Origin of the sequence: Dickeya dadantii NCPPB 898 (assembly GCF_000406145.1) — a bacterium.
GTDB classification, from domain to species: domain Bacteria; phylum Pseudomonadota; class Gammaproteobacteria; order Enterobacterales; family Enterobacteriaceae; genus Dickeya; species Dickeya dadantii.
This window is the reverse complement of the sequence record NZ_CM001976.1, coordinates 3,260,877-3,376,219: the sequence shown is the minus strand read 5'-3', so window position 1 is coordinate 3,376,219 and position 115,343 is coordinate 3,260,877. Positions and strand designations below refer to the sequence as shown.

At 58.1% G+C, this 115,343-nt stretch carries 99 protein-coding genes, 2 tRNA genes and 1 pseudogene (2 of these 102 cut by a window edge); 65 read left to right on the top strand and 37 right to left on the bottom strand.

The window, feature by feature from the left end:
- Window positions 1–894: the 5' portion of a D-mannonate dehydratase ManD gene (gene manD / locus DDA898_RS15160; protein ID WP_013318845.1), read on the bottom strand. Its footprint begins 321 nt before the window's first position; the window shows 894 of its 1,215 coding nt (coding positions 1–894); the start codon lies at window positions 892–894; its stop codon lies off the left edge, out of view.
- A gap of 268 nt (window positions 895–1,162) precedes the next feature.
- On the opposite strand from manD, the gene DDA898_RS15155 reads away from it, so the two are divergent.
- Window positions 1,163–2,251 carry an iron-containing alcohol dehydrogenase family protein gene (locus tag DDA898_RS15155; RefSeq protein WP_038911626.1) on the top strand — a complete coding sequence of 363 codons (1,089 nt, stop codon included), beginning with the start codon at window positions 1,163–1,165 and terminating at the stop codon, window positions 2,249–2,251.
- 102 nt (window positions 2,252–2,353) lie between these two features.
- Here the strand turns inward: DDA898_RS15155 and pelI are convergent, their stop codons facing one another.
- Entirely contained in the window at window positions 2,354–3,388 is a 1,035-nt protein-coding gene (gene pelI, locus DDA898_RS15150; protein ID WP_038911625.1) for a pectate lyase PelI, read from the bottom strand.
- A gap of 374 nt (window positions 3,389–3,762) precedes the next feature.
- Here pelI and DDA898_RS15145 point away from each other — a divergent pair, with 374 nt between their 5' ends.
- Both DDA898_RS15145 and DDA898_RS15140 read left to right on the top strand, forming a co-directional pair.
- Window positions 3,763–4,002, top strand: a complete 240-nt coding sequence (locus tag DDA898_RS15145; RefSeq protein WP_152490692.1) for a hypothetical protein — start codon at window positions 3,763–3,765, stop codon at window positions 4,000–4,002.
- A gap of 34 nt (window positions 4,003–4,036) precedes the next feature.
- Window positions 4,037–4,372, top strand: a complete 336-nt coding sequence (locus tag DDA898_RS15140) for a hypothetical protein (protein WP_236616675.1) — start codon at window positions 4,037–4,039, stop codon at window positions 4,370–4,372.
- A gap of 75 nt (window positions 4,373–4,447) precedes the next feature.
- Here DDA898_RS15140 and DDA898_RS15135 read toward each other — a convergent pair whose 3' ends face one another.
- The gene (locus DDA898_RS15135) at window positions 4,448–5,551 is read right to left on the bottom strand and encodes a M20 peptidase aminoacylase family protein (protein WP_038911623.1); all 1,104 of its coding nucleotides are present in this window, start codon (window positions 5,549–5,551) and stop codon (window positions 4,448–4,450) included.
- 500 nt (window positions 5,552–6,051) lie between these two features.
- A complete protein-coding gene (locus DDA898_RS15130) occupies window positions 6,052–7,161 on the bottom strand; it encodes an ABC transporter ATP-binding protein (protein ID WP_038911622.1) in 1,110 nt (369 codons plus the stop codon).
- Between the two features lie 357 nt (window positions 7,162–7,518).
- Between DDA898_RS15130 and DDA898_RS15125 the strand changes: the two genes are divergently transcribed.
- The 6 genes from DDA898_RS15125 to DDA898_RS15100 all read left to right on the top strand — a co-directional run bounded on the left by DDA898_RS15125 (window position 7,519) and on the right by DDA898_RS15100 (window position 14,880).
- Window positions 7,519–8,766 carry an extracellular solute-binding protein gene (locus DDA898_RS15125; RefSeq protein ID WP_038911621.1) on the top strand — a complete coding sequence of 416 codons (1,248 nt, stop codon included), beginning with the start codon at window positions 7,519–7,521 and terminating at the stop codon, window positions 8,764–8,766.
- 73 nt (window positions 8,767–8,839) lie between these two features.
- Window positions 8,840–10,147 carry a carbohydrate ABC transporter permease gene (locus tag DDA898_RS15120; RefSeq protein ID WP_013318834.1) on the top strand — a complete coding sequence of 436 codons (1,308 nt, stop codon included), beginning with the start codon at window positions 8,840–8,842 and terminating at the stop codon, window positions 10,145–10,147.
- Window positions 10,148–10,157: 10 nt separating this feature from the next.
- Window positions 10,158–11,054 carry a sugar ABC transporter permease gene (locus tag DDA898_RS15115; protein WP_050570274.1) on the top strand — a complete coding sequence of 299 codons (897 nt, stop codon included), beginning with the start codon at window positions 10,158–10,160 and terminating at the stop codon, window positions 11,052–11,054.
- A 5-nt stretch (window positions 11,055–11,059) separates the two neighbouring features.
- Window positions 11,060–12,259 carry a glycoside hydrolase family 53 protein gene (locus DDA898_RS15110; RefSeq protein ID WP_038912602.1) on the top strand — a complete coding sequence of 400 codons (1,200 nt, stop codon included), beginning with the start codon at window positions 11,060–11,062 and terminating at the stop codon, window positions 12,257–12,259.
- A 136-nt stretch (window positions 12,260–12,395) separates the two neighbouring features.
- Window positions 12,396–14,453, top strand: a complete 2,058-nt coding sequence (locus DDA898_RS15105; protein WP_038911620.1) for a beta-galactosidase — start codon at window positions 12,396–12,398, stop codon at window positions 14,451–14,453.
- A 112-nt stretch (window positions 14,454–14,565) separates the two neighbouring features.
- A complete protein-coding gene (locus tag DDA898_RS15100; protein WP_038911619.1) occupies window positions 14,566–14,880 on the top strand; it encodes a PTS sugar transporter subunit IIB in 315 nt (104 codons plus the stop codon).
- Between the two features lie 158 nt (window positions 14,881–15,038).
- On the opposite strand, the pseudogene DDA898_RS15095 reads toward DDA898_RS15100, so the two are convergent.
- A pseudogene (locus tag DDA898_RS15095) lies at window positions 15,039–16,309 on the bottom strand (maltoporin).
- Between DDA898_RS15095 and DDA898_RS23405 the strand changes: the two are divergent.
- Window positions 16,218–16,409 (top strand): hypothetical protein, encoded by a 192-nt coding sequence (locus DDA898_RS23405; RefSeq protein ID WP_162471548.1) that lies wholly within the window; start codon window positions 16,218–16,220, stop codon window positions 16,407–16,409. The pseudogene DDA898_RS15095 and the gene DDA898_RS23405 overlap by 92 nt on opposite strands.
- Before the next feature lie 167 nt (window positions 16,410–16,576).
- Window positions 16,577–17,650 carry a LacI family DNA-binding transcriptional regulator gene (locus tag DDA898_RS15090; RefSeq protein WP_038911618.1) on the top strand — a complete coding sequence of 358 codons (1,074 nt, stop codon included), beginning with the start codon at window positions 16,577–16,579 and terminating at the stop codon, window positions 17,648–17,650.
- A 94-nt stretch (window positions 17,651–17,744) separates the two neighbouring features.
- Here the strand turns inward: DDA898_RS15090 and DDA898_RS15085 are convergent, their stop codons facing one another.
- Window positions 17,745–18,653, bottom strand: coding sequence for a LysR family transcriptional regulator (locus DDA898_RS15085; RefSeq protein WP_038911617.1), 909 nt, complete (start codon window positions 18,651–18,653; stop codon window positions 17,745–17,747).
- A 135-nt stretch (window positions 18,654–18,788) separates the two neighbouring features.
- Between DDA898_RS15085 and DDA898_RS15080 the strand changes: the two genes are divergently transcribed.
- Both DDA898_RS15080 and DDA898_RS15075 read left to right on the top strand, forming a co-directional pair.
- Entirely contained in the window at window positions 18,789–19,400 is a 612-nt protein-coding gene (locus tag DDA898_RS15080; RefSeq protein WP_038911616.1) for an FMN-dependent NADH-azoreductase, read from the top strand.
- Window positions 19,401–19,538: 138 nt separating this feature from the next.
- Window positions 19,539–20,420 (top strand): pirin family protein, encoded by an 882-nt coding sequence (locus DDA898_RS15075; protein WP_038911614.1) that lies wholly within the window; start codon window positions 19,539–19,541, stop codon window positions 20,418–20,420.
- A gap of 57 nt (window positions 20,421–20,477) precedes the next feature.
- Here DDA898_RS15075 and DDA898_RS15070 read toward each other — a convergent pair whose 3' ends face one another.
- The 4 genes from DDA898_RS15070 to DDA898_RS15055 form a co-directional block, all read right to left on the bottom strand.
- On the bottom strand, window positions 20,478–20,666 hold the full coding sequence (locus tag DDA898_RS15070) for a YjfB family protein (RefSeq protein ID WP_033112380.1): 189 nt from the start codon (window positions 20,664–20,666) through the stop codon (window positions 20,478–20,480).
- A 235-nt stretch (window positions 20,667–20,901) separates the two neighbouring features.
- Entirely contained in the window at window positions 20,902–22,023 is a 1,122-nt protein-coding gene (locus DDA898_RS15065; protein ID WP_038911613.1) for a ribosomal protein uL16 3-hydroxylase, read from the bottom strand.
- Between the two features lie 117 nt (window positions 22,024–22,140).
- Entirely contained in the window at window positions 22,141–22,302 is a 162-nt protein-coding gene (locus DDA898_RS15060; RefSeq protein WP_236616674.1) for a PIN domain-containing protein, read from the bottom strand.
- Between the two features lie 223 nt (window positions 22,303–22,525).
- Window positions 22,526–22,840, bottom strand: a complete 315-nt coding sequence (locus tag DDA898_RS15055; RefSeq protein WP_038911612.1) for a PTS sugar transporter subunit IIB — start codon at window positions 22,838–22,840, stop codon at window positions 22,526–22,528.
- Window positions 22,841–23,240: 400 nt separating this feature from the next.
- On the opposite strand from DDA898_RS15055, the gene DDA898_RS22850 reads away from it, so the two are divergent.
- Both DDA898_RS22850 and DDA898_RS23855 read left to right on the top strand, forming a co-directional pair.
- The gene (locus tag DDA898_RS22850) at window positions 23,241–23,795 is read left to right on the top strand and encodes a DUF6622 family protein (protein ID WP_321163837.1); all 555 of its coding nucleotides are present in this window, start codon (window positions 23,241–23,243) and stop codon (window positions 23,793–23,795) included.
- 68 nt (window positions 23,796–23,863) lie between these two features.
- A complete protein-coding gene (locus DDA898_RS23855) occupies window positions 23,864–24,088 on the top strand; it encodes a tail fiber assembly protein (RefSeq protein WP_279629680.1) in 225 nt (74 codons plus the stop codon).
- A 116-nt stretch (window positions 24,089–24,204) separates the two neighbouring features.
- Here DDA898_RS23855 and DDA898_RS15045 read toward each other — a convergent pair.
- A tRNA-Arg gene (locus tag DDA898_RS15045) sits at window positions 24,205–24,281 on the bottom strand.
- A 335-nt stretch (window positions 24,282–24,616) separates the two neighbouring features.
- On the opposite strand from DDA898_RS15045, the gene DDA898_RS15040 reads away from it, so the two are divergent.
- The gene (locus DDA898_RS15040; protein WP_038911609.1) at window positions 24,617–27,061 is read left to right on the top strand and encodes a DUF3772 domain-containing protein; all 2,445 of its coding nucleotides are present in this window, start codon (window positions 24,617–24,619) and stop codon (window positions 27,059–27,061) included.
- 92 nt (window positions 27,062–27,153) lie between these two features.
- Here the strand turns inward: DDA898_RS15040 and DDA898_RS15035 are convergent, their stop codons facing one another.
- Complete coding sequence (locus tag DDA898_RS15035; protein ID WP_038911608.1) at window positions 27,154–28,014, bottom strand: D-amino-acid transaminase; 861 nt, start codon at window positions 28,012–28,014, stop codon at window positions 27,154–27,156.
- Window positions 28,015–28,429: 415 nt separating this feature from the next.
- Between DDA898_RS15035 and alaC the strand changes: the two genes are divergently transcribed.
- Window positions 28,430–29,653 carry an alanine transaminase gene (alaC, locus tag DDA898_RS15030; RefSeq protein ID WP_038911607.1) on the top strand — a complete coding sequence of 408 codons (1,224 nt, stop codon included), beginning with the start codon at window positions 28,430–28,432 and terminating at the stop codon, window positions 29,651–29,653.
- A gap of 158 nt (window positions 29,654–29,811) precedes the next feature.
- A complete protein-coding gene (gene outS / locus DDA898_RS15025) occupies window positions 29,812–30,213 on the top strand; it encodes a GspS family T2SS pilot lipoprotein variant OutS (RefSeq protein WP_013318814.1) in 402 nt (133 codons plus the stop codon).
- Between the two features lie 34 nt (window positions 30,214–30,247).
- On the opposite strand, the gene gspB is transcribed toward outS, so the two are convergent.
- The gene (gspB, locus tag DDA898_RS15020) at window positions 30,248–30,910 is read right to left on the bottom strand and encodes a type II secretion system assembly factor GspB (RefSeq protein WP_038911605.1); all 663 of its coding nucleotides are present in this window, start codon (window positions 30,908–30,910) and stop codon (window positions 30,248–30,250) included.
- Between the two features lie 1,484 nt (window positions 30,911–32,394).
- Between gspB and gspC the strand changes: the two genes are divergently transcribed.
- From gspC to DDA898_RS14955, 12 genes are all read left to right on the top strand, one after another.
- Window positions 32,395–33,213 (top strand): type II secretion system protein GspC, encoded by an 819-nt coding sequence (gene gspC, locus DDA898_RS15010; RefSeq protein ID WP_013318811.1) that lies wholly within the window; start codon window positions 32,395–32,397, stop codon window positions 33,211–33,213.
- Window positions 33,214–33,229: 16 nt separating this feature from the next.
- Window positions 33,230–35,347 carry a type II secretion system secretin GspD gene (gene gspD, locus DDA898_RS15005; RefSeq protein WP_236616740.1) on the top strand — a complete coding sequence of 706 codons (2,118 nt, stop codon included), beginning with the start codon at window positions 33,230–33,232 and terminating at the stop codon, window positions 35,345–35,347.
- Window positions 35,344–36,840, top strand: a complete 1,497-nt coding sequence (gene gspE / locus DDA898_RS15000; protein WP_038901676.1) for a type II secretion system ATPase GspE — start codon at window positions 35,344–35,346, stop codon at window positions 36,838–36,840. Before gspD ends, gspE begins: the two co-directional genes overlap by 4 nt.
- A gap of 1 nt (window position 36,841) precedes the next feature.
- Entirely contained in the window at window positions 36,842–38,068 is a 1,227-nt protein-coding gene (gspF, locus tag DDA898_RS14995) for a type II secretion system inner membrane protein GspF (protein ID WP_013318808.1), read from the top strand.
- A gap of 33 nt (window positions 38,069–38,101) precedes the next feature.
- Entirely contained in the window at window positions 38,102–38,563 is a 462-nt protein-coding gene (gene gspG / locus DDA898_RS14990) for a type II secretion system major pseudopilin GspG (RefSeq protein WP_038911602.1), read from the top strand.
- A 2-nt stretch (window positions 38,564–38,565) separates the two neighbouring features.
- A complete protein-coding gene (gspH, locus tag DDA898_RS14985) occupies window positions 38,566–39,105 on the top strand; it encodes a type II secretion system minor pseudopilin GspH (protein ID WP_038901675.1) in 540 nt (179 codons plus the stop codon).
- A 3-nt stretch (window positions 39,106–39,108) separates the two neighbouring features.
- Window positions 39,109–39,486, top strand: a complete 378-nt coding sequence (gene gspI, locus DDA898_RS14980) for a type II secretion system minor pseudopilin GspI (RefSeq protein WP_013318805.1) — start codon at window positions 39,109–39,111, stop codon at window positions 39,484–39,486.
- A complete protein-coding gene (gene gspJ, locus DDA898_RS14975) occupies window positions 39,483–40,223 on the top strand; it encodes a type II secretion system minor pseudopilin GspJ (protein ID WP_013318804.1) in 741 nt (246 codons plus the stop codon). The genes gspI and gspJ overlap by 4 nt, the downstream gene beginning before the upstream one ends.
- Window positions 40,220–41,269, top strand: coding sequence for a type II secretion system minor pseudopilin GspK (gene gspK / locus DDA898_RS14970; RefSeq protein WP_038911600.1), 1,050 nt, complete (start codon window positions 40,220–40,222; stop codon window positions 41,267–41,269). Before gspJ ends, gspK begins: the two co-directional genes overlap by 4 nt.
- Window positions 41,266–42,468, top strand: a complete 1,203-nt coding sequence (gene gspL / locus DDA898_RS14965) for a type II secretion system protein GspL (RefSeq protein WP_038911598.1) — start codon at window positions 41,266–41,268, stop codon at window positions 42,466–42,468. The genes gspK and gspL overlap by 4 nt, the downstream gene beginning before the upstream one ends.
- Entirely contained in the window at window positions 42,465–42,953 is a 489-nt protein-coding gene (locus DDA898_RS14960) for a type II secretion system protein M (protein WP_013318801.1), read from the top strand. The genes gspL and DDA898_RS14960 overlap by 4 nt, the downstream gene beginning before the upstream one ends.
- A 184-nt stretch (window positions 42,954–43,137) precedes the next feature.
- Window positions 43,138–43,989, top strand: coding sequence for a prepilin peptidase (locus tag DDA898_RS14955; RefSeq protein WP_038911596.1), 852 nt, complete (start codon window positions 43,138–43,140; stop codon window positions 43,987–43,989).
- A gap of 198 nt (window positions 43,990–44,187) precedes the next feature.
- On the opposite strand, the gene ypdK is transcribed toward DDA898_RS14955, so the two are convergent.
- Entirely contained in the window at window positions 44,188–44,262 is a 75-nt protein-coding gene (ypdK, locus tag DDA898_RS23915) for a membrane protein YpdK (RefSeq protein WP_099327210.1), read from the bottom strand.
- Between the two features lie 271 nt (window positions 44,263–44,533).
- On the opposite strand from ypdK, the gene DDA898_RS14950 reads away from it, so the two are divergent.
- From DDA898_RS14950 to DDA898_RS14940, 3 genes are all read left to right on the top strand, one after another.
- A complete protein-coding gene (locus tag DDA898_RS14950; protein ID WP_038911595.1) occupies window positions 44,534–45,028 on the top strand; it encodes a YbaK/prolyl-tRNA synthetase associated domain-containing protein in 495 nt (164 codons plus the stop codon).
- Between the two features lie 267 nt (window positions 45,029–45,295).
- Window positions 45,296–45,868 carry an RBBP9/YdeN family alpha/beta hydrolase gene (locus tag DDA898_RS14945; RefSeq protein WP_013318797.1) on the top strand — a complete coding sequence of 191 codons (573 nt, stop codon included), beginning with the start codon at window positions 45,296–45,298 and terminating at the stop codon, window positions 45,866–45,868.
- A gap of 248 nt (window positions 45,869–46,116) precedes the next feature.
- On the top strand, window positions 46,117–47,175 hold the full coding sequence (locus DDA898_RS14940; protein ID WP_038911594.1) for an alkene reductase: 1,059 nt from the start codon (window positions 46,117–46,119) through the stop codon (window positions 47,173–47,175).
- Between the two features lie 36 nt (window positions 47,176–47,211).
- On the opposite strand, the gene DDA898_RS14935 is transcribed toward DDA898_RS14940, so the two are convergent.
- The 6 genes from DDA898_RS14935 to DDA898_RS14910 all read right to left on the bottom strand — a co-directional run bounded on the left by DDA898_RS14935 (window position 47,212) and on the right by DDA898_RS14910 (window position 54,402).
- Window positions 47,212–47,628, bottom strand: a complete 417-nt coding sequence (locus DDA898_RS14935) for a hotdog fold thioesterase (RefSeq protein WP_038911593.1) — start codon at window positions 47,626–47,628, stop codon at window positions 47,212–47,214.
- 39 nt (window positions 47,629–47,667) lie between these two features.
- Window positions 47,668–48,426, bottom strand: a complete 759-nt coding sequence (gene dhbA / locus DDA898_RS14930; protein WP_038901667.1) for a 2,3-dihydro-2,3-dihydroxybenzoate dehydrogenase — start codon at window positions 48,424–48,426, stop codon at window positions 47,668–47,670.
- Window positions 48,423–49,298, bottom strand: a complete 876-nt coding sequence (locus DDA898_RS14925; RefSeq protein WP_038911592.1) for an isochorismatase — start codon at window positions 49,296–49,298, stop codon at window positions 48,423–48,425. Before DDA898_RS14925 ends, dhbA begins: the two co-directional genes overlap by 4 nt.
- Before the next feature lie 3 nt (window positions 49,299–49,301).
- Window positions 49,302–50,930, bottom strand: a complete 1,629-nt coding sequence (locus DDA898_RS14920) for a (2,3-dihydroxybenzoyl)adenylate synthase (RefSeq protein WP_038911591.1) — start codon at window positions 50,928–50,930, stop codon at window positions 49,302–49,304.
- On the bottom strand, window positions 50,927–52,114 hold the full coding sequence (locus tag DDA898_RS14915; RefSeq protein WP_038911590.1) for an isochorismate synthase: 1,188 nt from the start codon (window positions 52,112–52,114) through the stop codon (window positions 50,927–50,929). Before DDA898_RS14915 ends, DDA898_RS14920 begins: the two co-directional genes overlap by 4 nt.
- 83 nt (window positions 52,115–52,197) lie before the next feature.
- Window positions 52,198–54,402, bottom strand: coding sequence for a TonB-dependent siderophore receptor (locus DDA898_RS14910; RefSeq protein WP_038911589.1), 2,205 nt, complete (start codon window positions 54,400–54,402; stop codon window positions 52,198–52,200).
- A gap of 313 nt (window positions 54,403–54,715) precedes the next feature.
- Between DDA898_RS14910 and fes the strand changes: the two genes are divergently transcribed.
- The 3 genes from fes (at window position 54,716) to DDA898_RS14895 (ending at window position 65,025) form a co-directional block, all read left to right on the top strand.
- Window positions 54,716–56,023, top strand: a complete 1,308-nt coding sequence (gene fes, locus DDA898_RS14905; RefSeq protein ID WP_038911588.1) for an enterochelin esterase — start codon at window positions 54,716–54,718, stop codon at window positions 56,021–56,023.
- 110 nt (window positions 56,024–56,133) lie between these two features.
- A complete protein-coding gene (locus DDA898_RS14900; protein ID WP_013318786.1) occupies window positions 56,134–56,352 on the top strand; it encodes an MbtH family protein in 219 nt (72 codons plus the stop codon).
- Window positions 56,353–56,460: 108 nt separating this feature from the next.
- A complete protein-coding gene (locus DDA898_RS14895) occupies window positions 56,461–65,025 on the top strand; it encodes a non-ribosomal peptide synthetase (protein WP_038912600.1) in 8,565 nt (2,854 codons plus the stop codon).
- Between the two features lie 431 nt (window positions 65,026–65,456).
- On the opposite strand, the gene DDA898_RS14890 is transcribed toward DDA898_RS14895, so the two are convergent.
- The 3 genes from DDA898_RS14890 to fepD are packed head-to-tail and all read right to left on the bottom strand — an operon-like array spanning window position 65,457 to window position 68,444.
- Window positions 65,457–66,254, bottom strand: coding sequence for an ABC transporter ATP-binding protein (locus tag DDA898_RS14890; protein ID WP_038911587.1), 798 nt, complete (start codon window positions 66,252–66,254; stop codon window positions 65,457–65,459).
- 36 nt (window positions 66,255–66,290) lie between these two features.
- Window positions 66,291–67,325, bottom strand: coding sequence for an iron-enterobactin ABC transporter permease (fepG, locus tag DDA898_RS14885; RefSeq protein WP_038912599.1), 1,035 nt, complete (start codon window positions 67,323–67,325; stop codon window positions 66,291–66,293).
- 42 nt (window positions 67,326–67,367) lie between these two features.
- The gene (fepD, locus tag DDA898_RS14880) at window positions 67,368–68,444 is read right to left on the bottom strand and encodes a Fe(3+)-siderophore ABC transporter permease (protein WP_013318781.1); all 1,077 of its coding nucleotides are present in this window, start codon (window positions 68,442–68,444) and stop codon (window positions 67,368–67,370) included.
- Window positions 68,445–68,687: 243 nt separating this feature from the next.
- On the opposite strand from fepD, the gene entS reads away from it, so the two are divergent.
- Complete coding sequence (gene entS / locus DDA898_RS14875; RefSeq protein ID WP_038911586.1) at window positions 68,688–69,968, top strand: enterobactin transporter EntS; 1,281 nt, start codon at window positions 68,688–68,690, stop codon at window positions 69,966–69,968.
- 34 nt (window positions 69,969–70,002) lie between these two features.
- Here the strand turns inward: entS and fepB are convergent, their stop codons facing one another.
- A complete protein-coding gene (gene fepB / locus DDA898_RS14870; RefSeq protein WP_438830427.1) occupies window positions 70,003–70,977 on the bottom strand; it encodes a Fe2+-enterobactin ABC transporter substrate-binding protein in 975 nt (324 codons plus the stop codon).
- Between the two features lie 493 nt (window positions 70,978–71,470).
- On the opposite strand from fepB, the gene DDA898_RS14865 reads away from it, so the two are divergent.
- The 3 genes from DDA898_RS14865 (at window position 71,471) to DDA898_RS23820 (ending at window position 75,361) form a co-directional block, all read left to right on the top strand.
- On the top strand, window positions 71,471–73,327 hold the full coding sequence (locus tag DDA898_RS14865; RefSeq protein WP_038911584.1) for an Svx/AvrXca family virulence/avirulence protein: 1,857 nt from the start codon (window positions 71,471–71,473) through the stop codon (window positions 73,325–73,327).
- A gap of 140 nt (window positions 73,328–73,467) precedes the next feature.
- Complete coding sequence (locus DDA898_RS14860) at window positions 73,468–74,757, top strand: Svx/AvrXca family virulence/avirulence protein (protein ID WP_269077935.1); 1,290 nt, start codon at window positions 73,468–73,470, stop codon at window positions 74,755–74,757.
- Window positions 74,758–74,794: 37 nt separating this feature from the next.
- On the top strand, window positions 74,795–75,361 hold the full coding sequence (locus tag DDA898_RS23820; protein ID WP_038911582.1) for a hypothetical protein: 567 nt from the start codon (window positions 74,795–74,797) through the stop codon (window positions 75,359–75,361).
- A 141-nt stretch (window positions 75,362–75,502) separates the two neighbouring features.
- On the opposite strand, the gene DDA898_RS14850 is transcribed toward DDA898_RS23820, so the two are convergent.
- A complete protein-coding gene (locus DDA898_RS14850) occupies window positions 75,503–76,312 on the bottom strand; it encodes a 5'-nucleotidase, lipoprotein e(P4) family (RefSeq protein ID WP_013318775.1) in 810 nt (269 codons plus the stop codon).
- A 1,034-nt stretch (window positions 76,313–77,346) separates the two neighbouring features.
- Between DDA898_RS14850 and DDA898_RS14845 the strand changes: the two genes are divergently transcribed.
- On the top strand, window positions 77,347–78,138 hold the full coding sequence (locus DDA898_RS14845; RefSeq protein ID WP_038901655.1) for an NPP1 family protein: 792 nt from the start codon (window positions 77,347–77,349) through the stop codon (window positions 78,136–78,138).
- A gap of 292 nt (window positions 78,139–78,430) precedes the next feature.
- Here DDA898_RS14845 and DDA898_RS14840 read toward each other — a convergent pair.
- Window positions 78,431–78,505: transfer RNA gene (locus DDA898_RS14840), tRNA-Arg, on the bottom strand.
- A 499-nt stretch (window positions 78,506–79,004) separates the two neighbouring features.
- On the opposite strand from DDA898_RS14840, the gene mlaA reads away from it, so the two are divergent.
- Both mlaA and mqo read left to right on the top strand, forming a co-directional pair.
- Window positions 79,005–79,766 (top strand): phospholipid-binding lipoprotein MlaA, encoded by a 762-nt coding sequence (gene mlaA / locus DDA898_RS14835; RefSeq protein ID WP_013318771.1) that lies wholly within the window; start codon window positions 79,005–79,007, stop codon window positions 79,764–79,766.
- 418 nt (window positions 79,767–80,184) lie between these two features.
- The gene (mqo, locus tag DDA898_RS14830) at window positions 80,185–81,756 is read left to right on the top strand and encodes a malate dehydrogenase (quinone) (protein WP_038911581.1); all 1,572 of its coding nucleotides are present in this window, start codon (window positions 80,185–80,187) and stop codon (window positions 81,754–81,756) included.
- 85 nt (window positions 81,757–81,841) lie between these two features.
- On the opposite strand, the gene fadL is transcribed toward mqo, so the two are convergent.
- The gene (gene fadL, locus DDA898_RS14825) at window positions 81,842–83,107 is read right to left on the bottom strand and encodes a long-chain fatty acid transporter FadL (protein ID WP_038911580.1); all 1,266 of its coding nucleotides are present in this window, start codon (window positions 83,105–83,107) and stop codon (window positions 81,842–81,844) included.
- A gap of 381 nt (window positions 83,108–83,488) precedes the next feature.
- On the opposite strand from fadL, the gene DDA898_RS14820 reads away from it, so the two are divergent.
- The 4 genes from DDA898_RS14820 to sixA all read left to right on the top strand — a co-directional run bounded on the left by DDA898_RS14820 (window position 83,489) and on the right by sixA (window position 88,942).
- Window positions 83,489–83,785, top strand: coding sequence for a YfcZ/YiiS family protein (locus DDA898_RS14820; protein ID WP_013318768.1), 297 nt, complete (start codon window positions 83,489–83,491; stop codon window positions 83,783–83,785).
- 279 nt (window positions 83,786–84,064) lie between these two features.
- The gene (fadI, locus tag DDA898_RS14815) at window positions 84,065–85,384 is read left to right on the top strand and encodes an acetyl-CoA C-acyltransferase FadI (protein WP_438830407.1); all 1,320 of its coding nucleotides are present in this window, start codon (window positions 84,065–84,067) and stop codon (window positions 85,382–85,384) included.
- On the top strand, window positions 85,381–87,573 hold the full coding sequence (gene fadJ, locus DDA898_RS14810; protein WP_038911578.1) for a fatty acid oxidation complex subunit alpha FadJ: 2,193 nt from the start codon (window positions 85,381–85,383) through the stop codon (window positions 87,571–87,573). Before fadI ends, fadJ begins: the two co-directional genes overlap by 4 nt.
- 883 nt (window positions 87,574–88,456) lie before the next feature.
- On the top strand, window positions 88,457–88,942 hold the full coding sequence (gene sixA / locus DDA898_RS14805) for a phosphohistidine phosphatase SixA (RefSeq protein WP_038911577.1): 486 nt from the start codon (window positions 88,457–88,459) through the stop codon (window positions 88,940–88,942).
- A 101-nt stretch (window positions 88,943–89,043) separates the two neighbouring features.
- Here sixA and smrB read toward each other — a convergent pair whose 3' ends face one another.
- Window positions 89,044–89,586 carry an endonuclease SmrB gene (gene smrB, locus DDA898_RS14800; RefSeq protein ID WP_038911576.1) on the bottom strand — a complete coding sequence of 181 codons (543 nt, stop codon included), beginning with the start codon at window positions 89,584–89,586 and terminating at the stop codon, window positions 89,044–89,046.
- Between the two features lie 295 nt (window positions 89,587–89,881).
- Here smrB and prmB point away from each other — a divergent pair, with 295 nt between their 5' ends.
- From prmB to DDA898_RS14770, 6 genes are all read left to right on the top strand, one after another.
- Window positions 89,882–90,814 (top strand): 50S ribosomal protein L3 N(5)-glutamine methyltransferase, encoded by a 933-nt coding sequence (prmB, locus tag DDA898_RS14795; RefSeq protein ID WP_013318763.1) that lies wholly within the window; start codon window positions 89,882–89,884, stop codon window positions 90,812–90,814.
- 72 nt (window positions 90,815–90,886) lie between these two features.
- On the top strand, window positions 90,887–91,972 hold the full coding sequence (aroC, locus tag DDA898_RS14790) for a chorismate synthase (protein WP_038911575.1): 1,086 nt from the start codon (window positions 90,887–90,889) through the stop codon (window positions 91,970–91,972).
- A 47-nt stretch (window positions 91,973–92,019) separates the two neighbouring features.
- A complete protein-coding gene (gene mepA, locus DDA898_RS14785; RefSeq protein WP_038911573.1) occupies window positions 92,020–92,850 on the top strand; it encodes a penicillin-insensitive murein endopeptidase in 831 nt (276 codons plus the stop codon).
- Between the two features lie 3 nt (window positions 92,851–92,853).
- Complete coding sequence (locus DDA898_RS14780) at window positions 92,854–93,657, top strand: sulfite exporter TauE/SafE family protein (RefSeq protein WP_038911572.1); 804 nt, start codon at window positions 92,854–92,856, stop codon at window positions 93,655–93,657.
- The gene (locus DDA898_RS14775; RefSeq protein ID WP_013318759.1) at window positions 93,654–94,217 is read left to right on the top strand and encodes an elongation factor P hydroxylase; all 564 of its coding nucleotides are present in this window, start codon (window positions 93,654–93,656) and stop codon (window positions 94,215–94,217) included. The genes DDA898_RS14780 and DDA898_RS14775 overlap by 4 nt, the downstream gene beginning before the upstream one ends.
- A gap of 35 nt (window positions 94,218–94,252) precedes the next feature.
- Window positions 94,253–94,531, top strand: a complete 279-nt coding sequence (locus tag DDA898_RS14770) for a YfcL family protein (RefSeq protein ID WP_013318758.1) — start codon at window positions 94,253–94,255, stop codon at window positions 94,529–94,531.
- A 164-nt stretch (window positions 94,532–94,695) separates the two neighbouring features.
- On the opposite strand, the gene DDA898_RS14765 is transcribed toward DDA898_RS14770, so the two are convergent.
- Window positions 94,696–95,592 carry a LysR family transcriptional regulator gene (locus DDA898_RS14765; protein ID WP_038901645.1) on the bottom strand — a complete coding sequence of 299 codons (897 nt, stop codon included), beginning with the start codon at window positions 95,590–95,592 and terminating at the stop codon, window positions 94,696–94,698.
- A 193-nt stretch (window positions 95,593–95,785) separates the two neighbouring features.
- Here DDA898_RS14765 and DDA898_RS14760 point away from each other — a divergent pair, with 193 nt between their 5' ends.
- From DDA898_RS14760 to DDA898_RS14745, 4 genes are all read left to right on the top strand, one after another.
- Window positions 95,786–97,204 (top strand): coniferyl aldehyde dehydrogenase, encoded by a 1,419-nt coding sequence (locus DDA898_RS14760; protein WP_038901644.1) that lies wholly within the window; start codon window positions 95,786–95,788, stop codon window positions 97,202–97,204.
- Window positions 97,205–97,244: 40 nt separating this feature from the next.
- A complete protein-coding gene (locus DDA898_RS14755) occupies window positions 97,245–97,922 on the top strand; it encodes a type 1 glutamine amidotransferase domain-containing protein (protein ID WP_038911571.1) in 678 nt (225 codons plus the stop codon).
- Between the two features lie 25 nt (window positions 97,923–97,947).
- The gene (locus DDA898_RS14750) at window positions 97,948–98,577 is read left to right on the top strand and encodes a glutathione S-transferase family protein (protein WP_013318754.1); all 630 of its coding nucleotides are present in this window, start codon (window positions 97,948–97,950) and stop codon (window positions 98,575–98,577) included.
- Window positions 98,578–98,646: 69 nt separating this feature from the next.
- On the top strand, window positions 98,647–99,072 hold the full coding sequence (locus DDA898_RS14745) for an organic hydroperoxide resistance protein (RefSeq protein ID WP_038911570.1): 426 nt from the start codon (window positions 98,647–98,649) through the stop codon (window positions 99,070–99,072).
- Between the two features lie 144 nt (window positions 99,073–99,216).
- On the opposite strand, the gene DDA898_RS14740 is transcribed toward DDA898_RS14745, so the two are convergent.
- The 4 genes from DDA898_RS14740 to mnmC all read right to left on the bottom strand — a co-directional run bounded on the left by DDA898_RS14740 (window position 99,217) and on the right by mnmC (window position 103,280).
- The gene (locus DDA898_RS14740) at window positions 99,217–99,531 is read right to left on the bottom strand and encodes an AzlD domain-containing protein (RefSeq protein WP_038911569.1); all 315 of its coding nucleotides are present in this window, start codon (window positions 99,529–99,531) and stop codon (window positions 99,217–99,219) included.
- Window positions 99,528–100,274, bottom strand: a complete 747-nt coding sequence (locus tag DDA898_RS14735) for an AzlC family ABC transporter permease (RefSeq protein ID WP_081639254.1) — start codon at window positions 100,272–100,274, stop codon at window positions 99,528–99,530. Before DDA898_RS14735 ends, DDA898_RS14740 begins: the two co-directional genes overlap by 4 nt.
- Window positions 100,275–100,360: 86 nt before the next feature.
- Entirely contained in the window at window positions 100,361–101,194 is an 834-nt protein-coding gene (locus DDA898_RS14730) for an AraC family transcriptional regulator (protein ID WP_038911567.1), read from the bottom strand.
- Window positions 101,195–101,261: 67 nt separating this feature from the next.
- Window positions 101,262–103,280, bottom strand: a complete 2,019-nt coding sequence (gene mnmC, locus DDA898_RS14725; RefSeq protein WP_038911566.1) for a bifunctional tRNA (5-methylaminomethyl-2-thiouridine)(34)-methyltransferase MnmC2/FAD-dependent 5-carboxymethylaminomethyl-2-thiouridine(34) oxidoreductase MnmC1 — start codon at window positions 103,278–103,280, stop codon at window positions 101,262–101,264.
- Window positions 103,281–103,438: 158 nt separating this feature from the next.
- On the opposite strand from mnmC, the gene fabB reads away from it, so the two are divergent.
- Window positions 103,439–104,659, top strand: coding sequence for a beta-ketoacyl-ACP synthase I (gene fabB, locus DDA898_RS14720; protein ID WP_038911565.1), 1,221 nt, complete (start codon window positions 103,439–103,441; stop codon window positions 104,657–104,659).
- A gap of 109 nt (window positions 104,660–104,768) precedes the next feature.
- Here the strand turns inward: fabB and flk are convergent, their stop codons facing one another.
- From flk to DDA898_RS14700, 4 genes are all read right to left on the bottom strand, one after another.
- Window positions 104,769–105,986, bottom strand: coding sequence for a flagella biosynthesis regulator Flk (gene flk / locus DDA898_RS14715; RefSeq protein ID WP_038911564.1), 1,218 nt, complete (start codon window positions 105,984–105,986; stop codon window positions 104,769–104,771).
- A gap of 271 nt (window positions 105,987–106,257) precedes the next feature.
- Window positions 106,258–107,775 carry a tripartite tricarboxylate transporter permease gene (locus DDA898_RS14710; RefSeq protein ID WP_038911563.1) on the bottom strand — a complete coding sequence of 506 codons (1,518 nt, stop codon included), beginning with the start codon at window positions 107,773–107,775 and terminating at the stop codon, window positions 106,258–106,260.
- Between the two features lie 15 nt (window positions 107,776–107,790).
- The gene (locus DDA898_RS14705; RefSeq protein ID WP_038901634.1) at window positions 107,791–108,219 is read right to left on the bottom strand and encodes a tripartite tricarboxylate transporter TctB family protein; all 429 of its coding nucleotides are present in this window, start codon (window positions 108,217–108,219) and stop codon (window positions 107,791–107,793) included.
- A 15-nt stretch (window positions 108,220–108,234) separates the two neighbouring features.
- Window positions 108,235–109,212, bottom strand: a complete 978-nt coding sequence (locus DDA898_RS14700) for a Bug family tripartite tricarboxylate transporter substrate binding protein (RefSeq protein ID WP_038911562.1) — start codon at window positions 109,210–109,212, stop codon at window positions 108,235–108,237.
- A 202-nt stretch (window positions 109,213–109,414) separates the two neighbouring features.
- Between DDA898_RS14700 and tctD the strand changes: the two genes are divergently transcribed.
- From tctD to DDA898_RS14665, 7 genes are all read left to right on the top strand, one after another.
- Entirely contained in the window at window positions 109,415–110,089 is a 675-nt protein-coding gene (tctD, locus tag DDA898_RS14695) for a transcriptional regulator TctD (RefSeq protein ID WP_013318743.1), read from the top strand.
- The gene (locus DDA898_RS14690; protein WP_038911561.1) at window positions 110,076–111,467 is read left to right on the top strand and encodes a sensor histidine kinase; all 1,392 of its coding nucleotides are present in this window, start codon (window positions 110,076–110,078) and stop codon (window positions 111,465–111,467) included. Before tctD ends, DDA898_RS14690 begins: the two co-directional genes overlap by 14 nt.
- Window positions 111,468–111,496: 29 nt before the next feature.
- On the top strand, window positions 111,497–111,712 hold the full coding sequence (locus DDA898_RS14685) for a hypothetical protein (protein WP_038911560.1): 216 nt from the start codon (window positions 111,497–111,499) through the stop codon (window positions 111,710–111,712).
- Complete coding sequence (pdxB, locus tag DDA898_RS14680; RefSeq protein WP_038911559.1) at window positions 111,696–112,829, top strand: 4-phosphoerythronate dehydrogenase PdxB; 1,134 nt, start codon at window positions 111,696–111,698, stop codon at window positions 112,827–112,829. The genes DDA898_RS14685 and pdxB overlap by 17 nt, the downstream gene beginning before the upstream one ends.
- Window positions 112,830–112,914: 85 nt before the next feature.
- Window positions 112,915–113,925: an aspartate-semialdehyde dehydrogenase gene (locus DDA898_RS14675; RefSeq protein WP_038901629.1), complete on the top strand. Its 1,011-nt coding sequence runs from the start codon at window positions 112,915–112,917 to the stop codon at window positions 113,923–113,925.
- Window positions 113,925–114,755, top strand: coding sequence for a tRNA pseudouridine(38-40) synthase TruA (gene truA / locus DDA898_RS14670; RefSeq protein WP_038911558.1), 831 nt, complete (start codon window positions 113,925–113,927; stop codon window positions 114,753–114,755). Before DDA898_RS14675 ends, truA begins: the two co-directional genes overlap by 1 nt.
- Before the next feature lie 63 nt (window positions 114,756–114,818).
- A protein-coding gene (locus DDA898_RS14665) for a DedA family protein (protein WP_013318737.1) crosses the window boundary here: on the top strand, window positions 114,819–115,343 show its 5' portion. The gene runs 141 nt beyond the window's last position; the window shows 525 of its 666 coding nt (coding positions 1–525); it begins with the start codon at window positions 114,819–114,821; the stop codon falls past the right edge of the window.

Genomic DNA, 115,343 nt, shown 5'->3' with positions numbered 1-115,343 from the left:
GCGCATACCGGTGATGCCGCCGGCGTGAGTGATGGTCGTGCGGATGTAATCGATTAACTGCTCTTCGATCAGTTGCTTACAATCCCAGATACTGTTGAACACCTCACCAACCGCGATCGGCGTGACGGTGTGCTGGCGAATCAGGCGGAAGCACGCCTGATTTTCGGCAGGCGTCGGGTCTTCCATCCAGAACAACCGGTAGGGTTCCACGCTTTTGCCGAAACGCGCCGCTTCAATCGGCGTCAGGCGGTGGTGCATGTCGTGCAGCAGGTGTTCATTAAAACCAAACTTACTGCGTACGGCTTCAAACAGGTTGGGCATGAAGTCGAGGTACTTCTCCGTTGACCAGATCTGCTCTTCCGGCCAGTTGCCTTTGGTGGCGGGTTCGTACGCCAGCCCTTTGCCTTTCGCCATGCCGTAGGTGGTTTTCATCCCTGGGATGCCGCACTGTACCCGAATGGCTTTGAAACCCTGGTCGCGGTGTCGGGCATAGTCTTCCAGCACCTCGTCGATGGAATGGCCGGTAGTATGGCAATACACCATAACGCCGCTGCGGGAAGCGCCGCCCAGTAACTGGTAGAGCGGCATGTTCGCCGCTTTACCCTTGATGTCCCAGAGCGCCATATCGACGGCGGAAATGGCCGACATGGTGACCGGGCCGCGGCGCCAGTAGGCGCCTTTATAGAAGTATTGCCAGATGTCTTCGATCTGCCGGGCATCGCGGCCGATCAACTGCGGGCAAATGTGATCCTTAAGGTAAGACGCCACCGAGAGCTCGCGTCCGTTCAATGTGGCGTCGCCAATACCGGTGACGCCATCATCGGTGGTGATTTTCAAGGTAACGAAATTACGTCCCGGACAGGTGACAAACACCTCTGCGCTAATAATTTTCACGTTTCATGGGTCCTTTTTATGTCCTCTACTCTAACTACCATACAAGTATATTAGTGAGCGTGCTATGCGCTGCTTCACAGTTATTCGTCAGGCTGGGTAAAAAACATCCTCATTTTTATGGTGAAACTACCTGGACTGTAGCGAGGAACAGTCCATCAATGGCATGGTGTTTGCTTGATAAATGGCGTGTTTTTGTAAAACAAGGGGGCAATACTGCACCCCGGTAGACCATTAACCGCAATGACAGCGAACAGGAATAGCAATCGAGATGACACAACAGGTCTTTTTCCCCGCCACCGTGTTGCGTGGCGCAGGAGTCAGTCAACAGTTGGGCGAAGTGTGCGCCCGGCTCGGGAGTCGGGTATTGGTCGTGGGAGGGCATCAGGCCCTGACGGCAGCGCAGACGCTGATTATCGAGCAACTGCGGCAAGCCGGGGTAACGCTGACCGCGGTGGAGTGGTCCGGCGAGCAGTGCAGCGTCAGTCAGATTGAACGGCTGTGCGCGCGGGTGCGTGAAACCGGCAGCGATCTGCTGCTGGCGGTCGGCGGCGGCAAGGCGCTGGATACCGGTAAAGCGGTAGCGTTTCAGTGCGGCATTCCAGCAGTGACGCTACCGACGATTGCCGCCACGTGTGCCGCGGTGACGCCGCTGTCGGTTCGTTACCATGATGACGGGCATTTCCACGATTTGTATCACCTGCCGGTGGCGCCGGCGGCGGTGGTGATCGACAGCGCGCTACTGGTGCGTGCACCGCTGCGCTGGCTGGCGGCCGGGCTGGGAGATACGCTGGCAAAATGGTATGAGTTTCGCGTTATCGACACGGGCGACAACGGCAGCGGCTTTGCCGCATCGTCACGAGCTAACAGTGAGATCTGTTTTCGCTTAATCGAACAGCACGGCGAGGCCGCCTGCCGTGCCGTAATGGACGGACAACCCAGCGACGCACTTGATCAGGTGCTGGACGCCATCTTCCTGTTCGCCGGGCTGACGTCGCTGATGGCCAGCGGCGCACACGCGGCGGCGTCTCATGCGTTGTACGAAGGATTTACCGTTTGTGATAAGACCCGCGAATTCGGTCACGGCCTGCTGGTCGGCTTCGGCAATCTGTGTCTGCTGGCGCTGGAGCAGCGTAGTGATGAAGAGCTGCTGGCGGCGATTCGGCTGGCTCAGGCTTGTGCAGTGCCGCTGACGCTGGCGGCGATCTGCCCGGATCTGTCAGAGGCGGAGCTGGCGGCGATCGTTCGTGCATCGGTTGATGCGCCGGATATGGCGAATATGCCGTTTACCGTAACGGAGCAGCGGGTGCGTCAGGCGATACACCGGGTGGAGACGCTGGCGACCAGCGTGGCGGCGTAACCGGCGTTGCCGGGAAATAAAAAGACCGGGCGCGTAGCCCGGTCTTGTCTGGTTGATACGCCAGGAAGCCCGTGTTGTGTTTCAACCGGCCAGACGACCCTGTCAGAGTTTGCTGACGCCTGAACGGCTAACCTTACAGTTGGTGGTGTCCCATTTTTCGCCGTATTTTTCCGTTGAGCCCTGGCCTTTTACTACGCCTTTGAACTCTTCGCAAACCGGCGGTTTGCCTTCTTTGTAATTCTTGATTTTCAGACCACTGATGGTCGCCACGTCGCCGTAGTTGCGGTTGACGCCGGCAATGCTGTCAATGGTGCCGTTGACGGTGGCGCTGGTAATGGTCAGGAAGCGCGGGCCGCCGTTGTCGGAACAGTCACCGCAGGAACGCCACAGTTTCCCGTGTTCACCGGTCAGGGTGAAGTTGCCTTTCACCACGGTGGTGCTGTTTTTGGAATTGTGTTGCAGCACTTTGTCCGGTTTGCCGCCGTAACCGTCTTTGGCGTTGTGTGCGATCCCGCCGATGATGGTCATGGTTTTGCCTTTATTGGTTGCGGCATCTTCGCAGATGTCTTCCCAGATCACGTTTTCAATGGTGCAGTTACCGCTGTCGCAGTGGATGCCGTCCGCGCCGCCGGAGGCGGAAATACGCAGGTTTTTCACCGTAGCGTTTTTCAGAATGATCAGCGGTTTCTGTTTGTCGCTGTCATTCGGACAGGAGGTGCCGATGGTCACGCCGCCGCAATCCACCGTCCGGTTTTCGAACGTGGCGCCCGGCTTACACTCGGAACTGGCTTTCGCTGCGCGCAGCGGGCCGGCGTTCGGTGCGGTGGTGACGGCATTTGATACGACCTGAGCCTGATTTTCGCTGACGACGTCCACCCAGTACCAGTAATTGAGGCCGCTATTGGTGTCGGTATCTTTAAAGGTACGGGTTTCCGCGTCCAGCACGGCGATACGTTCACGCAGGTCAGGGTTGCTGGTAGTGCCGCGATAAACTTCCTGACGCGCCACTTTACTTTCGTCGGTAGACCAGCCCAGATAATTCACATCGCTTTTCTGAGAAAGCATCAGTGTGGTTTGGGCGGCGAATGAAGGTGCCGCCAGAGTGAGTGCACACAGAGGTATTACATACTTAAACATACAATCTCCTTGTAAATCCCACAGGTATTGACTCTCATTCAGTTGAGAGAAATAAATAAAAGCGGGTACTTCCTGAATGTATCGAGCTTACTATAGAACAAAAAATAAAAAGGGCGAGAAAAATAAACCGCTGTTTCGAAAATTAACCTGATGTGAATATCATTTATTTTATTTTCTAATTTTGAAAAGAGAGTTATGTCATTTTTATTTATGAAATATCCGTAATACTGTAAAAATGAATGTGACAAAGATCTGTTTTTTATCGTTATCTGATTGATTTTTGTTCCATTGCAAGAGCAGGGGAGAGAATAGCTATGTGTTTGAGCGGCTTTATGATAATACCGTCGTGCAGTTTATTCAGCGGTAATCGTAATGTGAATGATTTGTTTATTTTTGATGGTTTGACCGGCAGATATCGGTTATTGCATCGGCTGGCGAAGGCCAATCGCCGGATAAAAGAGAACCTGTCGAAATACCGCTTGAACGCGGTTCTTCGCATTTTGACGGTATACGGTGCGACCATACTGGCCGCAAAGGATGGCAACGTGTCCGCCGCGCGAAAAACGACAGGTATATTCAGATACGCCGCTTTGCTGCTGAATAAGCATTTATAGGGGTTTATGCACGTTTTTAATAGGGATGTCTGTGATGATGATAAATAAGGCTGCTTTTTGTGCGTTGGTTGCCGTGGTGTTATCGGGATGTGGCGGCCGCGAGCCGACCGAGCAGGATATCGGGCAAGCAGTTGACGAGATGGTGGCGCAAACCAATCGGGAAATGAAACAAAAAGTCGGTACGCTTTTTAATGACGCAATGGTGCTGAAAATCAATTCGTTAAAAAAGCTGAATTGCATCAGAAGTGAAAATAAAGGCTATCAATGCAATGTCGACCTGGATATGTCATTGCCACTGGTTGGAAACAAGAAAGAGACCGTCAATTTTACTTTTATTCAGGAAGACGGCGTGTGGAAGCTGGTTAAATAATTTGTGTCTTTCCTGATCGTCAGTGTTTTTCATGATAATAAATGTCCCCGGCGTATTGCCGGGGATGCCTCGATATTATCCCAGCATCTTTTCCACGCAGCGTTTGAATACCTGCACGCCGGTTTCCAGCGACGATAATTCAAAATGCATGTCCGGGTGGTGCAGCCCCGGCTTGAGATTGGTGCCGAGCCCCCAGAAGCCGGCCTTAATCTGCGGCTTGAGACGCGGATAGAAGAAAAAATCTTCTCCGCCGGCGGTGCTTTTGGGCGCGGTCAGACCGGCTTCGCCCAGCACATCCACGATGGCCGCGCTGATAAGGGCGGTGGCGTCGTGATGAATATCCGCCGCCGGGATCTCTTTCAGTAGTGTGATCTCGGTCGTCGCGCCGTAAGCCGCCGCGCTATATTCAATGGCGCGGATCACTTTGGCTTTCAGCTCGTCCATCGCATCATTCCGGGACGCACGCAGGTCCCAGCACACCGTGGCGCTATCAGGAATGGAGTTGGTCACGCCGGCGTCGCACAGAAACCGGGTGGCTTTGGCGCTCCAGGTCAGGTGCGGCGCCAGCGGAACCGCCTTCACCGCCATGACGGCGTTGGCGGCGGCTTCCAGCGCGTTCACGCCCAGATGCGGCCGCGCGCCGTGCGCCGGCTGGCCGTGAAAGGTGACTTCCAGCGTGCTGCTGGCGGAATAGTGCATCGCCGGTATCGCTTCGCCCAACTGGCACTCTTCCACCGGGCGCAGGTGAAAGCCGAGGATCATGTCCACGTCGTCGATGGCGCCGCCTTCCACCATGGCGATGGCGCCGGTACCCAGCTCTTCGGCGGGCTGAAACAGGATCTTCAGCCTTCCTTTCTTCACCACGCCGTCGCGCATCAGTTCCTGAGCGGCGGTCAGCACCACTGAGGCGTGGGCGTCGTGTCCGCAGGTGTGGCGGGCACAGAACTCGCCGTCAATAATATGGCCCAGCGCATCCATGTCGGCGCGCAACGCCAGCACCGGGCCGGGTGCGCCGCTGTTCAGCTCCGCCACCATGCCGGTGGTGCCGTTGACGCCGCGGGTCAGGCGGTAGCCCGCCGCTTCCAGCTGCGCGGCCAGGTAATCGGCGGTCTTGAATTCCTGGAACCCCAGTTCCGGAATGGTGTGCAGGTAACGGTAGTGATCGAATACGTTGGGCATAACGTCTCTCTTGGTGTTCATCAAAAAGCGTTCATCAAAAAGCGTTCGTCAAAAAGTGTTCGTCAAAAACGATGCTCAGAGCGCAGGGAACACAGCCTGAACGCCAATGCAGGCTGTGCACGCAGTCGACATCCAACAGCAAGAGTTATCAGCAAGAGTTATGCCAGATAAAAGCGATGGCCGAATTAACCGGGACAAGAGTAGCGACGGAGTACTGTCTGGCGGGCGATTCCACGCGTCGTGCGTGAGTAATTCACGGCGCGTTGCCGGCATGGTAAACCCCCTTTCGCCAGAACGTAACGCCATGACCCATCAAGGTGTCTATCCTCACCGAACGGGGGCATTGCCTGCACCTGACAGGTGCCGGTTCGGCGCGCGGTTATCTATCTCTAACGACCGGGTGAGAAGAGGGGGAAGAAGAGGAGCGGCAGGGGCGACTGCGCGGCGCAACAGACATCGGTCTGATACCGTCCCGCGCAGTGACGCGGCTGGCGATGCGGTCAATGCATACCGGGAACGGGCGCGTCGGCGTTGATGCGTAGACCTTCGGCGTTGAACACCAGACAGTGAGCGGCGTCGAAACCAACGGTAATCGCCTGCCAGGGGCGGAACTGCACGTCGCCGGGCAGCAGGATTTTGACGCCGTCGTAGCCGTAACACTGGCCGAACAGGTAGGTGTTGTTGCCCAGTCGTTCCACCACTTCACACTGAAAAGCCAGCGTTGCCTGATGCGACGGCTGAATGCCAAGGTGTTCGGGACGGATCCCCAGCGTGACGGCGTCGCCGGGCTGTAACGGTGTGGTGTCGATATCCAGCGTCAGCGCTTTTTCCGCCGTCAGCGTCACCGTCAACTGATGCGGCTGCCAGGCGACGACGGTCGCGGGCAGGAAATTCATTTTGGGCGAGCCGATAAAACCGGCGACGAAGCGGTTGACCGGGTTGTAGTACAGCATCATCGGCGAGCCGGTCTGCTCCACCTTGCCGTTGTTCATCACCACGATTTTGTCGGCCAGCGTCATCGCTTCCACCTGATCGTGGGTGACATACACCATGGTGGTTTTCAACTCCTGATGCAGCTTGGCGATGTGCAGGCGCATGTCGACCCGCAGTTCGGCGTCGAGGTTGGAGAGCGGTTCGTCGAACATGAACACTTTCGGGTTACGCACAATGGCTCGACCGATGGCGACGCGCTGGCGCTGGCCGCCGGACAGCTGTTTAGGCTTGCGGTCCAGCAGGTGAGACAACTGCAAGGTTTTGGCGACCATTTCGACCTGATGGCGAATCTCCGCCTTCGGCACCTTGTTGACCTTCAGTCCGTAGCCCATGTTTTCCGCCACCGTCATGTGTGGGTACAGCGCGTAGGACTGAAATACCATCGCCACGCCGCGGTGGGCCGGCGCGACGTCATTCATCACTTCGTCATCAATCAGAATCTTGCCATCGCTAATCTCCTCCAAACCGGCGATCATCCGTAGCAACGTGGATTTGCCGCAGCCGGAAGGCCCGACAAACACCGCAAATTCACCCGCCTGGATATCCAGATTGATATTGTGCAGCGTTTCAGTTTTGCCAAAGCGTTTGGTGACATTTTTTAAGCATATGCTGGACATCCGTTTTTCCTCAACGGGTTATCAATACGGCGACCACAGGGGCGGGTCGGGTCGCGCCGGCAAGGTTGTGTATTACGTATAACAAATATTGCGGGCCAACCTGACGGCGATTTCACGTTGAGATGACTATAACCACCTTGTTTTTAGCACCCTATCGGCACGTTTCATTTCTGCAATTGTGATCACACAATAGTCACTTTCCTGTCGTCATATCCTTATGGTTAGCGTAGCGTATAACATCATCAATGGTAAAAATCAGGGTCGTTAAGGCCAGATATAATCAGCCATGATGCGTTTATCAATGCGAAGTGCCAGGTTTTTTGCTTAAAAATGTTATACCTTCACATGAGGTCGATAATGAAAACCAAAACGCTTACCGCCCTGCTTCTCTCCGCCACCGCTGCCGGCCAGCTGGCGGCCTTTCCGGTACATGCCGCGCAGCAGCTGACCGTTTGGGAAGATATCCGGAAATCGGATGGCATCAAGGACGCCATCGGGGATTTCGAAAAACAGTTCAACGTCAAAGTGAACCTGCAGGAAATGCCGTATGCCCAGCAGCTGGAAAAACTGCGACTGGACGGCCCGGCGGGCATCGGCCCCGATGTGCTGGTGATCCCCAACGATCAACTGGGCGGCGCGGTGGTGCAGGGGCTGATTGCGCCGCTGAAGCTCGATAAGGCCGAGCAAGACAGCTTCACCGATGCGTCGATGGCGGCATTTCGCATGAACAACCAGGTCTATGGTCTGCCGAAAGCGGTGGAAACCCTGGTGCTGATTTACAACAAAGATCAGGTGAGCAAACCGCTGGCCAGCCTGCAGGAGTGGTATGACTTTTCCCGGCAGCAGCAGGCGCAGAACAAATTCGGGCTGCTGGCGAAGTTCGATCAGATCTACTACAGCTGGGGCGCGATCGGGCCGATGGGCGGCTATATCTTTGGTAAAAAAGACCCCGGCAAAAACGACAAAGGCGGCCTCAACCCGTTGGATATCGGCCTGAACACGCCGGGCGCGGTGGAAGCGGTGACGCTGCTGCGCAAATTCTACGCCGACAAGCTGTTCCCGGCGGGGATCATCGGCGATAACGGGCTAAATGCCATCGATTCGCTGTTCACCGAGAAAAAAGCGGCAGCGGTGATCAACGGCCCCTGGGCGTTCCAGCCTTACGAAGCCGCCGGCATTCATTACGGCGTGGCGCCGCTGCCGCTGCTGCCGGACGGCAAACCGATGAGCTCGTTCCTTGGCGTGAAAGGGTATGTGGTATCGACCTGGAGCAAGGACAACGCGCTGGCGCAACGGTTTATCGAGTTCATCAACCAGCCGCGCTACGTGAAGGTCCGCTATCAACGCACCGGCGAGATCCCGCCGCAAAAAAGCATGATTGACGATCCGCTGATTAAAAACGACGAGAAGGCCAGCGCGGTCGCCATCCAGGCCGCCAGAGCCGTGCCGATGCCGGGCATTCCGGAAATGGGCGAAGTCTGGGGGCCGGCCAACGCGGCGCTGGAGCTGAGTATGACCGGCAAACAGGAGCCGAAAGCGGCGCTCGATAACGCCGTGAAGCAAATCAAGATGCAGGTCGAGGCGATGCAGGCCAGCAATCAGTAATAACCGTCATCCGTTAACGCAGTAGGCCACACCGAGCGGGAGGGCGACCTCCCGCGACTAGAAGGAGCAGCGTGTGATTATCAGTTCCGGCGAACCCCTGTCCGGGGAAAAGCGCACCCGACGCCACGCCTGGGTCGCGGCGTTGTGCGCGGTGCTGCCCGGCGGCGGGCAGTTTTATCACCGCCAGTGGGCGAAAGGCATGATTTTTCTGGTGCTGCTCGGCAGCTATCTGGGGGTGTTTCATGATTTTCTGCGTACCGGCCTGTGGGGCGTGTACACCCTGGGGGAAGAGGTGCCGCGCGACAACTCCATCTTCCTGCTGGCGGAAGGGATCATCAGCCTGCTGATCATCGCCTTTGGCGTACTGATCTACGCCGTGTCGATAAACGATGCCTGGCGCAATGGCAAACGGCGGGATGACGGGCTGACGCTTAACAGCGTGCGGCAGCAGTACCGGTTGCTGCTGAGCGAGGGCTTTCCTTACCTGATGATTACCCCTGGGTTCATCCTGCTGGTGTTCGTGGTGATTTTCCCGATCCTGTTCGGTTTCGCCATCGCGTTTACCAACTACAACCTGTACCACACGCCGCCCGCCAAACTGGTGGAGTGGGTCGGGATGAAGAACTTCGTTAGCATTTTTACCCTCAGCATCTGGCGTTCGACCTTTTTTGATGTGTTGCAGTGGACGGTGGTCTGGACGCTGCTGGCGACCACGTTGCAGTGCACGGTAGGGGTGTTGCTGGCGATCCTGGTTAACCAGAAAGACCTGCGCTTTAAACCGCTGGTCCGTACGATTTTCATTCTGCCGTGGGCGGTGCCGGGGTTCGTCACCATTCTGGTGTTCGCCGGCATGTTCAACGATTCGTTCGGCGTCATCAACAATGCCATTCTGGCGTCTGTGGGCATCAGCCCGAAAGCCTGGCTGACCGATCCGTTCTGGACCAAAACGGCGTTGATCATGATGCAGACCTGGCTCGGCTTCCCGTTTGTGTTCGCCATGACCACCGGCGTGTTGCAGGCCATTCCGGACGATCTGTACGAGGCGGCCACCATGGACGGCGCCAGCCGCTGGACGCAACTGCGCACCATTACGCTGCCGCTGGTGCTGTACTCAATCGCGCCGATCATCATCACCCAGTACACCTTCAACTTTAATAATTTCAACATCATCTATCTGTTCAACAACGGCGGTCCCGCCGTCGCTGGCTCCAATGCCGGGGGCACCGACATTCTGGTGTCCTGGATTTACAAACTGACGATGTCGTCGTCCCAGTATGCGATTGCCGCCACCATCACCATCCTGCTGTCGATTTTTGTCGTCGGTCTGGCGCTGTGGCAATTCCGGGCGACCCGGTCGTTTAAGAACGATGAGATGGCGTAAGGGGAAAATGATGGCGACGACTCAGGGTATTAATCGTCAACGCGTTAATCGTCAGGGTGTTAATCGTCAAAGCATCAAGCGCGAGAAGGCGATTCGGCTTTCGCTGTCCTGGCTGGTGATTATCGCGGTGTCCGTGGTGATCATTTATCCGCTGGTGTGGACGGTCGGGGCGTCGCTCAATGCCGGCAACAGCCTGCTGAGCACCTCGATTATTCCGGATAATCCGTCCTTTCAGCATTACGCGGATCTGTTCAACGGTCAGGTCAATTACCTGACCTGGTACTGGAACTCGATGAAAATCAGCTTCCTGACCATGGTGTTGACGCTGTTAAGCGTCAGCTTTACCGCTTACGCTTTTTCCCGTTTCCGCTTCAAGGGACGGCAAAACGGCCTGATGCTGTTTTTGTTGTTGCAGATGATCCCACAGTTCTCGGCGCTGATCGCCATTTTTGTGCTGTCGCAACTGCTGGGGTTGATCAACAGCCATCTGGCGCTGGTGCTGATTTACGTCGCCGGCATGATCCCGATGAACACCTATTTGATGAAAGGCTATCTGGACGCTATTCCCCGCGAGCTTGATGAATCGGCGCGCATGGACGGGGCGGGCAATTTTCGTATTTTCATTGAAATCATTATTCCTTTGTCCAAGCCGATCATCGCCGTGGTGGCGCTGTTTTCCTTCACCGGCCCGCTGGGGGATTTCATTCTGTCCAGCACCATCCTGCGCACCCCGGATAAGTACACCCTGCCCATCGGCTTGTACAACCTGGTGGCGCAGAAAATGGGCGCCAGTTACACCACCTACGCCGCCGGCGCGGTGCTGATTGCCGTGCCGGTCGCGCTGCTTTACCTGATGCTGCAAAAATATTTTGTCTCCGGCCTGACCTCAGGCAGTACCAAAGGATGATCACCATGAAAAAGATGATACCCGCATTACTGGCTGTTTCCCTGGCGCTGGGCGCCGCGCCGCTGATGGCGGCGGAGTCTGTCGTGATAAAACCGCTACGCAATGCCCCGGCCGATTTTATCAAGGGCGCGGATATTTCCACCTTGCTGGAAGTGGAGCGTCAGGGCGGCGTGTTTTACGACGAAAACCGCGCTCGCGTCGACCCGATCGCGCTGCTGAAGAAGAACGGCGTCAACTACATCCGGCTGCGTTTGTGGGTTGATCCCCGCGATGCCGCCGGGCACCCTTACGGCGGCGGCGATAACGATTTGGCGACCACGCTGACACTGGCCAAACGCGCCAAAGATCAAGGCCTCAAACTGTTGCTGGACCTTCAGTTCAGTGACTTCTGGACTGACCCCGGCAAGCAGTTCAAGCCGAAAGCCTGGGCTCATCTATCGTATGATCAACTGAAAGTTGTCATTCATGACTATACCCGCGACACCATTGCCCGCTTCAAGCGGGAAGGGGTGCTGCCGGATATGGTGCAGATCGGCAATGAGATCAACGGCGGCATTCTGTGGCCCGAAGGCAAAAGCTGGGGGCAGGGCGGCGGCGAGTTTGACCGGCTGGCCGGCCTGCTGAATGCCTCCATTGCCGGTTTACGTGAAAATCTCAGTTCGCCGGGGCAGGTCAAGATCATGCTGCATCTGGCGGAAGGCACCAAGAACGACACTTTCCGCTGGTGGTTTGATGAAATCACCAAACGCGGCGTGCCGTTCGATGTGATTGGTCTGTCGATGTACACCTACTGGAACGGCCCGATCAGCGCGCTGAAGGCTAACATGGACGACATCAGCCAGCGCTACAACAAAGATGTGATCGTGGTTGAGGCCGCCTACGGCTACACCCTGGCTAATTGCGATAACGCGCCGAACAGCTTTGGCGCAAAGGAAGCCGCGGCAGGGAGATATCCGGCCACGGTACAAGGACAGGCTGATTTTATTCGTGACCTGATGCAAAGCGTGATCGATGTACCCAATAAGCGCGGCAAAGGCGTGTTCTATTGGGAACCGACCTGGATCATTGCGGCGGGAAATACCTGGGCCACCGAAGCCGGCATGGATTATATCAATGACCACGGTTTCATAGGTAATGCCCGTGAAAATCAGGCGTTATTTAATTGTCAGGGGGAAGCGTTGCCGTCGATAAAAGTCTTTAATTAATTATCTCTTTTGTTTTTCGATGACAGGCGTGTTGGCGGTACCCGATTTATCATTGGGGAATGATAGGATTGCCGCCCGCCTGCCTATCGAAATAGAGGAGATATGCTCTCTGCCAATTCAGTATTAAGGATGTTTTATGAAACGATTTACGCCTTTGAATCCGAAGGTGGAAGGGTTATTACATGGCGCTGATTATAATCCGGAGCAATGGGAGAATTACTCCGGCATTATTGATGACGATATCGCCATGATGAAACAGGTGAAATGTAATGTCATGTCGGTCGGTATTTTCAGCTGGGCCAAACTGGAGCCGCAGGAAGGCGTGTATCGGTTCGACTGGCTGGATGAGGTTATCGATAAATTATATCGGCAGGGCATTGCGGTGTTTCTGGCTACGCCCAGCGGTGCCCGCCCGGCATGGATGTCGCAACGTTATCCGGAAGTGCTGCGCGTCGGGCGCGACCGGGTGCCGGCGCTGCACGGCGGTCGCCATAACCACTGTCTGTCGTCGCCGGTGTACCGCGATAAAGTAGCGAAAATCAATACGCTGCTGGCAGAACGCTACGGGCATCACCCGGCGGTGATCGGCTGGCACATCTCCAATGAATACAGCGGCGAATGCCATTGCGATCGCTGTCAGCAGGCGTTTCGCAACTGGTTGCAGGCGCGTTATCAGACGCTGGATAACCTCAATCACGCCTGGTGGAGCGATTTCTGGAGCCATACCTACAGCGACTGGTCGCAGATTGAATCGCCGGCGCCGCAGGGTGAAGTGTCCATTCATGGCTTGAACCTCGACTGGCGACGCTTTAATACCGCGCAGGCGACCGATTTCTGCGCGCAGGAAATCGTTCCGTTGAAGCGGGTGAACCCGGCGATCCCGGTTACCACCAATTTCATGGAGTATTTCTACGATTACGATTACTGGCAGCTGTCGCGCGTGCTGGATTTCATCTCCTGGGACAGCTACCCGATGTGGCACCGCGACAAGGACGACGCCACGCTGGCCTGTTATATCGCGATGTTCCATGACCTGATGCGCTCGCTCAAGCAGGGCAAGCCGTTTGTGTTGATGGAATCGACCCCCAGCGTCACCAACTGGCAGCCGCTCAGCAAGCTCAAGAAACCGGGCATGCATATTCTCTCCTCGTTGCAGGCGGTGGCGCACGGTGCGGACGCGGTGCAGTATTTCCAGTGGCGCAAGAGCCGCGGTTCGGTGGAGAAATTCCACGGCGCGGTGGTGGATCACGTCGGTCATATCGATACCCGCGTCGGCCGCGAAGTGGCGCAACTCGGCCAGATATTGTCGCAGCTGGATGCGGTGGCGGGCAGCCGGGTAGAAGCTCAGGTGGCTATCCTGTTTGACTGGGAAAGCCGCTGGGCGATGGATGACGCGCAGGGGCCGCGCAATGCCGGGCTGGAGTACGAAACAACCGTGGCGGAACATTACCGCCCGTTCTGGGAGCAGGGGATCGCGGCGGACATCATCAACGCCGACTGCGATTTCAGCGGCTATCGGCTGTTGATTGCGCCGATGCTGTACATGGTGCGCCCAGGCTTTGCCGAGCGTGTCGAGCAGTTTGTGCGGCAGGGCGGGCAGGTGGTGGTGACCTACTGGAGCGGCATCGTTAACGAAAGCGACCTGTGTTATCAGGGCGGATTCCCCGGCCCGCTGCGCGCGGTGCTGGGGATCTGGTCAGAAGAGATCGACTGTCTGGCCGACGGTGAATACAACCGGGTACTGGGGCTGGCGGACAATGATATCGGGCTGAAAGGGCCGTATCAGGCGCGCCACCTGTGCGAGTTGATCCACCTTGAAGGCGCGACGGCGCTCGCCAGTTACTGTGACGATTTCTACGCCGGCCGGCCGGCGGTGACGGTAAACCGCGTCGGCGCAGGGAAGGCCTGGTACGTGACTTCGCGTAACGATCTGGCGTTCCAGCGCGATTTCTTTGGCGCCATCATCCGTGAACTGGCTCTGCCGCGGGCGTTGGATATCCCGCTGCCGCCGGCGGTAACGGCCCATCGCCGTACCAACGGCGACGACGAGTTTATCTTCATCGAAAACTACAGTGCGCAGCCGCAGCCAATTCAACTGCCCGCCGGGTATAGCGACATGCTGACCGGGTTGCCGCTGGTAGACATTGTTCTTTCCGCCTGGGATTGCCGGGTGATTCGCCGCCGTCTGATCTGACGGCGTTCCGCCTGCACCCATCGCCGATGCCGGCATGGGCGTTTTCTCTTGGGCGATGACCCGCCGCGCCGGCGGGCGTCGCCGCGTATAATGCCTTCAGAGGAGTATGACTATGGTCAATCTGCGTTCTTTTATGCGCTATTTTTCGCATCCGAAGCCGACGCCGGAATTAAGCGACGACGACAAACAGCAGATTCAGCGTCTGCTGCGGTGGTTTGGCGGGCGGGATAATATCGAACAGGTCGATGCCTGTATTACCCGGCTGCGTGTGACGGTAAAAAACCTAAACCTGGTTGACTCGCAAGGGTTACAGCAGGAAGGCGCGCTGGGCGTTATTATTCTTGGGCAGCAGGTTCATGCCATATTCGGTAAACAGTCGGATACGTTACGCAAATTATTAGAGGAGCATTTTTCCCGCCCGGAATAATAGCTCGTCAATAACAGCAGGATAATAAATAATATATGGATAAATAAAAAAGAGGATAACCCGGCTGGTTATCCTCAAAAAAACAACAGCGTCAATAACTCAGATAATAATGATGAAAACAACCTCCGGAGAACAGGGTATTCCGTATATCGCGTCGATCACCACCAGGCCTCAACCTGTACGCCAACGTTCCAGGTGTTATTGGCGGTGCCGTCCTTGAATGGCTTGCCGTCCTGACTGTCGTTCAGATAAGAGGTGTAGAGGCGCAATTCCGGACGCGACATAAATGCCGGGCCGGCCGCCAGCGCTAACGCCAGTGTGTATTTCTCGCCGCTTTGTTTAAACGTGGTGCCGTTTTTGAAGTTGTCTTTCTGGGTGAACGCGCCCACTTCGCCGATGCCGCGCACATAATCGGTAAACTGGTATTGCAGACGCCCTACCAGCGACAACAGCCGGGTGGTGTCGGTCGCTTCATTGATGTGGTTAGCCGAACCCCAGGTCAACACATGGTTAAACGATAACCGGTCGGTGAGCGGAATCAGGCCGGTGTTGATGGCACGATAACCGGTGGCGCTGTTCACCTGATTCCACATGTCATACCAGCCGCCGCCCTGCGACACCATGTTTTGCGCCAGCCCTTTGTTGGCGTACTGCAGCACCACTTTGTTGTAACCGCCCAACATATCCTGACTGATTTCGCCGGTCAGCATCACGCCGTTATCCGCGTCATACAGGCCGCCGAAGTCTTTCTGTTTTTTGGTGGTGTTCGGCATCGCGTAGTCGATGCCGAATTCCGTCCAGGCGCCTTTCCAGGGTTTCAGCCCGGCATAGCGGATATCGGCATAGTTGATGTTGACGTTGCTGTTGCCGTTGATGCGGTCGTCAACCGCGTTGGCATCGCCGCGGATCCAGGCGACGGAGAGCGCGCCGGGGCCAAGGGTATAGTTTTCAATCCCGGCGCCGGAGCCGGAGATATTCCAGTATTTGGTATCGATAATATGCAGATCGTGACGCTGATAGTAGCGTTTACCACCCCAGATCACGGCGTTAGGGTCGCCGGGGACCAGCCCCTTGATTTGCAGATTCAACTGACGCAGGCCGAACTGGGCGTCATCGCCGATGGTGGTTTCGTTATCGTTGGATCCATCCGACACCATGCTGACCATGCTGTCGAGGTAGAAACTGACGTCGTTCTTTTTGTACACCTCCGAGCCCAGTTCCACTTCGCCGTAGGTATCGTTTTCGTTACCCAGACGACCCACTTGTTTTTTTGCCATTGCGACATGCCGCCATCATTGGACACCCCCACGCCGCCGCGCAGATAGCCATGAAAATCAATGGGGACGGTGGTTGCCTCTGCCGCCAGCAATGCCGGTGAGGTCAGTATGACGGTGAGTGCGGTAGAGACAGTAAGGAGTTTGGTGTTCATGGTGGCCTCTTGTTGTTATGTATTACGTTCACATTACGAATTAAATAAAATGCCTAAGCGTAAAGCTGAGCAATGGATTCGTTGTTTTATTGTGATTTAATGCAAATAAATCATTTTGTTTTGTAATGATTGGTGATGCGCATCACGGGTTTTTGATATGTGAACGTGTTACTTGCATAACATTTGGCCTGAATAGGGTTCAGAACATGGTTTTTTCGCCGGACCAGCTGTTACAATCCCGGTAAAACCACGACGGGAAACCCGACCATGAAGTCGAAAAGCGCTACGTTAGAAGATGTTGCCCGCCACGCGGGTGTTTCTTATCAGACGGTATCGCGGGTGTTGAACAAATCTGCGAATGTCTCCGAGTCCACGCGCCGCAAGGTGGAACAGTCCATTGAACTGTTGCGTTATGTTCCAAACCGGCTGGCCCAGCAACTGGTGGGCAAGCAGAGCATGACGATGGGGCTGGTGACGACGTCGCTGGCATTGCACGCGCCTTCGCAGGTGGCGGCGGCGGTGAAAAGATACGCGAATACGGAAGGTTATCAGGTGCTGATTTCCATGATTGATGAGAACGTCAATCATAGCATTCAGGATTCCATCAACGAACTCAAGTCACAGCGCGTTGATAAGGTTATCATCAACGTGCCGCTGGAGACGGAAGAAGCAGAGCACATCGCCGCCGACAATGACGATATTCTCTGCTTATTTCTGGATGTTGACCCTTACAGTTCGGTGTTCAACGTGTCTTTTAATCCGGCGGACGGCACGCGGGCCAGCGTGAAGTATCTGTATGAGCTGGGGCACCGCGATTTCGCTTTGCTGGCGGGGCCGGCCGGTTCAGTCTCGGCGCGGTTGAGACTGAAAAACTGGCTGGAAACCCTGGATGGGTATGGTTTGACGCCGACAACGGTGATTCACGGCAACTGGGATGCGCAAAGCGGCTACGCCGGCGCGCTGCAGATGCTGCGCGAAACGCCGCAGTTCAGCGCGGTACTGGTCGCCAATGATCAGATGGCGCTCGGCGTATTGAGTGCGTTTCATCAGAACCAACTGACCATTCCCGGCCAGAAATCGGTGATTGGTTACGACGGTACGTATGAAAGTTCGTTTTTCCACCCGGCGCTGACCACCGTCTCGCTGGACCTCGACCTGCAGGGCAAGGAAGCGGTGCACCGCCTGCTGAACGCCAACGACAACGACGTGCAGCGATCGTCGTCCATCCTGCCGGCCAGGCTGGTGATCCGCAACTCTACCGGCCCCCGCATTGATGCACAGCGCGATTTACAGCAAATCGCCGAAGAACTGCGGTTGATTGCGCACCGGTTGAGTCAGTAGCATGTTGCGGCGCATCGCGGCCGGCGTTATCGCTGGCCAGTCATGATGAGGTCGGCGGATGCTCCCGCCGTCAGGCCGCGTTAAACCTGCGCATTCAGGATGGCCGGTGGCGGGAACATGCGGTCATGTGCTGGATAAGCCAGCGACCGGCGGGACCGGGCTGGTTGTCAATGCGATACACGGCCGACATCAGCATGGACGGTTCGTTGACGGGCTCATCCTCGATGGTGAGTTTAACGAGCCGGCCGCTATCAAGGTCCGACTGGATGGTATGCATCGGCATGCCGCCCCATCCCAACCCATTGAGCAAAAAAGCATGTTTGGCAAACAGGTCCGCCAGCCGCCAGGTTTTGGGTGACATGACGCCAAACTCTCGCCCTTTGGAGTGCTCTGAGCGATCGGTCAGTACCAGTTGGACATGCCTGGCGAGCTCCTGTTTGGGAATCGGTCCCTGAAAGGCGGCGAGCGGGTGGTCCGCGGCGGCGACCATGGCGAGGGTGATGCGGGCTAATGGCTCGGTGATGATGCCCGGCGGCGTCACCGGAAGAAAACTGACGATTCCAACGCTGGCGTGCCTGTCCAGTACCGGCTGATACGCCGCCCCCAGCGCTTCAACATAGATGCGTAGCGGCACGTTGGGAAACTGTTCACGAAACGCTTTGGCCGCGTTAGTCAGCACGTTAATCGGGAAGAAAACGTCAACCACGATGGTCAGTTCGGGCTCCAGCCCGGCGGCCATGCCTTTGGCGCGTGATTTCATGGCATCAACGCCAGCGACGATATCACGGGCGTTGGCCAGTAACGCGGTGCCCACCGGCGTCAGCCTCGGGTAGCGGCCGCTGCGATCAAAAAGCTGAACGTCAAGCTGCTCTTCCAGGCCGCGCACCAGCTCGCTGATGGCGGACTGCGCGCGCCTGAGTCGGCGCGCCGCCGCCGAGAAGCTGCCTTCATCAACCGCAGTAATGAATGTTCGTAATTGATCCAGCGACACGCCATCGAGCATAGGGAATCCTGATGTATCTGAGATAGAGATGGTATGTATAATAATATAACGTCTATTCAGATTGTTTGCAGGGTGAAATACTCCGGTCGTCATCCATACGCCGACCTGTTCCGGCTTTGTTAAGGAGATTTACCTGTGAGCATCCTGCATATTGATTCCAGCATTCTCGGCAGCCATTCCGTGAGCCGCCAGCTGTCAGCCGAGATTGTGGCCAGACAGCTCAACATTCATCCGGGGAAAACCGTTATTCGTCGAGATCTCGTCGCTGATGCGGCGTGGCATCTGTCCCCCGACCATCTCGCCGTCTTTCAGGGCGGAGCGCCGGGCGAGCCGGCTCTTGGGCAGGACATCGCCCTCGGCGGCACTTACATCAACGAGCTGTTCGCCGCCGACGTCATCGTCATTGGCGCGCCGATGTACAATTTTTCAGTCCCTTCCCAGCTAAAAGGTTGGATTGACCGCGTTCTGGTCGCCGGGCATACCTTCCGCTACACCGAACATGGGCCGGAAGGGCTGCTGCCGGCAGGCAAGAAGGTTTTCATCGCCTCGGCACGCGGCGGCGTTTACAGCAGCGCCAGCCCCGCGGTTCACTTCGATCATCAGGAACCCTACCTGACGGCCGCGCTTAATTTCATCGGTCTGACCGACATCACCATTATTCGTGCGGAAGGTCTGGCACTTGGCGATGACGCGAAAACCGCCGCGATGGCAAAAGCCAGAGCGGAAATCGACGCGCTCATCGCCTGATTTGCCGTCCTGATTTACCGGTGTTGCGCGGCGCCGGCCCGTCATAGATGAGGATCGGCGCCGCCCAATCTGGCTTTCGCTTTAACATCTGGCTTCTCGTTTCAACATCTTGCTCTTCGCTTCCAAAAGGTATCGCTTATGGCACACCCTCCGGCTTTCTCCGCGACAACCCGCGCCATCGTTCACCGTACGTCGGGTCAACGTCTTGGTCCACTCACCCGGCTGATGACGCCTGGCGATCTGGGGCAATGGGTTAAACCGTTCGTCTTCCTGGATTTGTTCGAGTCCATACCTTCAACCGGTACGGGTTTCAGACCGTATCCTCATTCGGGTATTGCGACGCTCACGACCTTCCTCGAAGGACGCATGACCTATGGCGATACCACCGGAAAACAGGGCGCGATGTCTGCGGGTTCTGTCGAGTGGATGCGCGCCGGAAGCGGGGTATGGCATGCCGGCGAGCCCGCGCCTGACCACATGATGCGCGGGTATCAACTCTGGATTGCGCTTCCGCCATCGCTTGAGCTTGCTCCTGCGCAGAGCCTGTACCTGGAACCGGAACAGGTCGAGCGCGACGGGCCGGCGCGTATTCTGCTTGGCGGCTATGGCGGCAAAATCAGCCCGATTCCGCTGCCCGTGTCCATCACCTATCTTCACGTCCGTCTGAACGACGGTGAGCGCTGGAGTTACCAACCCGGCGCAGACCACGACACGGCGTGGCTGGCGCTGAACAGCGGTAAGCTGCACGTCGGTGATGCGGTGCTTGAGCGTGAACTGGCGGTATTCGCGCAAGGCAATGAGGCGATCGAGATGACGGCCGAGGGCGATGTCGAACTGGTCATCGGTTCATCGGCCAAACATCCGTATCCGCTCGTGACGGGCGCTTATTCAGTTCACACCAGTATTGAGGCGCTCGCCGAAGGCGAACGTACGATTGACCAACTGCAACACAGCCCGGCATTCGCCGCGCTTAACCGCCGCACCGCGTTGCATCAGGATAGGGCTATTTGGGGTAAATGAACAAATAGCAGCCAGTTGAGTCGCTGCTATTTGTTCGCAAAACCGTTATGGAAGCGGTTATGCCGTGGTGTTGATGTTGCGGCCGATTGCCGGATTGGCAGGCAGCTGCGGGATGGATTGAATGAGACTGGCTACAGTGTCTTTCTGATTATCCAACGATTTTTTTAGAACAGAGGTACTGATCTCGCTACTGAGCTGCATGTTGCTAAGACCAGTGGAAAGTGATGCGATCTGTGAAACATCCATCTTGATTATCCTATGTCTGGGTCTGGGTGAGTACCGATACGACAGGGAGATTTCCCTGCCCACCGGGACGACGTCCATCAATATGATGTTCATCAGTACACCGATGCGCTGGCTGCATGTCGCGCCAGCTTCTTTTCGGTATCGGTCTTTTCTGTTCAAACTTTAGGCTAGCAGACAGGGCGCATTACCGCTGCTCTTTCCATCGCACTTTTTATCGCACGCTTTTATCGACGAACTATGCGTCGAAGAACCAATAGCCCTGATTAACCAGCTCGGTTAGCTCTGCAATGAACGCCGGGTTGTGCAACGCCTCACCAAGCTCTTTTTTGCCGAGAGTGGTGTAACGACATAGCGCATCGGCGGCTTCCGGGGCGACCGTTTCCAGCTTTTCGCTGTTGATGAAGACGCTATCGCCGACATGCAGCACCCGCAGCCCGCTTAAGCGGATCAGAACTTCGCCGGCCATCAGAGCGTCGGCAATCTCATCCTGCTGGTAGGGCGGCTCTGCGGGGGCGATGTCCAGCTCATGGCGCGGCGTTGTCACGAAGCGGCCGAACCACTGTTTAAAATCTTCCGGCTGATTGATCATGTCGATCATCATCGCGCGCAGGCGGTCAAGCTCATACCCTTCCACCCGGCCCGGATGTTCCCGGCAGGTTAAATCCGGATCGCTGTAGTGCTCGCCGCCGAGATCGTTCTCCAGCGCATAGTCGGCAAAGCTGCTGATCAAATCCCGGCCGTTTGGCCCACGGAAGCCCACCGAGTAGTTGAACGCGGTTTCGAAGGTGAAGCCGTCGTGCGGGAAGCCCGGCGGAATATATAAAATGTCGCCCGGCTCAAGCTCTTCATCAATGATCGGCGTGAAAGGATCAACGTGCAGCAGCGCCGGATGCGGGCAGAACTGGCGCATCGGCAGCTTATCGCCAACGCGCCAGCGGCGGCGGCCCATCCCCTGAATGATAAACACATCGTACTGGTCTATATGCGGCCCGACGCCGCCGCCCGGCACAGAAAAAGAGATCATCAGGTCGTCTAACCGCCAGTCCGGCAGCACGCGAAACGGACGCACCAACTCGGCAGACGGGGCATGCCAGTGATTAACGGCCTGAGCTAACAGGGACCAGTCGGTTTCCCCTAAATGATCAAACTGCTCAAACGGCCCGTTCCACGCCTGCCACTGACCATTAACATGGCTGACGATGCGGCTGTCCACCTCCGGCTCCATCGCCAGCCCCGCCAGTTCATCCGGCGTAATCGGATCGACGAAGTTCGGGAAGGCGTTCTTTAATACAATGGGTTGTTTTTGCCAGTATTTTTCTAAAAATTCGGGCCAGTTAAGGTTAAGTTGATAAGCCATACTTTCACACCAGTGAGAAGACAAACGGGTTTGATTATAAAGAGGCTAACGCTTGGGCCGCCTTGTCATTGGTCAAGATCGCGCGTTCAAGAGGGGGAACGTCAGGCGAAGTTTTGGTTATGGAATGGGGCCGGTGGGTGGTTCTTTTCCTGCCGGCTCTGCGCGAATCTGGCCGGTATGGGCGGGAGCATCAGAGCCATCGTTCTGAACTTCCAGGCGTGCGGAAAAACCTTCAATCACCACCAGATTCTTTTCCGGATTGGCTGATTTTTTTTCCATCGTAGCCTCTCTGGATAAATTTCACGCTATTGTTAGCATGGAATGTTATTTTTATATATCAATGGGATATACAATGAGACGGCGGTGTCGCTTCGGTGCTGATCTGTTCGTCGGAAAAAACGCTTCTTTAATGGGGGACGTCCTCATGTTGCCGATGAAGACATTACTCATATCGCGATGTGTTAATTAATGGGGAGTGGGCCAGCACATGGAGTTCCTCAATTTAATCGGCCAGTTCTGGCATATGGGTCAGCACAAAACGTAATACTTTTTCTCCGTCCAGCGATGCATATGACAGACTATCTATAACGGCAATGGATCGTGACTCACCAACAATAGTCCTAAGTTCAGCAAATTTGTATTGTATATGTGGCGCAACGAGAAAACAGTCAAATGCAGGCGCAACGCTCGCAAAATTATCCAGCCCTACAGCGCTGACCATAATCTTATAGTCCTGATTATCTGCTATTTTCTGCATTTTTTTTGCCAGAGCGTTGGCGGTATTTCCGAAAAAACAACATATCAGCAATTTTTTCATGAGTATGTCCTCCTGAGAACGGTTTAAACATTATTCCTCGCGATGCTTGGAAAATGCGAGCTGGCTCATGTTTATATGACAAAGATTGCTAGCGAAGGTAAAAGCTGAATTTTGATAGATCTGATCTACCTACTCCATATCCTTACTGCGTTTTTTAATGCGCCCTTCACGGCATCACGTCCACCGGGAATGTTGAATTTAGCGATATCAGGCAACGCAAAATCAATTTTTTCGGCCTGTGAGCCTTACTACTATATCGCAGCTCTGTTTCCATTTTGCTGTGCACATGCTCCATCGTTGCCATCCGGACATATACTCAGGAACCTCTGTCAGGTGATTGTCGCTTATATGTCCACTAACTGTCGTTAATATGGCGTGGTGTAAGCACTGTAGGTGAGTCATTGTAATTTACACAAGGCACGCTGAGCAGCAAGAGAGGTATCACATGGTTATGGCTATATTTTTAAATACACCTGTATGGGTGTGGCTTATGTTACTTTTTTTAATAAAAAGAGGCATATCTGCGCTACAGCCCAGGCAAATACCCTTGAACAGACTTTTCATTGTGCCTGTGCTATTTTTAATCGCAGGCATTTATCATTTAAAAGGTTTCTCTTTTCATCCTACTATTTTTATATATATGATTTCTTTAATTTTGTTTTGCATTATCAGGATTTCGTTATTATGGAAATGCCCGATTGAATATGATGCATCCTCTGGTCTTATTAGCCGCAATGGAAGTCCTTTTGTTCTTATCTTAATTCTTGCATCTTTTATTTTTAAGTTTGCAATGACTTTCCTTCTTGAAAATAACTTGATGCTATCAATGGATTTTTATTTTCAATGTCTATGGGGCGCAGGAACAGGTATTGTAACTGGGTTATCTTGGGGCGGGTTATTGTATACAATATACAAAATTAGAAAAGTAGGTAGCACCCAATCCTTTAAATCTTGATAATGAATTTATTTTTAAATGATATGTTGAGTCAAATCAGTGTCCCCGGTATAGCCGGGGCTTGCTGTATGCAAAAATGCACCGGAATCGTTCTGAACGCGTCTCAAAAGCCAGCAATTGGATACCCGCAGATGCGGTCCGATCAAATTTTAGCGGCTTCATTACAAAAAGTACGACTGCTGAATGAAGCGACAAAAGAAATTGCGCCGCTGCAAGACTCCGTCGAACTTGAGATGGCGACAGATGACGAAAAAGCGCAACTCACCGCATGGAAAAATATTGTGTGCTGTTAAACCGGGTCGACACTTCAACCGCAACCGCAACCGCAACCGCAACCGCAACCGCAACCGTTAGAGCACCTGCTGTAACTGTTTCTATGGTTTGGTTGATTTTAACTTATTGATTTATATGGTACGCCCTACAGGATTCGAACCTGTGACCTACGGCTTAGAAGGCCGTTGCTCTATCCAACTGAGCTAAGGGCGCCTTGATGGGATACAGTCGCTTGGCGATGTGGGCTGGATTATACCGGTCATCCCTGATGAGTCAATGAATTGGCGCGTGATTTGGACTGGTCGGCGAATCCCTGAACAACCTTCGTATAGCTCCCTGTTATTACTGCAAATGAAGCCGACACATCGGAAGCGTTCTCGCAAATTGGACAGTTTCGGCGATATCTGTTTGAGTTTTACTTCCATTGCTGAGTAAGTTATTAACCATCTCGCCTGCAGGTATCGTCGCAGGTTTCTGTTTCATCTCAAGACAACCGGGGTCGGGACTGCCGCACCGGTTGACGACAGTATCAAGGGCACGTTGGGTGTATGCGTAAAGGGCTACTCGGAATTTACGGTTGGATGCTGCTGATGGCGCTGTTTGCCTTCAGCTCGGTAGGTATGGCGGCGACGGATCCTGCGCCGAATGGACAGGAAGAAAGCGTAGAAAAAGTGAATGTGGATACCGAACTGGTAAAGCTGCAGAAACAGCTGGATGGCATCAAACAGCAGGTTTCCGGCACCACCACTGACGCCAAACTCAATGTATTGAACGATACCACGCTGGAACTGGTCGCCAATGCGGACAAACTCGCCGGAGTCCTGACGCCGATGCGCGCGCAGTTGCAAGCTCAGTTAGATGTACTGGGGCCGGCGCCGCAGCCGCAGGCCGCCGTGAGCGAAACCGCCGAGGTCACACGTAAGCGCGCCACGCTTAACCAGCAGAAACAGAAGCTGGATACGCAGGCCAATCAGGTACAGGCGATAAAAACCGGGGCGGAGAACCTGTCGACGCAGATTCTGGCGCTGCGCCGGAATGCGCTGAAAAATCAGTTGGCGCTCAACTCCGGCAGTATTCTTGGCAGCCGCTTTTGGTCACCCATTATCAATCCTATGCCGGAAGATATTGACCGCCTGTCGGATTTGAAGGATGACCTGAGTGAGGCGTTTATCGCCGCCTGGCAACCCGGATGGCGTTACGGCTCGGCGTTTTTTCTGTTGCTGGCGGTGGCGCTGAGTACGGCAGGGCGAAAGCTACTGGAGAAATATCTGGCGCGGGCAGGCATTCATCTGTTGCCTGAAGGGCGCCTGAGACGCAGTTTTCTGGCTATCGCCGTCGTCTTTTCCACCGTGCTGATGATGGGGATGGCGGTCCTGCTGGTGGACTATGTCTTCACCCGTCATGGCGATGTGACCGAACGTGCTGAAGGATTCATGGAGAACCTGGTGCGACTGGTGGTGTTCTGCTCGATGATTTCCGGGCTGGGGCGGGCGTTTCTCTCGAATAAACGCCCGTCGTGGCGCCTGCCGGCGATTGCCAATCCGGTAGCGCGGGCGATAGAGCCTTTCTCGATCATCGCTACCGGCTTTATCGTGGTCTTTGGGGTGATCGAACAAGTCAATACCATCAGCGGGATTTCAGTAGGGGTGACGATAGTCGGCAACGGTTTGTCGTCACTGTTTCTGGCGCTGACCTCCGGGGCGATCGCCCTGCGCAGTAACCAGATTCGCCGGCGCATGGTGGAAGCCGGCGAAACGCCCGAAGCCCGTTCAACCCTGTCGGGGTTGATTCATCTGGCTGTCTTGCTGACTACGCTGGCGGTGTTGGTATCGCTGCTGATTGGCTATATCTCGCTAGCGCGTTTCCTGACCTATGAACTGGTGTGGGTCGGCATGGTGCTATCTTTGCTGTATTTGTCGACCACCTTTGTCGAAGACGTGTGCGAGAGCCTGTTTTCACCCGCCTTTGCCAGCGGACGGCAGATCAAACGAACGCTGAATCTGGATGATCGTCATCTGGATCAGGCCGCGGCCATTTTGTCCGCCGGGCTGAAAGTTCTGTTGATTCTGATGGCCGTCGTGGCATTGCTGAATGGCACGTTTGGTTCGACCACGCCGGTTGATCTGGTGCAGAAAGCCGTGGAGATCTGGGGTGGAAAGGGCCTGGAGTCCATCAGTATCGTACCCGCCCATTTGGTCAATGCCGTGGTTCTGCTGGTTATCGGCATTTACAGTCTGCGCGTATCCCGCCGCTGGCTGGAGCACGAATTCTTTCCGAAAACTATGCTGGAAGCCGGTATCAAGGCTTCGCTGGTGACGCTGTATTCCAATATCGGCTACATCCTGATTATCCTGTTGACGCTGGCGACACTGGGCATCGAGTGGAGCAAGCTGGCGTGGATTGTCAGCGCCCTGTCGGTCGGGATCGGTTTTGGTTTACAGGAAATCGTGAAGAACTTCATTTCCGGGCTGATTCTGCTGACCGAGCGGCCGGTCAAAGTGGGAGATCTGGTCAACATCAGTGGTGTTGAAGGCGATATCCGACGCATCAATGTGCGTGCTACGGAAATTCAACTGGGGGACCGTTCTACGGTGATCGTGCCCAATTCCCAGTTTATTTCGCAGAATGTGCGCAACATTACCATGGGTAATCCGCAAGGGGTGGCGACGCTGACGCTGACCTTCCCGCTGGATATTGATCCGAATGTAGTTAAAAACATTTTGTTGGATGCCTACCACGAGCATGAAAAAATTCTGGAAACCCCGGCGCCGTCGGTGATGTTCAGTCAACTAACCCCAAATGGCATGGTGCTTAGCGTGACCGGGTATGTAGGCAGCCCGCGCATGGTGGCGTCGGCCAAAAGCGATCTGTTGTTCGATATCATCAAACGCTTGAGAACGGAGAGTATTCCGTTGGCGGTGCCGCAGAAAATGGTGCTGGAAAGCAATGTCGATATTGCCGCGTTGCAGGCGGATGCGTTGCCCAGGCAGTAAAAGCGGTTGCGGTGCGCGCGCAACGTATCACGGCAAAAAGAAGCGAACCGGCTTTCATTATTGAGTAGCAGCCGGTCCGCAACGCGAGCGGGTTAACGTGTCTGCGCGTGAGCCATATCAATGTAGATGTCGCGCAGGCAGCGAGTGATCGGGCCTGGTTTGCCGTCGCCGACCTGACGGCCGTCGATTTGCACGACCGGCAAGACAAATGAGGTAGCGGAAGTGATGAATATCTCCCGCGCCTGCCAGGCTTCTTCCGGTGTGAACGGGCGCTCTTCTACCGCAATGTGCTGTTGCTCGGCCAGTTTCAGCAAGGACTGACGGGTAATGCCGTGCAGGATGTCGTGGCTCAGCGGGCGGGTAACCACGGTGCCGTTTTCCAGCACGATGTAGCAGTTGCAGGAGGTGCCTTCGGTGACGAAACCGTTTTCGACTAGCAATGCATCGTCAGCCTGATGGGCGTGCGCGTACTCTTTAGCCAGACAGGCCGCCAGCAGGCTGACCGTTTTGATATCGCGGCGATGCCAGCGGATATCCGGGCAGGTGACCACGGACAACCCGGTCTCGGCTTTGGGATGGTTGATGATCGGACGATCCTGAGTGAACAGAACCAGCGTCGGTCTGACCTCGGCCGACGGAAAGTAGAAATCGCGATCGCCGCCATTGCCGCGGCTGAGCTGAAGGTAAATCGAACCTTCCTGCAGGTGGTTTCGTTCAATCAGTTGCTGGTGGATGGTTGTGAGTTCATCGATTGACACCGGCAGAGACAAAGAGAGCTCGCGACAGGAACGTTGCAGCCGTACCAGATGCGCATCCAGATCGACCAGCCCGCCGTTGATGACGGACGTCACCTCATAGACGGCGTCGGCAAACAGAAAGCCGCGATCGAACACCGAAACGGTGGCCTGAGATTCCGGCAGGTACTGACCATCAACATAAACACTGCGCTGCATGACAACACTCCTTAATGATGTCGGGCATAAAAACCATGCCACACAGCCGTATCGATAAGAAGCAACGGCTTCTGGCATGAAAGAAAATTCAGGAATCGGACGGGCAGTTCTGCCGGCAGCAGTCGGAGGCATTGGGGGCAAAGATCGTCGCGCGTCGTAACCGCGCATAAAGATACTGATTTCCCTGGCTGGGTGAAAGAGCGTTGCAACAGTCTGTCACAGGAAAAAGGTGGCAAAACGACGCCGGGTCGCTGGTCTTGAAAACCAATCGACAAGCCAAAATGCGGGTGACAAAAAATAATCGCCGGGCGCTATCGACAAGTATCCGCCAACTGGGATAGGGTGAATAACGGCCCGTTTTACGGGCCAGGCGTCGCTCGGACGGTCCGGGCGCTCACGTTATCCTGAGGATACTATGGCTGATTTTAATTCTCCGCGCCGTTTCTCGCGCATCGATCGTCTCCCCCCCTACGTTTTTAACATCACCGCTGAACTGAAAATGGCTGCCCGTCGTCGGGGTGAGGACATTATTGATTTCAGTATGGGTAACCCGGATGGCCCCACACCGCCGCATATTGTCGAGAAGCTGTGTACGGTGGCCCAACGTGAAGACACCCACGGTTACTCTACGTCGCGCGGTATTCCCCGGTTGCGTCGGGCTATTTCCCGCTGGTATGGCGATCGTTATCAGGTGGAGATTGATCCGGAAAGTGAAGCGATTGTCACAATCGGTTCTAAAGAAGGTCTGGCGCATTTGATGCTGGCGACGCTCGATCACGGCGACACTGTGCTGGTGCCTAACCCCAGTTACCCGATTCACATCTATGGCGCGGTAATTGCCGGCGCGCAGGTGCGCTCGGTGCCGCTGGTTGACGGCGTTGATTTTTTCAACGAACTGGAGCGGGCGATCCGCGAAAGTATTCCCAAGCCTAAGATGATGATTCTGGGCTTTCCGTCAAACCCGACCGCACAATGTGTGGAGCTGGATTTTTTTGAGCGGGTCGTGGCGCTGGCCAAACAGTACGGGGTGCTGGTGGTGCATGATCTGGCGTATGCCGATATCGTTTACGATGGCTGGAAAGCGCCGTCGATTATGCAGGTTCCCGGCGCTAAAGAGATCGCGGTAGAGTTCTTTACCCTGTCGAAGAGCTACAACATGGCGGGCTGGCGTATTGGTTTCATGGTCGGTAACCCAGAGCTGGTGAGTGCACTGGCGCGTATCAAGAGTTACCACGACTATGGCACCTTCACGCCGGTACAGGTGGCGGCGATTGCTGCGCTGGAAGGCGATCAGCAGTGCGTGCGTGATATTGCCGAGCAGTACCGTCAGCGTCGCAATGTGCTGGTGCGAGGTCTGCACGAAGCCGGCTGGATGGTGGATGAGCCGAAGGCGTCGATGTATGTGTGGGCGAAAATCCCGGACGCCTACGCCCACCTGGGGTCGCTGGAGTTCGCCAAACGCCTGCTGGCGGAAGCGAAAGTCTGCGTATCGCCTGGCATTGGATTCGGTGATTACGGCGACACGCACGTGCGCTTCGCATTGATTGAAAATCAGGATCGCATTCGGCAGGCGGTGCGCGGCATCAAAGCCATGTTCCGGGCTGACGGTGTGCTGTCCGGCAGTAAAAAGGGCGAGTAAGCCCGTCGGGCGGACTTGCAGAAATATTTTTCTGATGGTTTGATCACGCAGTCCTTTGCCGCCGCTTGTGGTGGCAAAGGGATAATGATTTGCTAAACGAACGCCCAAGCCGGGCATCCCAGAGATGGAACTTAATCAATAATAAGACGAGTCGAGTCATGCATGTATCTTCGCTAAAAGTGGTCCTTTTTGGTGTCTGTTGCCTGAGTCTGGCGGCCTGTCAGACGCCGGCGCCGGTGAAAAACACCGCTTCCCGCAGCGCGGCCAGCGTGCCGGCCAATGAGCAAATCAGCCAGTTGGCGTCATTGGTGGCGGCCAGTAAATACCTTCGGGTGCAGTGTGAACGCAGCGATTTGCCGGATGACGGCACAATACTGAAAACGGCGGTGAACGTAGCAGTGCAAAAAGGATGGGATACCGGTCGTTATCAATCTTTGCCGCAATTGAGCGAGAACCTGTATCAGGGGCTGCTGAAAGACGGCACGCCGAAAGCGACGCAGTGCTCTTCATTTAATCGCACCATGACGCCGTTTCTTGACGCCATGCGCACCGTTCGCTGAGGGGGAAGCAACTGCATGATGTGCAGTTGCTGTGTCATTTCTTCGTTGTCCTGACGGTTTTCTCCGGTTTTGACGTCGGCTCCTGCTCATTGCCTTGCGCGGCGTCATCGCCCGGTTTCCCGCCCGGCCAATCCTGCAACGAATCCAGAATAAACGGTTCGCCGTTGAAGCTGAAGATCACCATATCCTGCTCAATCTGCTCGATCACCAACCCCTGATACGGGCTGTCGCCTTCACGGTAGCGCTCTCCGTTCAGGGTAACGCTGCGCTTGTCCGGAGCAGACGTATAGACATGCGCGCTGAAGGCGATATACGGCAGCTCACCGGGTTTGGCCGTTTGCCAGCCTGTTACCAATTTGGCGGGTTTTGTGTCTGGCATCGCCTCCTGTGAGGAAGCCGGTGTTTGACTACCTGACGCTGCCGTCTGAGTTGCGCTGTTTTCTGCGGCGGCATGGAGCGAACCAGGATGGTTTTCATCCGCAGTGACCGCTGTTGATGCCGGAACCGTGCCCACTTTGGTAGGCGGTGCGGCGATCGCCGCCGCAGAGGTCGACAGCGGAATGGGGCTGATATCGGCCCAGCGTTGATGACCAAACCAACCCAGCGTAAACAGCAGCAAGGCATAGACAACCAGCAAGTAACCAGGAATACGGTAGCCGGTCTGGGGAGATGCTTTAACTTCCGGTGTATTTTTCACGTCTTACCTCAAACGTTATACAACCTGACGCTTATCCTGAGCGTACCATAACGAACCTTGACGGAACGTCTGATGTCTCATTTTTCAGGAAAAGAGAAGGAATAATCAACGTCTTATCCCATTTATGTGACCTGGATGCCATTTCAACAACATTCTATTACGTTGATCATTAATGCCGGTAAAATTTTGAGCCTGGTCGCAAAAAAAAGTTGGGATTATGTTTTAATGAAACGGTGTTTTATTATTGTGCTATTACTGCTTGATAAATAGCCTCGCACATTGATACTTCACCATTAGTCATACCATAGCCTAATGTTGGCGAAAAATGGTGGTAAATATCGTTAAAAAACAATGCGAAAGATATTGGTGAAGCATTGCTGTTACGCGTTCGCAAAGGCAAGAATAGCGCTATTGCGCCAGGCTTTTGGGCTACAAACAGCATAACAAGTACATGATAAGCAAGTACATGATAAGCAAGTATGTGGGGAACAAACTATATTCGAAATAGTTCACGTTATCCAAAATAGTTCATGTTGCGGGAAGCCACAACCGGTAAATACCCAGGGACTTGATCAGGTAGGTGACAGCGAGGACGAACAATACACCAGCAGCTTGAAATATGGCCTGCATATCATCCTGCCACTCGATGATGCCAATCTCATAATGCCAGGTGAGGTGAAGTTTTGTCACTGGGGAATGGTCAACCACGAGGGAGCAGGTGAACGACATTATGCATGATCACTGTAATAAATCCCCGTGGTAATTAATGGTGGCGCAGTGGCCTTTCCGGTGTGATTTATTATGAGATGTTAATACTATTGGTTATGTAATGTTAAGCGGGATATGACGTCTGAATTTGCAAATGTAACGTCATGCTATCGAATCAACCCATTAATTATTATTGTTTTTCCCTGTGCAGATAGCCCCGACAGAAATAGAATATTGCATTATGTGCAGGTATGGTGCGTAAATGAAAAGTAATTCCATATTACGTGGTGTTGCATTGATGTGAGTTCAATGAGTTCAATAGTTACCGAAAGAATTTTACGGTTAATGAAAATAGTGGGAGAAAATGGTTGCTGACTACGGGATTGCCTGTCATTAACCTGAGTTATATTACTGAGCGCTTTTAGCCTTATCCAGCTCATGTAGCGGGTGCGAATCGCCTGGTGCAACGGGAAACAGGATGCCTGTCAACCAGTGACACGATTAGAGCGGCTGAGAGCACGCGCGGCGGGCTGAAATCGGCCAGAGCATGAATATCGTGATGGTTTTTTGTCGTCAGCCTGATGTATCGGTTTTGCGATGATACCATCACCGTTGCTCCGACAATCCGGCCGATATGGCGATAAGGCAGCGAAAATGCAGATGCGTCGTTTTTCGAAACACGGCAACACGTTTGAAAATGGCGCTATATGGCCCTTACTCCACGTTTACGGACGTGGCAAGGATAATCGGCGAACACATAGGGATAATGTTTGCAGATGAATATCTCGAAATTGCCACCGCTATCTCCGTCTGTCATCAGACGGATTTTATTCTACCTGTTGATGCTGCTCTTTTGTCAGCAGCTGGCAATGATCTTCTGGCGTATTGGTTTACCGGACAATGCGCCGGTCTCCAGCGTACAGATCACCCCGGCACAGGCCAGACAGCAGCCGGTCACCCTGAATGATTTTACGCTATTCGGCGTTTCTCCCGAAAAAAATAAGGCGGGCGCGCTGGATGCGTCGCAAATGAGCAATCTGCCTCCTTCTACGCTGAACCTTTCGCTGACCGGCGTCATGGCCGGCGATGACGATTCCCGTTCTATCGCCATCATCAGCAAAGACAACGAACAGTTCAGTCGTGGCGTCAATGAAGAGGTTCCTGGCTATAACGCCAAAATCGTATCGATCCGGCCGGATAGAGTGGTGCTGCAGTATCAGGGGCGTTATGAAGTGCTGGGATTGTACAGCCAGGAGGATAGCGGGTCGGACGGCGTTCCTGGCGCGCAGGTCAACGAGCAGCTTCAGCAGCGCGCATCCACCACGATGAGCGATTACGTCTCTTTCTCCCCGATCATGAACGACAACAAGTTGCAGGGCTACCGGTTGAATCCGGGGCCGAAGAGCGATTCATTCTACCGCGTCGGGCTTCAGGATAACGACATGGCCGTTGCCCTGAACGGGTTGGATTTGCGCGATGCGGAGCAGGCGAAAAAAGCCATGGAACGCATGGCTGATGTGCATAACTTTACCCTGACGGTGGAGCGGGATGGTCAGCGTCAGGATATTTATATGGAATTTGGGGGAGACGAGTAACGTGCTTGGCAAAGGGATCAAAAAAAGCTGGGGGTGGCTGGGGCTAACCGTTCTCCTGCTTGGCTCGCCGTGTGGCTGGGCTGCCGAATTTTCAGCCAGTTTCAAAGGAACCGATATTCAGGAGTTCATCAATACAGTCAGTAAAAACCTGAACAAAACGGTGATTATTGACCCGACGGTGCGCGGCACCATCAGCGTGCGCAGTTACGACATGATGAACGAAGGGCAGTATTACCAGTTTTTCCTCAGTGTGCTGGATGTGTATGGCTTTTCGGTAGTGCCGATGGATAACGGCGTATTGAAAGTCATTCGTTCCAAAGATGCTAAATCGTCCTCCATTCCGCTGGCCAATAACGAACAACCGGGCATTGGTGATGAGCTGGTGACCCGCGTGGTACCGCTCAATAATGTGGCGGCGCGCGATCTGGCTCCGTTGCTGCGTCAGCTCAACGATAACGCCGGCGCCGGCACCGTGGTGCATTATGAACCGTCCAACGTCCTGCTGATGACCGGGCGTGCCGCCGTGATCAAACGGCTGGTGGATATCGTCAATACGGTGGACAAGACCGGCGATCGTGAAATGGTCACCGTCCCATTGACCTATGCGTCGGCGGAGGATGTCGCCAAACTGGTGAACGATCTTAACAAGAGCGATGAAAAGAACGCGTTGCCAAGCACTATGCTGGCTAACGTGGTGGCGGATGGCCGCACCAACTCAGTGGTGGTGAGCGGGGAAGAAAACGCCCGCCAGCGCGCGGTGGAAATGATCCGCCAGTTGGATCGCAAGCAGGTGGTGCAGGGCGGAACCAAGGTTATCTATCTCAAGTACGCCAAGGCGCTGGACCTGATTGAAGTGCTGGCCGGCAACGGAACCAGCGGCAATCGCAATTCGTCGTCGTCGAATGCGTCGCGGTCGTCCTCGCCCCGTTCCGGCAGTAGCTCAAACAACAACAGCAGCTCCGGTTCGTCCGGCAGCTCTTCCGGCAGTTCTTCGTCGTCGTCATCCAGTTCCAGTATGGGGTTTGGCTCGGCATTTGGTTCGACCAGCAGTTCAGGTGGTCGCACTATCACGATTCAGGGCAAAGAAGTGACGGTTCGCGCCCATGATCAGACCAACTCGCTGATCATTACCGCGCCGCCCGATATCATGCGCGACCTGGAGCAGGTGATCAATCAGCTGGATATTCGCCGTCCGCAGGTGCTGGTGGAAGCGATCATTGCCGAAATTCAGGATGCCGACGGGCTGAATCTGGGGATCCAGTGGGCCAACAAGCGCGCCGGCATGACCCAATTCACCAATACGGGCATACCGATTTCAACGGCGGTGATCGGAACCGATCAGTTCCGCAGCGACGGTACGCTGACGACGGCGTATGCCAGTGCGCTCAGCAGTTTCAACGGTATTACCGCCGGTTTTTATCGCGGCAACTGGTCAATGTTGCTGACCGCGTTGTCCAGCGACAGCAAAAACGATGTGTTGGCGACGCCGAGCATTGTGACGCTGGATAACATGGAAGCGACCTTCAATGTGGGCCAGGAAGTACCGGTTCTGACCGGTTCGCAGACCACGTCGGCCGATAATATTTTCAATACCGTTGAACGCAAGACCGTTGGTATCAAACTGCGGGTAAAACCGCAGATCAACGAAGGCGACTCGGTGTTGCTGCAAATTGAGCAGGAAGTGTCCAGTGTCGCGGACAGCAATAGCAGTACCAACAGTTCACTGGGCGTGACTTTCAACACCCGTACCGTGAACAATGCGGTGATGGTCACCAATGGCGAAACCGTGGTCGTGGGCGGTCTGCTCGATAAATCGGCAGTTGAAACTAATAATAAAGTACCGCTGTTGGGCGACATTCCGTGGCTGGGCAGCCTGTTCCGTTCGAAGAGCCAGACGGTGAGTAAACGCAACCTGATGTTGTTCCTGCGTCCGACCATTATTCGCGACCCCGGGCAGTTCCAGGAAGCGTCGATCAACAAATACCGTTCCTTCAACAATGAACAGCAGCAACAGCGCGGCGAAGGCAATGGGGTGCTGGATAACAACACCCTGCGTTTATCCGGTGGCAACACGTACACCTTCCGTCAGGTGCAGTCGTCCATCTCCGACTTTTATAAGCCGGAGGGGCGATGAGCGATCAGCCCGTCAACACGCCTGAACTGCGACCGGTGCTGCCGTTTTCTTTTGCCCGTGCGCAGCAGATTCTGTTGTTGCAGGATGAATCAGTGACAGTGGCGGAAGTCGTTTGTGTACCCGATACGCCGGCGCTGGCGTTGTTGGAAGCGCGCCGGGTCGCCGGGGTGCCGTTGGCGGTAAGCCAGGTCAGTCCGGAAGAGTTTGAGCGGCAACTGGTGATGCGTTATCAGCGCGACTCCGAAGAAGCGCGCCGCCTGATGGAGGACATCGGTAACGATATCGATTTCTACACGCTGGCGGAAGAGCTGCCGGACAGCGACGATTTGCTGGATGGCGAAGATGACGCTCCGATTATTCGGCTGATTAACGCCATGCTCACCGAAGCCATCAAGCACAAGGCTTCGGATATCCATATCGAAACTTTTGAGCGCCATCTGTTGATCCGGTTTCGTATCGATGGCGTGCTGCGGGAAATCCTGCGGCCGCAGCGTCAACTGGCGTCGTTGCTGGTTTCGCGTATCAAGGTGATGGCTAAGCTGGATATCGCCGAAAAACGTGTCCCGCAGGATGGCCGCATGGCGCTGCGCATTGGCGGCCGCGCTATCGACGTGCGCGTGTCGACGCTGCCGTCCAACTACGGTGAGCGCGTGGTGTTGCGTCTGCTCGACAAGAACAGCGTCCGGCTGGATCTGGAAGCGTTGGGGATGGCCGAGCACAACCGCCGCCAACTGGATACGCTAATCCACCGTCCGCACGGCATCATTCTGGTAACTGGCCCCACCGGTTCGGGGAAAAGTACCACCCTGTATGCGGCGCTGAGCCGTCTCAATTCCGCCGAACGCAATATCATGACGGTGGAAGACCCTATTGAGTACGAACTGGAAGGCATCGGCCAGACTCAGGTCAACCCTAAGGTCGACATGACCTTCGCCCGTGGGCTGCGCGCGATTCTGCGTCAGGACCCCGACGTGGTGCTGGTAGGGGAAATCCGTGACGGCGAAACCGCGCAAATTGCGGTTCAGGCGTCGCTGACCGGCCATCTGGTGTTGTCCACATTGCATACCAACAGCGCGCTGGGCGCGTTGTCCCGTCTGCAGGATATGGGTATCGAACCGTTCCTGTTGTCCACATCGCTGTTGGGCGTACTGGCCCAGCGGCTGGTGCGTACGCTGTGCCCGTCCTGCCGTCAGCCTTATGTTATCAACGACGAACAGGCGCAGCAGACCGGTCTGGCGGCGGGGACCACGCTCTACCACCCCGGCGGCTGCGAAAAGTGCAACTACAGCGGTTATCGCGGCCGTACCGGCATCCATGAACTACTGTTGATCGACGACACGGTGCGCACCGCCATTCATCATGGCGAAAGTGAACTGGGTATCGCCCGGATGCTGGGCGACAAGCGGGTCACGATTCGTCAGGATGGGCTGGATAAGGTTCTGGCGGGCGTCACCACCTGGGAAGAGGTGGTGCGGGTAACAAAAGAGGAATGACATGGCGCTATTCCAGTATCAGGCATTGAACGCCCAGGGAAAGAAAAGCCAGGGCATGCAGGAAGCGGATTCTGCCCGTCATGCGCGCCAGTTGCTGCGTGAAAAGGGACTGGTGCCGGTCAAAATTGAGGAACAGCGCGGCGAGGTGACGACCCGTAGCGGTTTCTCCCTGTCGTTGCGCCGTTCGCATCGCATTAGCGCCAGCGATCTGGCTTTGCTGACTCGCCAACTGGCGACGCTGGTGGCGGCGGCATTGCCGCTGGAAGAAGCGCTGGACGCCGTGGCGAAACAGAGCGAAAAGCCGAAGCTGAGCGCGCTGATGGCGGCGGTGCGCGCCAAGGTGGTGGAAGGGCATTCGCTGGCCGAGGCGATGGGCAATTTCCCCGGTAGTTTCGAACGTCTGTATTGTGCCATGGTGGCAGCGGGCGAAGCATCCGGCCATCTGGATGCGGTGCTGAACCGGCTGGCGGATTACACCGAACAGCGTCAGCAGATGCGCAGCCGTATCCAACAGGCGATGATTTATCCTTGCGTGTTGACGCTGGTGGCGATTTCGGTGGTGTCTATCCTGCTGTCCGCCGTTGTGCCCAAGGTGGTCGAACAGTTTATTCATATGAAGCAGGCGTTGCCGCTGTCCACCCGACTGCTGATGGGCGTCAGTGATGCGGTGAGAGCCTACGGGCCGTGGGTGGTGTTATTGCTGGTGCTGGCGGTGATGGGGTTTCGCGTGTTGCTGCGCCAGGAAAAACACCGCCTCGTCTTCCATCGGCGTTTGCTGTTCCTTCCCTTGATCGGGCGTATTGCGCGGGGGCTTAACACCGCCCGCTACGCTCGTACCCTGAGCATTCTTAATTCCAGCGCCGTGCCGCTGTTGCAGGCGATGCGTATCAGCGGCGATGTGTTGACCAACGATTATGCCCGCTTCCGGCTGGGGCAGGCGACTGATGCGGTACGTGAGGGCGTGAGCCTGCACAAGGCGCTGGAGCAGACGTCGCTGTTTCCGCCGATGATGCGCCACATGATCGCCAGCGGTGAGCGCAGCGGCGAACTGGATGGCATGCTGACCCGCGCGGCGGACAATCAGGATCGCGAGTTCAGCGCCCAGATGACGCTGGCGCTGGGGTTGTTCGAACCGCTGCTGGTCGTCAGCATGGCCGGCATAGTGCTGTTTATCGTGCTGGCGATCCTCCAGCCGATTCTGCAGTTGAATACCCTGATGAGTATGTAGTGAAGATTGATACGTTAATGAGGTAACGAAAAGATGGAACGACGTCAGCGAGGTTTTACCCTGTTGGAAATCATGGTGGTCATCGTCATTCTCGGCGTACTGGCCAGTCTGGTTGTCCCGAACCTGATGGGCAACAAAGAAAAAGCCGACAGGCAGAAAGCCATCAGCGACATAGTCGCGCTGGAGAGCGCGCTGGATATGTACAAGCTGGACAATAGCCGCTACCCGACGACTGAGCAAGGGTTGGGGGCACTGGTGAAAAAACCGACCACGCCGCCGGAGCCGCGTAGCTACCCACAGGATGGTTATATTCGTCGTTTGCCGCAGGACCCGTGGGGCGCGGAATACCAGTTGGTCAGCCCCGGCCGTCACGGTAAGGTTGATGTGTTCTCCTACGGCCCGGACGGCATGCCGGATACCGATGACGACATCGGCAACTGGAATGTCGGCACCAGCGCGCACAACAACGGCAGTAACGGTAACGGGAACCCCTGATTGTGCGTCAGCGGGGATTTACGCTGCTGGAGATCATGCTGGTGGTGCTGCTGGCCGGTGTGGCCGCCACGCTGGTGATGATGGCGATTCCTGCGCCTAAGCAGCAGGACAGCGGCTGGCAAATCGCCCGCTTCAAGGCGCAGTTGCAGTACGCAGTGGAGGACAGCCAGATGAATGACCATATTCTGGGTATTTATATTCAGCCTCGCCGCTGGCAATACGCGTTACTGCAACGTCAGGTGGTGGAGAATTCTCCGGATGATCAACAGCGTCTGCGTTATGTCTGGGTACCCTGGCAGCCGTACCGGATGTCCTCGCCCAGCGAGTTGCCGGATGGCTTCCAGATTGAACTGTCCACGCAGGTGGGTGCCGCGGGGGATGGCGCGGGTTTTTCGCCGGGCAATGGCGACCCGCACATTCTGATCCTGCCGGGCGGCGAAGTGACGCCATTTCGTCTGACGTTGCGTAATGGCAATGATTCCGCCTGGCTGCAGGTGGATACCAATGGCCGGGTGCAAACGTCGCCGGAAGCGGAGCGGTAAGGGATGAAACAGCAGGGAATGACGTTGCTCGAAGTGATGGTGGCGTTGGTGATTTTCGCGCTGGCCGGGCTGACGGTGCTGAAAACGACCGCACAGCAGGCGAACGGGCTGGGGCGTCTGGAAGAGAAAACGTTTGCGCTCTGGATTGCGGAAAACCAGCAGGCGGCAATGCGGCTGGAAAAACAGTGGCCGCAGACCCAATGGGTGGACGGCGAAGTCAATTTTGCCGGTTCAGTGTGGTTCTGGCGTATTCAGGGGGTGGCAACGGCGGATACACAGGTGCGTGCGATAGACGTTGAAGTTCGTCATGAGCGCGATAGCCGGGCTGCCGATGCCATATTGCGCAGTTATCAGGTTCAGCCGGGAGAACCCGCGCAGTGAAACGGCCAAATCACGGGTTTACCTTGCTGGAAGTGATGCTGGCGCTGGCGATTTTCGCCGCGCTCAGCCTGGCCGCCTCGCAGGTGATGAATGGCGTGATGCGCAACGACGAGGCTTCGGCGCGTAAAGAGGCCCGCCTGGCGGAGTTACAACGGGCTTTTTCCCTGATGGAGCGGGATTTTTCACAAATCGTTCCCCGTCGTAGTCAGGGTTATGAGCTGGGGTTTTACGCCGAACGCTATCAATTAAGCAGCGCCGACTGGGCGGTCAGTTTTATCCGCAACGGTTGGCTCAACCCACTGGGCATTATGCCGCGCTCTGAGCTGCAACGCGTTGGCTACCGGTTGCGCGGCGATACGCTGGAACGGCTGTTTTATGATTCTTCCGAGCCGTTGTCGACACAAGAGCCGGCGATACGTCCGGTGTTAACCGGCGTCACCGGGTTTGTATTGCGCTTTTTCGGCAAGGATGGCTGGCTGGATCGCTGGGATGACCCGGCCCACCTGCCGCAGGGCATTGCGATCGTCGTTACCTTGCGTGACTACGGTGAGATTACCCGCGTGTTTCTGGTGACGCCGCGCTATGTGGAAGCGCCGCGCAAAGGCGGCCCGAATGGCAACAATGGCGATGAGAACAAGGACGAGAACAATCAGGAGCAGCCGCCGCAGGAAAATACCGACTCGTCTGCCCAGCAGAATCAGGCATCGCCGGACGACAACGGCGGAGGTGACTCATGAGTCGTCGGCAACGTGGCGTCGCCCTGCTGATTGTGATGCTGATGCTGTCGTTGATGGTCACCATTGCCGCGTCTATTACCGAGCGCAGCGGCAAGGCATGGCAACGCACCAGCAATCTGCTGAGCCGCACGCAGGCTCGCTGGTATGCGTTGGGCGCGGAGGCGCTGATTTCCAGCGTATTACAGCGTGACGCTCAGGCGTCGCCGGAAAGCACCTTTATCGGCCAACCCTGGTCGAAGGTGGATCATCAGATGATGGCGGACGGCAGCGAAATTCGCGCGCAGGTACTGGACGGTCAGGCGTGTCTCAATCTTAACGCACTCAGTCCGGCCAAAAAGCCGGCTCCCGGCAATAACAATACCAGCGGCAATGCCGGCAACAGTAATACCGACACCAACAATCAAAGCCCGCCTGCCAAAGGCGGTAACCCCGAACAGGGGCCTTACGCCGCTCAGGTATTTCGGCAGTTGCTGATGGTGCTGGGAGAAGACCCGAAACAGGCCGAGCGTGTGACGGATGCGGTGCGCGACTGGATCGACGAAGATAGCGAACCGTTGATGAACGGTGCGGAAGATGACAGTTATGTCAACTTTCACCCCGGCAATCAGCGGATGACGGATGTCACGGAGCTGCGGGCGGTAATGGGTGTGGATGCGGCGTTGTATCGCCGGTTGCTGCCCTATGTGTGCGTGTTGCCGGTGGATAAGCTGGTGATCAACGTCAATACCCTGACGCCGGAGAGAGCGCCATTGCTGTCGGCGCTGTTCATGGGGGAGATGAGCGCGGAAGCGGCCGAGCGCGTTTTACAGCAGCGCCCGCCTCAGGGATGGCGCAACCTTAATGACTTTATGGGGCTGTCGGCACTGCCGGAAAACGCGAAAACCGGCGTCCGCCAGGTGTTGGCGATCAAGAGCGACTGGTTCTTCGCCGACATTCAGATACGGGTGGACGACAGTGAATTCTATCAACGCAGTCTGTTTCATCGTGGCAAGCAGATTGAGGTGGTACAACGTCAGTACGGGGGATATAGGACGGTGAACCCATGAACAGGGCCGAGAACGCCAGCGGCAAACAACAGCTGATTCTGCGGTTGTCCGCAGAGACTTCAGACAGCCTGGAATGGCTGATCTGGTCTGTCAGCCGCCACCAGACCCTGACGCAGGGCAGCGGAACGCTGGAGCGTCTTCAGACGGTGCTGGCGGATTATCCGGTAATGTCGGTGCGGGTGCTGGTGCCGTCGACCGACGTCACGTTTCATAGCCTGTCGTTGCCGCGTCAGTCACGCCGGCAATTGCTGCAGGCCATTCCTTTCATGCTGGAAGAGCAGGTGGCGAGCGATATTGACCAACTGCATTTTGCCGTCATGGAAATGCAGGGGGATAACGCGACCGTTGCGGTGGTACAGAAATCACGGCTGCGGTCATGGTTGAACCAGTGTGAGACGCTGGGCGTGCCGGTAGAGACGATGGTGCCGGATGTAATGGCGCTGCCGCGGACCGACAGCGCCTGGAGCGCCATCAGTCATCAGAATCTGTGGCTATTCCGGTTAGATAGCGGCATCGGCATGGCGGCGGAAGACAGCTGGTATCAGTCGCTGCTGGCCGGGTTTCAGCCGTTGCCCGCGGTGCACTGCTATAGTCCGGTACCCGCGTCGGCGCTGACCTGGCAGCCACAGCCGGTGACGGATTTGCTGACGCTGGCCGCGCAGGCCAGCCTGCCGATAAGTATGGATCTGCGTCAGGGCGAGTACGCGCCGGTGAAACCCTGGAAACAGGCGGTGTTGCCGTGGCGCAATGTGCTGATCGCCTTGTTCGCCTGGCTGCTGCTGGTGCTGGGCGAGTCTGTCTGGACCCATTACCAGCTGTATCGTCAGGCGGATTACTGGCGCCAGGAGAGCGTGCGGATGTACCGCAAACTGTTCCCGGACGAGAAGCAGGTGGTGAACCCGCGTGCGCAGATGCAACGTCACTTGCAGGAAGCGCGTTCCGGCATGAGCGGCTTTGCGCTGACGGAACAGATGAACCGGTTGCAGCAACTGGTGGCGCAGAATGACGGCGTGTCGTTGCAGTCGCTGTCGTACGATCGCAGCCGCGATGAACTGCGTCTCAGCCTGCGAGCGACCTCTTATGCGCAGATGGAGCAGTTCCGCCAGCAGGCTCAGGCATATTTCCAGATCCCGCCAGGTGAAATGAAGCAGGAAAAAGACCATGTGGAAGGCCAGTTAATCCTGAGGAGTCAGCCATGAATGAATTGCGTCGCCGCTGGCAGATAATGAGCCAGCGCGAACGGATGATGACGCTGGCGTGCGGCGGTCTGGTACTGTTGTGCCTGCTGTATTATCTGTGCTGGGCACCCTGGCAGGAGCGGGCGCGACAGTGGCAGATGACCATTGACCGCGAACGTCAGACCGTGCGCTGGATGCAGCAACAGGCGCCGCGTTTGCCGCCGGCGGAAGGCGCACGGCGGCAGATCGCCGGGCGGGACATCAGCCTGACGGTGTTGGTGCCGCAAAGCGCGGCCCGCTACGGCATCACCGTGCTGCGTATGCAGCCGCAGGAGTCGCAGGTGTCGGTGACGTTGGCTCGTAGCGATTTCAACAACCTGCTGCACTGGCTGGCTGAACTGGAGCAGAAAAACGGCGTGATCACCCAGGGGTTGGATGTCACGGCGGTTCCCAACAGCGCCGGCATGGTGGAGGTGACCCGGTTGTCGCTGGAACGGGTGCTGTAACCGATGCGACCGCCAGCCTGTCCGATGCTAAACGACAGGCTGGCATGGCCTGGTGCCGCCGTCGATAATCAACCAGTCTGCGCGCTGGCGCGCAAAAAACGATGCCTGTGATTCACCTGTCTGGCACGGGCTGGCGTATTGTGTCAGCATACCGGGCCGTTAGGGATCGGGATGGGAGAACAACATGGATCTGATCGCCTTTGCCAGCGCTTTCCCGCGTATCTGGCTGACAGCGCTGCTATTCTTGGGGCTGATTACCGGCAGTTTCCTCAATGTGGTGATCCACCGGTTGCCGCTGATGCTGGAACGGCGCTGGCAGCAGGAAGCGCGTTTTCAGCTCGGCCAGCCGGCTGGTGCGCCGTCTCCCCGTTATGATCTTTGCTGGCCGCCATCGTCCTGCCCTCATTGCCATCAACGACTGCGCGTGCGCGACAACATTCCGCTGCTGAGCTGGATAGGGCTGCGCGGGCGCGCCCATTGTTGTGGCGGCGCGGTATCCTGGCGCTATCCGCTGATCGAACTGTTGTCCGGGCTGTCGTTTTTGTTGGCCGGGCTACTCTGGCAGCCGGGGCTGGCGTTGCTGGGAGCGTTGCTGTGCTTTGGCACGTTGCTGGCGTTGGCGGCTATTGATGCCCGAACCCAGTTACTGCCGGATGTCATGACTCTCCCGCTGCTGTGGGGCGGTTTGTTGTTCAATCTGGCGGATACTTTTGTGCCGCTTGAGCAGGCCGTGGTCGGTGCGATGGCGGGCTACCTGTCGCTGTGGTTGATTTACTGGGCCTTTCGCCTGCTGAGCGGGCGTGAAGCGCTGGGGCAGGGGGATTTCAAATTACTGGCCGCGCTGGGCGCCTGGCTGGGCTGGCAGGCGCTGCCGAATCTGGTGTTGATTGCCTCATTGACCGGGTTGGCGGCGACACTGCTGTGGCGGCGCGTGCGCCGTGTCAGCATGCAGCAACCGCTGGCGTTTGGCCCCTGGCTGGCGGTGGGCGGCGCAGTCAGTCTGATGTTGAACGTGCTGGGGGGCTGGAGTCACTGATCCGTCGTCGGCCCGTGCGCGCTCCTGTGCGACTATGTCAGGCGGCGCTGAACGTCGGAAATTCCGATAAAAAAACAGGCTGGCAGTGTGGCCGCCAGCCTGTCGTTTGTTCGTCTTTCGTGTGTGCCTGATAATTATTTTTTGTTGTTGCCCCAACAGGAGCCGCCTGTCGAAGTGGATGGTGAAATACCGTCAGGGTTATTCCAGCATCAGTAAAAAAGTGCCTACCCACAAAAACAGAATGAATGAAACTCCCATGAACAAGTACTTCACTGATTTTTCTCCAGCAATATCACGCCAGCAATGATTCCGATTGTGCGTTTTACCGTTCAGGAACCGCCCGGTTCAGAGCCGTTCCCCCAGCCATCGCTGCCGTTTGCAGACAGATGACGGAATCGGCGCTAAATCTACGCTGGGTCAGGGGAGAAATTCAAGAGGAATGGCTTTAAATCCGGTGGGAATAGCATTAAAAAGCATTGACGGACAGGCTGTCCGCTAGACGAGAAACAGCGATTGACCGGGCTTGGGAGCCATGAGCCAGATTATGCAGACAAACACCATTTTTGAGCGGTTGTGTCAGCGCCTTGAACAGGAACGGGCGCGTTATCGGGTTGTGCATCACGGCTGCGCCGGGCGTTCGGAAGAGGTCGCGCGGATTCGCGGCACTGAACTGGGGCAGGGGGCCAAGGCGCTGGTCTGCCATGTCAAGGGCAATGGTCTGCGCCAGCATGTGCTGGCGGTATTGCCGGCAGACCAACAGGCGGATTTAACTCGTCTGGCGCAGGCGTTGGGCGGCACCCGCGCGTCGCTGGCCAGCCCGGCGGAAGTCGACGCCCTGACGCACTGTGTGTTCGGCGCCATTCCGCCATTCAGTTTTCATGCGGATTTGCTGCTGGTGGCTGACCCGATGCTGTTTACCCGTTTTGATGAGTTGGCGTTCAATGCGGGGTCGCTGACCTGCTCGGTGATTCTTAATACCGAGGATTACCGGCGTATCGCCAGTCCGTGCGAACTGGCGTTTTCCCGGCTGGTTGGGTAGGCGCTGCGCTGAATCAGGCGGCGTTCTTGGGTGGAGCGTGGCTGCGAAAGGGAGGCGGACGTGGGTCGTGCGGTCTGGAAGGCGCGGGTTGGCGGCACGAATAATTAAGGGACACTGTTAGGATACAAATCGGGAATCACGTGGTAGGCTGTAAGCCGGTGCTGATATTGTTATCAGATTGTAATGAAAAGGGTGTAAAGGACGATGGTATCGCTGATGGTGCCCGTGTCACCCTGACAGGCAATCAACAGGGAGACACAGAACCTGATGCAGACAACAGAAGTAGACCAGCGTCTGATAGACATCGACCCGCGCCTGACCATGGTGCTGGTGCCGGGACTGCGCGACAGTGATGACGAACACTGGCAGAGCCACTGGGAGCGGCGGTTCCCTTTCTGGCGGCGTATCCGTCAGAAAGAGTGGTATCAGGCGGATTTGGACCGCTGGGTGTTGGCTATTCGCCGCGAACTGGCAACCTGCGATCGGCCGGTGGTGCTGATTGGTCACAGTTTTGGCGCGCTGGCTGCCTGTCATGTGGTTCAACAGGGCATGGAAGGCATCGCCGGCGTGATGCTGGTGGCGCCTGCGGAGCCGATGCGTTTTGAAATTGAAGACCGTATTCAGGCCGAACCACTGGCGGTACCCAGCCTGGCGTTCGCCAGTCACAATGACCCGTTAATGACGTTTTCCCGCGCCGAATACTGGGCGCGCGCCTGGGGCAGCGACCTGGTGGATGTCGGGGAAGGCGGGCACATTAACGCGGAGTCGGGGTTCGGTAAATGGGAGTACGGGCTGCAACGGCTGGCCGCCTTTGCCGGGCAACTGTCGCCGGCAACCTGATGTCGCTCCGGCGTGCGGGGACGTAAACGCGCGTCTTCGCCGCGTTATAACCAATCAGCTGCCGTTAGCACCGAATGGTCTGGCAGCGCTTTCCACGATGGTGTATATCCCTATTCCCTCTTCCCTCTGTTATTACGCTGATGCGACGCATCATCCGGCGGTGTCTTCGTCCGATGCGGTGATGGTACCGTAGCCGTTCGCTGAGATCAGCCGTTCATTTGTTGGGTGTCAACGAAAAGGAAAACGCTATGCCAGATTTGTTTGATCCAATCCATATTGGCGCTATCAAGGCAGAAAACCGTATTGTCATGGCGCCGCTGACCCGCATGCGCGCTTTCGACCAGCGGATCCCCAGCGCGTTATCGCTGGACTATTATGTTCAACGCGCCAGCGCCGGGATGATTCTGACCGAGGCCACCGCCGTCACTCCACAAGGCGTCGGTTACCCCAATACGCCGGGGATCTGGTCGGACGAACAGATCGAGAGCTGGAGCCGCATTAATGCGGCGGTACACGCGGCGGGCGGCAAAATGGTGCTGCAAATGTGGCACGTGGGGCGCATTTCCGATCCGGTTTATCTGGATGGCGAATTACCGGTCGCGCCCAGCGCCATTGCGGCGGAAGGTCATGTGGCGACCATTCGCCCTTACAAGTCCTATGTGGTGCCGCGTGCGCTGGAAACCGAAGAAGTGGCCGGCATTGTGGCGGATTTTCGTCAGGCGGCGGAAAATGCCAAACGCGCCGGTTTTGACGGGGTGGAAATCCACGCCGCCAATGGTTACCTGTTCGATCAGTTCCTGCATGACGGTTCCAACCAGCGTACCGACCAGTACGGCGGCACCATCGCCAACCGGGCGCGCTTCCTGCTGGACACGGTGGACGCGGTGCTGGCTGTCTGGCCGGCGGATCGGGTCGGTGTGCATCTGAACACCATGTCCAACTCACACTCGATGCAGGACTCCGACCCGCAGGCGTTGTTCGGTTATGTAGCTGAGCAACTGAACGAACGTAAACTGGCGTTTATCTTTGTGCGCGAGGCGCTGGATACGCCGCAGCGCATTCTGCCGCTGATTCGCAAAACATTCAGCGGCGTGGTGATCGCCAACGATGGTCTGACCCGCGAGGCTGCTGAGCAACTGCTGGCGGACGGCGAGGCGGATGCGGTGTCGTTTGGCCGAGTCTATATTTCCAACCCGGATCTGGTTGAGCGCCTGCGTCGCGGCGCGCCGCTCAATGAGCTGAACAGTAACACTATTTACAGCCCGGGTGCGGAAGGCTACACCGATTATCCGGCGCTGGCGGAGTAAAACCGACGAGGAGGCCATCGGCCTCCTTTTTCACCTTTACGGCTGAATGACGGCCGTGGTCAGCCGGGCGATGCAGCAGCGCCGCTGGCGCTCGTCCACGATCTCTATCTGCCAGACCTGCATCTGGCGGCCCAGATGCAACGGCTGGCAAATTCCCCGGACCTCTCCCTGTACGACGGCCCGCAGATGGCTGGCGTTAATTTCTACGCCGACCACGCTGGCGCCCGGTTCAGTACAGAGCCAGCCTGCCACCGAACCCAGCGATTCCGCCAGCACCACCGAAGCGCCGCCGTGCAGCAGACCGAACAGCTGTCGGGTGCGGGCGTCTACCGGCAGGGTCGCTTCCAGACTGTTGTCCGTCATGTGGGTAAAGCGAATGCCCAGATGGGACACCATACAGTCGTCGCTCATCTGATTGAGCGCTTCCAGTGAGGTAGCGCGTTTCCAGATCATGCTTATTTCTCCCTGAAAACCGGATATCGGCGCGCGACGTCACGCACCCAGCGTGGCGCCGCCGTCGATCACCATATCCTGTAGTGTGACGTGGCTGGCCAGATCGGACGCCAGAAACAGCACCGCATCGGTGATTTCACGCGGACGGGCGATTTTGCCGAGCGGAATCCCCAGTTTGAACTGCTCGGGAAAACCGGCGATGGTGTGTTGTTCCGAAGCCGGCGAATGCCACAGGCTGCGTTGCATCGGCGTGTCGGTGGAGCCGGGCGACACCATGTTACAGCGCACGCCGTATGGCGCCAGCTCCAGACCGACGGTCAGACACAGGCTGCGCAATGCCGCCTTGGATGCGCAATAGGCCGCCATGCCGACCCGCGGCACATGCGCGGCGTTGGAGCCGATCGAAACAATCGCGCCGCTACGCTGTTGTTGAAACTGCGGGATCAGCGCCTGAAACAGATGAAACGCACCGCCGGCGTTAACCGTCAGGCAATCCTGCCAGTCCTGCTGGCTGAGGGTTTCGGTCTGGCCCATACGCAGGATGCCGGCGCCGTTCACCAGCACATCCAGACGCGGCGTTTGCGCCAGCAGCGTTGCACAAACATCGGCAACGGCGGCGTGGTCGCCGATGTCCAGTTCGACGGCGCGGAACGGCGGTTCGCCGTCGGAAAAGGCGCGGTCAAACCCGGTGACGGTCGCGCCAGCTTCGGTGAAACGGCAGGCAATGTCATAACCGATGCCGCGCCCGGCGCCGGTCACCCACACCTGTTTACCGCTGAAATCGAGCGTGACGCTCATGCTTCCTCCCGCTGGGGCTGGCTGAGTAGCTGGTGCCAGTGGCGCAGCGTGGGGTTTTTCACCAGCGCCACGAAGTCGAGGTCATGCCCCTGCTGACGCCAGCGGGTCACCAGCGACATGATGCGCACCGAGTCCAGCCCATAGTCCAACAGGTTGTCGTCATCGCCGATCTCGTCGTCGTCATCCAGCAACGGCAGCAGTTCGGCACGCAGGCGCGCCAGGCCGTCATCCGTCTGCGGGGCGAGCGCGTCCAGCAATTGCTCGCTGGTCAACACCCGGCCGCAACGACCGGCGGTGTAACGCAGCGCCATCAGGTGCTCTTCCTGCGAAAAATCCGCCAGCGCATCGGCAATCATGAACGGTTTGATGTTGCGCATAAACGCATCGGTGGCGGTGGTCAGGCAGCCGATATGCGCGTATACCCCGCAGATAATCAGCTGGTCGCGGCCTGCGGCGTTCAGCCGTTGCTCCAGATCGGAACGGTGGAACGCGCTGTAACGCCATTTCACCAGTACGGTGTCGTCGGCGTCCGGCGTCAGGGCGGCGGTGATTTGTTGTTGCTCCGGGTGGCGATTCAGGCCCGGTCCCCACATGTCGTTAAGCAGCGCCCGGTCGGCATCGCTCTGCTGATTGGGCTGGGCCGTGTAGAACACTGGAATGCCCTGTTGGCGGCACGCCTGCCGGATGCGCGCGACATTGGCGATCAACTGTTCGGTCAGCGGGCTGTTTTCTCCCCAGAAATTGAGGAAATAGTTCTGCATGTCGTGAATCAGCAGCGCGGCTCGCGTGGGATCCACCGGCCAGCTAACCTTGTTGACCGGTAGATGCTCCACGCCGGGAAGCGGGTAGGCGTTCAGTTTTGGAATAGCCATGATTTATTCTCCTGCGGTGGGCGCCGCCACGCGCTGTTGCGCCAGCTGGCGTAGCCGCTGTTTATCGACTTTGCCCACCGCGGTTTCCGGCAGGGTGGGCAGTTGTTCAAATCGGTCCGGCAGTTTGTAGTCGGCGATGCCTTGTTCGCGCAGATGACGACGCAGCGCCGCCGCTTTGAGCGGTTCGCGGGTGACCAGAAAGGCGCAGCTTTTTTCGCCCATCATGGTGTCGGGCACCGCCACCAGCGCTGCGTTGATCACCGCCGGGTGGCGCAGCAGCAGGTTTTCGATCTCCTCGGCGGCGATCTTTTCCCCACCCCGGTTGATCTGATCTTTTTCGCGTCCCACCACCTGTAGGTAGCCGTCCGCCTGCTGGATCACCAGATCGCCGGAGCAGTAAAAACCGTCGTCGTTAAACACCTGGCGGTTGTGCGCCGGGCTGCGGTAGTAGCCGCGAAAGGTGTAGGGCCCGCGCGTCATCAGACGGCCCGGCTCGCCATGCGGCAGCGGATTGCCGTCGGCATCGGCTACCCACACTTCATCATCGTCGCTGATAGGGCAGCCCTGGGTGGTGAAGCGGTGGATATCGTCGTCGTCCAGCCGGGTGTAGTTCACCAGTCCTTCCGCCATGCCGAACACCTGTTGCAACTGGCAGCCCAGCTCCGCCGGCACTCGCCGCGCCAGCGCTTCGCTCAGGCGGGCGCCGCCGACTTGCAATACCTGCAGGCTCGCCAGCGCACTGCGATCGCCGGATAACGCCACCGCTTCCAGCCACAGTGTGACGGCGGGCGGCACCAGCGCGGTCAGCGTGATGCGGTGTTGTGCAATCAGCGGGAAGCAGCAGGTCGGGCTAGGGTCGCCCGCCAGCACCACCGTGCCGCCGGCATAGAACACGCCCAGCGCGCCCGGCGAACTGAGCGGGTAGTTATGGGCGGCGGGCAGGGCGCACAGAAAGCGGGTGTGCGCGTCAACCCGGCAAATCTCCACGCTGCCGCGAATGCTGTAGTAGTAGTCGTTGTGGGTCCGGGGGATTAACTTTGGCGTGCCGGTGCTGCCGCCGGAAAGCTGGAAAAACGCCACCTGATCGGCAGGCGTCGGCGTGGCGGCCCGCGGGTCGCCGTCTTCCTGCAACAGTTGCGACAGCGCCTGTGCCGAGTCAGCATCGCCGCGCAGAATCACCTGCTGTAGCGACGGGCAGCGCTGGCGCAGTTCGTCGATAAAGCTATCGTCGGCAAACAGCGGATGGCCGCGATCGGCGATCAACAGTGTTGGGGCGATCTGGTCGGCGTAGGCGCACAGTTCGCTGCGTTGATGGCTGAACAGCGCGTTCACCGGCACGATGCCGGCGCGCAACAGCGCGAAGTAAGTCAGATAGAATTCGGCAACGTTGCCTAATTGAACCAGCGCGGTCTGCCCCTGCTTTAACCCCCGACGTTGCAGCGCGCTGGCCAGTTGCGCCACCTGCTGGTTCATCTGGCGGTAACTGAGCGTGCGCTTGCCGCAGATCAAGGCGGTATCGTCGCTGTCGGCGTGTCGGGCGAGGATGTCGCCCAGCGGCAGATCCTGCCAGTAACCCCGGTCGCGGTAGCGCTGTTCCAGCTCGGGCGGCCAGCGGGTGAATTCAATCATCATGCTGCGCACTCCTGATCCTGACGCAGGCCAAATGCGCGCAGCATGGTGCTCAATTTAACGCCGGTTTCGTGCCATTCGGACACCGGCTGAGAATCCGGCACGATGCCGGCGCCGGCAAACAGCCGTACCCGGTTTTGCCGGACCTCGCCGCAGCGAATGGTTACCACCCATTGACCGTTGCCTTCATCGTCGCACCAGCCGACGATGCCGCCGAACAGCCCGCGGGCGAACGGCTCCAACTGGGCGATGCGATCTCTGGCGGCTTCGAACGGTACGCCGCACAGCGCCGGGGTCGGGTGCAGCAGGCAGGCGATAGACAGGGCGTTCTCCTGCGTGTCCAACACCTCGCCCTGAACCCGAGTCGCCAGATGCCACAGCACCGGCGTGCTCAGCAGTTCCGGCGTATCCGGAATGGTCAGCGTCCGGCAGCGCGGTGCCAGCACCCGCTGGATATCATCGGTCACCAGCCGGTGTTCATGGCGATCTTTGGCCGATGCCATCAGCGTGCGTCGCAGGCGCTGATCTTCCACCGGGTCGTCGCTGCGGCGGGCTGAACCGGCCAATGGTTGCGACACAATCTGATTGCCCTGTTTATGCAGCAGCAACTCCGGGCTGGCGCCCAGCAGCGCGCCCTGTTCCAACGGCACGTGGAAGTTGTAGCTCCAGGGGTTTTGCTGGTTGAGCTGCAACAACAGGCGGATCGAATCCAGCGGCTGGTCGGTATCGATATCCAGCAGGCGGGACAGCACGATCTTGTTCAGCTCGCCGCTGCGGGTAGCCGCGACGCCGGCGCTGACCATCTGGCAAAACGCATCGTGCTCCGGTATTTCGCGTATCTGGCGTACCGCTAACGGCGTTGCGGGCAGCGCCTCATGTTGCAACGTGTCGCGCGCGAACCAGCGCGACTGTTGCGGCACGAACAGGCGGGCTGGCTGGCGCTTGTCGAACGGAATGGCGCCGACCAGCAGCGGTCGGGCGATGCCGTCCTGTCGGGCGCGGGCAAACAGCGCTTTTACCTGTTGCTGAACGTCGCCTTGCAGGTGACCGCCATCGGCCACCGCCGCCGGCAGGGCGGCGTAACATCCACGGGCATGCAGGCTGTTGTCGGGAGACAGAAACAGAAAATCATCGTGCTGAAGCGTGCGGGCATCCAGCGATGACGAAGTGGCTGCTAGCGTTGACACGGGTTTTATCCTTATGTCGTGAGTGAACGAAATGGTGGCGCTCAGGCGTCACCGCAGGGCGGGAAAACCCGCCCTGCCGCGTATTACCAGCTGTAGCTGACCGTCGCGACGACCGTGCGTCCGCTGCCGTAGAAGCAGGCGGTGGTGCCACTGCACGAAGCGACATAGTGCTTGTCGGTCAGGTTGTTGACGTTCAGTTGCACCGCGGCGCCCTTCAATTGCGACGCGAGCGAACCCAGCTCGTAACGCGCCATGGCGTCGTACAGGGTGTAAGCCGGTACCTTGAAGCTTTCCGCGTTATCGCCGTAGGTAGAACCGAGATAACGTACGCCGGTGCCGAGTGTGACGCCTTTCAGCGGACCGTTGTGGAAGCTGTAGCTGCCCCAGGCGGAGGCGGAATGGCGCGGAATGGCCGACGGCGCTTTGTTGACCTGGCTGGCGGTGTAGCTTTCCTTGGTGACCGCGTCGGTATAGGAATAAGCCGCCATCAGGCTGATTTCCGGCGTCAGCTGCGAGTGAACTTCGGTTTCCACCCCTTTGGATTTCACCTTGCCGATTTGCTCGTTGTATCTGGTCACGCTGTTGTACGAGGTGATGTTTTTCTGCGTGATATCAAACAGCGATACGGTCAGCAGGGTATTACTGCCTTTGGGCTGGAATTTCACCCCTACTTCCTTCTGCTCGCCAGTAGTCGGTTTAAAGGCTGGTGTACCCGGTGCGCCGGAGTCCAGGTTGGGCTCGAACGAGGTGCTATAGCTGACATACGGTGAAATACCGTTGTCGAAGGCGTACAGCAGGCCGGCGCGGCCGGTGAATTTGCTGTCGTTTTGCTGTGTAGTGGTGCTGGTGGTGCGGTCCGACGTGCGTATTTCGCTCCAGTCATGACGGCCGGACAGCAGCAGGTTCCACTGATTCCATTCCATCTGGTCTTGCAGATAGACGCCGACCTGATCGAGTTTTTTCTTGTAAGACTGGGTCAGTGATAACTGGCTGTCGTCCACCAGATAGGAACCGCCGTAGCTGGGGTTAGCCCAGTCAAAATTGTACTGGTTGCCGCCGTTGCGCCAGTAGTCGTAATCCTTTTGCTGCCATTTGTAATCGAGACCGCCAATCGCCGTATGGGTAACATCGCCGGTAGCGAATTTCGCTTTTAACTGATTATCCCATCCCATTTCATCGGTTTGGGTTTCTTCACGCTGCTGACGACGAGATAACGTGGTGTTGGTAGCGGTGCCGCCAGTGGTATACACCAAATATTTGTATTTCTCTTTCAACTGCGAATAGCGGAAGTTCTGCGTAAATGAGAACACGTCATTGAACGAATGATCGAAGATATAACCGAACGATCCCAGCTCACGTTTTGACTGGTGATAGTTGGGATCGCTGATATTTAGGTCGTAAGGGATGTAACCCGATGTGGTTTCAAACGCAGTACCGTAGGCAGGCAGAAAATTGCGAAAGCCTGCTTCGGGGTCGTTTTGGTATATGGACAGAAGGGTAAAGCTGGTGTCGGGATTCGGTAACCAGGTCAGCGATGGCGCAACAGCGATACGCTCTTGTTTAGAATCCTTCACAAACTCATGTTTAGTGCTGGCGATACCGTCCAGACGATAGAGCAGGGTTTTGTCGTCGTTGAGCACGCCGCCAAAATCAAACGCCGCTTCGCCCAGATGCTGATTGCCGGCGCTGAACTGCACCTTGCGGATGGTTTCAGCAGTCGGGCGTTTGCTGGTCATGTTGATCAGCCCGCCGGGATTCACCTGTCCATACAACACCGAGGCTGGGCCGTGCACCAGTTCCACTCGTTCCAGCAGCCAGGGGTCGATTTTCCCCAGCGCTGCACCCTGGCCGCTCAGGCCAAAGCTCAGACCGTCGAGGAATTTCGGCACGTAGCGGAAGCCGCGGGCAATCACTTCATCGTTGCGGTTGGAGGAGCCACGGTAGTTGGTCACGACGCCGCTGGAGTAGTTCAGCGCGTCGGAAACAGAGGAAACCGCCTGCGCATCCATCTGGTCGCGGGTCACCACGGTGACCGACTGCGGGGTTTTTATCAGCGGCGTGCTGGTTTTGGTGCCGGAGGCGCTTTCTTTCGCCACAATGCCTTTCAGCGGCGCGGTGACGCTTTCACCCGCGTTGGCCGACACGATCATGGTATCGGCACCGGTGGTTTCGGCCGCCTGTGCGTGCGCCGCCATCAGCAACGTGGAAGCCAGCACGGCCGGCATCGCTTTTTTATTTTTATGCCAAGACTTTAATTTTTTTAATTGTTTATTCCTGGTGCTATGCATCAGTTATTCCCTCCTGTGAAAGACCTTATTTTTTGTTTGTTTCAGGCTTTATATCCACCGGTCTTGTCATTCATCCCATTCAATCAATTAATTGACTTTAAATTCATCAGCTTAATTTTTTGTGGCGCGTTTTGTGACCGGAATATGAGTTTGTTTATCCCGATATCAATCGGGTTTTGTATCTTATTGCAAATGTAAATGGTTCTCAATATTATTTATGTTGTCTATAGAATTGTAAATCCTCTAACCAACACATTAGTTTGGTTAATCAAATGTAAGAAAAACGTAAAGGGAAAAGCCCTGGGAGGTTTTGATGCCGGCAGCACAGCCGTCAGGTTTCGTCGCAACACTTTTGTCATCGCCTCAGGCAGGAGAAGAGGCCTGGTGGCAACAGGTCGCCAGATTGGGGACGCCACTGGTGGAAGCACAGGATAGCGGACGGGTGCGGATGACGTTTCTCTGGCGCGATCCGGACGGCGACGAACGGTATTCCGCCATCCGGCGGGTGTATGCCGATATCAACGGCGTGACCGATCACCACAGCACCGACCCGCAGAGTCTGGAACGGCTGCCCGGCACCGATGTCTGGCACTGGTCGATGGCCATCGAGCATGACTGGCGCGGCAGCTACTCGCTGATTCCCATTGTAGCGGCGCAACTGCCGCCGGTGTTTAGCGACGATGAGCAACTGCGTGATGAACAGCAGTTGGAGTGGTGGTGTTCGCTGTTTCCGTGCGCGATTGCCGATCCGCTCAACCGTGACTCATCGTGGGGAGAGCAACTCTCGGCTGCGCATATGCCGGCGGCGCCGTCGCAGCAGGCCTGGCGCGCGGTGGACAACGGTACGGCGTTGCCGCCGGACGCCGCCCGACTGACGGTATTGGACTGGAAGAGCGAACAGCTCGACAACCAGCGCCGTATCTGGCTGTACACCACCGGCATCAGTGATGAACCGGCGCAGCGGCCGTTATGCATTGTGCTGGACGGGCAGAAATGGGCCGAAGAAACGCCGCTGTTTGCCGCGCTGGAAGCGGAAACCGCAGCGGGTCATCTGCCGCCTGCCGTTTGGCTGTTTATTGACGCTATTGATGGGGAAACCCGCTGCCGGGAACTGCCGTGCGATGCCGCGTTCTGGCTGGCGGTGCAGGATGAATTACTGCCGCAGGCGGCGCGCCTGGCGCCGTTCAGCGACGACCCGGACCGCACCGTGGTGTCCGGCCAGAGTTACGGCGGACTGGCGGCGCTGTACGCCGGCCTGCACTGGCCGCAGCGCTTTGGCCGCGTATTAACCCAGTCCGGCTCTTTCTGGTGGCCGAATCTGCAATTCATCACCGATTTCGACCAGCGCGACACGCTGGAACCCGGCGTGCTGGTCACCGAGGTGCGGCAAGGCGGCCGGACGGCGTCGCCGCTGGTGATTTTTCAGGAAGCCGGGCGGCGCGAAGCCGACATCGCCTTCGTCAATCAACAGATGCATGAGGCACTGGTCGCCGCCGGGCATCAGGTTCACCAGCGCGTGTATGCCGGCGGGCATGACACCCTGTGCTGGCGTGGCGGGTTGATTGACGGCTTCCGCTGGTTGCTGAATGGCGATGACCCACGGGCAGCGTCTCGGGATTAGACGGCGCCCGGTGATCAAACGGTCACCATCTGCTGTCACACACAGCCAAGAATGATTGGCTGCCGGCGCCATGCAGGCGGCGGGCAGCCCAATAACATGAGGTAACAACAATGAGTCAGGAACAACTGAATCCGTTTGACGATGATCGTCTGGCATTTCTGGTACTGGTCAACGAACAACAGCAATACAGCCTGTGGCCGGAGTTCGCCGCGGTGCCGGCGGGTTGGCGTGCGGTCTACGGGCCGCAGCCTCGCGAGGCGTGCATCGCCTACACCGAAACCCACTGGCAAGACATGCGCCCGGCCAGTCTGCGGACCACTGAAGCCTAACCGGCGTTCCCCAGTCAGGAATGTTTCCGTTGATGGAGTAAGGAAAACAACGTGTCAGAGCTATTCAACAAAGCTGAATCATCCCATGAATCAGAACCATCCAATGCGATAACGCCGATACATCAGGCGGGCTCTCTGGAACTGCCGCTGGTGGCGGCGCAGCCCGGCATCTGGATGGCCGATCAAATCGCCAGCCAGCCGAACGCCTTTGCCGTGGCGCATGCGCTGGAGCTGTGCGGCCCGGTCGATCCGCTTCGCCTGTCGACGGCTATCCGTCAGGGGCTGGCGGAGGCGGATACGGTACAGGCTCGCTTTGGCCTGAACGATCTCGGCGAGCCGGTGCAGTGGCTACCCTCCGCAACGGATGCCGCAAGCATCCGCGAACCGGAGCGGCTGGATTTCAGCGATCCGGCGCAGGGCGAACAGGCAGCCTGGGCGCTGATGCGTGCGGATCTGGCGGCGCCGCTGCCGGCCGATGGCGGGCAACCGTTATACCGGCAGGTAATCATGCGGGTGTCGGCGCAACCGGAGCGATGGTTCTGGTATCAGCGTTTTCATCACCTGATGCTGGATGGTTTTAGTTTTGATGCCCTGACCCGACGGATTGTGGAGATTTATAACGCCCTCAGCGCCGGCGAAACGCCGACGGATTCGCCGTTTACGTCGTTTGCCGATGTGGTGACGGAATATCAGGCGTGGGAGCGTTCGCCTGCCTGCCAGCAGGCGGCGGCATTCTGGCGCGAGCACGCCGGTGAGTTGCCGACGCCGGTGTCGCTGGCGGCGGACGTTTGCGCGCCGGCGCCGGCGGAAACCCGTACTCTGCATCAGCAGGTGACCGTTCCGGTCGCGCCGTTTGTCGCGCTGGCTGAGCAACGGTTCGGCGGTAAGGTGCAACCGGCTGAGATCGCCATGGCGGCGCTGGCGGTATACCTCTACCGTATGAGCGGCGAATCGCGGCTGTCCGTCGGTTTTCCGTTCATGCGGCGGATGGGGTCGGCGGCGCTGTGCGCCTGCGGGCCGGTGGTCAACGTGTTGCCGCTGCAACTGACGCTACAGCCGGATATGACGTTGGTTTCCGCCACTCAGACGCTGCTGGCGGAAATCAAGGCGGTACGGCGTCACCAGCGTTATGAAGCCGAGCAGTTGCGGCGGGATCTCGGTCTGGTCGGCGGCAGCGAAGGCTTATACGGGCCGGTGATTAACTTCAAGGTCTACAATGCCGGATTGACGCTGGGCAATACGCCGGTAACAACGCACGTGCTGGCGATGGGGCCGGTGGACTCCCTGGAATTTACCCTCGGCGTGCAGGACGGCGAGCTGCAACTGGAGCTGGTCGCCAACCCGGCGCGTTACGACAGCCCGTCGCTGCTGGGGCACGCGCAGCGTCTGCAACATCTGCTGGCACAACTGGTGCAAGAGCCGGATCAGGCTATCGGCGCGCTGAGCTTGCTAAGCGACAGCGAATGGCGGCATATCGACGGATGGGGCAGCGGCCCGCACCTGACTATCCCAGCGACGCTGCGTTCGGTGCTGGATTGTCTGCAACAGCAGGTACAGCAGCAGCCTGATGCGCTGGCCGTCGTCTGCGGCAAAGAGCGCCTCAGCTACCGCGAACTGTCGGCGCGGGTGATGCAACTGGCGCGGAAACTGACGGCACAAGGGATCGGCGCAGGGGATGTGGTGGCGATCGGCGTGCCGCGCTCGGTATCGTCGGTGGTGGCGATTTTCGGGGTGCTGACCAGCGGCGCGGCCTACATGCCGCTGGATCTGGATTATCCGCGTGAGCGTCTGACATTGATGTGCGACGACGCGCGCCCGGCACTCTTGCTGACCCACAGCGCGGTGCGCGCGCAAATGCCGGAACTGCCGCAGGTGCTGTGCCTGGACGACGCCGACTTGCGGGCCGAGTGCGCCCGGTTGCCCGCGCATCCGGTAACGGATGCGGAACGGCGCGAACCGCTGTGCGGCGAACATCTGGCCTACATGATCTACACCTCTGGCTCCACCGGGAAGCCGAAAGGGGTGATGAGCACCCACGCCGGTTTGCTCAACCTGATGATGTCCCATTCGAGCTTCCTGTTCGGCCCGGCGATAGCCCGTTTCTCACAGCAGCACGGCCGCCGCTTGCGCGCCGGGCACACCGCGTCATTCTCCTTCGACTCCTCGTGGGAACCGCTGTTTTGCATGATGATGGGCAGCGAATTGCACATTTTCGACGAGGAACTTCGTAAAGACGCCTGGGCGCTGGTACAGCATCTCAATCAAACGCCTATCGACCTGATGGACATCACGCCGTCGTTCTTCACCCAAATGATCGACAGCGGCCTGCTGGAGGCGGATAACCACCAGCCGGCATTCATCATGATTGGCGGCGAAGCGGCGACGCCGCGGCTGTGGCAATTGATGCGCCAGCACCCGCAGATGGAAATTCATAACTACTACGGGCCGTCGGAATACACCATCGATACGCTGGGCGCGCGCGTCACGGTGGCGGATCAGCCGGTTATCGGCCAGCCGGTCGCCAATACCCGGGTCTGGCTGCTGGACAACCAACTGCGCCCGGTACCGGTGGGCGTACCCGGCGAACTGTACATCGCCGGGCCGGGGCTGGCGCGCGGCTATCTGCGCCGCCCGGATCTTACCGCTACGCGCTTTGTCGCCTGTCCATTTATTCCGGGCGCGGTGATGTACCGCACCGGCGACCTGATGCGCTGGCGTCACGACGGCCAACTGGCGTTTATCGGCCGCGTTGACCACCAGATCAAAGTGCGCGGTTTCCGCGTGGAACTGGGCGAGGTGGAAAACGCGCTGGTGGCGCTGGCCGAGGTGAGCACCGCGGTGGTGATCGCCGAACCGCTTGGCGCGACATACCGGCTGATCGGTTACTGTTCGGTGCCGGACGCCGCCACCCGCGAACAACCGGATGTTGCCGCCCGCCTGCTGGCGCAACTGGCGGAGCAACTGCCGGATTACATGATCCCGGCGGTGCTGATGGTGATGGCGGAGCTGCCGCTGACCGTCAACGGCAAGATTGACCGCCAGGCATTGCCGAAACCGCAGCAGGCCGCCGCGGTGGCCGGGCGTGAGGCGGCCACCGAACAGGAACGGCTGATTTGCCAGTCCATCGCCAGCCTGCTGAAACTGGAAACCGTTAGCGCGGAGGCGGATTTCTTCGCGCTGGGCGGCGACAGCATTTCCGCGATGGGGCTGGGCACGCTGTTGCGACGCGCCGGCTGGCAACTGCGGCCGAAAGTGATTTTTGCCGAACGTACGCCGGCGCGCATGGCGCAGGCGATGCAGCCGTTGGCGACGGTTGCTGCGCCGGCGCGCACGGTGCGGCATGGCGTGGTGGACGGCCTGCCGATCGTGCACAGCTTCGCCCGACTGGCGGGCATCGAGAGTTCGTTTGCCCACGGCGTTTTCCTGTCGGTGCCTGAGGCGCTGCAACCGGCGCACCTGATACAGGCGCTGAGCGCGCTGGCGCAGGCGCATCCGGCGTTGACCGCGTTGACCCGCGACGGGCAACTGGTGATTGAAGCGTCTACGCCGGCGACCGTGTCGTTACACAGCGAAACGCTGATGGCGCAGGAGCCGGTTGATGTGGCGGCCGAACGGGCGTTTGAAGCGGCGGTGACGCGCCTCGACCCGGCGGCGGGGCGAATGATGCAGGCGGTACTGCTGCAACGCGACGATCGCGCCTGCGGGCTGGTGCTGGTGATTCATCATCTGGTGGTGGACGGCGTGTCATGGCGCGTACTGCTGCCGGAATTGCGTCTGGCGGCCGAGGCGGCGATGGCCGGTCAACCGACCGCGTTGCCTGCCGAAGAGTGTTCATTGTTCGACTGGTCCGCCAGCCTGAAAGGGCAGGTAACGGCGCGGCGCGCTGAGCTGCCGTTCTGGCAATCCGCGCTGGCGGCGTCGTTGCCGCGGCTGGGGCAGCGGCGCCTCGACCCGGCGCGCGATCGGGAACAGACCCGACGGCTGTCGCGACAGGTACTGGATGCCGGGCTGACCCATGCGGTGCTGACGACCCTGCCGGAGCGCTATCACGCGCGAGTGGACGAGATCCTGCTGGGGGCGCTGATGCAGGCCTGCCATCGTCGCTTTGGCGTACAGCCGCTGCGGCTGGCGCTGGAATCCCACGGGCGTATCGATACCACCGATGGACTGGATCTCGGGCGCACGGTCGGCTGGCTGACCGCCGAATATCCGGTGTGCATTGACGCGCCGGCGGCGCAGGCCGCCACGCCGTGGGCAATCCTGCGGTCGGTGAAGGGCGCGCTGCGGGCGGTGCCGGATCGCGGCGTTGGCTACGGCGTATTGCGTTATCTGGATGCGCAGAGCGCCGACGCGCTGACGGTGCTGGAAGACCATGCGCCGGAGATCCTGTTCAACTATCTGGGACGGTTTGAGTCGGGCGACGGGCCCTGGTCGCCGCGTCGCAGCGACCGCTACTTCCGCGATGCGTTTGCCGTAGCGCAGGCGCCGGCGATGCCGCTCAGCCACCCGCTGGACATCAATATTTTCGTCGACGAGCAGGGCGAACAACCGCAGTTGGCCATCCACTGGGGCTGGGCGCCTGGCGTGTTCGACGCCGACGATATCGAGGCGCTGCATCAGGGGATGACGCAGGCGATCGATGAGTGGCGGGATCTGGCCGGTTATCCGCCGCTGTCGGATACGCTGGTATCCGCTGAAGTGGCGCAGGCCGGCGTAAACGACGAGGCGCTGGATCGCCTGCGTCAGCACTACGGACCGCTGGCGGCGGTGCTGCCGGTGCTGCCGTTGCAGCAAGGGTTGCTGTTCCACGCTCAACTGGCCGACGCCGCCGGCAGTTATAACTCGCTGACCCGGCTGTCGCTGCGCGGCCCGCTGTCGGTTGCACAACTCAGTCAGGCGCTGGAGGCGGTGGTGCGTCACCATCCGCAACTGGCGGCACGCTTCGACACCGAACAGGCGTCGGCGCCGTTGCAGGTATTGCCGATACTGCGTGACGACCACTGCTACTGGCCGCTGGATCACCAGACCTTGCCTGCGATGCCGGCGGGCGAGGAGGCCGACGCCTTGCTGGCGCTGGAAAAAGCCGAACTGGCGCGCGACCTGTTCCATCAACCCTCGTCGATGCTGCACGCCTTGCTGGTCAGCCACGCGGACGGAGAGCGGCACACGCTGTTCCTCAATGCGCATCATTTGGTCGTGGATGGCTGGTCGACCCCGGTTTGTCTGCGCGATCTGTTCACCGCGCTGTATCAGGGCCGTAGCGCGCTGACGCCGCATGCGGTGCCGTACGCGGACATCATTCGCCAGTTGGCGGCCCGCGACGCGGAGGCGTCGCGCCAGTGCTGGCGCGAGGTGCTGACAGGCGCGCGCCCGACGCTGCTGTTTGGCGACGGTCCGCATCATAATGAAGTGCGCGAGCTGGAACTGCTGCCGGAGCCGCAACTGGAGCAGGGGCTGCTATCTCTGTGTAAACAGTATGGCCTGACGCTTAACAGCGTGATGCAGGGCATCTGGGGGATGTTGCTCAGTGCCGGCAGCGGCGCGGACGATGTGCTGTTTGGCTCGCCGGTGTCCGGCCGTTTCGGTCAGATTGACGGAATCAGTCAGCAAGTCGGCCTGTTCAGCAATACGCTCCCGGTGCGGGTGCGGCTGGATGCGTCGCGGGCGTTGCCGCCGCAGCTGGCCGAACTGCAAGCGCAGCAAATCCAACTGATTGAGCACGACGATGTGGGGCTGGGGGAAATCCAGCAACTGGCCGGCACCGGCACGTTGTTCGACACCCTGTTGGTGGTGGAGAACTACCCGGATGGCGATGAGCTGAGTCAGGCGGGGCAGGCGTTGCGCTGCGAGGCGGTCAACAATCGGGGTTACACCCACTATCCGCTGACGTTGCTGGTGCTGCCCGGCAAACGGCTGCGACTGCTGATGGAATACCGCGACAGCGTGGCGCAGCCGCAGCGGCTGGCGCAACGTCTGTTGCTGCTGCTGGAACAACTGGTGGCGGCGCCGGAGCGCCCGCTGTCGGCCTGGAACCTGCAACTGCCGGAAGAGCAGGCGTTGCTGGCGGCGGTCAATCGCACCGAACAGCCGGTGCCGCCGGGCACGTTGCATCAGGCACTGGTGGCGCAGGCGCAACGCACGCCGGATCGTATCGCGCTGGTGGATTGCCAGCATCAACTGACTTACCGTCAGGTACAACGTCAGACCCGCTTGCTGGCCGATCGGCTGATCGACGCCGGCGTGCGGCCCGGCGATATCGTAGCGGTGGCGCTGCCGCGCTCGGTGCGCCTTAGCCTGGCGCTGTACGCCATCCTGGAAGCCGGCGCAGCTTACCTGCCGCTGGATACCGGTTACCCGGATGAGCGGCTGGCGCTGATGGTGGAGGATGCGCAGCCCCGGCTGATGATCACCGAAAGCAGTTTGCAGTCGCGCTTTGCCGAACTGGCTGATTTGCTGCTGCTGGACACGCTGGCGGATGAACGTCAGTCGCCGCGTCACCCGTCACCGCAGGTCGCGGAACAATCGTCGCTGATCGCGGAACAATCGTCGCTGATTGCGGAAAAACAGGCGGCTTACGTGATTTACACCTCCGGTTCCACCGGTCGCCCGAAAGGGGTGGTGGTCGGCCATCAGGCCATCGTCAACCGCTTGTGGTGGATGCAGCATCAGTACCCGCTACAGGCGGATGACGTGGTGTTGCAGAAAACGCCGTGCAGTTTCGATGTCTCGGTGTGGGAGTTCTTCTGGCCGCTGATGACCGGCGCCCGGCTGGTGATGGCGCCGCCGGATGCGCACCGCGACCCGGATGCGCTGGTGCAGTTGATCAACGACTACGCGGTCACCACCATGCACTTCGTGCCGTCGATGCTGGCGGCCTGGGTGAGCGCGCTGGAGACGCGCCCGCGTGCGGAGATCGGCTGTGGCAGCCTGCGACGGGTATTCTGTAGCGGCGAGGCGTTGTCGCGCGAACTGGCGCTGAACTATCAGTCGTTAATCGCGGCGCCGCTGCACAATCTGTACGGCCCGACCGAAGCGGCGGTGGATGTCACCTGGCAACCGGCGTCCGGCGAGGCGTTGGACCGTTGTCAGTTGCCGGGGATTCCTATCGGCCTGCCGGTGTGGAACACCCAACTGCGCATTTTGGACGGCGCGCTGCGGCCGGTGCCGGTTGGCGTGCCGGGCGATCTGTATCTGTGCGGCATTCAGCTGGCGCAGGGGTATCTGCGTCGGCCGGATTTGACCGCCAGCCGTTTTGTGGCGGACCCGTTTGCCACCGGCGAGCGTATGTACCGCACCGGCGATATCGCCCGTTGGCTGGAAGACGGCACGGTGGACTACCTCGGCCGCAGCGATGATCAGTTGAAGATCCGTGGGCAGCGCATCGAGCTGGGGGAAATCGAGCAGGTGCTGCTGGCGCAGCCTAATGTCGCGCAAGCGGTAGTCGGCGCGCGCGAGCTGGGCGGAAAAGCGAATCGCCTGCGCGGCGCCGATGCCCGGCAACTGGTGGCCTGGCTGGTGCCGCAGGCAGAAACCACGCTGGATATCGCCGCGTTACAACAGGCGCTGTCGCAGCAACTGCCCGCACATATGGTGCCGGTGAGCTATGTGCTGATGACGGCATTCCCGCTCAGCGCCAACGGCAAGCTGGATCGCAAAGCGCTGCCGGCGCCTGCCGGGCAGCAAGCCGCCGGACGCGCGCCGCAGACGGACGTTGAACGGACGATCGCCGCGTTGTTCGTCGAGCTGCTGGCCTGCGAGACGGTATCGGCGGAGGACGATTTCTTCGCGCTGGGCGGCCATTCATTGCTGGCGATGCGACTGGCGGCCGAGATTCGCCGTCAGTTGCAGCGCTCGCTGACGGTCGGTCAGATCATGGCGGCGCGCAGCGTGGCCAGCATCGCCGCGCTGGTGGAAGGCGACACCGACAACAGTCAGGATGGCAACGGCGAAACCCTGCCGCTGCGTTCCGGCCGTGGGCCTGTGTTGTTCTGTCTGCATCCGGCGTCGGGTTTTGCCTGGCAGTACGCCGGACTGCTGCGTTATCTGGAAGGGGATTACCCAATCGTCGGGCTGCAATCGCCACGGCCTGACGGGGTGATAGCCTGCTGTGAGTCGGTGGCGGCGATGTGCGATCGTCATTTGGCGACCATCCGGCGCATTCAGCCGCAGGGGCCGTATTTCCTGCTGGGCTATTCGCTGGGCGGTACGCTGGCGCACGGTATCGCGGCGCGGTTGCAGCAGGCGGGCGAAACGGTGTCGTTCCTTGGTCTGCTGGATACCTACCCGCCGGAAGGGCAGGACTGGACCGCGCCGGACGAAGCCGATGCTCGCGAGGAAGTGGCGCGCGAACAGGCCGGTTTTATGGCGGATATGCAAGCCGGGGAGGATTCGCAACTGCGGGCGGAGCGGGCGGCGATGTTCGGCAATATCGTTGCCAACTATCAGGACGCGGTGCGGCTGCTATCATCCGCCCGTTCATCCCGTTTCGCAGGTGAAGCCACGTTGTTTGTGGCGACCCGTACCTTGCCGGCTGACATGGATGTCGACGCGACCTGGGCGCCGTATGTGAGCAAGCTGACGCCGTATCCTCAGCCTTGTGAACACGCGGATATCCTGTCGCCGGCGTCGCTGGAAAACCTGGGGCCATTGCTGAATCAGTTGTTGTGCAGGTAATCGGGAAAATGGCCGACGATAGTCGGCCATTCAGACAGCTGAAAAACTCGTTAAGTGTGAGGTTAAGCTTTTTCTGGCGTCAAAAACTGTGCTGAGGCAAGCGACTTCGCCGGATGCGCGGCAGGGAAGCCGCGCAAGCCCGTGCCGTGTTGGGAACACGCCACGGGCGGTCCGAACAGCGGAGGCGAATGCCGAAGGAACCGCGTAGCGGCACAGTTTAGCCACCAGCCAGAGGTCAAGGAGAGACGGCGTTTGAGTCTCTCATTGTCGTGCGTGCGATGACGTCGCAAAGGAAAAATCGACGTTATCACGCACGAAATTTCCCACTGTTTTGGCATAAATTCGTCTGTAACAAAACAACAGAGCTGTTTGTCAACAGCCTCATGGCCGACAATAGTCGGCCATTTTTTATGGTGGAGACGGTGATTGCCTCAGGGCGCCGGGTGATGGCGGCCGCAGGGCACAATCAGCGGGGTGTGGGAGACCGGGTCGTCGATGATGACGCAGGCCATGCCGAACACCTCTTGCACCAGTTCGGCGGTGATGATGTCGGCCGGCACGCCTTGCGCCATCACGGCGCCCGCGCGCATCACGATCAGGTGATCGGCGTAGCGGCAGGCCTGATTGAGGTCGTGCAGCACCGCTACCAGCGTGCGGTCGTGTTGCTGATTCAGTTCGCGGAACAGGTCCAGCAGGTCGATCTGATGGGCGATATCCAGCCAGGTGGTAGGCTCGTCCAGCAGCAACAGCGGCGTTTGCTGCGCCAGCACCATCGCGATCCAGACCCGCTGGCGCTGGCCGCCGGAGAGCTCGTCCACGCTGCGCTCCGCCAGCTCGCTGACGTTGGTGGCCGCCATCGCCTGTTCTACCGCGGTCTGATCCGCATCGCTCCACTGGCGCAGCAGCGTCTGGTGCGGATAACGCCCGCGTGCCACCAGATCCATCACGGTGATGTTGTCCGGCACGATAGCGTGCTGCGGCAACAACCCAAGTTGCCGGGCCAGCGTTTTGGTGGGAATGCGGTGGATGCTGGTGCCGTCCAGCAATACGTCGCCCGCCATCGGTTTCAGCAGGCGGCACAGCGCGCGCAACAGGGTAGATTTGCCGCAGGCGTTGGGGCCGATGATCACGCTGAATTTACCGGCCGGGATCGCCACGCTCAGATCACGGGCGATGATTTTGTTGTCGTAGCCCAGCGTCAACTGCTCGGCGTGCAAAAGGTGTGTCATCAGTGTCACTCTTTACAGACAAATTAACGGTGCTGATTACCGACGTGATTCACGGATCAGCAGCCAGATCAGATACAACCCGCCGATGCTGACCGTCACCGAGCCCACCGGCAACTGCCGGCCGGTAAACAGATGTTGGGCGACGATATCGGCCGTCAGCAGCAGCAGACCGCCCACCAGCGCGGCGGCGCAAAGTGGCACCGTGCTGGCGCGGGTCAGACGGCGTGCAATCTGCGGCGCCGCCAGTGCGATAAAGGAGATCGGTCCGGTGCTGGCGGTCACCACCGCAATCAGCACGATGCCGCACAGCATCAGCCACAACCGGCTGGCTTCGGCGTTGACGCCCAGCGCCTGGGCACTGTCGTCGCCCATTTCCAGCAATTGCAGACGTCGGGCCAGCAGTAGCGTCGCCAGCAGCGTCAGCGGGATCAGCAGCAGCGCGGGCGCGGCTTTACTCCAGGTCATGCCATTCAGTGAGCCGGCGCCCCACAGCGCGGCGGTCATCACCGTTTCCAGCGCACCGGTGATCACCAGCCAGGTGTTGAACGCCGACAGTACCGCGCTGACCGCGATGCCGACGATGATCAGCCGAAAGCCGCTGACGCCCCGTCGCCACGCCAGCAAATAGACCGCCAGCGCCGTCGCCAGCCCGCCCAACACCGCGCCGCCGGCAATCTGGTAGTAGCTGCCGTGCAACAGGATGATGGTGACCAACGCCCCGGTATAGGCGCCGGTGTTGAAACCGACGACGTCCGGGCTGCCCAGCGGGTTGCGGGTCAGCGACTGAAAAATAGCGCCGCTGACGCCCAGCCCGGCGCCGAGCAGCAGCGCCATCACCGCGCGCGGGGCGCGCCACTGGGTCACTACGGTGACGGTATTGGCGTCGCCGTGACCGGCCAGCGCCTGCCATACGGTGGGCGCCGACAGCGGCAGGGTGCCGAGGCTAACCGCCAGCGTCAGCAGCGCCGCGCCACCCAGCAGCAGCGACAGATTGATCCACAACGTGCGCAGCGGCAGTCGGCCGCTAATGAAACCGGCCGGCGCACGCAGAAACAGGGTTTGGGTAGACAGGGTTCGGGTAGACAAGGTTCGGGTAGACATGGCGTGGCCTTCCTAGGACTTGCGCTGACGCACCAGCCAGATAAGAACCGGTGCGCCGATAAAGGCGGTGACGATGGACACCCGCAATTCGCCTGGCACCAGCAGGCGGCCGACAATGTCGGCGCCCAGCAGCAGTATCGGCGCGAACAGCAGCGAATAGATCAGAATCCAGCGTTGATCCGGCCCGGCCCAGCCGCGTGCGATATGGGGGATCATCAGGCCGACGAACCCGATAGGGCCGGCCAGCGCGGTGGCGGAACCGCACAGCAGCATCACCGCCAGCATCGCGATCACGCGGATTAATGCCACGCGGGTGCCGAGCGCGGTGGCGAGATCTTCGCCCATGCTGAGCGTATTCAGCGAACGGGCGGCGAAAAACGCCAGCGCGCAGCCCAATAGTATGGTGGGCGTCACCCAGGCGATATTGCCCAGCGAGCGGATGTCCAGCGTGCCGGCTTCCCATAAGCGCAGTTGATCAAACGCCAGCGGATTCAGCAGCGATAGCGACGAGGTGAAACCGGACAACACGGCGTTCAGCGCTACGCCGGCCAGCGTAAGACGTATCGGGTTGACCCGCCCACCGCTCAGGGTGCCGATGATCCACACCATCAGGCTGGCCGCCAGTACGCCGAGCCAGGCGAACCCCAGCCACGAGGCCATACCGGTGATGCCAAAGAAGCTGATGCCCAGCACGATGGCAAAGCTGGCGCCGGCGTTGACGCCGAGAATGCCGGGGTCGGCCAGCGGGTTGCGGGTCAGCGCCTGCATCACCGCGCCGGCGGCGCCCAGCGCCATTCCCACCAGAATACCGGCCAGAGTGCGTGGTAGCCGCGCCTGCAAAATGATGGTGCTGTCCGGGCCTTGCAGGTTGCCTGCCAGACTGTGCCAGACCACCTCCGGCGCGATGGCGCGGGCGCCCAGCATCAGGCTGGCGAGGCAAATTAATGCAAGCAGCAGCAGACAGGGAATGATACCGGCAATCCGCCGGCCCGTTAACGATGACAGCGTGCTCGGCAAGGCGGCTGGCGTGGCGGTCTGGGCGGAAAGGGGTGACCTCACTGATAAGAATCGCTTTATTAAAAAATGCATATGATTATTATTATCATTAATGTTGTGACGTGGCTAGGATAGCATAGGGGCTTCGGCAAAGACATTGACCTGAAGCAGACATTAACCTGAAGCAGACATGACCTGAAGCCGTATTGGCGCCATTTACCGCACTGCCAACGCCCCTGCGACGGGTCTGACGGCCAGGGAATATCGGGCCACGAATGCCGGTCCCGATTCTGATAGAAAGCATTTTGATTAAGAACAGGAATTCAACAAACGCTCATGGCTAAATCTTCTTTTTTTCTCGACTTCAGTTTGCTGAAGCAGAATGCGCATTTTCGCGCCATTTTTGTGGCTCGCATGTTGTCGGTGTTTGCGCTCGGTATGCTGACGGTGGGAGTGCCGGTACAGATTCAGGCGATGACCGGCTCTACGTTGCAGGTTGGGATGGCGGTGGCGCTGGACGGCATCGGCATGTTTATCGGGCTGATGCTGGGCGGGGTGCTGGCGGATCGCTTTGATCGCCGTAAGCTGATCCTGTTTGCCCGTGGCACCTGCGGGCTGGGTTTCGTGGCGCTGAGCCTGAACGCGTTTTCCGGCTCGCCGTCATTGCTGGCGCTTTATGTACTGGCCGCCTGGGATGGCTTTTTCGGCGCGCTTGGCATGACTGCCCTGATGGCGGTGATTCCGCTGCTGGTCGGGCGGGAAAATCTGCCGGCCGCCGGTGCGTTGACCATGTTGACGGTGCGGCTGGGGGCGATTTTGTCGCCGGCGCTGGGCGGGGTGATTATCGTCGCGGGCGGCGTGGGCTGGAACTTCGCCGTCGCGGCGGCCGGCACGCTGGCGACGCTGATCCCGCTGGTGCGGCTGCCGTTGATGAAACCGGCGCCGGGCAAGCCGGAACATCCTTTGCAGGCGCTGGCCGGCGGGGTACGTTTCGTTTGCGCCCACCCGGTGGTGGGCTGCGTGGTGCTGCTGGGGATGCTGGTGAGTGTAGTCGGGGCGATGCGGGTGCTTTTCCCGGCGCTGGCGGGCGATGCTTACCATGCCGGGCCGTCGGCGGTGGGGTTGATGTACTCCGCGGTGCCGCTGGGCGCCATGATAGGGGCGTTCACCAGCGGTTGGGTATCGGGCGTGCGGCGGCCGGGGAAGATTCTGCTGGGCTGTGCGACGGGCGCGTTTCTGGCGGTGGCGTCGCTGGGGCTGTTCAGCCATTTGCTGCCCGCGTTGCTGGCGCTGGTCTGCTACGGCTACTTCAACGCCATCACCTCATTGCTGCAGTTTACTTTGATACAAAGCCACACGCCGGATCATCTGCTGGGACGGGTTAACAGCCTGGGGACGGCGCAGGATGTCACCGGCGATTCGGTGGGCGCGCTGATTCTGGGGCTGATGGGCAAACTGCTGACGCCCGCGACCAGTATTCTGGCCTTTGGCGCCGCCGCCGCCTTGCTGGGCGGAGTGATCGCGCTGCTGGTGCGCCCGCTGCGTCAATGCCGCTTTGGCGAACCAGCGGCATCGCCGGATGAAGAGGAAACCGGCGACGCGGTGCACGAGGGGTAAGCGGCGCATTGCATCGCCGCTATACCCCTGTCCGTCAGCGGGATGTTGGCTGACGGAAGTACTGTTCGATCTTGTTCAGCATGTTGCTGGCGCTGTAATAATCGAGTCGGAAGGTGTCCGGCCCCATCGCCCAGATACGGTGCTGTACCACCGGCTCCAGGTGACTGAGGAACGGGTTGGCGATGACCCGGTTAACGGTATCGTCGTCATTGGCGAACAGCAGCAACGACTGGCCGTTGAGGCTGCCCGCCATGTTTTCGCCGGAGATCTGCAGAATATCCTGCCGTTTGCCCATACGGGTTTCGGTGGGCAGATTGTCCGGCAGCGACGCCAGTTGGAAACCAAGCTCCGACAGTAATTGCCCCTGCGCGGATGCGTGCGTCCACAAGTTGGCCCCGCGGCCGTCTTCGTAATACACCAGCGCCGACACTGGCTGAGGCGGCAACCGGATCGCCTGCTTCACGGTCTGCACCTGCTGTTCAAAACGTTCAATCACCTGCCGGGCATCGGTTTCGTGACCGATGGCTTCGCCCAGATACTCAGCCAGTTGCTGCCAGCTTTTATCACCGTAATCCACCACCAGCGTCGGCGCGATGGCGGAAAGCTGCTCATACAGTTTCAGGGCCGAGTCGCCGCCGGTCGCCGCGATAATGATCATGTCCGGTGCGGCGGCGGCGATGGCTTCCGCATTGGGCTCGGTGATGTAGAGCGGTTTGACGCCGCGGGCTTTCGCCTCGGCGCTCCACTGACGGAAGAAGCCCTGATCGTCGGCCACGATCGTATTGGGGCTGGTGGCGCCGGAACCGATCAGCGGCGCGTTGATCGCCAGCAGCGTGCCGCTGATGGTCACGCTGGTAGAAACGATGCGCTGAGGCGGGTGGGCGAGCGTCACGGGTCCTTTTTGTGTTTGTACCGTGCGGGGCCAGCCTGTTGACGTTGACGTCGTCGCCGAGGCGTTGTGATCGGGCGAGGCGGCGTTATCGCAACCAGCGAGCAGCAGCATCGCCATTAACCCCAACACCCACCGAATACATCCATTCTTTTTATTCCCTGATAGCACGCCTGCCGCGCGCCAGTCCGATTCCACCATACGATTACCTGTCGAGCATAAAAAAGAGTGCTGCAAGGTTATCGATAATGCGTCTCATAAACAACGATATCATCCGAATCATGAATTTATATTAATAATTCTAAAAAGCGGAAATTATCAGTCAGTCATGCTGGTTTTTTGGTATTAGGCGTTTTTATTGATTTTTTAAGGTAAAACACACTGTTTTTTATGTGAAGTTTTGTCAGTGATTACTCAGATCTTCGTATCACAACATTAAAAAGTGTAATAATATTAATGTGTCAATCCATCGGGAGTGACAACATTATTCATGCAAAACAGGTCATGAAGACCTTAAGGCTGCCTTTGACGTCCGATGTCAGGAGGCTTGCTTTCCTTTTCATTGGATCGTGAGAAGGCGTACCTATCATTATCATGCTCGGAAAACGGACTTATGTCGCAGATAAGAAAGCATATTTCTCTGGGGCGCTGCGTGCTTGTCGCAGGCAGTTTACTGGCGGCGAGTGCCGCTTATGCGGATGAAACCTGTGTGGCGGGGAACTGGCGGGTCAGTAACGTCAGCGATATGCCGGCAGCACAGTATCAGACCGATCATTTTGCGTTTCGTTGGAATAGTAATCAGGTTAAACAGGCCGATGTTGTTGCAGCCGGTAAGCAACTGGAGTTGATTTGGGATAAGTTCATCAACCAGATCAAGTTCCCGCAGCCGTATTGCAACGCGACCGTCAAGTATAAAGCGAATATTCATATTGACCCGTCTTTCGGTCTGAACGGCGGGATTGCCGATGGCGGCACCATGGGAATGTGGATAGGCCCTGGCGCGTTGCTTGACCACTGGGGCCTGGCGCATGAGTTTACCCACGCGTTGCAGGGACAGACTGGCAGCTTCCAGTCTTACGGCAATCAAAACTTCGTTGGTTGGATCTGGGAATCCCACGCTAACTGGATGGCGCATCAACTGGACGAATACCGCGGTACCTCCGCGCATTGCTCCGACATGCTGGTGAACTATCCGCACCTCTATCTGGGGTCGACCCGTGATCGTTACTGCAACTGGCAGTTCATGGAACACCTGAAGAACCGCTACGGCTACAGTGCCGTCAACGACATGTGGGCTAAAGCGCCGAAGATTGGCAGTGCTGAGCAGAACACCACCGATCCAATCAGCGTGCTGAAGAGCAATATGGGCTGGAGCCAGTCCGAGCTGAACGACTTCTTCGGCGACTGGGCGATGCATAACGTCAACTGGGACTATACCGATCCTGATGGCTACGATCGCGGCAGCTTCTATCGTCGTACCTACGGTGGTTACGGCGCGGTAACGCCGTCGCAGGCGAATGCCGATAAACTGTTGCGCACTACCGCGTTAGATCCGGTCAGCGCCTCTGGTGTGAGACGCTTCGCCGTGCCGTTCGATCAGGCGCCGCAGCGCTGGGGTTATAACATTGTCCGCCTGATTCCGGATAGCGGCGCTACCAAAGTGACGGTGGCGTTCCAGGGCGTGGTGCAAAGCGCGCCGGCGGTTAACAGCCTGCCGGGCCTGAAGAACGATCCGGTTTCCCTCACGCAGCCGGATTCCGACTGGCGCTGGGGATTGGTGGCGATCGACTCGGCCGGTAAATCCCGCTACAGCGCGCTGCAACGCGGCGCTTCGGCCAAAATCAGCAACTTCGCGGTGAAATCGAATGACAAAGGGCTGTATCTGGTGGTGATGGGCTCACCGTCGCAAATGCACCAGATCGCCTGGGATCAGGCCTATTACTCGTTGTACCGCTACCCGTGGACGGTGGATCTGACCAATGCCTGGGCGGAAGGTTCACAGCCGAACGCCCCGACGCCGACCGCCAATGGTCGCCGTCACAGCAACGGCGGCGGTTGGGTGGCGAATGGTGCGGAGGTGGCGTCGACCGCCTATGTTGGGCCGTACGCCCGCGTCATCGGCGGCAAGGTGCTGGATTATGCCCGCATCGAAGATCACGCTACCGTGCTGAGCGGCACCGTATCCGGCAACGCCCGGGTCAGCGGTCTGACGATAGTGCAGAGCGACACGGTGATCAAGGACAACGCGCAGGTTAGTACCGTGTTCAAAGGTCCAGGTGCCTTCGAGCGTGGCGTGGTGGTGTCCGGCACGGCGCAATTGCGCGGCGATGCTGAAATCCGCGGCGTTTCCGCGTCCAGAGGCGTGTTCTACGGCTTCATTGACGAAGATGAAGTGAAGGACAACCGGGCCGGCGCCAACCTGACCGACGTCGTACCGGAAGTGACTGAACGTCCGGCCTACGCCAGATGATAACCGGCTGAATAAGCCAGTAGCATGGAAAGGAGGGGCGTGGGCCACCTCCTTTTCATAGGGAACTCATACACTAAACGTGACAGGAAACTACGTGCTGACGGGTATGAGGCATAAAAAGGAAGAGTAAAGGACGAAACATGACACAAATAAGGACTGTGACCAGGATGGTCAAAAGCGCGTTGATTATCGGCGGCTTATTCACGCTTGCCCCGGCATTCGCCGATGAGACCTGCGTTGCGGGCAACTGGCAGGCAGATGCCTCTGTCACCGACATGCCAGCGGTGAAATACCAGAGCGCGCATTTTGTCTTTCGCTGGAAAGACAGCGACGCCGGCAAACTGAACATAAAAGATGTCGAGGCCTCAGCGAAACGGCTGGAGCTGGCCTGGGACAAGTACATCAACCAGATCAAATTTCCCGAACCCTATTGCAACAGCAAGGTGAAACTCAAGGCGAATGTCCATCTTGACCCTTCATTTGCGCTGACCGGCGGCCTGGCGCCCAACGGCAGCATGGGAATGTGGATCGGCACGGAAGAACTGAAAAACGACTGGTCGATCAATTGGGCGATGCCGCATGAACTGGCGCATGCCTTGCAGGGGCAGACCGGTGGTTTCCAGGCTACCGCGCCGGGCAGCATCAACTATATGGGCTGGTTCTGGGAAGCCCACGCCGACTGGATGACCCATCAGATGGATAACATCCACCACAACCTGACCGGCAGCGTGGAAGAGGCGATTAATACCCCTCATCTGTATCTTGGCACCACGCGCACTCGCTATGGCGGCTGGCTGTTCCTGGAAAACCTGAAAAATCGTTACGGTTACCAGGCGGTGAACGACCTGTGGGCAAAAGCGCCGAAAGCGGGCGATCCGGAGCAGGGGACGGCGGATCCGTTCTCGGTACTGAAAAGCAACATGGGCTGGAGTCAGTCCGAGTTGAACGATTTCTTCGGCGACTGGGCGTTGCGTAATGTCGGCTGGGACTACACCGACCCGGACGGCTACAATCAGGGGGCGGTCTATCGCCGTATTCTGGGCGGTTACGAGACGCAGTCTCTCGATAGCGGCTTATCATACCGTCTGCTACGTACCGCCACGCTGGATCCTGTCAGCAATACCGCCGGCGCGCGGCGTTTTGGCGTACTGTTCGAGCAGGCGCCGCAGCGCTGGGGCTACAACGTGGTGCGGTTAATCCCGGATAACGGCGCCAGCCGTATCAGCGTGAAATTCAACGGTGCGGTACAAACCGTGGCGGCGGTCAATCGCTTCCCCGGCCTGAAAAACGACCCGGCCACGCTGCAATCGCCGGATTCCGACTGGCGTTGGGGTGTGGTGGCGGTGAACGCGTCCGGTAAGGCGCGTTACAGCGCGTTGCAACGCGGCGCCAGCGCCTCCGTTAATAATTTCTCCATCAAAAAAAGGTGAAAACGTTTATCTGGTGGTGATGGGTACACCGACGGAAATGCACAAAATCAAATGGGATCAGGCTTACTACGGGGTATATCGCTATCCGTGGACGGTGGATCTGACAAACGCCTGGGCGGACGGCAGCCAGCCGAACGCGCCGACGCCGACCGCCAATGGACGTCGTCATCGTAACGGCGGCGGCTGGGTGGCCGATGGCGCGCAGGTGGACGACACTGCCTATGTCGGGCCGTACGCCAAAGTGCTGGGCGGCAAGGTGCTGGGTAACGCCCGCATTGAAGACCATGCAATCGTGCTGGATGGTACGGTATCGGATAACGCCCGCGTCAGCGGTCTGACGATCATTCAGAATAATACGGCGATTAAGGACAATGCGCAGGTGAATACGGCGTTCTGGTCGCTGGGCCTGACTGTTCCGGGGTTGGTGGTGTCGGGTGATGCCCAACTGCGCGGGGATATTGATGCGCAGGAGGCGAATATGTCGGTAGCGCGTGGGGTTTTCTATGGCTATCTCAACAACGCGGAACTGCGTGACGCCCAGGCTGGCGCCAACCTGACTGAGGCGGTGCCGGAAATTACCGAACGTCCGGCTTATGCTAAATAAGTGCTGGATGGAACGGTATTCACGCTAATTTCAGAATGAAATAACGGGGCGAAAGCCCCGTTTTCAATCCCTTCGAGCTGCCTACGCGGCGGCGCTCCTCTCCACGTTTTTCGCGTGATAAACGGTGGTTAACGCCGTGGGTTACTGCCCGTTCCAGGCGCGAATCTGTTGGTCGCGCACCTGTAATTTTTGTGCCGACGTCAGCCTGTTGTAGTCGCTGCTGAGGCCGCTTTCCCAGTCGCCGTAAAGCGGGTTAGGCAATACGATGAACTGCGTGCCGAATTTCGCCTGATTATTGCTGACGAATGCCCGACGCGCCGTATTGTCCTTGTGGTAAGTCGCCGCGCCGAAGTCATTCAGGTTGTCTCCCACGTACAACACAATGTCATTACCCTGAGCAGCGATATCATCAAAGCGTGCCTGCTTGTTGCTGTTGCCCTTGCTTAATCGCAGCGTCTGGTCGTTCACGTCCGGAAAACCGAGTTTGACCAGGTTGTCGCGCGTATCGCTCGCTTCGATAACCAGTCGGTTGGACACATAAAACACCTGGCCGCCGTGACTGTTGACATAGCGGGCGAACTCCACTGCGCCCGGTACGGCAAGCGCCTGACGAGCCTGGGACCAGCGGTTCCAGCTGATCGGGCTGAATGACTTATGTTCTTTGGCTTGCCAGCCGCTGTAGGCGCTGTTGTCCAGCATGGTTTCGTCAATATCAACCACCACCGTCTTTTTCTTGCCCGGTTTAACCGGCGCGGCGTCGAATGCCATCCGCGCGGTGTTGAACGCCTGATAGCATAACGCCTGATATTCACCCGACTGCTGGAACCAGTTCAGAGCCAGCACCGACTGGTTGGAGAGCGCGGTCTGGGCATCCTGGGGCGCGGGCATGGTACAGCCGGTTAACGCCAACGCTGTTATCAGGGTGCTGGCGCTGAAAGTCAGCTTTTTCATGGGTTTTCCTTTGTTCTTGTTGGAGCAAACCGAGTGAGCCGAACTGAAATAGTGCGGTAGTGGTATCGAAGCAGGAATATATCGGGGAGTAAATATGCTGGTTTTATTTGTACGCACTTTTTTAAGAACTGTCACGAATCGGTGCGCAAAGGGAAGTAGCGGGAATCGTAATGAAAACGATCTCACTACAACGACCGTAGTCTGTTGAAATGGCAAATGCCATGCCGCATCATCAATAAAAACAAAGGAAACTCATAATGAATGCGGAGAAATGTCACACGAAGGATATTGTCGCCATGGAGTTAATTATCTTTTTATGAAATGGAAAAAACCTCTTTTTATAATGTATTTTTATTTATTTTAGATATATGTTTCTATCACGGTCAGTAATGTCTTTATGTATAGCTGATATTTATGACGGTTTTATATCATCGGGATGACAAAAATTTTTTTTCTTCATCATCGGCATTAAGTGGAAATCGCCAGATGTATTTTATTGATAACAATGGCAAGTGCCATAAACCTTTTGATGAAAGCCGCGATAATACCTGGTGCTGGGTAATTAACGCCAGAGATTATAATGATTTTTTTGGAGTTTAATTGGAGTCTTATGGCGTGATTTATTCTGGATTTGCACGTTTTTCTCTATAATGAAAAGGTGGTTGGTTTCCTAAAATAGTTTCTTGTATGGCAAACCAAGAGGAGAATAAATAGATGGCAAAGAATATTATCCCTCATGGGTGATGATTTTATATCGTCACAATTCATTGGCTTGTTTTTTTAAACGGAATAACGGTGGTGGTATTTATATCCTGAATAAAGGAAATCTACTCTGGCTAAGGATTGAATACTGACTTCAGAAACAGTTATGATGACTTCCGACCAGCCAGATGTTCGAGTTGGCGTTTATTCACAGTTGTAATCCGGGTGTGTGATTATTGTGGTGATTAATATGATCACCCCCTTTTCTTTGCTTTTAAAAAAGCACTTACAGGCATGACGCCTAATTAAGTAAAACAGAAACAGGAGATGATATGTTTTTAAAGAAGACAGCTGTACTGGCAACATTCCCCCTCTGGATTGCGTTTGCGGCTCACGCCGATGATTTTGACAAACTGGATCAGGCGTTGCCTTCCGGCGTCAATGCTGCATCGATTGCGCCGGTATTCGATTTCGATACCGATGGTTGTCTGCCCAGCGCCGGAATTAGTCGCAGCGGCAAGCAGAATGGCGGCCTTAACCCGACCGGCAGCCTGACTGGCGGTTGCCGCTGGTCCACTTTTCTGGACAAATCCAACACGTTGCACCGTTACGCCTGCGTCAATAACGGCGGCAACCGTTATTGCGGCCACTTTTACGCGCTCTATTTCCTGAAAGATCAAATTGCGGCCGGCATCAAGAGCGGCCACCGCCACGACTGGGAATATGCGGCGGTCTGGACCAAAAACGGCGCCGTGACACACGGCAGCTACAGCGCTCACGGTAAGCTGACGACGGCTGCCGCCTCCAGTCTCGATAAACAAAATGGGCATCTGAAGTTTGTTTACCATAAAGATGGCGCGCTGACCCACGCTTTCCGTTTCGCCAAATCGGGCGAACAGGCGGAAAACCCCTACAACACCTTCGTCACGCCGGATATTGTCAGCTGGTACTCGGTGCATGGCGATGGCGTCAGCAATCAGGACATGCGCAACAAGATGAACACGTTCAACTACGAATCGGCGGATATCCCGATGAAGGACGGTAATTTCCTGTCTAACCTGAACAACGGCAAACCGGGTGATTACCCGAACTTCACGCAGGCCAGCGTGGACAGTTCTAAATAATGCCTCAGGCCGGGCCGGGTGGCCCGGCCATCTGTAATTCCCTCAATCCTTGTTTCATCATTGTTGCGACATGTACTGCATGTCGTTTGGTGTTTCCTCTATATGGCTATATAGCGCAAACCGTTTCTGGCATAGACCGTGTGCTACGAACGCTAGTGGCGGAGTCAGGGAGGGTGGATGGGCTTATGATTGCAGACGAAATGTCTGGCTGTAACTGGCGGAATATGCTGATTAACGAGTCGTTGTGGGGATGAAAGATACCTATCTTTTTTATATTATTTTTTGAATTGACTGGCGTCCCCAGCAGGGATCGAACCTGCAACTAGCCCTTAGGAGGGGCTTGTTATATCCATTTAACTATGGGGACTGCGCTGGCGCCGCATTATAACCGATTTGGCTGTCGCCATAAGCACTTGCCGGTTCGTTTGCTCAATCCGCCACCAGTTTCGGCCTGAATACCGGGCTTAATCGTGGTATCTTTCGCTACGCTAACCGTCGGACAAATGAGTGACGGGCTACGCAAATCATTGAATTTGGTTGCGATCGCACAATTGGCGCTGGAATTATACCGGCGCCTGACGCAGGATCCGCATCCTCCAATGTTGACCGTTGCGTCAGCCGATGCGACGGCGGTTGTTTCCCGTGCAAGGGTATCCGGCATGAACCGGACGATTCCGAAGCGCCTACGGGAGAGGCGTCACTGCTGGCGTCGCTATTAAACGATCGCCATTTTTCCGATAGACCGCCACCGGCGGCACGGGCAAACCAAAGCCCGGTGTATTAAGATGATAACATGTGGCCTTGTGCGCTGACGGCCCGATGGCAGGTCGTGCGGACTGCATGAAAGTTCAGCAGGGAGATACGTTATGAATTTTCGTCTGGGTGGTGTGGTACTGGCGAGCGCATTGCTTGCCGGCTGTGCCAGCTCTAAAACCTCAGCGCCTGAGCAGCGTTCGGATCCGCTGGAAGGATTCAACCGCACTATGTTCGGTTTCAACTACAACGTGCTGGATCCGTATGTGGTGCGTCCGGCGGCGGTGGTCTGGCGTGATTACATGCCGCAACCGGCGCGCAATGGTTTGACCAATTTCTTCGTCAACCTGTCCGAACCCGCCACCATGGTGAACTATTTCGCCGAGGGCAAACCTTATCAGGCGATGATTCACTTCAACCGTTTTTTCCTTAATACCTTGCTGGGGATGGGCGGCCTGATCGACGTCGCGTCAATGGCGAACCCCAAACTGGCGAAAGGAGAGCCGCATCGTTTCGGCAGTACGCTGGGGCATTACGGTGTGGGTTACGGGCCTTATCTGGTGTTGCCGGGCTACGGCAGCGCCACGCTGCGTGAAGACGGCGGCGGGGTCGTGGATACGCTTTATCCGCCGTTGAGTTATCTCACTTTCGTGATGTCCGCCGGCAAGTGGGCGGTGGAAGGGTTGGAAACTCGCGCCCGTCTGTTGGATTCCGACGCGCTGCTGCATAATTCGTCCGACCCTTACCTGATGGTGCGCGATGCCTATTTCCAGCGGCATGACTTCCTGGCTAGCGACGGTAAATACACCCCGGCGGCTAATCCGAATGCCAAAGCGATTGAAGGCAGCCTGGACGAGATCGATTCAGATAAATAAGTATTCTTTCAGCATTGACAGGCGCCTGCGGGCGCCTTTTTTCACCCACCTTGTTATCTGCCCACCAGAAACTCATCAAACTGATTGTTTGTGAAACGTTATATTGTTGTTGAGCGTTTATTTAATTACATAAATTTATTTCCACCGCTTATGTAACAATAATAACAGCCGGTTAGAGAGGGTAACGATTCAGCAGCCCTGAGCAGGCAATCCACGTATTGCGTCATGTGCTCTTATCTCCGCCTGCCGTCAGCCATTTCTGCTCTATGCTGAAATAGACAAAGGCGTTGCCGTGCACCTGCTATAGGGTTGGCGCCGTGTTTCTCATGGCTCATCGTTCCTGCATCGTTATCTCGCTAATCTGGAATCACCCTTGTTCACCTGCAGGGATGACACATTGACATAACGGGACATAAATATGAAAAAACTATTGGTTACCACCTTGTGTCTGGGCGCCATAGGGCTGGCACAGCCTGTCATGGCGGAAGAAAATAAGGCAGTGGATGTGGTGTTGATCGGCGGCGGCGTCATGAGCGCCACGCTGGGTACCTATCTGCAGGCGCTGGAACCGAATTGGACCATCAGTATGGTCGAGCGTCTGGACAACGTGGCTGAGGAAAGCTCCAACGGCTGGAATAACGCCGGCACCGGCCACTCCGCCTTTATGGAACTGAACTACACGCCGGAAAAAGCCGATGGCTCGATCGACATCAGCAAGGCGGTCGAAATCAGCGAAGCGTTCGAAGTTTCCCGTCAGTTTTGGTCTTATCAAATTTCTCACAATGTGATGAAAGACCCGTCGTCATTCATCAACAGCGTGCCGCACATGAGTTTCGTATGGGGCGACGACAACGTCAATTACCTGCACAAACGTTACCAGGCGCTGCAACATAGCACCCTGTTTCGCGGCATGGAGTTCTCCGACAACGCGGATCAGATCAAGCAGTGGATCCCGCTGGTGATGGAAGGGCGCGATCCGCAACAGAAGATTGCCGCTACCCGTATGCCGATCGGCACCGATGTTAACTACGGCGAAGTCACCCGCCAACTGGTGGACGGGTTGAAGCAGCATTCGACCTTCAACCTGCAACTGAGCAACGAAGTGCGTGACATCAAGCGCAATCCGGACAAAACCTGGAACGTGGTGGTTGCCGACCTGAAAAACGGCGGTAAAGAAAGCGCTATCAAAGCCAAATTCGTGTTCATCGGCGCCGGCGGCGCGGCACTGCAACTGCTGCAGAAGTCAGGTATTCCGGAAGCGGACAACTATGGCGGCTTCCCGGTTGGCGGCGAGTTCCTGGTCACCGATAATCAGGACATCGTAAAACGTCATCTCGCCAAGGTATACGGTAAAGCTTCGGTTGGCGCGCCGCCGATGTCCGTACCGCATCTGGATACCCGTATCTTCAACGGTAAGCCGGCGCTGCTGTTCGGGCCGTTCGCGACCTTCTCCAGCAAATTCCTGAAAAACGGTTCGTTGTGGGATCTGCTCGCGTCCATGAACACCTCCAACTTTATGCCGATGGTGAATGTGGGGATCGATAATTTCGATCTGGTGAAATACCTGATCGGCCAGCTGATGATGAACGACGACGATCGTTTTGCCGCGTTGAAAGAGTACTTCCCGCAGGCCAAACAGTCTGACTGGCGTCTGGCGGTGGCGGGTCAACGCGTACAGATCATCAAGAAAGACAAAGAGCTGGGCGGCGTACTGAAGCTGGGCACCGAGATTGTCAGCGATAAAGACGGTACCATCGCCGCGCTGCTGGGCGCGTCGCCGGGTGCGTCCACCGCTGCGCCGATCATGCTGAGCCTGATGCAGACCGTGTTCAAGGATAAGGTCGCGACGCCGGAATGGCAGGCCAAATTGAAGGAGATCGTTCCGTCTTACGGCCAGAAACTGGAAGGCAATATCGACCTGACCAACAAGATCCGCGGCTACACCAGTAGCACGCTGAAACTGAACTACATGGAAGTGAAGCCGGAGTAATGCCGCTGGCATAAATCACCGACTTCTCATCAAACAAAAGGCCGCGATAGCGGCCTTTTTTACGAACAGAGATAGGGTGTTCAGGTTAGAAACTGTAGTTGAAGTTCACGCCGTACAGCCACGCCCGGCCTTTAGAGGTAAAGGTGTAAGAGGGCAGGTTAGCCGCAACGCCCGGTTCGTTGATGGTGACTTTCTGACCGTGCATATAAGACACGCCCACGTCCACCGAAGCGTCTTTGTTAAAGGCGTAGGTGGTGCCGGCGCTCAGCCAGAGACGATCCTGATCCGGGATGGAGATGGTGCGTTTGTCAGCCGGTACCGGACTGTCGTCAAACGCGATACCGGTGCGGAAAGTCCAGTTGTCGTCGTAGTAGTAAGTGGTGCCCAGCGCGATGCGGTAAGAATCGTGGAAGCGTTCATCCTTCTGGAACAACTGCTGGCCGTTGCTGTTGGTGGCACGTAGTTCCTGGAAGCTGCTCCAACTGGTGTAGGCCAGGCTATAGTGAACCGCCCACTGCGGAGCGACGCGGTGGTAAGCGGAGAACTCCCACATTTCCGGCAGGTTGAGCGTGAGCCTGGCGGGGATGGTGTTGCCGCTGGTGCCGCGCGGCGCCGCCAGGTCGTTTCTGAAGGAGCCGTCAAAATCGATGTCGACTTTAGAGCGATAACTCAGGCCGAAGCGGTTGTTCTTATCCAGTTCATACAGGATACCGGCGTTCCAGCCATAACCCCATTCTTTGCCATCCATATGGGTGATCTCAGATGTTGAACTCACACCCAGCACCGGGCCGACTTCGCCGGCGTTACGCACAAATTTGGCATCGGCGTACACGGCATTGACGCCCAGACCAAAGCTGAAATGCTGGTTGAGACGATAGGCCGCGCTCAGATTCAGGTTGGAGGTTTTCAGGTCGGTTTTGCCCGCAATGGAACCGGCGCTGAAATTGTCGCTGAACTCTGTCCCCAGCCCGAAGTTGGTGGTGGCGGAGGCGCCAACCGCCCACTGCTCGTTCAGCGGCATGATGAAATGCAGGTTGGGCACCCAGGCATGCGGCGCAATATTGTCTGCGCTGGCGTCGCGGCCGGTGCTGCTGGAGCCGCGCAAGTCGATATCCGGGTTAATGTAAGTCACGCCGCCGGAAAAGGCCGGGCGATCAAACAGCGTCATGGTCGCCGGGTTGCGGCTACCAGAGGTCGCATTGTCTGCAATTGCGCTTTCACCCGAGAAGGCGCGCCCCAGACCGGATGAGGAGAACTCATTCAACTGGAAACCAGCAGCGGTTGCATTGGATGCCATTAGCGCCAGCGCCACAGCAAGTGATGTTTTCTTTAACAGGACTTTCTGGCTCATGACCGAAACCTCACTGAACGTTTGCAATTTTTGTTAAGCGTGTAACAAGGGACGCGCATTGTAGGGGGGCTTAATGGGCTGACAAATCAGACCAGTTGCGCAAAGTATAAAAGTAAAACGATGAAATGTTTTCTTTTGGTTCCATAAATGTTGCGAAAATGATTTAAAAATTAGATCCAGTTAACAAATGTCATGATTGTGTTTAGGTCTTTTAGCCTATTTCATTGAAAAATAACGTTAAAGTGTGATTTGTATCACGTAATACCTCTTTAATTGGTAAGTGCTAGTGATAGACGACCGTGGTGAGTAAAATGGGGGCAGAATAGATGGATAGCGTGCTTCCGACTGGGGAAGCGCCTGTCGCCGCAGAGGAGTTTTGCCATGACAAACGCGATTAACAAATGTAGCGCGGAAGAAACCGCCGCCTGTTGCTGTGTGGATGTGGGAACCGTAATGGATAACACCGATTGCACCGCCTCTTACAGCCGTGTGTTTACCCACCGTAGCGACGCGGAGCAGACGCAGAAGCAACTGACGGAAAAAGCCCGTGCGGTTGAGTCCGAGCCCTGCGTGATTGACGCCCGCCTGTCGGAGGCGGAAGGCGGCGTTAAACTGGATATGGATTTCACGTTCAGCTGTCAGGCGGAAACCCTGATCTTCCAGCTGGGCCTGCGCTAACCGACCAAGTCGTAGTAGTCGTAATAGTAGTGCCGCTGTAGTGGCGTGCTCGCCCTCGCTTTGCGGCTGATACGCTGAGATCAGCCGCGTTTCCCGATGTTTTCCACTTCATTATTCCTTCTTTTTCATTACCTTTGCCGTCTTATTTCCATTGTGCATGAGCGCCCGGAAGCGTGGCATGGCTCGCTGTTTGGTATCTGCTTGTTTGCATAATGTAATCTTCAGGTTAACAATGAGTTCAGACCCATCGGTCTCTGAAAAGGGATGAACGGAATGGTTATGCGTGAACGCGAAGCAGTGCCGCTGGTCACCCGGCGTGGCGACCGCATTGCGATTGTTAGTGGGCTGAGAACCCCGTTTGCCCGACAGGCGACGGTCTATCATGGTATCCCGGCGCTGGAGCTGGGCACGCTGGTGGTCAATGAGCTGTTGCTTCGCAGCGGCGTCGAGCCGGAACAGGTGGAGCAACTGGTGTTCGGGCAGGTGATCCAGATGCCGGAAGCGCCCAATATCGCCCGCGAAATCGTGCTGGGCAGCGGCATGAGCGTGCTTACCGATGCATATAGCGTCTCCCGAGCCTGCGCCACCAGTTTTCAGGCGGTCGCCAACGTGGCGGAAAGCATTCTGGCCGGCGCTATCGACATCGGCATCGCCGGCGGCGCTGATTCGGCTTCTGTGCTGCCCATCGGCGTCAGCAAGGCGCTGGCGCGCACGCTGGTCGATCTCTCGCGCGCCAGAACCTTCCGCCAGCGGCTGGCGTTGTTCGCCCGTTTGCGGCCGCGGGACTTACTGCCGGTGGCGCCCGCCGTGGCCGAGTATTCCACCGGGCTGCGCATGGGCGATACCGCCGAGCAGATGGCGAAAGACTACCGCATCAGCCGCGAAGCGCAGGACGCTTTCGCCCATCTTTCCCATCAACGCGCTACGCAGGCCTGGGCCGACGGCGTACTGCGCGACGAGGTGATGACGGCCTGGGTGCCGCCGTATAAACAGGCCATCAATGAAGACAACACTATTCGTCGCGACAGCGCGCCGGAACAGTATTCCCGCCTTAAACCCGCCTTTGACCGTCGCTACGGCAGCGTAACCGCCGGCAACAGTTCGCCGTTAACCGACGGCGCCGCCGCGGTGTTGCTGATGAGCGAATCCCGCGCCCGCGAACTGAAACTGACGCCGCTCGGCTACCTGCGTAGCTATGCGTTCTGCGCCATTCCGGTGCAGCAGGACATGCTGGCAGGGCCGGCTTACACCACCCCGCTGGCGCTCGATCGAGCGGGTATCCGTCTGGACGATCTGGCGCTGATTGACATGCATGAAGCTTTCGCCGCTCAGACTCTGGCCAATCTGTACCTGTTCGCCAGCGCTGAATTTGCCCGCGATAAACTCGGGCGCAACGCGCCGGTGGGGGAGGTGGACCGTGAGCGCTTCAACGTGCGTGGCGGATCGCTCGCCTATGGGCATCCGTTTGCCGCGACCGGCGCGCGGATGATCACCCAGACGCTGCATGAATTGCGCCGGCGAGGCGGCGGATTGGGGCTGGTCACTGCTTGCGCGGCAGGCGGCCTGGGGGCAGCGATGGTGCTGGAGGTGACGCAATGACCGAACTGAATGCGATACATCAGGCGCACGAACATGAAGAGCACGCGGCTTTCCGGTTGACGCTACGCCCCGATCATATCGGCGTGATCACCGTGGATGTTCCCGGCGAGAAAGTGAATACCCTGAAAGCGGAATTCGCGGAACAGATGCGCGCGGTGCTGACGCAGGCTCGACAGCACAGTGGCCTACAGGGGCTGGTTATTCTCTCCGGCAAACCGGCGTCGTTTATTGCCGGGGCGGATATCGGCATGTTGGATGCCTGTTCCGACGCCGCGGCGGCGCAGGCGCTGGCTGAAACCGGGCAGGAAACACTGGAAGCGATCGCCCACCTGCCGTTCCCGGTGGTGGCGGCTATTCACGGCGACTGTCTGGGCGGCGGGCTGGAACTGGCGCTGGCTTGTGATTATCGCCTTTGTACGCCGGACGACAGCACCCGCCTCGGGTTGCCGGAAGTGCAATTGGGGCTATTGCCGGGCGCTGGCGGCACCCAGCGTCTTCCGCGCCTGATTGGCGTGGACCGCGCGCTGGAGTTGATCCTGACCGGGCGGCAACTGCGGGCGGCTCAGGCGCGGCGGCTCGGGTTGGTGGATGAAGTGGTGCCGCACGCCGTATTGCTGGAGGCGGCGCTGGGCTTTATTCGCCGCGGTAAACGGCAGCCGTCCTCGCCCGGCTGGCGGCACCGGCTACTGATGCTGCCTTACGTACGCCGCTGGTTGTTTGAGCGGGTGCGGCGGCAGACGCAGGCGAAAACTCAGGGCAATTACCCGGCGACGGCGCGTATTCTGGCGGTGGTGCGCCGGGGTCTGGAACAAGGTAGCCAGGCAGGCTATCAGGCGGAGGCCCGCGCTTTCGGCCGACTGGTGATGTCGCCGGAGTCGGTGGCGTTGCGGCGACTGTTTTTTACCGCCACCGCGCTGAAAAAAGATCAGGGCGCGTCGGTCGAGCCCGGCCCACTGCGCCGGGTTGGGGTGTTGGGCGGCGGTTTGATGGGCGGCGGCATTGCCGGCGTCACCGCGCTGAATGGTCAATTGCCGGTAAGGATTAAAGATATTCATGAGCAAGGCATCACCCATGCGCTGCGCAACAGCTGGCAGCGGTTGAGCAAACAGGTGGCGCGCCGCCGCATCACGCCCGCAGAGCAGCGACGGCAGATGAGCCTGATTTCCGGCGGCACCGATTATCGGGGATTTGAGCGCGTTGATGTGGTGGTGGAGGCGGTATTCGAAGAAGTGGCGCTCAAACAGCAGATGGTGCGGGAAACCGAAGCGGTGACGCCGCCGCATACGGTGTTTGCCACCAATACCTCGTCGCTGCCGATTCATCAGATCGCCGCCGGTGCCGGTCGGCCTGAGCAGGTGATAGGCCTGCACTATTTCAGCCCGGTGGACAAGATGCCGCTGGTTGAGGTTATTCCCCATGCCGGAACCAGCGAGCAGACGCTGTCCACCACGGTGGCGCTGGCGAAGAAGCAGGGTAAAACCGCCATCGTAGTAGCGGATAAAGCTGGGTTTTATGTTAACCGCATTCTGGCGCCTTACCTGAATGAGGCGGCCCGCTGTTTGCTGGAAGGCGAGCCGGTAGAATCGGTCGATCAGGCGCTGGTGCGTTTCGGTTTCCCAGTCGGGCCTTTTACCTTGCTGGATGAAGTGGGGATTGATGTGGCGATGAAGATTGTGCCGGTGCTGGTGGCGGAGCTGGGCGAGCGGTTTTGCGCGCCGCCGGCGCTGGAAGCCATTGCCCGCGACAACCGTAAAGGCCGTAAGAACGGACGCGGCTTTTATCGCTACGATCAGTCGCGTTATGAGCGGTTATGCGGTTTGTGGCGGCGTCAGGGCAACGTGTCCGACGGTAGTCTCTATCCCTTGCTGGATGTGACGCCCAAAGCGCACCTGGATCCGGCGCTGATTGCGCAGCGCTGCGTCATGATGATGCTGAATGAAGCGGTGCGCTGTCTGGATGAAGGGGTGATCCGCCGCCCGGGCGACGGCGACATCGGCGCGGTAATGGGGATCGGGTTTCCACCGTTTCTGGGCGGCCCATTCCACTACATGAATCGATTAGGGATAGAAACGGTGGTGGCAACCCTGCTGTCGTTGCAGGCGCAGTATGGCGATCGGTTTGCTCCGGCGGAAGGACTGCTCCGGCGGCAGTCACAGCAGGTTGACTTTGCTGATGAAACGGAACGCTAAGCGGGTGAGGGAAAAATCTGAACCCACTATCCCGCCTTGTTTTTTATTCTTGTCGGATCAGTAGAATAATAAACTTCAAAGCCGTAAGGCAGATTTTTTGAATGAAAAACCTAATGTTGTTTAAAAAAATTATTTTATTGGCTGACGAGAAACGTTATTTCCTGGATTCACGTTTAGGTGAAAAACGTTAATTGATAAAAATACCGAGCACGATGGTGCGCTAGCGGAGTAATGGTTTTATTTTATTGAAAATACTTGTTTTTCTTATTTAAACATTCCGTTGTTTTTACCACCCAGTAAAACAATTCCCTGAATGCTGGGCATAATACCGCGCTGAATTATTTAAATATGCTGTATTCAGCACCGGTGTTTTCTCTGTTCACTATAATGAGGCAGGGTATTTTTTCCAGTGTTTCCCTCGGTTATAAGATGAAAAAGTGTAAAAGTGTCAGCAAAATAAAACCGGTGCCGGTTTATTCTGTATTGCGGAGATTGATAATTTTTTTATCTGAATGAAAATTATTTTTTAGTCTAAACTGCTGTTAAATGAAATCTAAAAGATAGCCGGCAGCATATTATGATGACGTGATGTCGGCTTTGCCCTGAAAAAATTAAGGTTAATTGCCTGAAAAACGGGAAGTTGCCGGCTGTGGCGCGATGGCTGAGCCGTGGCGCAGCGCGACGCATGATGTGGTTGGTTGCGATTCGCCGGCAATTGGGGTAAAAAAATGCGCTTTGCGTTGGTCAAAACGCCATCAGCAGGATGTGGCGATACCCGATACCAGGCTGTGACCTATCGCAAAACGGCCCCGTGCCGATTCAGCTAATCTGAAGCTATCCCCAGGGTTTTATTGCCCTTTTTTCATCAATATAGCGGTGTAATATGCAAGTTTTGATCATGCGTCATGGTGATGCCGTACCTGACGCCGCCAGTGATGCGCTCCGGCCGTTAAGCCGCCGGGGAGATGAAGAATCTCGTCAAATGGCAGCCTGGCTCAACGATCAGTCGGTTGATATTGAGCGGGTGCTGGTGAGTCCTTACGTACGGGCTCAACAGACGTTGCAGGTCGTAGCGGAGAAAGTGCCGCTGCCGGAAAGTGAATGTCTGCCGGAGCTGACGCCGGGGGGCAACGCCGAACTGGTGTGCGATTATTTGCTGGCGCTGGCAAAAGAAGGCACCGGTGCGGTGCTGGTGGTTTCCCACCTGCCGCTGGTGGGGTATCTGGTCGCCGGGTTGTGCCCGACTGAGACCGCGCCCATGTTCGCTACATCGGCCGTTGCCTGCGTCGAGCTGGATGACGTCTCCGGCACCGGCGTATACCACTGGCAGGTCACGCCGTCCCAACTGACTGCCAAAGTCAAACCCTGATCGTCCGACGACAGGCGCCGTTAGCGGCTCCTGTCTGGTTTTCATGCGGTTTACGCCGTGGCGATTTTCCTGAATGACGGGGAAGGTGAGGTGGGGGAGGGTTATTCCTCGTCAGCGCTTTCCTGCGCCACCAGCACCAGCAGGGCCGCATTACCGCCGAATTCCTTCGGTGCCTGATGAAACGCCAGTACGTCCGGATGCTGGGCCAGCCACAGCGGGGTCTGCTGTTTAAGAATGTGTTTGCCGTGACCGTGCATCACGCAGGCGCAGTAGACATGTTCACGCCGGCAGGCGGCCAGCAGCGCCCCCAGTTCCTGCTTGGCTTCCAACTGCGTCAACCCGTGCAGATCCAGAAACAGCTCCGGTGAATAGTTGCCGCGGCGCAGTTTCTTCAGTTCGTAATGACTGGCGCCCGGCCGGACATAGCGTGTCGGCCCTTCATTCTCCAGCTGTGGCTGGAATTCGTCAGAAAAATAGAAACTGGCGTCCACCTGTTCCTGAATCATCCGCCGCGGCGGCAACGCGCCGGGCTTGGTTCGGGCCGGACGGTGAACATAGGTGTCCTGACGTAACCGGGTGGCGCCCGCCACCGATGTGCGGAAAAGCGCCTGTTCCTCGTCATCAAGCATGAATTTTTTTTTCATTGTGCGTCACTCTGTCATCGTCGCGGTTCTGTTACAGAACATCAACACGGTATCCGCCGTGATGGCAATTTTCAATGGCGTGATTTTTAATGGCATGGTTTTCAATGAAATGTAGTTTACCCGTTCCGTGCCGGTCGCTAAACAAAACCTTATCGTCATGTCCCCCGGTCCGCGCCGTCCGGCGGTGATATCTGCTGATTTGTCGCCGTCTTCATGGCAAACTATCCGTTGCGATCACAGAGACAGCGATCACAGAGAGAGTGATCACAAGAACAGTAGTCTGCGGAGGACAAACTTGGACAAAATTTTCGTCGATGAGGCGGTCAACGATCTGCATACCATTCAGGATATGCTGCGCTGGGCAGTGAGCCGGTTTAACGCCGCCAACGTCTATTACGGTCATGGCACCGATAATCCGTGGGATGAGGCGCTGCAACTGGTGCTGCCCAGTCTGTTTCTGCCGATCGATATTCCGGAAGACATGCACCTCGCCCGGCTGACGTCCAGCGAGCGTCATCGCATCGTCGAGCGGGTGATTCGCCGCGTCAACGAACGTGTTCCGGTCGCTTATCTGACGAACAAAGCCTGGTTTTGCGGACTGGAGTTTTATGTCGACGAGCGGGTGCTGGTGCCCCGTTCGCCGATTGGCGAATTGATCAATAACCGTTTCGCCTCGCTGTTGCCCAACGCGCCGCGCCATATTCTCGACTTGTGCACCGGCAGCGGCTGTATCGCCATCGCCTGCGCGCAAGCATTCCCCGAAGCGGAAGTGGATGCGGTGGATATTTCCGCCGAGGCGCTGGCGGTGACCGAGCAAAATATTCAGCAGCACGGTATGGAATATAACGTCACGCCGATCCGTTCCGATCTGTTCCGCGACCTGCCGGCGATTCAGTATGACCTGATCGTCACCAATCCGCCGTACGTGGACGAAGAAGACATGGCCGACCTGCCGCAGGAATACCGCTTCGAGCCGGAGCTGGGGCTGGCGGCAGGTAGCGACGGCCTGAAACTGGTGCGTCGGATTCTGGCGTGCGCGCCGGACTTCCTTACCGAAGAGGGCGTGCTGATTTGTGAAGTCGGCAACAGCATGGTGCACCTGATGGAGCAGTATCCGGACGTCCCGTTCACCTGGCTGGAGTTCGACAACGGCGGCGACGGTGTCTTCATGTTGACCCGTTCCCAACTGCTGGACTGTCAGGCGCATTTCAGTATTTACCGGGATTAATCCCTCCGCAGGGCGACGGGCGGTAGGTATCCGTCTGGCGCCCTGATGTTTTTTCAATGCTAAGGAGCCGTGATGGCAGGAAACAGTATTGGTCAGTTTTTCCGTGTCACCACCTTTGGTGAATCGCATGGCATCGCCCTGGGATGCGTGGTGGATGGCGTACCGCCGGGCATTCCGCTGACCGAGGCCGATTTGCAGCACGACCTGGACCGTCGTCGTCCGGGCACTTCTCGTTATACCACCCAGCGCCGCGAGCCGGACCAGGTGCGTATTCTGTCCGGGGTGTTTGAAGGGGTGACTACCGGCGCCAGTATCGGTCTGTTGATTGAAAATACCGACCAGCGTTCGCAGGATTATGGCGCCATCAAGGATCTGTTCCGTCCCGGCCACGCCGACTACACCTATGAGCAGAAATACGGCATCCGCGACTACCGCGGCGGCGGTCGGTCTTCCGCCCGTGAAACCGCCATGCGCGTCGCCGCCGGCGCCATTGCCAAGAAATACCTGCAACAGCAGCATGGCGTGGTGATTCGCGGCTATCTGGCGCAGATGGGCGACGTGACCTGCGAGCTGAAAGACTGGGCGCAGGTGGAGCAAAATCCGTTTTTCTGCCCGGACCCGGACAAGCTCGACGCGCTGGATGAACTGATGCGCGCACTGAAAAAAGAGGGCGACTCTATCGGCGCTAAAGTGACGGTGGTGGCCGAGTCGGTGCCGCCGGGGCTGGGCGAGCCGGTGTTTGATCGCCTTGATGCCGATCTGGCTCACGCGCTGATGAGCATTAATGCCGTCAAAGGCGTGGAAATCGGCGACGGCTTTGCAGTCGTGAACCGTCGCGGCAGCGAAAACCGTGACGAAATCACCCCGGAAGGCTTTCAGAGCAACCATGCGGGCGGCATTCTGGGCGGCATCAGCAGCGGTCAGGCGATTACCGCCCATCTGGCGCTGAAACCGACCTCCAGCATCACCGTGCCGGGGCGCACCATCACCCGCGACGGCGAGGCAACGGAAATGATCACCCGCGGTCGCCACGACCCGTGCGTGGGCATTCGCGCGGTGCCGATTGCCGAGGCGATGATGGCGATTGTGCTGATGGATCATCTGTTGCGCCAGCGCGCGCAGTGCGCGGACGTGACAAGCCAGGTTCCCCGTTGGTAACACCATAAGAAACGCGGTAATACACCGAATACGAATACCATAAAACAATGAAAACAAACTGGATTGGGATGGTGGCGTTGCTGCTGAGCAGCGCCGCGCTGGCGAAGACACCGTGGCAGGAGATAAGCCACCCGGTGGCAGGCCAGCCTCAGGCCATCGGCGCGTTTGCCAATGGCTGTATCATCGGCGCACAGCCGTTGTCGTTGCAGTCGCCGGATTATCAGGTGATGCGCGTCGACCAGCGGCGTTACTTCGGTCATCCGGACTTGCTGGCGTTCATCAATCGCCTCAGCGCCGGCGTGCATCGGACCACCGGCGGCACCGTGCTGATCGGCGACATGGGCATGCCGGCCGGCGGGCGGTTCAGCAGCGGCCACGCCAGCCATCAGTCGGGGTTGGATGTGGATATTTGGCTGCAACTGCCGCGCCAGCGCTGGAGTCAGCAGCAGTTACTGCAACCGCAGCCGTTGGATTTGGTGCAGGCGGACGGTAAAAACGTCAATCCGCGCGCATGGTCGCCGGATGTCCTGAAGCTGGTAAAAACGGCGGCGCAGGATAATGACGTGACGCGCATTTTCGTCAACCCGGCGATCAAAAAGCAGCTGTGTCTGGAAGCCGGCGGCGATCGCAACTGGCTGCACAAGGTGCGGCCGTGGTTCGCCCACCGCGCGCACATGCACGTGCGGCTGCGTTGCCCGGCGAACAGCCTGGAGTGTCAGGAGCAGGATGCGCCGCCGGCGGGCGACGGATGCGGCGCTGAACTGAACAGCTGGTTCCAGCCGCGCAAACCGGGCGCCGAACCACCGGCCAAAACGACGCCTCCCCCCTTGCCGCCTTCCTGTCAGGCGTTGCTTGATCGCCATCTGATTGCGGAATAATTCATGGAATGGTTCGTTGTCGGGCCGGATGTGCTGGCCCTGTTGTTTCTGGCGAGCGTGATCGCCGGATTCGTGGATTCGATCGCCGGCGGCGGCGGGTTGCTGTCTATTCCGGTGTTGCTGGCGGCGGGGCTGTCGCCTGCTCAGGTGCTGGCGACCAATAAATTGCAGGCCGTGGGCGGCTCGTTTTCCGCCAGCCTGTATTTCATCCGCCGCAAAGCGGTGGATATGAAAATACTGAAGCTGGCGGTGCCGCTGACTTTTGTGGGTGCGATGTTCGGCGCCTGGCTGATTCAGCAGATTCATGCCGATTTCCTGCGTAAGCTGCTGCCGGTGTTGGTGATCGGCATTGGGCTCTATTTTCTGCTGATGCCGAAAGTAGGGGATGAGGATCGGCATGCTCGGATGTCGCTGTTGCCGTTTTCCCTGTTGGGCGGCGCCTGCGTCGGGTTTTACGACGGCTTCTTCGGGCCGGGCGCCGGTTCGTTTTATGCGCTGGCCTATGTCACCCTGCTGGGGTTCAATCTGGCGAAAGCCACCGCGCACGCCAAAGTGCTCAATTTTACCTCCAATTTCGGCAGCCTGCTGTTCTTCATGCTGGGCGGCCAGGTGGTATGGGGCGTTGGTTTGGTCATGCTGGTCGGGCAGATTATCGGCGCCCGGTTGGGGGCCAGAATGGTGCTGACCAAGGGACAGAAACTGATTCGCCCGATGCTGGTGATCATGTCCGCCCTGATGAGCATCAAATTGATTCATGACAACCACGGCAGCGAGATTGCCCGCTGGCTGGGACAGCTATTCTTATGACGATGTTGACTGAAACGATAAGCACTCACCATTACGACCAGTTGATCACTGTTTTCAACCGGTGTTTTAGCGAGGAATACAACACCCGGCTGGTGAAAGGCGACGATGAGCCTATCTACCTGCCGGCCGACGATCAGGCGCCGTATCACCGCATTGTGTTTGCGCATGGGTTCTATGCCAGCGCCATGCACGAGATTTCACACTGGTGCATTGCCGGTGAAGAGCGCCGCAAATTGGTGGATTTCGGCTACTGGTATTGCCCGGACGGACGCGACGCCGCGACCCAAAGCCAGTTCGAGTCGGTGGAAATCAAGCCGCAGGCGCTGGAGTGGATGTTCTGCGTGGCCGCCGGTTTCCCGTTTAATGTCAGTTGCGACAACCTGAATGGCGATGTCGACCCGGACCGTATCGCTTTCCAGCGTCGGGTGCACGCGCAGGTGATGACCTATCTGCAACAGGGCGTTCCCGGCCGACCTGCGCGCTTTATTCAGGCGCTGCGGGATTTTTACCACACCGCGCCGCAAACCGCGGCGGACTTTCCTTACCCGGCCGATCTGTGACGATCGGCGGGCAACACGATAACTGAGGACCATCAATGATCGCAGAATTCGAGGCGCGCATCCTGACGCTGATTGACAACATGGTGGAGCACGCCAGCGATGATGAGCTGTTTGCCAGCGGTTACCTGCGCGGTCACCTGACGCTGGCGGTGGCGGAAGCCGAAGCGCATGGCGAACAGACGGCGCAGGCGCTGCATGCGCGGGTGCAGGAGAGCCTGAACAAGGCGATTAAGAATGGCGAACTGTCGCCGCCGGACCAGACGCTGGTCGCCCAGGTGTGGGAATCGCTGTATCAGCAGGCGCAATTGCAATAACCCGCCCGTAGACCGAAATGGCGACCGCCTGTTTCGAGTCGTGATGCAATAATTAACCACTCCCTAAACCAGATCCCGTGATCGGCATACGTGCGGTTACGGGATCTGAATCGGCTCATTTTTTGGCCCGGCGCCCTTCGGGCTGCCTCAGCGACGCGACAAATCTACCGCCCGTATTTTTGCCTTAACCGAAACAGCAACGCCTGTCTGGCATGGGCGACGCGTGGCTGGCGCAAGGCGCTGGGTTGCCAGAGCAAATAGTAACTTCGGCTGGCACGCGCTACGGGTGCCGGAATTTCACGCAGTTCCCCTCGTTCGATATAAGGCGTGCATAAATATGCAGGCAGGGCGCTCCAGCCAAACCCCTCACACAGTAAGCTGCATAAGGCACGCAGATCTTGCCCGACCATGGCGGGAAGAATGGCCGGCGCCTGCACCCGATTCGCCGTGAACCAGTTATCGATAAGCGGCAGCGTCAGGCTATAGGCCAGCACCGGTTCGGTTTGCATCGCCGCCAGCGTATCCGGCGTGTTCATCAACCGGCTGACGACCTGGGGCGACGCAACCGCCATCACTTCGTCGGTCAGCATCAACTCGCTTTTCAACCGGTTGTCATGTGAGGGCGCCGCAGAGATCCCTAAGTCACAGTAACCCTCAATCAGGCTTTGGATAATCGCGTCGTAATCCCCGGTTTGCATCCGGACGCGCACCCCCACTTCCAGCAGCGGCAATAATTGCCTGGCCACGACGGCGGCCAGAAAATCCGCATGACCGATGATTTGTAATGCGCCGGCCAATTCCAGCGATCGCGCTTTCACCGAGGCCAGCGCGTTTTCCGCTTCATCCAGCCGGTCGCCAATATCCGCCGCCAATTCATCGGCCACCGAGGTGGGGGTTACGCCCCGCGTTTGCCGCTCAAACAGCGGGCGCCCAATCGACATTTCCAAACCGGCGATATGCTGCGATACCGCAGGCTGCGTGAGGTTAAGCGTGCGTGCGGCTCCGCTGATAGAGCGCTGTCGATATACCTCAATAAAGGTTCTTAGCCGAGCGAGAGACATGTGTTATCCATAAAATTTTTTATATATATACCTAACTATGCTAGTTGGTCACAATTGATTAACGTCGCTAAAGTGCGTTCTATCAAAACATAACTGTCTTTTTTTAGTGAGTCGGCTTGCAGGAAGCAAAGGAAAATTTATACCAAAGCCAGAATGGAAAAAGACGCCGCACGATCCTTAAGGAGCGATCGCCATGCTTTTAGCGCAAACGAACAACGATTTAAAAGCGATATTGCAGACCATGAAGAACGCCCACATCGCCAATGGCCCGGCCGATGCCGCGCTGCGCCGCGACAGGCTGTTACGCAGCGCCCGGCTTATCCGGGAGAATTATCCGTCGCTCAGCAAAGCGATGGATGCGGATTTCGGTCACCGAAGCCGGTATCAGTCGCTGGTGGCGGATATGGTGACGACGGTGAAAACGCTTGAGCATTCCGCGGATCACGTGGCGCAATGGATGAAACCGGAATTCGTCGACAGCCCCCTGCCGGGCATGCAGGCCTGGATACAGCATCAGCCGCTGGGCGTGGTCGGGGTGATCAGCCCGTGGAATTTTCCCATCAATCTGGCATTTGGTCCGCTGGCCGGCGTGTTTGCCGCAGGCAATACGGCGATGCTGAAACCGTCGGAGCTGACGCCTGCTACCTCGGAACTGCTGGCGGAGCTGATCGCGCGTTACTTTGACCCGCTGGAACTGGAAGTGGTGCTGGGGGATGCGGCGATTGGCGCCGCGTTCAGCAGCCTGCCGTTTGATCATTTGGTCTTTACCGGCAGCTCCGCCGTTGGTCGCCATGTGATGCGCGCCGCAGCCGATAATCTGGTACCCGTTACACTGGAACTGGGGGGAAAATCGCCGGTGGTTATCGACCGCGATGCGGATGTCGGCCTGGCGGCGCGGCGCACATTGACTGTGAAAACCTTTAATGCCGGTCAGATCTGCCTCTCTCCTGACTACGTCATGCTGTCGGACGATCAGGTGGATGCCTTTATTCATGCCGGCAAAGCGTTTATGGCTCAGGCATTCCCGACGCTTCAGAACAACCCTGACTATACGGCCATCATCACGCCGCGACACTATGATCGTCTGGTGGGGCTGTTAAAAGACGCCAAAGATCAGGGGGCGACGCTGGTAAGCCTGGCTCCGCAGGGCGAGCCGGATTTTGATGCGGTTTCCCGCAAGATCGCGCCGCATCTGCTGCTGAATGTCACCGATGACATGCAGATCATGCAGGAAGAGATTTTCGGGCCGCTGTTGCCGGTACGCACCTGTCGTTCGCAGGAAGAGGCGATTGCTTACATCAACGCGCATCCCCGTCCGCTGGCGGCGTATTACTTTGGTCAGCAACCGGCGCGGCAAACCGCGTTCGCTGAACGAACCACGTCAGGAGCGCTGGTCATCAATGATGTGATGACGCACGCCAGCAATGATGCGCTGCCCTTTGGCGGGGTAGGGGCGTCCGGCATGGGGGCTTACCACGGCATTCATGGTTTCCGCCGTTTTAGCCACGCCAAACCGATTGTGGTCCAGAATGAAGAGGGCGCATTCAACCTGCGTTTGCGCGCGCCCTATCGTGACAAACTGTCTCAGCTTGAAGCGTTTCTGCAAGGCTAATGTAAAAGCACCCGGTATGGGTGATGTGAGGAGAATTGCGATGAAAATATTGATGGTATTAACGTCCCACGACCAGTTGGGAAACACCGGTAAGAAAACCGGCTTCTGGCTCGAAGAGTTTGCCGCCCCTTATTACGTGTTTAAAGATGCGGGTGCCGACGTCGTGCTGGCGTCACCGGCAGGCGGACAGCCGCCGCTGGATCCGAAAAGTGATTTGCCGGAATTTCAAACCGAACTGACCCATCGATTCAAGGCCGATCCGGCAGCACAGCAGGCGCTGGCCTCCACGGTGAAACTGGACAGCGTCCGTATGGACGATTTTGACACGGTGTTCTATCCGGGTGGTCATGGCCCACTGTGGGATTTGGCCGAATCACCGACCTCAAGTGCTCTGATCGAAGCATTTGAACGGGCTGGAAAACCCATCGGCTTCGTGTGTCATGCCCCTGGCGTCTTGCGTCATGTCAAAGCCGCCAATGGCGAGCCGCTGATCAAAGGTCGCCAGGTAACCGGGTTTACCAACACGGAAGAAGCCGCGGTGGAATTAACCGATGTGGTGCCGTTTTTGATTGAAGACGAGTTTCAACAACTGGGTGGTCTGTATTCCAAAGGCCCGGACTGGCATCCCTACATCGTTGAAGACGGTAAGCTTATCACCGGCCAGAACCCGGCCAGCTCGGAAGCGGTCGCCAGGGCATTGTTAAAACAGCTGGCCTAATCGGCCGACAAAGGAAACCGGCAGAATGACCATAAAGTTACATCATCTGAATGATTCGCGCTCCATACGCATTCTCTGGTTACTGGAGGAGGCGCAGCTTCCCTATGAGCTGATCCGCTACCAGCGCAACCCGCAGACGCAACTGGCGCCAGAGGAACTTAAGGCGATTCATCCGCTGGGTAAATCGCCGGTGGTGGAGATTGACGGCAAGGTGATTGCCGAGTCGGGCGCCATCGTTGAGTACATTATCAGCCAATACGCGCCGCAGCTGGCGCCTGATGAGCAGGACGCGTGTTATGTCGAGTATCTGCAATGGATTCATTTTGCGGAAAGCTCGGCCATGCTGCCTGTATTACTGAAAGTCTTTAATCAGTTTGAGAAAAAAGCCGGCCAGACGCTGCACTTTCTGGATGATTATGCCGAGGCGGAATTCAGGAAAGTGTTTGCTTATCTGAACGACTACCTTGCCTCACGTGAATTTATTGTCGGGCAACGTCTGAGCGGGGCGGACTTTATGCTGGGGTTCGTGGTGAAGCTGGTCACGGAGCGGTTTAATCTGGGGCAGCAGTATCCCAACATTCTCCGCTATTCGAAACGGCTTTCTGATACGCCGAGCTGGCAGAAGGCGCGGCGTCTGGAATCCAGTCAGGCATGACGGCGTCAGGCCTGAACGGTGTTTACTGATTTTAAAGCGGTTATCTTGTCTTAAAAGGGAGTGACAATTATGGCTGTTGAGAAAGTACTTTATCGTGCCCAGGCGTCGGTGACCGGCGGGCGAGATGGACATGCGGTTTCCGATGATAATCATCTTGACCTAAAACTGACCACACCGCGCGAGCTGGGCGGCCTGGGCGGTTCCGGCACCAACCCTGAGCAACTGTTTGCCGCCGGCTATGCGGCCTGTTTTACCGGCGCGCTGAAACTGGTGGCGTCCAAAGAGAAGGTGTCGGTTCCCGCTACTACGGTGATTGAAGGCCTGGTCGGCATTGGTCCATCCGGCGGCGGTTTTGGCATTGAAGTCGAACTGCGCATTACTATTCCGGGGATGGACAAGGCGCAGGCACAGGCGTTGGTGGAAAAAGCGCATCAGGTTTGCCCCTATTCCAACGCCACTCGCGGTAATATCGATGTGACCCTGACGGTGTTGTAATGGTTTGCCGGATAACACGTAAAGGTGGATGACGCTCAAGCGGTCATCTCCTGTCCCCGGTTATTTTGCTGAAACGTAACCGGGGGCAGCGCAACGTGGTTTTACTATATTGAGCTATCGCAATTGAGCTATCGCAGCCTTGGGCTATCGCAGCCAGAAACAGAGCGCATAAAACACGCCCAGGCTCCCCATCACCGCCAGCATCGTGTGGCGAACCAGCAAGGCAATCACCACGCTACCCACCGCGCCCCATAAATACGGGTTATCGGGAAAGGGACGCAATGTTTCCTGATGCAACAGAATCACCGGTCCGCAAATAGCCGTCAGCAGACAAGGCGCGGAGTAGTTGAGCGCTTCCCGGAATAAGGCAGGCAGCCTGACGGGAACGCCGGGTTCAAGAAAAACGTAGCGGTAAGCAAACACGACCAGCGCCAGCAGCAGTAATAATCCCCAACTCATGATGTTTCTCCGGTCCTTGATGTTTTTTCGCTAAGCCGTGCCATCAGCACGGAAACGGCCATGCCGCCGAGGCCGGCTATCATAATCGCCCCTTCGATGCGCCAGTAAGCCAGTAGCATGGACATGAACAATGAAAACAGCGTCCCCGCCAGCACCGGCAGGCGCTTGACCATGGGGACCACCAGCGTGATAAAGGTGGCGACGATGGAAAAATCCAGATGGTAGCGATCGAGATGGGGAATCGCATTCGCCATCATCACGCCCGCCAGGCTGCATATCACCCAGCTCACATAAAACGTCAGCCCGGCGCCGAGCAGATAGGCGGTGGTCAGCCGTGCCTTTGCGGCTATCGCCAGGGCGAACAGTTCATCGGTCAGTAAAAAACCCAGCAACAGACGATAACGCGCCTTTAACGGCGCGACCGTGGGGCGCAGCGTCAGGCCATAAATCAGGTGCTGGGCGGTAATCACCATCACGGTCAACACGATAGTCATGACGCTGCTGCCCGACATCAGCAGGCTCAGCGTCACCAATTGCGCGGCGCCGGCGAAGATCACCGCCGACATACCCACCGCTTGCCAGAATGTCAGCCCGGCCTGCACCGCCATTGAGCCGGCCAGAATGCCCCAGGGAATAACCGCCACGCACAGCGGCAGCATGGCTATCGCACCGCGAAGGCACTGGCCGAATGCCGAATTCGGCGGAGATTGTCGTGATAAGGCGGTAAAAGATGGAAATGGCATAACAATGAACGCTCTCCTTCAGGTTATAGACCGGAAGGATAGGCAGGTGAGACGCGGCGGTATTGAAAGAAATTGCCTATGCCTGATTACTTCAGAGTACGAACAAATTCACCCGGGGTGATGCCCATCGCGCGTTTGAAATGGCGATTGAAGTGGCTCTGATCGGAGAATCCGCACCGGGATGCGGTGTCGGACAGGCCGGCGCCCTTTATCAGCAACGAACGTGCCTGACGCAGGCGCGCCTGAACCAGATAAGCATGCGGCGTCATGCCCAGCAGCGCCTTGAATTGCCTGAGAAAATGCCACGGGCTGAGGCCGGCTATCTCCGCCAGCTGCAACAGGCTGATATCCTGCTCCGGGCATTCGTCAAGCCACGCTTTTGCCCGCAGAATGGACAGACCCGCTGATGGCAAAACCCGTCCATCGGCGCGGGTTTTGCTGTAGCGCAGCATCAGCCAGCTCAATGACGAAAACAGCAGCGTTTCTTTCAGCAGGCTATTGCCTGCCTGCGGCAACAGGGTGAAGGCCAGCCGCAATTGCGCCGACAATCCGGGGTCATGGACAACGGCATCGGGAAACCAGGGGGTAGCGCCTTGCGGCACGCGCAGGTCGCGCGACAGGTGGCATAGCAAGTCCGGCGAAGGATAGATGGCGCGATAAGACCAACCGCTGGCGACAGCCGAGTGGCCGGTGTGAATCTCGTCGGCGTTGACCAGAATAATGTCGCCGGTGGGGGCAACGTGTTCACCGCCGGTGCGATAGAAACGTTGCGCGCCTTCCTCAATCACGCCAATACAGAAATTCTCGTGCGAATGGCGGGAAAAACGCTGGTTGTGATAGCGGGCCTGCAGCATTTCCAGCCCACCCAGATCTTTCAGGTGGTGAAACTGCACTTCTTCCCGTGACGAGGTTTTTCCCATAATCGGCTCTCGAATCCTGTTTAGTATAAAATTGCTGCCGTATCGAACACGCTATCCCTATATTCAGTTATACCGCTTTGCCTTTCAGCAATTTTCTTACCCAAAAACGATGGGGGTGCAGCGCCGCCAGCGTATCGCTGTCCAGCGGCAGCGGTTCGCCGAACAGCTGCGATGCCAGAATCTCGGCGGCCAGCGGCGCAGAACATAAACCGCGTGACCCCAAAGCGCCGATCAGATAGAGATTCGGCCAGGATGGGGCAACGGTCACCTCATCACCCGCGGCACGCTGTCTGGGCAGATCCTGATAGTCGGCCAGCGTTTGGCTGTAATCCGGCACTTGACCGAGCAACGGCAGATGATCGCGAATGGCGCAGCGCACGCCGCAACGCGCCTGTTGCCCAGAGATATCCACGTCGGCAGGCCAGTCGCTGTCGGGCAGGCAGTCCATCAGCCGCTGACGGTTGTGCTGCTGATCGGTTTCACGGTAATCGGTGCCCGTATCGCCGCGATGATAGCTGGCGCCGATACAGTGGGTGTGGTGATGCGGGCTGACCGGTGTCAGATAGCCGTCGTAGCACAGCACCTGACGCAGCGCAGACAGCGCCGGCGTGTCGGGGACGTGGCTGACCTGGCCGCGCACCGGGTAAACGGGCAGATGTCGGGTCTGTTCCCAGTCGTTGATCTGATGGCCGTTGGCCAGCACCACCGTGGCGTGCTGTTTCTGGCTGCCATCCGCCAGCGTCAGTTGCCAGCCGCTGTCGGTGTGCGTTAGCGTGGATACGGTGGTAGATAAATGCGCCTGCAGGCCCTGCCGGCAGGCCAGCGCAAAGGCCGATGCGGTCAGCTCGGACGGGCACAGCCAGCCGCCCAGCGGGTAGGTGATGCCGTGGGTGCATAGCGGCACGCCGACCTGTTCGGTTAGCGTGCGTGCATCTGCCGGCCGCACCAGCGTATCCGGCCAGTTGCCGGCCAGTATCTGGGTTATTTTGCGCGTGCTTTTTCCATCGTAGGCCAACTGGCTGACGCCGCACCAGTCGTGTTCAAACGTCACGCCCTGCGCGGCGAGGGCGTCGTAGCTGCGACGCGCGAAGCCGAACGCGGTGGCGAAGAATCCCGACAATCCATCCTGCTTGTCATTCAGCAACGGATAGAGCGCGCCCTGACGATTGCCGGAGGCGCGTTGCCCCACCTGGTCGTCGGCGCAGTACAGCGTCACCCGCGCGCCGCGCCGCAGCAGCGCGAGCGCGGTTAATACCGCCGCGATGCCGCCGCCGACGATCGCCACGTCCTGCGGGTATGAGGCCGCCGGTCGGGCATACCAGGGGGTGGGATGAGGCCGTTCGCTGTTGTGCGTCACCGCGCCGCGCAGCATTTCCCGCTTCTGCCCGAATCCCTTGATTTTGCTGACGTCAAATCCTGCTTGTTGCAATCCCCGACGCACAAAACCGGCCGCGGTAAAGGTCGCGAACGTCCCTTCGTTGCGACACAGGCGCGCCATGGCGTGAAATAACGCATCGGTCCACATGTCCGGGTTTTTGGCCGGGGCGAACCCGTCGAGAAACCAGGCGTCGATACGCTGGGTCAGGCTGTGATCCAGTGTGGGCAGCAGGGCGTTGACGTCGCCGAACCACAGGTCCAGCGTAATGCGCCCCTGCGCCAGAATCAGCCGGTGACAACCGGGCAGCGCCAGCGGCCAGTGCCGGCGTAGTTCGTCGGCGAAGGGAGCCAGTTCCGGCCAACTGGCATGTGCGGTGGCCAGGTCCGACTGGCGCAGCGGAAATTTCTCAAAACTGATGAAGTGCAGCCGCTGCAGCGCGGCATTCGGTTGCTGCTGGCGAAACTGTTCGAACGCCTGCCACAGCGTCAGGAAATTCAGCCCGGTGCCGAAGCCGGTTTCCGCCACGGTGCAGACCGGGCCGGGATGTGTGAGAAAACGCTGCGGAAAACCGTTGCCCTGCAGAAAGACATAGCGGGTTTCCGCCAGGCCATCCTGGTTGGAGAAATAAACGTCATCAAACTGTTGCGATACAGGTGTACCCTGAGCGTTCCAGTTTAGCTTTGCATGCTGGATGGAAGGGCTTGTCACGGCAAATAACTCATTATTCAGGCGGTGGCGGGATTCTAGCGAGTGGTTTATTAAGTCGCAAATTTGAGAAAAGTTAGTCTGATCGGACTTGTTCAGCTTACATCTGTACGCTAAAGTGCGGAGCTAAATCCAAACTCTACAAGCGGAAGAGGTATTGAATGAAACGTGCGGTGATTACGGGTCTGGGGATACTGTCCAGTATCGGTAATAACAAAGAAGAAGTGCTGGCATCCCTGCGTGAAGGCCGTTCCGGCATCACTTTCTCCGAAGAGCTGAAAGATTCAGGCATGCGTAGTCACGTCTGGGGTAACGTCAAGCTGGATACGGCAGGTCTGATTGAACGTAAAGTTGTACGTTTCATGAGCGATGCCTCTATTTACGCTTACCTGTGTATGGAAGAAGCCGTCAAGGATTCCGGTCTGGCCGAAGAGGCCTACCAGAACAATCCGCGTGTAGGGTTGATCGTTGGCTCCGGCGGCGGTTCCCCGCGTTTCCAGGTATTCGGTGCTGACGCCATGCGCAGCCCGCGCGGCCTGAAAGCGGTCGGCCCCTATGTGGTGACCAAGGCGATGGCCTCCGGCGTATCCGCTTGTCTGGCGACGCCGTTTAAAATCCACGGCGTGAACTACTCCATCAGCTCCGCTTGCGCCACGTCCGCGCACTGTATCGGCAACGCGGTCGAGCAGATTCAGATGGGCAAACAGGACATCGTGTTCGCCGGCGGCGGCGAAGAGCTGTGCTGGGAACTGGCGTGCGAATTCGACGCCATGGGCGCGCTGTCCACCAAATACAACGAAACGCCGGAACGCGCTTCCCGTACCTATGACGCGGATCGCGACGGTTTTGTCATCGCCGGCGGCGGCGGCATGGTGGTCGTGGAAGAGCTGGAGCACGCGCTGGCGCGCGGCGCCCATATCTATGCCGAAGTGGTTGGCTATGGCGCGACGTCCGATGGCGCCGACATGGTGGCACCGTCAGGCGAAGGCGCGGTGCGCTGCATGAAGCTGGCGCTGCAGGATGTCGATACCCCGGTGGACTACATCAATACTCACGGTACCTCAACGCCGGTGGGCGATGTGAAAGAACTGTGGGCGATTCGTCAGGTTTTCGGCGACAAGGTTCCGCCGATCTCTTCCACCAAAGCCATGACCGGCCATTCGCTGGGTGCCGCGGGCGTGCAGGAAGCCATTTATACGCTGCTGATGCTGGAGCACGGTTTCATCGCACCGAGCATCAACGTTGAAACGCTGGACGAGCAGGCGCAGGGCATGAACGTCGTCACTGAGCCGACCGAACGTAACCTGACTACCGTGATGTCCAACGGTTTCGGATTCGGCGGCACTAACGCCGTGCTGGTGATGCGCAAATACGCGCAGTAACAGTAATCGGTAATCATGCAGAAGAATACCGGGCTTGCCCGGTATTTTTTTGTCTGACGATCGTTGCCGTTAACCCATTTTTCTCTGCTGTGCTCTCGTCATTCCCGCATTACAGTACTATCCACATCAGCAAGGCCACCACCAGGAGCGCCACCAGCGCCAGCCCGATAGGTTTATTGACCAGCGTCCGCCATTCCTGCGGCAAGGCTACGATTAACGGGTTGATAAACGGCTGTAGCGGCGTGACGGAAGCCTCCTGTATCTGCTGGAGTCGCCGGCGGTACAGGAAGGTCACCACCTCGCTGATTTGCGAAGGGGTGAGCGGCGTTTGCGGTGTGATATTCAGGGTGTTGCGGGTGAAGTCCTGCAACAGTTGTTGCTCCTGCTGATCGAGCGGCTGTTTCAGCGCCGCCTGCAGCGTATGCAAGGTGGGCAGGGTATGCTGCTGCAACAAAACGCTTTGGGTATTGAGGAACTGGCTTAACACCTGAAAGTTCTTTGCCGGAATCGGGTCGCCGGTTTTCAATCCCTGCATCTCCATCAGCGTTTGCCAGACTTTGCCCGGTGATTCGCCGCTCAGCGCCACCAGTTTTGCTACTAACTGGTTGAGCTGGTTGTGTTCCGCGGGCAGCAGCGCGCGGTCCAGCAGTGCGGTCGCCGCCGGCGATGAATTGGCGGTGAGTCCGTCAGGAACGACGCCGGCTTGCAGCAGAGCCGCCAGTTGCTGAGACGTTTGCGGCAGCGGCGGCGGTATGGTGGTGGCGGTTGGTGTCTGGGGAAACTGGATCGGCTGCCCTGTCGCGGTAGTGCCGAACGGCAACGCCGAGGTATTACCCGTGGACAACAGCGTAGCGGCCTGCGGCAACTGACCGTTTTGCAGCAGCGTCACCACCAGCTTTAGCTGCGACGGCGTCAGCGAACTCAGCACGGTATGGCCGAACTGCTGGCGGATGAAATCGCTGACGGCCTGACGGTTATTCCCCTGCGACAGCAGGTTGGTTAGCTGTTGCAGTAACTGGCGGCTATCCTGCGAGCCCTGTACGGTCGTCAGCCGGTTTTGCAAACTCTGCTCGGCCGCCGGAAACTGGCTGGCGAGCAGTTCCGCGTTATTTTTCGTCCCCAGTTCAGCGCGCACGGTTGCCCAGATTTCCGCCGGCTTGGCGCCGCTCAGGGTGGAAATCTGCGTCACCAGCTTTTCCAGCGTGGTGCGCTGCGCCAGCGTCAATGGTAAATCGTCCGTCTGGGACGTCGCCGTTTTCGACAACGCGGTTTCCAGCGGTTTTTCTCCCTGCAGGGAAACATTACCGGGGTTACTGATCGGTTGCATGGTGTGATCCTTACCGTAGACGCTCGACGGGATTTCGCATCAGCCCGATGACGTTATCGCCATCATATTTATCATCAGTATAACTGGCGTCATCATAACAACGGCGCGGTACTACCGATAGTCGTCGGGTATGAACAGGTTAAAATTCCGTTAAGCGAGGCAAACAGGCGAGAAAACGCATGGCTGGCGTGAAGAACACTGCTCCCGGCGGGCAAAGCGGCGCGCGGATGAAACAATCCGCGGCGCTCGCTTTATGTGGTTGGCGCTGAGGCTACGTGCGGGGGACGGACCGGAGCTGGGTACGACGGCGGCGCCAATATTTCAAAACCGGCGGCGCCAGCAGAATCAGCACCGCCATCCCCAGCAATGTCTGGCTGATATGGCCTTCCCATAGGATGGATAACCCGCCGTTACTGATGGACAACGCGCGGCGCAGGTTCTGTTCCAGCATTTCCCCCAGCACAAAACCCAGAATCAGCGGCGACATGGGAAAGTTCATTTTGCGCAACAGGTAACCGAACACCCCCAGCCCGACCATCAGCAGCAGGTCGAAAGTCGTGCTGTGCACCGCGTAGACGCCGACGGCGGAAATAGCGGCAATCGCCGGCACCAGAAACCACATCGGGATCGCCAGCATGCGGGTGAACAGGCCAATCATCGGGAGATTGAGCAGTAACAGCATCAGGTTGCCGATCAGCATGGCGGCGATCAGGCCCCAGACGATATCGGGCTGCTCGGTAAACATGGCCGGACCCGGCGTGATGTTGTACAGCGTCAGCGCGCCCATCATCACGGCGGTGGTGCCGGAGCCGGGAACGCCCAGCGTCAGCATCGGAATGAACGAGCCGCAGGCCGAGGCGTTATTGGCCGCTTCCGGCGCCGCCACGCCGCGAATGTCGCCTTTGCCGAAGCTGTCGCTGTTGCCGCTGAGCTTCTTCTCCGTCATCCAGGCCATCGCGCTGGCGATGGTGGCGCCGGCGCCCGGCAGAATTCCGACAAAGAACCCCAGCAGCGACGCGCGCAACGTCGCCCCGACGCACTGCATGCCTTCGCGGGCGTTGAACAGCATACGCCCGGTGGTTTTGACCAACTTTTGTCCGCCGCCGGTTTGCTCCAGCATCAGCAGAATTTCGCTGACGGAAAACAGGCCGATCACCACTACCACGAACTGGATGCCGTCAGATAGATGAACACTGTCGAAGGTGAAACGATAGACGCCGGTATTGGCGTCCACGCCGACGGTGGCCATCGACAACCCAATCAGCGCCGCCAGAAAGGATTTCAGCGGGTTGTGGCTCATCATGCTGCCGAGACAGGCGATGGCGAACACCATCAGGGCAAAGTACTCGGCGGGCCCAAACGCCAGCGACCAGTCGGCCAGCAAGGGCGCAAACAGAATAATGCCGACGATGGCGATGCTGGAGCCGACGAACGAGCTGACGGCGGAAATGGACAGCGCCACGCCCGCTTTGCCCTGCTGCGCCATCGGATAGCCGTCAATCGCGGTCATGATAGCGCCGGCGTCCCCCGGCACATTGAGCAAAATGGAGGAGATGCGTCCGCCGTATTCACAACCGAGATAAACGGTGGCGAGCAGAATCAGCGCGGATTCCGCCGGCAATTTGAGCGCGAAAGCCAGCGGCATCAGAATCGCCACGCCGTTGATCGGGCCAAGACCGGGCAACAGCCCGACAATGGTGCCGATAAAACAACCGATCAGCGCGATCATCAGGTTTTGCGGCGTCATTGCTACCGCAAAACCCTGCATCAGAAAAGACCAGGTATCCATGAGATTGTCTCCCGGTTAGAACCACGCGCCGGCCGGCAGCGTGACGTCGAGCAGTTTATCGAAGGCATAAAACAGCGATACGCCCATCACCGCGCCGGACAACGCCGCCATCCACCACACCGCGCCGAACAGCATGCCGATGCCGCAGCCCAATAGAGCGGTGGTCAGCGGGAAGCCCAGCGGCTCAAACAACCAGGCGTACAGCGCCAGCATGATGACCAACAGCAGCAAGCGCTGGCGGACCGGCGGCGACGGCCAGACGAGGATATCCGGTTTACGCAGCAGCATCAGCGCAGCGCATAACGCCATCAGCCCCAGAATGGCGATGGGAAACGGGCGCGGGCCGACCGGTTCGTAACTGTATTCACTTTGGATCTCCCAGCCGATAACCAGGCCGATGAGGCACAGCGCCAGCCAGACTCCGGCAAACAGACGATCGCTCATGATGTGTTCCTCCTTTTATTTAGCCAGCCCAAACAGCTTTGCCTGTTCGCGGTAATCCGCGACCTGCTTTTTGACGTACGCATCCAGTGCCTGTCCGGTCAGGTTGAATTCGAACAGGCCGCGCAGGTCGCGCTGTTTTTTGAATTCGTCGGTGGCGGCGATGTGCTTAAACGCCTGCTCCCACCATTGGTAACTGGCGTCGCTGACTTTGGGGCCGAGATAAAAACCGCGGATGATCGGCCACACCAAATCGTATCCCTGCTCTTTGGCGGTAGGGACGTCGGCCAGTTGTCCCGGCAGACGTTGCTCGGAAAACACCGCCAGCACCCGAATTTTACCGCCTTGCAGATGCGGCACCATTTCGCTGATATCGCCGGAAACCGCCTGTACATGCCCGCCCAGCATGGCGGTCAGCGGTTCGCCGCCGCCTTCGAACGCGACGTAGCGCATGTCGCGCGGGCTGATCCCGGCGTGGCGCGCCAGCATCGCGGTTTTCATCCAGTCCTGGCTGCCGATGGATGCGCCGGCGCCGACCACCACCTGATTAGGGTTTTTCTGCATGGCGGCGAGCAGATCTTTCAGCGTCTGGTAAGGGGCGTCAGCCCGCACCGCGATCATGCCGTAGTCGGTGCCGACCGCCGCCAGCCATTTCACGTCGTCCACGCCGTAGCGCCCGAATTTTCCCTGCGCCAGGTTGAGCAGCGAGCCGCCGGAAAAGGCGACCACGGTGCCGGGTTCGTCCGGGCGTTGCGCCACGATGGCGTTGTAAGCGACCGCGCCCACGCCGCCGGGCATGTAGGTGACGCGCATCGGGCTATCGAGGGTGCCGGTTTCCTGCAGCGATATTTGCAGCAATTTACAGGTTAGATCGAAACCGCCGCCCGGCTTGGCCGGGGCGATGCATTCGGTTCGGGTCGGCGCGGCGGCCTGGGTGGGGGGCACGCTGGTAAACAATCCGCACAACGTCAGGGAAAGGGCGAGGTATTTTTTCATTGTCATTCCTTCCTGTTTGTCGTTCCCAAAACGGGAGTGTTGTTGGATTGTTAATGATGTAACCTTTCAGTTACCTTTCGGTTATTGAAAATGTGTTCAGGATGTGATTGGCGTCGCTTAAAAAACCGACCATTCCTGAGGGACAATAACCGTCAGGCAGGTACCGGAAGGAGAAAGGCAATGTGGAGGCAGGCTGGCGGCGATGCGACTGTTACTGGTTGAGGATCATCCTGAACTGGCTCACTGGCTGGAAAAAGCCCTGAGCGAGGCGGGATTCGCGGTGGATCGGGTCGGCGATGGCGTGGCGGCGGACCAACTGTTGCTGCAGGAAAGCTATGCACTGGTGGTGCTGGATGTGTCATTGCCGCGTATGGACGGCCTGGCGCTGCTGGCGCGGTTGCGTAAGCGCGGCCAGAATCTGCCGGTGCTGCTGCTGACGGCCCGCGCCAGCGTGGCGGATCGGGTCAGGGGGCTTAATCTGGGCGCGGATGATTACCTTACCAAGCCGTTTGAACTGGCCGAGCTGGAAGCGCGGTTGCGCGCGCTGCTGCGGCGCAGTCAGGGGCAGATACAGGAAGTGCAGCGGTTGGGCGATCTCTGCTGGCACGATGAGGGCTATTTTCTGCTGCAGGAAAAACCGCTGGCGTTGACGCCGCGGGAGCAGGCGGTGCTGCATACGCTGATGCAGCGTCGCGGCCGCCCGGTGTCGCGGCAGTATCTGTATGAGCAGGTGTTTACCCTGACGGACGACGCCAGCCCGGACAGTCTGGATTTGTACGTGCACCGTATTCGCAAAAAACTGGTGGGTAGCGATGTGATGATCGTCACGCTGCGTGGGTTGGGATATAGCCTGGAATGTCAGCATGCTGAAAGTTAATTCGCTGCGCGGCCAGTTGATGCTGTATCTCGTCGTGCCGATGGCGCTGCTGTGGGCATTGTCGGTCTGGAGTCACTATCACAGTGCGAAAGCGGCGGCGACGCAGGCTTACGATCGCACCCTGCTGGCTTCGGCGCGCACGGTGGCGGAACGGCTGACGGTGCGCAACGGGCAACTGGCGGTGGATGTGCCCTGGGTGGTGCTGGACAGCTTTGAGCGCAACATGAACGACCGGCTCTATTATCAGGTGCTGACCCCGCAGGGCAACACCCTCTCCGGTTATGACGACCTGCCGCCGCTGCGCCGCGGCATGCCGTTATCCCGTGATTATCCGGCGCTGGCGCATTTTTATGACGCCCGCTATCACGGGAGTGCCATCCGGGTGGCGGCGTTGTGGCAGCCGGTCCATGAGTCCGGCGTGGAGGGCATGGTGCTGATTCTGGTGGCGGAAACGCTGAGTTCCCGCGAAGCCTTCGCGCACCGGCAACTGCTGACCGCGGCTCTCAGCCAGAGCGCGCTGGTTCTGCTGGCCCTGGTGCTGGTGCTGCTGTTGTTCCGCAAACTGTTGCGACCGCTGCGTCAGCTGTCCGGCGTGATGGCGCGCCGCGAACCGGGAGATCTGACGCCGTTGCCGCCGCTATTGCCCTGGTCGGAAATGCAGCCGTTGCTGGTGGCGTTCAACCGTTATATCGGGCGGCTCAGCGGACTGGTGCAACGGCAGGAGCGTTTTGGCGCGGATGCGGCCCATCAGCTCAGAACGCCGCTGGCGGTGCTGAAGACCCAGGTCGGCGTGGCGCTGAACAGCTCGCAGCCTGCGCAGTGGCGCGATAGCCTGACCGGTATGAGCGCCACGCTGGACAGCACCATCCGGTTAACCGATCGCCTGCTGCAACTGTCGCGGCTGAGGGCGCAGGACAGCAAAGAGCACACCTGGCAAACGGTGGATTTGGCCGAGCTGGTGCGCGACGTCTGTTTTTCCCGTTTACCGCTGGCGCGCAGCCGGCGGATCGATCTGGGCTACGAAGGCAATGAGCGCTGCCTGATTCGCGGCGAGCCGCTGCTGCTGGCGGAATTGTGCGCTAACTTACTTGATAATGCGCTGAAATACACGCCATCAGGCGGGATCGTGACCGCCCGAGTGCAGGCGCAACAACTGGACGTGGAAGACAGCGGCCCCGGTATCCCGCCGGCCGAGCGCGAGCAGGCGATGAGGCCGTTTCACCGGCTGGATAATCATGGTGGTCTGCCGGGCGCCGGATTGGGGCTGGCGCTGGTCAGGGATATCGCCCGCTGGCATCGTACCCAGGTTCAGTTGCTGGACAGCCCGACGCTGGGCGGGCTGCGGGTGCGAATCGTGTTTGGCGAGCCGCCGGCCTGATAAGGCGTCGTGGTACCAGGATGTGCTGCGTGGCCCGTAAAGCAGTCGTCTTTGCAAAGCAGCCGTCTGCCGCCTGGATAACGGTTTCTGCGACCCGCATCATGCAAGATTACGGGCCGGCGCCGCACCCGTCGTCAGTGTTCCCGCTTGCCGGTTTGTGGCAGAATAATGCCCTTCGTTTCATCGCGGCGGCGCGGGTGTCGTCAGCGGTCTATCAGGAAAGCCAACGTGAAAATCCTAGTTGATGAAAATATGCCTTACGCGCAGACGCTGTTCAGCCGTCTGGGCGAGGTTACGGCGGTGCCGGGGCGGCCGATTCCGACGGATGCTCTTAACGGGGCGGATGCTTTGATGGTGCGCTCGGTCACCAAAGTGAACGCCGACCTGCTGACCGGCAAGGCGGTGAAATTTGTCGGTACGGCGACGGCGGGCACGGATCATGTCGATGAAGCGTTCCTGCGCCAACAGGGGATCGCGTTTTCCGCCGCGCCCGGTTGCAACGCGATTGCGGTGGTGGAGTATGTGTTTTCCGCCCTGCTGATGCTGGCGGAACGCGATGGCTTCGCGCTGACGGATCGTACCGTCGGCATTATCGGGGTGGGCAACGTGGGTTCTCGCCTCAATGACCGGCTGACGGCGCTGGGCGTGCGCACGTTGCTGTGCGACCCGCCGCGGGCGGATCGCGGCGACAGCGGGTCGTTCCTGTCGCTGGACGAGGTAGTGGAACAGGCCGATGTGCTGACCTTTCATACCCCGCTGCTGAAAGACGGCCCTTACGCCACCTGGCACAGCGTGAATGCCGCGTTGCTGGCGCGTCTGAAGGACGGCGCCATTCTGATCAACGCCTGTCGTGGTCCGGTGGTGGATAACGCCGCTTTGCTGGCGGCGTTGCAAGGTGGCCAAAACATCAGCGTCGTGCTGGACGTGTGGGAACCGGAGCCGGAATTGTCCATCGAATTGCTTGATCGGGTCGACATCGGCACCGCGCATATCGCCGGTTATACGCTGGAAGGCAAGGCGCGCGGCACCACCCAGGTGTTCGAAGCCTGGAGCCGTTTTATCGGTCAGCCGCAACAGGTCGCTTTGTCGTCGCTGCTGCCGGTGCCGGAACTGGCTGAAATAACCCTGACCGTGCCGCTGGATGAGCATCAGCTCAAACGGCTGGTGCATCTGGTGTATGATGTGCGCCGCGATGACGCCCTGCTGCGTCAGGTGGCGCACCTGTCCGGCGAATTTGACCGGCTGCGCAAGTTCTATCAGGAACGGCGCGAGTGGTCATCGCTGCATGTCGTCTGCGCCGATCGGGAGAGCGCAGACCGGCTGAACCGGCTGGGTTTTACCGCGTCGGTTAACGATCACTAATTTCCTGTATCAAAATCAGATTAATCCGGGCGGTGCGATCATCGTCCGGTGTGTTTTATTCATTATTGTTGGGGAGAACGATCACATGTCCAATGGCTGGAATATCGCGCTGCTGGGCGCGACCGGCGCCGTCGGCACCGCTTTGCTGGAGCTGTTGCAGGAACGTGAGTTTCCCGTGGGTGAGCTTTATGCGCTGGCGAGTGAAAACGGCGCCGGCGAGAGCCTGCGTTTTAGCGGCCGTTCGCTGCGGGTGGAAAACGCCGCGGATTTCGACTGGTCGCAGGTACAACTGGCTTTTTTCGTGGCCGGTATGGAAGCCAGCGCCCGCTATGCCGAAGCGGCGGGCAACGCCGGTTGTCTGGTGATTGACAGCAGTGGCCTGTTCGCGCTGGAGCCGGACGTGCCGCTGGTGGTGCCGGGCGTCAACCCGCACGTGCTGGCGGATTACCGCAACCGCAATATCGTGGCGGTGGCGGACAGCCTCACCAGCCAGTTGCTCACGGCGATCAAACCGCTGACGGAGCAGGCCGGGTTGTCGCGTCTGCATGTAACCACGCTGCTGTCGGTGTCGGCTCACGGCAAGGCGGCGGTGGATGATTTGGCCGGTCAAAGCGCCCGCCTGCTCAACGGCATTCCGGCTGAGCCGGGTCTGTTCCCGAAACAGCTGGCGTTCAACCTGTTGCCGCTGCTGGCGGATAGCGAAGGCAGCGTGCGCGAGGAGCGCCGGCTGGTGGATCAGGTGCGCAAGGTATTGCAGGACGACGGCCTGCCGATTTCGGTTAGCTGTGTGCAGTCGCCGGTGTTTTACGGCCATGCGCAGGTGGTGCATCTGGAGGCGCTGCGTCCGCTGTCTGCCGAGGAGGCGCGCGACGTGCTGGCGCAGGCGGGCGATGTGGCGCTGAGCGAGGAAGACGACTACCCGACGCAGGTGGAAGACGCCTCCGGCAATGTGCAGTTGAATATCGGCTGCCTGCGCAACGATTACGGCATTCCCGAACTGTTGCAGTTCTGGTCGGTGGCCGACAATATCCGTTTCGGCGGCGCGTTAATGGCGGTGGAAACCGCCGAGCGGCTGGTTGAGGAGTACCTGGGGTAATGACGGCGTTGCTGCATGCGGACGACGAGGCGCCGCTGAAAATCGCCCTGGGGATCGAGTATGACGGTAGCCGTTATTACGGCTGGCAGCGTCAGGCCGAGGTAGACAGCGTTCAGGGTTGCCTGGAGGCGGCGCTGTCTCAGGTAGCGAACGAGCGAATCGACGTCTTTTGCGCCGGTCGTACCGATGCCGGGGTACACGCCACCGGGCAGGTGGTGCATTTCACCACCCGGGCGGCGCGTAAAGATGCGGCCTGGACTATGGGCGTCAACGCCAACCTGCCGCCGGATATCGCGGTGCGTTGGGTGAAAACGGTGGATGATGCGTTTCATGCCCGTTTTAGCGCCACGGCCCGTCGTTACCGCTACGTGATTTATAACCGGCGTTTCCGGCCGGCGATCCTGTCGCGCGGCGTGACGCATTACTACCTGCCGCTGGATGCCGAGCGCATGCACCGCGCCGGCCAGTGCCTGCTGGGCGAGAACGATTTTACCTCGTTCCGCGCGGTGCAGTGCCAGTCGCGCACGCCCTGGCGCAACCTGATGCACCTGCGGGTGGCGCGTCAAGGGGACTATGTGGTGGTGGACATTAAGGCCAACGCGTTTGTGCATCATATGGTGCGCAACATTGTCGGCAGCCTGATGGAGATCGGGTGCGGCAACCAGTCGGAAAACTGGATGGCCGAATTGCTGGCGGCGAAGGATCGAACGCTGGCCGCCGCGACGGCGAAAGCCGATGGGTTGTATCTGGTTTCGGTGGATTATCCGCGGGAATTCGGTATTCCATGCGCGTCGATGGGGCCGCTATTTCTGCCGGATGAGGCGATTTAAGGGTAACTGGCGCGCCGTCAACGCACGGTGAAGTCGGCATTTGAACTGAATAAGGACGCGATTATGCTGGATTTTGTACGGTTTATCATTGATTTCATCCTGCACATTGATGTGCACCTGGCCGAGTTGGTGGCGCAGTATGGCGTGTGGATTTACGCGATTCTGTTCCTGATTCTGTTTTGCGAAACCGGCCTGGTGGTCACGCCGTTCCTGCCCGGCGATTCGCTGCTGTTTGTGGCGGGTGCGCTGGCCGCGTTGCCGACCAATGACCTGAATGTCCATCTGATGGTGGCGCTGATGGTGGTGGCCGCGGTGTTGGGCGATGCGGTGAATTACACTATCGGCCGGCTGTTCGGCGAGAAATTGTTCCGCAACCCCAACTCGCGCATTTTCCGGCGTAGCTATCTGGATCGCACCCACGCGTTTTATGAACGTCACGGCGGCAAAACAATAATTCTGGCGCGCTTTGTGCCGATTGTGAGAACATTTGCGCCCTTTGTCGCCGGGATGGGGCACATGCGTTACCGCGAGTTCGCCCTGTATAACGTGACCGGCGCGCTGCTGTGGGTGCTGTTGTTCACCTATGCC

Bases quoted from the DNA above. Each gene is read 5' to 3' on its own strand.
- DDA898_RS15155 (WP_038911626.1), top strand. From the start codon at position 1,163: ATGACACAACAGGTCTTTTTCCCCGCCACCGTGTTGCGTGGCGCAGGA.
- pelI (WP_038911625.1), bottom strand. From the start codon at position 3,388: ATGTTTAAGTATGTAATACCTCTGTGTGCACTCACTCTGGCGGCACCT.
- DDA898_RS15140 (WP_236616675.1), top strand. From the start codon at position 4,037: ATGATGATAAATAAGGCTGCTTTTTGTGCGTTGGTTGCCGTGGTGTTA.
- DDA898_RS15135 (WP_038911623.1), bottom strand. From the start codon at position 5,551: ATGCCCAACGTATTCGATCACTACCGTTACCTGCACACCATTCCGGAA.
- DDA898_RS15130 (WP_038911622.1), bottom strand. From the start codon at position 7,161: ATGTCCAGCATATGCTTAAAAAATGTCACCAAACGCTTTGGCAAAACT.
- DDA898_RS15125 (WP_038911621.1), top strand. From the start codon at position 7,519: ATGAAAACCAAAACGCTTACCGCCCTGCTTCTCTCCGCCACCGCTGCC.
- DDA898_RS15115 (WP_050570274.1), top strand. From the start codon at position 10,158: ATGGCGACGACTCAGGGTATTAATCGTCAACGCGTTAATCGTCAGGGT.
- DDA898_RS15110 (WP_038912602.1), top strand. From the start codon at position 11,060: ATGAAAAAGATGATACCCGCATTACTGGCTGTTTCCCTGGCGCTGGGC.
- DDA898_RS15105 (WP_038911620.1), top strand. From the start codon at position 12,396: ATGAAACGATTTACGCCTTTGAATCCGAAGGTGGAAGGGTTATTACAT.
- DDA898_RS15100 (WP_038911619.1), top strand. From the start codon at position 14,566: ATGGTCAATCTGCGTTCTTTTATGCGCTATTTTTCGCATCCGAAGCCG.
- DDA898_RS23405 (WP_162471548.1), top strand. From the start codon at position 16,218: ATGGGGACGGTGGTTGCCTCTGCCGCCAGCAATGCCGGTGAGGTCAGT.
- DDA898_RS15090 (WP_038911618.1), top strand. From the start codon at position 16,577: ATGAAGTCGAAAAGCGCTACGTTAGAAGATGTTGCCCGCCACGCGGGT.
- DDA898_RS15085 (WP_038911617.1), bottom strand. From the start codon at position 18,653: ATGCTCGATGGCGTGTCGCTGGATCAATTACGAACATTCATTACTGCG.
- DDA898_RS15075 (WP_038911614.1), top strand. From the start codon at position 19,539: ATGGCACACCCTCCGGCTTTCTCCGCGACAACCCGCGCCATCGTTCAC.
- DDA898_RS15070 (WP_033112380.1), bottom strand. From the start codon at position 20,666: ATGGATGTTTCACAGATCGCATCACTTTCCACTGGTCTTAGCAACATG.
- DDA898_RS15065 (WP_038911613.1), bottom strand. From the start codon at position 22,023: ATGGCTTATCAACTTAACCTTAACTGGCCCGAATTTTTAGAAAAATAC.
- DDA898_RS15060 (WP_236616674.1), bottom strand. From the start codon at position 22,302: ATGGAAAAAAAATCAGCCAATCCGGAAAAGAATCTGGTGGTGATTGAA.
- DDA898_RS15055 (WP_038911612.1), bottom strand. From the start codon at position 22,840: ATGAAAAAATTGCTGATATGTTGTTTTTTCGGAAATACCGCCAACGCT.
- DDA898_RS23855 (WP_279629680.1), top strand. From the start codon at position 23,864: ATGCAAAAATGCACCGGAATCGTTCTGAACGCGTCTCAAAAGCCAGCA.
- DDA898_RS15040 (WP_038911609.1), top strand. From the start codon at position 24,617: ATGCGTAAAGGGCTACTCGGAATTTACGGTTGGATGCTGCTGATGGCG.
- DDA898_RS15035 (WP_038911608.1), bottom strand. From the start codon at position 28,014: ATGCAGCGCAGTGTTTATGTTGATGGTCAGTACCTGCCGGAATCTCAG.
- alaC (WP_038911607.1), top strand. From the start codon at position 28,430: ATGGCTGATTTTAATTCTCCGCGCCGTTTCTCGCGCATCGATCGTCTC.
- outS (WP_013318814.1), top strand. From the start codon at position 29,812: ATGCATGTATCTTCGCTAAAAGTGGTCCTTTTTGGTGTCTGTTGCCTG.
- gspC (WP_013318811.1), top strand. From the start codon at position 32,395: ATGAATATCTCGAAATTGCCACCGCTATCTCCGTCTGTCATCAGACGG.
- gspE (WP_038901676.1), top strand. From the start codon at position 35,344: ATGAGCGATCAGCCCGTCAACACGCCTGAACTGCGACCGGTGCTGCCG.
- gspF (WP_013318808.1), top strand. From the start codon at position 36,842: ATGGCGCTATTCCAGTATCAGGCATTGAACGCCCAGGGAAAGAAAAGC.
- gspG (WP_038911602.1), top strand. From the start codon at position 38,102: ATGGAACGACGTCAGCGAGGTTTTACCCTGTTGGAAATCATGGTGGTC.
- gspI (WP_013318805.1), top strand. From the start codon at position 39,109: ATGAAACAGCAGGGAATGACGTTGCTCGAAGTGATGGTGGCGTTGGTG.
- gspK (WP_038911600.1), top strand. From the start codon at position 40,220: ATGAGTCGTCGGCAACGTGGCGTCGCCCTGCTGATTGTGATGCTGATG.
- gspL (WP_038911598.1), top strand. From the start codon at position 41,266: ATGAACAGGGCCGAGAACGCCAGCGGCAAACAACAGCTGATTCTGCGG.
- DDA898_RS14960 (WP_013318801.1), top strand. From the start codon at position 42,465: ATGAATGAATTGCGTCGCCGCTGGCAGATAATGAGCCAGCGCGAACGG.
- DDA898_RS14955 (WP_038911596.1), top strand. From the start codon at position 43,138: ATGGATCTGATCGCCTTTGCCAGCGCTTTCCCGCGTATCTGGCTGACA.
- DDA898_RS14950 (WP_038911595.1), top strand. From the start codon at position 44,534: ATGCAGACAAACACCATTTTTGAGCGGTTGTGTCAGCGCCTTGAACAG.
- DDA898_RS14945 (WP_013318797.1), top strand. From the start codon at position 45,296: ATGCAGACAACAGAAGTAGACCAGCGTCTGATAGACATCGACCCGCGC.
- DDA898_RS14940 (WP_038911594.1), top strand. From the start codon at position 46,117: ATGCCAGATTTGTTTGATCCAATCCATATTGGCGCTATCAAGGCAGAA.
- DDA898_RS14935 (WP_038911593.1), bottom strand. From the start codon at position 47,628: ATGATCTGGAAACGCGCTACCTCACTGGAAGCGCTCAATCAGATGAGC.
- dhbA (WP_038901667.1), bottom strand. From the start codon at position 48,426: ATGAGCGTCACGCTCGATTTCAGCGGTAAACAGGTGTGGGTGACCGGC.
- DDA898_RS14925 (WP_038911592.1), bottom strand. From the start codon at position 49,298: ATGGCTATTCCAAAACTGAACGCCTACCCGCTTCCCGGCGTGGAGCAT.
- DDA898_RS14920 (WP_038911591.1), bottom strand. From the start codon at position 50,930: ATGATGATTGAATTCACCCGCTGGCCGCCCGAGCTGGAACAGCGCTAC.
- DDA898_RS14910 (WP_038911589.1), bottom strand. From the start codon at position 54,402: ATGCATAGCACCAGGAATAAACAATTAAAAAAATTAAAGTCTTGGCAT.
- fes (WP_038911588.1), top strand. From the start codon at position 54,716: ATGCCGGCAGCACAGCCGTCAGGTTTCGTCGCAACACTTTTGTCATCG.
- DDA898_RS14900 (WP_013318786.1), top strand. From the start codon at position 56,134: ATGAGTCAGGAACAACTGAATCCGTTTGACGATGATCGTCTGGCATTT.
- DDA898_RS14890 (WP_038911587.1), bottom strand. From the start codon at position 66,254: ATGACACACCTTTTGCACGCCGAGCAGTTGACGCTGGGCTACGACAAC.
- fepD (WP_013318781.1), bottom strand. From the start codon at position 68,444: ATGCATTTTTTAATAAAGCGATTCTTATCAGTGAGGTCACCCCTTTCC.
- entS (WP_038911586.1), top strand. From the start codon at position 68,688: ATGGCTAAATCTTCTTTTTTTCTCGACTTCAGTTTGCTGAAGCAGAAT.
- fepB (WP_438830427.1), bottom strand. From the start codon at position 70,977: ATGGCGATGCTGCTGCTCGCTGGTTGCGATAACGCCGCCTCGCCCGAT.
- DDA898_RS14865 (WP_038911584.1), top strand. From the start codon at position 71,471: ATGTCGCAGATAAGAAAGCATATTTCTCTGGGGCGCTGCGTGCTTGTC.
- DDA898_RS14860 (WP_269077935.1), top strand. From the start codon at position 73,468: ATGACACAAATAAGGACTGTGACCAGGATGGTCAAAAGCGCGTTGATT.
- DDA898_RS23820 (WP_038911582.1), top strand. From the start codon at position 74,795: ATGCACAAAATCAAATGGGATCAGGCTTACTACGGGGTATATCGCTAT.
- DDA898_RS14850 (WP_013318775.1), bottom strand. From the start codon at position 76,312: ATGAAAAAGCTGACTTTCAGCGCCAGCACCCTGATAACAGCGTTGGCG.
- DDA898_RS14845 (WP_038901655.1), top strand. From the start codon at position 77,347: ATGTTTTTAAAGAAGACAGCTGTACTGGCAACATTCCCCCTCTGGATT.
- mlaA (WP_013318771.1), top strand. From the start codon at position 79,005: ATGAATTTTCGTCTGGGTGGTGTGGTACTGGCGAGCGCATTGCTTGCC.
- mqo (WP_038911581.1), top strand. From the start codon at position 80,185: ATGAAAAAACTATTGGTTACCACCTTGTGTCTGGGCGCCATAGGGCTG.
- fadL (WP_038911580.1), bottom strand. From the start codon at position 83,107: ATGAGCCAGAAAGTCCTGTTAAAGAAAACATCACTTGCTGTGGCGCTG.
- DDA898_RS14820 (WP_013318768.1), top strand. From the start codon at position 83,489: ATGACAAACGCGATTAACAAATGTAGCGCGGAAGAAACCGCCGCCTGT.
- fadI (WP_438830407.1), top strand. From the start codon at position 84,065: ATGCGTGAACGCGAAGCAGTGCCGCTGGTCACCCGGCGTGGCGACCGC.
- fadJ (WP_038911578.1), top strand. From the start codon at position 85,381: ATGACCGAACTGAATGCGATACATCAGGCGCACGAACATGAAGAGCAC.
- sixA (WP_038911577.1), top strand. From the start codon at position 88,457: ATGCAAGTTTTGATCATGCGTCATGGTGATGCCGTACCTGACGCCGCC.
- smrB (WP_038911576.1), bottom strand. From the start codon at position 89,586: ATGAAAAAAAAATTCATGCTTGATGACGAGGAACAGGCGCTTTTCCGC.
- aroC (WP_038911575.1), top strand. From the start codon at position 90,887: ATGGCAGGAAACAGTATTGGTCAGTTTTTCCGTGTCACCACCTTTGGT.
- mepA (WP_038911573.1), top strand. From the start codon at position 92,020: ATGAAAACAAACTGGATTGGGATGGTGGCGTTGCTGCTGAGCAGCGCC.
- DDA898_RS14780 (WP_038911572.1), top strand. From the start codon at position 92,854: ATGGAATGGTTCGTTGTCGGGCCGGATGTGCTGGCCCTGTTGTTTCTG.
- DDA898_RS14775 (WP_013318759.1), top strand. From the start codon at position 93,654: ATGACGATGTTGACTGAAACGATAAGCACTCACCATTACGACCAGTTG.
- DDA898_RS14770 (WP_013318758.1), top strand. From the start codon at position 94,253: ATGATCGCAGAATTCGAGGCGCGCATCCTGACGCTGATTGACAACATG.
- DDA898_RS14765 (WP_038901645.1), bottom strand. From the start codon at position 95,592: ATGTCTCTCGCTCGGCTAAGAACCTTTATTGAGGTATATCGACAGCGC.
- DDA898_RS14760 (WP_038901644.1), top strand. From the start codon at position 95,786: ATGCTTTTAGCGCAAACGAACAACGATTTAAAAGCGATATTGCAGACC.
- DDA898_RS14755 (WP_038911571.1), top strand. From the start codon at position 97,245: ATGAAAATATTGATGGTATTAACGTCCCACGACCAGTTGGGAAACACC.
- DDA898_RS14750 (WP_013318754.1), top strand. From the start codon at position 97,948: ATGACCATAAAGTTACATCATCTGAATGATTCGCGCTCCATACGCATT.
- DDA898_RS14745 (WP_038911570.1), top strand. From the start codon at position 98,647: ATGGCTGTTGAGAAAGTACTTTATCGTGCCCAGGCGTCGGTGACCGGC.
- DDA898_RS14740 (WP_038911569.1), bottom strand. From the start codon at position 99,531: ATGAGTTGGGGATTATTACTGCTGCTGGCGCTGGTCGTGTTTGCTTAC.
- DDA898_RS14735 (WP_081639254.1), bottom strand. From the start codon at position 100,274: ATGCCATTTCCATCTTTTACCGCCTTATCACGACAATCTCCGCCGAAT.
- DDA898_RS14730 (WP_038911567.1), bottom strand. From the start codon at position 101,194: ATGGGAAAAACCTCGTCACGGGAAGAAGTGCAGTTTCACCACCTGAAA.
- fabB (WP_038911565.1), top strand. From the start codon at position 103,439: ATGAAACGTGCGGTGATTACGGGTCTGGGGATACTGTCCAGTATCGGT.
- flk (WP_038911564.1), bottom strand. From the start codon at position 105,986: ATGCAACCGATCAGTAACCCCGGTAATGTTTCCCTGCAGGGAGAAAAA.
- DDA898_RS14710 (WP_038911563.1), bottom strand. From the start codon at position 107,775: ATGGATACCTGGTCTTTTCTGATGCAGGGTTTTGCGGTAGCAATGACG.
- DDA898_RS14705 (WP_038901634.1), bottom strand. From the start codon at position 108,219: ATGAGCGATCGTCTGTTTGCCGGAGTCTGGCTGGCGCTGTGCCTCATC.
- DDA898_RS14700 (WP_038911562.1), bottom strand. From the start codon at position 109,212: ATGAAAAAATACCTCGCCCTTTCCCTGACGTTGTGCGGATTGTTTACC.
- tctD (WP_013318743.1), top strand. From the start codon at position 109,415: ATGCGACTGTTACTGGTTGAGGATCATCCTGAACTGGCTCACTGGCTG.
- DDA898_RS14690 (WP_038911561.1), top strand. From the start codon at position 110,076: ATGCTGAAAGTTAATTCGCTGCGCGGCCAGTTGATGCTGTATCTCGTC.
- DDA898_RS14675 (WP_038901629.1), top strand. From the start codon at position 112,915: ATGTCCAATGGCTGGAATATCGCGCTGCTGGGCGCGACCGGCGCCGTC.
- truA (WP_038911558.1), top strand. From the start codon at position 113,925: ATGACGGCGTTGCTGCATGCGGACGACGAGGCGCCGCTGAAAATCGCC.